Genomic DNA, 114643 nt, shown 5'->3' with positions numbered 1-114643 from the left:
GCGCGAGCGGATCAAGGCCATGGTCGCCATCGCGCTGAAGGCCGAGGAAGTGGGCCTGGACGTGTTCGCGACCGGTGAGCACCACAACCCGCCGTTCGTGCCGTCCTCGCCGACGACCATGCTCGGCTACATCGCGGCCCGCACCGAGCGGCTGCTGCTGTCCACCTCCACCACGCTGATCACCACCAACGACCCGGTGAAGATCGCCGAGGACTACGCGATGCTCCAGCATCTGGCCGACGGCCGGGTGGACCTGATGATGGGCCGCGGCAACACCGGCCCGGTCTACCCCTGGTTCGGCCAGGACATCCGCCAGGGCATCAACCTGGCGATCGAGAACTACGCCCTGCTGCACCGGCTGTGGCGCGAGGACGTCGTCGACTGGGAGGGACGCTTCCGCACCCCGCTGCAGGGCTTCACCTCCACGCCCCGCCCGCTGGACGGCGTGCCGCCGTTCGTCTGGCACGGGTCCATCCGCTCGCCGGAGATCGCCGAACAGGCCGCGTACTACGGCGACGGCTTCTTCCACAACAACATCTTCTGGCCGGCCGACCACACGAAGCGGATGGTCGAGCTGTACCGGAGCCGGTACGCCCACTACGGACACGGCACCCCGGAGCAGGCGATCGTCGGGCTCGGCGGGCAGGTGTTCATGCGGAAGAACTCGCAGGACGCGGTGCGCGAGTTCCGGCCGTACTTCGACGTCGCGCCGGTGTACGGGCACGGGCCCTCGCTGGAGGAGTTCACCGCGCAGACCCCGCTGACCGTGGGCTCCCCCCAGCAGGTGATCGAGAAGACGCTGTCCTTCCGCGACTACGCGGGCGACTACCAGCGCCAGCTGTTCCTGATGGACCACGCCGGGCTGCCGCTGAAGACCGTGCTGGAGCAGCTCGACCTGCTCGGCGAGGAGGTCGTGCCGGTGCTGCGGAAGGAGTTCGCGAAGAACCGTCCGGCGGACGTGCCGGAGGCGCCCACGCACGCCTCGCTGCTGGGCGCCGCGCGCAAGGGCGCCGCTGCCGCCCAGGAAGGGGCACGGACATGAGGATCGTCGTCGTGTCGGCAGGGCTGAGCGTGCCGTCGTCCACGCGGCTGCTGGGCGACCGGCTCGCCTCGGCCGCGGTCGCCGCGTCCGGCGCGGAGCCCGGCGACGTCCGGGTGGTCGAGCTGCGGGACCTCGCCGTGGAGATCGCGCACACCTTCACCAACGGCTTCCCCGGCCCCGCGCTGTCGGAGGCGTTCGACGCGGTGAGCGGGGCGGACGGGCTGATCGTCGTCACGCCGGTGTTCTCTGCGTCGTACAGCGGGCTGTTCAAGTCGTTCTTCGACGCGCTGAGCTCCACCGACCCGGAGGCCCTGACCGGCACGCCGGTGCTGGTCGCGGCGACGGGCGGCAGCGCGCGGCACTCCCTGGTCCTGGACCACGCGCTCCGCCCCCTCTTCTCCTACCTCCGCGCGGTCGTCGTCCCGACGGGCGTCTACGCGGCGTCGGAGGACTGGGGCGCGGAGGGGCTGGACGCCCGCATCGGGCGGGCGGCGAGGGAGCTGGTCGCCTGGGCGGCGGGCGCGGGAGCCGTGCCTCGGCAGGCGGCTCCGGCCGGCGTTCCCGGCCCGCGGGACGTCCCGCCGCCCCTGACCGGCGCGGAGGCCGCCCCGGGCGGCCCGGCACTCCGGCAGGCCGCCGCTCCGGTCCGCGGCTCGGGTCCGGACGGTCACCCGTCGCCGGGACAGGCGGCCGTACCCGTGCACGGCGGCCCGGGCCCCTCGCAGGGCGGCGGTCCCGCAGGCAGCGGGCCGGGTCCCGACGGTCACGCGTCGCCTGGGGCCGCGGACGGGCAGCGCTCGCCCGGGCCCGGGAACGCGCCCGGCGACAGCGCGGGCCGGTACCCCGTGGCCGCGCACCGGCGCGGGACGCCCGGGGGCGCCCCGCTCCCCAAGAAGGACACGTTCGAGAACGTGACCCCCTTCGAGGAACGGCTCGCCGCGCTGCGCCCTGGCGGGTGAGACGGCGGTAAGAAGCGGGGGCCCGGACGGCCGCCGGGACCGGCCGGCCCCGGCGGCTTGGCACACTGGGCGGGTGCCGCACACCGTTCTGCTCGCCGAAGACGACCGCGCCATCCGCAACGCGCTGGAGCGCGCGCTGACCCTGGAGGGCTACCGCGTCACGGCCGTCGCCGACGGCGTCGAGGCCCTCGCGCAGGCCCACCGCAGCCGGCCCGACGTGCTGGTGCTCGACGTGATGATGCCCGGCATCGACGGACTCCAGGTGTGCCGGGTGCTGCGCGCCGAGGGTGACCGCACCCCGGTGCTGATACTGACCGCGCTGGTGGAGACCGCCGACCGCATCGCCGGGCTCGACGCGGGCGCAGACGACTACGTCCTGAAGCCCTTCGACGTCGAGGAGGTCTTCGCCCGGCTCCGCGCCCTTCTGCGCCGCGCGGCCCCCGCGCCCACCGAGTCCGAGCCGGCCGCCGCCCAGGAGGCCGGGGCGCCCGCGCCGTCCGGACGCTTGCTGGAGGCGGCCGGGCTCCGCATGGACCCGCAGGCCCGCCGGGCCTGGCGCGGCGACCGCGAACTGGAGCTCACCCGCACCGAGTTCGAGCTGCTGGAACTGCTCATCCGCAACGCCGGCGTGGTCCTCGAGCACTCCACCATCTACGACCGCATCTGGGGCTACGACTTCGGCCCCGGCTCCAAGAACCTCGCCGTCTACGTCGGCTACCTGCGCCGCAAGCTCGACGAGCCCGGCGCCCCGCAGCTCATCCACACGGTGCGCGGGGTGGGCTACGTGCTGCGGGAGGGCTGAGTGGCGGCCGGCGGCGGCGCGCACGGGCAGTCGGTTCCGCGTCACCGGATGCGGCTGCTGTCGCTGGGCACCACCTTCGCGGTGGCGTTCGCGGCGGTCACCGCCACCGTGACGCTGCTGGTCGGCTTCCTGTCGTACAACGCGGCCGCGCGGCTGGTGCGGGTGGACCAGCAGTCCGTCTTCGACGAGGTGGTGCAGGACCTGAGAGCGGAGGTCCGGCGGAACCGGATGTCGCCGCACGACTTCTCCTCCGCCGCGCCCGGACACGACCTGGTGCGCCCGGCCCGCACCGACGTGCAGGTGCTCGGGCCGGACGGCGGGGTCGTCGACCCCGGCAGCCCCGGCCTGCCCGTGGAGGACGACGACCGCCGGATCGCCGGCGCCGCCACGGCGGGGCGGGTCGTCGTGCACGCCGGGGTGGACGTCGGCGACGACGTCTACCGGGTGGCGACCGTCTCCCTGGGCGGCAGCCGGGGCGCGGTGCAGGTCGCGCAGGAGTTCAGCAACACGGAGGACCTGCTGCGGGCGCTGCAGCGGCGCACGTTCCTGCTCATGGCGGCCGTGGTGGTCGCCGCAGGGCTGTTCGGCTGGTGGCTGGCCCGGCGCATCACCCGCCGGCTGGTGGTGCTCACCGACACCGCCGAGGCCGTCGCCCGCACGCGTCGCCTCGGCATCCAGGTGCCGGTCGCCGGCTACGACGAGGTGGGGCGCCTCGGCCGCGCCTTCGACCGGATGCTGGGCCGGCTCGCCCAGTCCGAGGAGGACCAGCGCCGGCTGGTCCAGGACGCGGGGCACGAACTGCGCACCCCGCTCACCTCGCTGCGCACCAACATCTCGATGCTGCGCCGTATCGACGAGCTCCCGCCCGACAGCCGCGAGGAGCTGGTGACCGACCTCGCCCAGGAGGCACGGGAGCTGACCGACCTGGTCAACGAGCTGGTCGACCTGGCGGCCGGGCAGTCCGACACGGAACCGCCTCAGCGGATCGACCTCGCGGACGTCGCCGAGGAGGTGGCGGGCCTCGCCCGGCGGCGCACGGGACGCGAGATCCAGGTCCACGCCGGCGGGGACACCACGACCCACGGGCGGCCCGGGATGCTCACCCGGGCGCTGTCCAACCTGGTGGAGAACGCGGTCAAGTTCGACCGCGAGGGCCGGGCGCCCGTGGAGATCCACGTGGCGGGTCCGGCCCGCCCGGGCACGGTACGGGTGGAGGTCCGCGACCGGGGTCCCGGCATCGCCGACGACGACCTGACCCGCGTCTTCGACCGCTTCTACCGGGCCGCCGACGCGCGCGCCCTGCCCGGCTCGGGCCTGGGCCTCTCGATCGTCCGCGAAGTCGCCCTCGCCCACGGCGGAGCTCCCTACGCCTTCCACCGGGACGGCGGCGGCACGGTCACGGGCTTCACGGTGGCGGGGGCGACGGAGGAACGGCGGGAGCCGTAACCGCTGCGCGGCCACTGCCCGACCGGCTCCGGCGGGGCGCACGAGGTTCCCGTGTGTGTCTGGGCGGTGCCCGGCCAGGATGTGGGCGGTTTCCGCTTGCGGCGTGGTGCGGGGCCGGGGGACGTCCGAGGTGGTGTGGGGGCCGGGCGGGGCTTCCGGCCGTGGCGAGGTCGGACCGGGGCCGGGCGCGCGGTCGGGCGCACGAGGTCGCCCGTGTGCGGGGGCGGTGCCCGGCCGGGATGGGGGTCTCCGCTTGCGGCGAGGTGCGGGACCGTCCGGGCCGTGCCCGGTCCGGAGGGTCCTCCCCGCCCTTGGGGAGGGCCGGGCACCCGCCCGCGCACCGGGCCGGTGGCGGGTTCGTCCCGGGCGGCGAGGTCGGGCCGGGGCCCGGCGGGCCAGGACCGGGCGTTCGCCTGCCGGGACGGAGTACTGGCCGGGGCCGGCCGGCGGTCCGACGTCCGGCCTCCGGTGAGGAGGGGACCGGCGCTTCCGGCAGGACGGGGAGCACTCCCTGCCGGGCCGCGCCTAGGAGGCGTACACCCGCCGTGTGCTGCGCAGGATGCATGGGGGGCCGTGTCGGGCCGGCCCCGGTGAGGGGAGGGGTTCTCATGCTGAGCGATGACGAGAGTGCCGCGCTGGCCGCGGTGGACGCTGCGGCGACCGCGCGGACGCTGATGGAGCTGATCTCCGTGCCGAGCGTCACGGGGAGCGCCGCCGAATCGGAGCTGCAGCACCAGCTCGCCGGGCGGCTTGAGTGGCTGGGACTGGACGTCGACCTGTGGTCGATGGACCTGCCCGCGCTGCGCGCCGACCCGGACTTCCCCGGCACGGAGGCGCCGCGCGAGGAGGCGTGGGGGCTGGTCGGGACGACGCCCGACGGGGGCGACGGGCCGACGCTGATCCTCCAGGGCCACGTCGACGTCGTACCGCCGGGGGACCTGGCCGCGTGGGACGGGGACCCGTTCGTGCCGCGGGCGACGGGGGACCTGGTGCACGGGCGCGGGCGTGCGACATGAAGGCCGGTCTGGCGGCGCACCTCGCCGCGCTCGCCGCGATACGGGCGGCCGGGATCCGGCTGCGCGGCCGGGTCGCCGTGCACTTCGTCGTCGGCGAGGAGGACGGCGGCCTCGGCGCGTTCGGCACGCTGCGGCGCGGTCACACCGGCGACGCGTGCGTCATCGCCGAACCCACCGCCTCCACCCTGATCACCGCCAACGCGGGCGCCCTGACGTTCCGGATCGCCGTGCCGGGCAAGGCCGCGCACGGCAGCTCCCGGGAGCAGGGCGTCAGCGCGGTCGACGCCTACCTGCCACTGCACCGGGCGCTGGCCGCGCTGGAGGAGGAGCGGAACCGGGACCCGGACCCGCTGCTCGCGGAGTACCCGGTCCCGTACGGCCTGTCGGTGGGCACGCTGCGGGCGGGGGACTGGGCCAGCAGTGTGCCGGACCTGCTGGTCGCGGAGGGCAGGTTCGGCGTACGGCTCGGCGAGGACCCGGCCCGGGCGCGCGCCGCGCTGGAGCGGTGCGTGGCCGAGGCGTGCGCCGCGGACCCCTGGCTGCGCGACCACCCGGCGACGGTGACCTGGCCGGGCGGGCAGTTCGCGAGCGGCATGCTGCCCGAGGGGCACCCCCTCGCGGACGCGGTCGGCGCCGCGCACGCCGACGCGACGGGCGGGGGCGTGCCCCGGCGGCGCGGAGCGACGTACGGCAGCGACCTGCGGCACTACACCGGCGCGGGGATACCGGCCCTGCAGTACGGCCCGGGCGACATCGCGGTGGCGCACAGCGAGCGGGAGCACGTGAGCGTGCGGGAGGTGGTGGAGACGGCGCGGACCCTGGTGCTGACGGTGCTGCGGACGGTGGGCACCAAGTGAGCGGGCGGGCTGCCCGCCGGGCCGCCCCGTAGACTCGTCCCGTGATCATCGAACGTGTGTACGCCCATAGGGGTGCGTACGACGCGGGGGAGTGGCCCTGGTCGGTCCCGTGCGTCCGCGCGCTTCTCGACGGCGGTCTGCGGTTCACCGCCCCGGTGACGTTCGTCGTCGGGGAGAACGGCTCCGGCAAGTCGACCCTGGTCGAGGCGCTCGCCGAGGGTTTCGGCCTGGACCCGTGGGGCGGCTCGCACGAGTGGCGGTACGCGAGCCCACGCACCAAGTCGGTGCTGGGAGAGCACATCCGCTTCGACGCGGCGCCCCGCGGCCGCCGCATGCTCGCCTCCTGGTCCGCCCGCCAGGGCTTCTTCCTGCGTGCCGAGACCGCCCTGGACGCCCTCGGCCGGGAGGGCCTCGCGCCGGACGAGCGCAGTCACGGCGAGGGCTTCCTCGCGGCGTTCCGCGACAAGTTCCTGCGCCCCGGCCTGTATGTCATGGACGAGCCCGAGGCCGCCCTGTCCTTCTCCTCGTGCCTGGAACTGCTCGGCCACATCGACCGGCTGACGCGGGCCGGCGCGCAGGTGGTGTGCGCCACCCACTCCCCGCTGCTGACCGCCCTGCCGGGTGCGGACGTCGTCGAGGTCGGCGACCACGGCATCCGGCGCACCGCCTGGCAGGACCTCGCCCTGGTCGACCACTGGCGCCGCTACCTCGCCGACCCGACGGCCTACCTGCGGCACGTACTGGAGTGACCTGTCCCTCCGGGCAGCGGCGTCTCACTCGTCCGGCTTGCGCTCCGGCGCCTCGCAGACATAGCCGTCGGGGTCGGTGAAGGGGCCGACGGGGCTGGTGAGGGCGATGCGGTGGGAGCCGCCGCCCTCGGTGGACACGCCCGCGACCTTCCCCAGCGCCTTGCGCTTGTACAGCGACAGCTTGATGCTGCCGGGGTCGCCCGCGAACTCGACGTACTTGCCGCCGAAGCTCTTGCCGACGGTGAGCCCGCGCTCGACGTAGAACTGCTTGGTCGCTTTCACGTCCTCGACGCCGAGCAGCAGCACGATCTCGTCGATCGCCCGGGTGACCGGGCCGGTGTTCTTCTTCGTCGAGGTCACCAGCTGCCAGATCGTGCCGTCGGGCGCCTGGACGACGCCGCCGTAGCCCCAGAGCGACTTCTCGGCGGGCTTCAGCCGGCTGGCGCCCGCGTCGAGGGCGGCGCGGTGCAACGCGTCGACGTCACCGGGCTGGGACATGACCAGCGACAGGGTGAAGCCGCGGAAGCCGCTCGTGGGCTCGTCGGACGGGCGCAGGCGCACCCGCTCCCGGTCCAGGCCGAAGGCGTCGGAGTAGAAGCGTGCGGCGGCCGTGGGGTCGGCCACCTCCAGCGTGACGGAGTCGATGGAGTTCATGCCGTCGACGGTAGGGCCGCCCCGGCCGCCGGCGCTTCTCGGAAACTGACCGGTTCCCGGGGCGGCCCCGCGCCGTCCGGTCACCTGCCGGCGAGCTCGCCGCTGAGCGTCCTGTGGATCCGTGCGCCGGGCCCGTACGCCCGGTGTCCCCGTTCACCTGAGGCAGGGCCGGCCCGGGTGCCAGGATGAGGTGCGATGACGGCAGGGTGGGGCGTGCGCACGGTACGGGCCGCGGTGTTCGCGGCCGTCTGCGTGCTGCTCGCCGCCCTGGGCCACGTGCTGATGTCCGGCAGCCATGTCCCGGGCTGGACGCTGGGCGCGGGTGCCGTCGCGACGGGCGCGGCCGGGTGGTGCCTGGCCGGGCGGGAACGCGGGCTGCCGGCGGTCGTCGGGGTCGCGGTCGTCGCGCAGACGGCGCTGCACCAGGTGTTTTCGCTGGGGGCGGCGCGCGCGCACGCGGCGCACGGGATGCACGCGGCGCATACGGGGGCGGGGCATCCGCCGGTCGAGGGCACTACGGGCCCCGCGGGATCGGAAGGTTCCGCGGGCTTCGACGGCTCGGTGGCCCTGGAGGGCTACGGGGGCCCTGCTCTGGCCGCCGGCGGTGACGGGTCGTCGTCCGGGATGCTCGCCGCCCACCTGCTCGCCGCGCTGCTCACCGGCCTGTGGCTGGGACACGGCGAGCGGGCCGCGTTCCGCATCCTGCGGGCTGTGGCAGGCCGGCTGACCGCGCCGCTGCGGCTGCCGTTCCGGCTTCCGCCCGCCCTCGGACGCCCCCGCGTCCGCCCGCGCCGGCCCCGTTCGGAGCGCAGGCCGGCCCTGCGGCTCCTCGTCCACGCGCTCACCTCGCGGGGTCCGCCCAGGGGGACCGCTGTCGCCTGACGACAGCTGATCCACCCGGGGCGTCCGTCGTACGCCCCGGGTCACCGGCCGTACGCCCACACCTTCGGGGCGCCGTCACGGGCGCCCGTGTGGCCGTAGGGCCGTTTCCCCTGCTCACCGGAGCGTGCGGCGCGCGCTGCCCCGCTTCCGGACCACGGACTCAGAGAAGGACATCAGGTGATCACCTCTGCCCTGCCCCGTGCCCATGCCCCCACGCCCACAGGGCGCGACGCGTCGGCCGACGCCTCCACGACGGCCTGGGCGCTGGCCGCCCGGAGCGGCGACGCGGACGCCGGCGACCGGTTCGTCCGCGCCCTGCACCGCGACGTGCTCCGCTACGTCACCCACCTGTGCGGCGATCCGCAGGCTGTGGACGACCTCGCGCAGGACACCTTCCTGCGCGCCCTCGCCGGACTGCACCGCTTCGAGGGCCGCGCACCGGCGCGGGTGTGGCTGCTGGCCATAGCCCGCCGTGCCGTCGTCGACAGCCACCGGTACGCCGCCGCCCGGCCCCGGCTCTCGGACGCGCCGGACTGGCGGGCGGCCGTGGAGCGGTCCCAGCCGCGCGGCCTGCCCGGCTTCGACGACGGAGTGGCCCTGCTCGCCCTGCTGGCCACGCTGCCGGACGAGCGGCGGGAGGCGTTCCTCCTCACCCAGCTCGCCGGGCTGCCGTACGCGGACGTGGCCGCGCGCACCGGCTGCCCGGTCGGCACGGTCCGCTCCCGCGTCGCCCGCGCCCGCGCCGACCTGCGGAGACTGCTGGCCGACGCGGAGGGGACCGGCGGGAGCTGACCGGCGGTGCCGGCCGGTGGGCCGGGGCGGGGTCAGTGGTGGGCGTGGACCACCGCGTGGCCCTTGCCCCGGCCGATCATCCACTTGTTGACCGGGGTGGTGACCAGGAACGCGACGGCGAAGCCGCCGAGCAGCGCGTACCAGAACAGGCCCTCGGACAACTGGGCGTCCATCGCCCCCGGGGTGAGCGCGATGATGGCGTTGTCGACCAGCTCCATCACCGCGATGGAGACGGTGTCGGCGGCCAGCGCGATCTTCACGGCGGCCTTCGGCGACACCCCGGCGCGCACCACGGCGAAGAGGGTGAAGGAGTAGCCGAAGACGAAGGCCAGGCCGATGGCCAGGGCCATTGTCGGGACGTTGCCCCACAGCAGGGCCGTGCCGACGGCCATGCCGAGGATCTCGCCGACGGCACAGCCGAGCAGGCAGTGCAGCGTCGCCCGTACCGCCGTCGACCAGGTCGCGCCGGGCGCGGCACCGGTGTGGTGGTGCATGACGTGATCCATGGACCTCATCCCCCTTCGCAGCGTCACGGGGACGGTGCCGTCCCCGCGCACACCTCGAACGATATACCCCCTAGGGGTATTCCCGCCAGGGGTGATTCTGTCGTCGGGCTCGTCATCGGGTCAACAGTTCCCGGATCGCCGCCGTCACCTCCTCGGGCGCCTCCTCGGCCATGAAGTGCCCGGCCCCGGTCAGCCGGTGGTCCAGGTCCGGCGCCCAGGCCCGCCACACCGCCGAGGCGTCGTAGCCCAGCCGGGCGCCCCAGTCCTGCTGGAGGACCGTCACCGGCACGGTGAGCCGGGTACCCGCGTCCCGGTCGGCCCGGTCGTGCTCGATGTCGACGGTCGCCGAGGCCCGGTAGTCGGCGACGATCGACGGCACCGCCGCGCGGCTCGCCCGCAGATACGCGGCCCGCACGTCCGGCGGCAGCGCCTCCGGCCCGCCCGCCCAGGCGTCGAGGAACGACCCGAAGAAGGCGTCCGCGCTCCCCGCGATCATCGTCTCCGGAAGCCCGGGCGGCTGCGCCATCAGATACAGGTGGAAGGCGACCGCCGCGGAGACGCCGTGCAGGACGTCCCACATGTCGAGCGTCGGCACGACGTCGAGGATGCCGAGATGGGTGACGGTCTCCGGATGGTCGAGCCCGGCCCGGAAGGCGACGAGGGCCCCCCGGTCGTGCCCGACGAGGGCGAAGCGGTCGTGACCCAGCGCGGCGGCCAGCGCCACGACGTCGGCCGCCATGGTGCGCTTGGCGTAGACGCCGGGGCTGTCGGCGGCCGGCTTGTCGCTGGCGCCGTAGCCGCGCAGGTCGGGGCAGATCACGGTGTGCCGGTCGGCGAGCCGGTCGGCGACGTGCCGCCACATGAGGTGGGTCTGCGGGAACCCGTGCAGCAGCACGACGGGGCTGCCGTGCCCGCCGACGGCTGCCGCCAGCTCGACGCCGTCCACGCCGGGCAGCCGGAGGTGCTCGAAGCCGGGAATGGTGGGTGTCATAGGGGTGGTGCGTCCGTTTCTTCAGGGGGTGGGTACCGGAGCAGCGTGGGACACGGCGATGAGCAGCGGATCAGTACGGCGGAGCGAGGGCTCGGCACGCCGGAGTGAGGGCGCGCACTCCTTCGCCCCCGGCCACCCCCAGGATGGACACCATGCGCATCGACGTCCTCGGCGCCGTCCGGGCCTTCCGGGACGACGGCGGCCCTGTCCCCCTCGGCGGACCCCGGCACCGTGAGGTCCTCGGGCGTCTCGTCGCCGCCGAGGGGCGGATGGTCACCACCGAGACGCTCGTCGACGACCTGTGGGCCGAGCAGCCGCCGGCCCGTGCCGTCGGCGCCCTGCGCACGTTCGTCGCCGCGCTGCGCCGCGCCCTCGAACCGGACCGGCCGCCCCGCACCCCGCCCCGCGTCCTGGTCACCGAGGGCCCCGGCTACGCCCTGCGCCTGCCGCGCGAGGACGTCGACGTGCACCGCTTCCAGGACGCCCTGGCCCGCGCCCGCCGCACCCCCGGCGAGGTGGCCGCGCTCGGTGAGGCGCTCGCGGCCTGGCGCGGTCCCGCCTACGCCGACGTGACCGGATCCGCATGGGCGGAACGCGAGCGGGTCCGGCTGGAGGAGCTGCGGGCGGAGGCCGTCGAACTGCGCGCCCGCCTCCTCCTCGACCGGGGCGAGGGCGCCGGCCTGGTCACCGACCTGCGCGACCACGTCGCCGTGCACCCGTGGCGTGAGCCCGCCTGGACGCTCCTCGCCCGCGCCCTGCACCACGCGGGCCGCCGTGCCGAGGCGCTGGACACCCTCCGCCGCGCCCGCGTCACCCTGGCCGACCAGCTCGGACTCGACCCGGGCGCCGACCTGCTGCGCCTGGAGACGGACATCCTCAACGGTGCGGCCCCGTCCGCCGCCCCGGCCGTCACCTGGACCGGCCCCGGCGTCCCGCTCGGCCCGCGCACCACCGTGGACCTGGCCCGCACCCTCGCCCTGGCGGGAGGTGACGCGCTGATCCGCTCCCGCAGCGACCGCCTCGCCGCGATCACGGCGGCGGAACGCACCGGTGACCTCGCCCTCACCGCCCGGATCATCGGCGCGTACGACGTGCCCGCCCTGTGGAGCCGGGCCGACGACCCCGCGCAGTCCCGGGCGGTCGTCGAGGCCGCCGTCCGCACCCTCACCGCGCTCGGGCCCCACGCCCCCGCCGACCTGGCCGTCCGTCTGCTGGCGACGGTCGCGGTCGAGAGCCGCAGCGCCGGCCTGACCCCGCCGGAGCGCGACCGTGCCCGGGACGCGGCCCGGCGGGCCGAGGCGCTGGCCCGGGACCTGGGCGATCCCGCCCTGCTGGCGTTCGCCCTCAACGGGGTGTACCTGCAGTCCTTCACGCACCCCGGGCTCGCGGCGGCACGTGACTGTACCGGCGCCGAGATCCTCGACCTGGCCACCGCGCACGACCTGCCCGCCTTCGCCGTGCTCGGCCGGCTCGTACGCCTCCAGTCCGCCTCCGCCCTCGGCGACCTGGACGCCGCGTCCGCGCACGCGCGGGCCGCCGAACGGCTCGCCGCCGCCACCGAGGCGCCTCTCGTCCCCCTCCTCACGGCGTGGTTCCGGGCCCGGGCCGCGGCGACCCGCAGCACCGAGCCCGGCGGACCGTCCCCCGCCACGGTCGCCGCGCACTACCGCGCCGCCGACGAGGCCCTCCGCACGGCGGGCATGCCGGGCCTGCACCGCGGCCTGCTCCCGCTCGCGCTGCTGGGCCTGCGCCTGCTGCACGGCCGGCCCGCGCCCGCCGACCCCCGCCTGGACCGGGGCCCGTACCGCCCCTGGACGGAACCCCTCCTCCTGCTCGACCAGGGCCGCGAGGCCCAGGCCCGCACCGCACTCAACGCGGCCCCCGCGCCACCGCCCGACCACATGCAGGAGGCGCTGTGGTGCCTGACCGCCCGCGCCGCCGTCCGCCTGGGCGACCGGGACACCGCGGCCCGCGCCGTGGCAGCCCTCCGCGACGCGCGCGCCGAACACGCGGGAGCCGCCTCCGGCCTGCTGACCCTGGGCCCGGTGGCGACGTACCTGGAGGAGGCGGAGAGGTGCGCGGACACGCGGTGACCCCGCCTCCGGCAGCGTGCGCCGACACCCGGTGAGAGGCGGGCCGCGCTCCAGCTCTGCGAGCCGGAAAAGCCGAACGAGCACCTGATCCGATTCCTCGACCGGCCGTCACCCCGCGTACGTATGCTGCCCGCATGGGGGCCACGACCGATCACTCCTGGGCCTCCACCCGCGTCTGGGTGGAGAAGACCCTGTCCGCCGGGGAACGTATCGAGCGGGTGGACCGGCTGCGCGGCGGCTGGACCTCGCAGATGCGCCGCCTGGACGTCACCGGCCCGGACGGCCCCCGCTCCCTCGTGCTGCGCTCCTTCGTCGAGCCGTTCTTCGTGCGGCACGCCGAGGGCCTGCTGACCCGCGAGGCGGACGTCCTACGCCTGCTCGCCCCTACGGAGGTCCCGGCGGCCACACTCGTCGCGGTGGACCCGGCCGCCCGGCACTGCGACCACCCCTCCTTGCTGATGACCCGGCTCCCGGGAGCCGTCCGCGTGCACGACGAGGGCGCGGAGGTCCGGGCCGACGTGCTGGCCCGCACCCTCGTCCGCATCCACCGCCTGCCCGTGCCCGCGCACCGGCGCCCCCGCACCTACCAGGCATGGGCATCCCCGGACCGTGTGACACCGCCCGCGGCCGCCCGCCGCCCCGAGCTGTGGCACCGGGCCGCCGACGTCATCCGCCGCGAACCCCCGCCGTACCAGGGCTGCTTCCTGCACCGGGACTTCCACCCCGGCAACGTCCTCCTCACCGGCCCCGACGACGCCCCGCGGGTCAGCGGTGTCGTCGACTGGGTGGAGACCTCCTGGGGCCCGGCCGACCTGGACGTGGCGCACTGCTCGACCGCCCTCGCCCTGCTGCACGGCGCCCCTGCCGGGATGGACTTCGCCGACCGATACACCGCCGCCGGCGGCACCCTCGCCCTGGACGCCCCCGCCCACCTCTACTGGCGCCTCCTGGACACCCTGGGCTACGGCGACGCGGAAAAGGTCGCGGTCCCGTGGCGGGACCTCGGCCGCACGGACCTGACCCCGCAGCTCCTCACCAGCCGCCTGGAGGACTACCTGGACGCCCTGTTCACGCGGTACGGCTGAACACGGGAAAGGGGCGGGTCCCGAGAACCCGCCCCTTCTCACCGATCCGTCAAGGTCACGGCCACACCAGGCAGTACGGCTGATGCCCCGCCTCATGCAGCCGGTGGCTGAAGTCCTGCCACTCGTGCAGCAGCTGGTAGACGTTGAACGCGTCGCGCGGGCCGCCGCGGTCCGGGACCGTCGACCAGATGAAGGCCGCGGCGCCGACCGCTTCCTCGCCTATGTCCCGCAGGGGGTCCACCACCGTCATGGGCAGCTTCACGACCGCGTAGTCCGGGTGCAGGACGACCAGCTCGAGCGGCGGCACCTTGTGCAGGGGGACGCCCTCGATGCCCGTGAGCACCATCGCGGCCATGGTCTCCGGCTTGATCTTGGTGAACATGCCCCCCATGCCCAGCTCGTCCCCGCCGAGCTCTTCGGGACGCATGGAGATCGGGACGCGGGCGGCGGTGGCGCCGTCCGGCGCACCGAAGTACTTGTACGTCACCCCCACCCGACCACCATTCCTGCTCCCCGCCCCGTTCAGAGGGCCGATCCGCTCCGGCTCGCCGTGTGCACGACGCGTCTGATCCGATTCCTCCGCTTCGCGTCGGTGCCTTCCCCGCCGGGCACGTCGAGGACCCAGGTCGTCGGTCCCCTCGCCCAGTCCGCCACCGCGATGCATATCTCCACCCGACTGCTTTTCTAGGACGCGTGGCCCCCGCCGCGCAACCCGATCATCGTGACAGTGACCTCCCCCACGGCCGCCCGCCGAAACGTGCGGTGAAACATCCGTCCGCGAGATCTTCGCGGGCCCCGGCCGCCCCTGCCGTGCGAGCTGTGCGCACCAGGGGTCAGTTTCGCAGATCACGGCCGGTCCGGGGCCCGGATCGGCAGGTCGTCGGGGCGCGGACGCCGCGGCGGGCCCCTGGCCTACCCTGAAACGAGTCACAGCAGCCGCAGCCCGGCGAGATACCCGGGACGTCGGAAAAGGTCGGAGAAGTCGCAGGTCATGAGCGAACTGCCATATTCGTACGAAGCCCCAGCCTCGCAGGCGCTGTTCGATCGTGCCGCGGCCGTCACTCCGGGTGGCGTGAACTCACCGGTGCGTGCCTTCCGCGCCGTCGGCGGCACGCCCCGGTTCATGGTCTCCGGCTCCGGGCCCTACCTGACGGACTCCGACGGGCGCGAGTACGTCGACCTGGTGTGCTCCTGGGGGCCGATGATCCTCGGGCACGCGCACCCCGAGGTGATCGCCGCCGTGCAGGAGGCCGTCGCGCGCGGCACCTCCTTCGGCACGCCCGGTGAGGGCGAGGTCGCGCTCGCCGAGGAGATGGTCGCCCGGATCGAGCCGCTGGAGCAGGTGCGGCTGGTGTCCAGCGGCACCGAGGCCACCATGTCGGCGATCCGGCTCGCCCGCGGCTTCACGCAGCGCACCAAGGTGGTCAAGTTCGCCGGCTGCTACCACGGGCACGTCGACTCGCTGCTCGCCTCCGCCGGCTCCGGCGTGGCGACCTTCGCGCTGCCCGACACCCCGGGCGTCACCGGTGCGCAGGCCGGCGACACCATCGTGCTGCCGTACAACGACCTGGACGCCGTGCACGCGGCGTTCGCCGCGCACCCGGGCGAGATCGCCTGTGTGATCACCGAGGCGTCCCCGGGCAACATGGGCGTCGTCCCGCCGCTGCCCGGCTTCAACCAGGGCCTGAAGGACGCGTGCGCCGCGAACGGCGCGCTGTACATCTCCGACGAGGTGATGACCGGCTTCCGTACGAGCCGCGCCGGCTGGTACGGCGTCGACGGGGTGCGGCCCGACCTGATGACCTTCGGCAAGGTCATGGGCGGCGGCTTCCCGGCCGCCGCGTTCGGCGGGCGCGCCGACGTCATGGCGCACCTCGCCCCGGCCGGCCCCGTCTACCAGGCGGGCACCCTCTCCGGCAACCCGGTCGCCACGGCCGCCGGGCTCGCCCAGCTGCGGCTGCTCGACGACTCCGCGTACGAGAAGGTGGACGCGGTGTCCGCGCAGATCCGGTCCCTCGTCACCGAGGCGCTGACCAAGGAGGGCGTCGCGCACACGCTGCAGAACGCCTCCAACATGTTCTCCGTCTTCTTCACGGAGAACCCGGTCCGCGACTACGAGGACGCCAAGAAGCAGGAGTCGTTCCGCTTCACCGCGTTCTTCCACTCGCTGCTGGCGAACGGCGTCTACCTGCCGCCGTCGTCCTTCGAGTCCTGGTTCGTGTCCACGGCCCACGACGAGCGGGCCGTCCAGCGCATCGCCGACGCCCTCCCGGCGGCGGCCCGAGCAGCGGCGGAGGCCACCGCGTGAGCCCCGAGAAGAAGCCCGAGGACGTCACCGTCGTCCATCTGATGCGGCACGGCGAGGTCGAGAACCCGGACGGCGTCCTCTACGGCCGCCTGCCCGGCTACCACCTCTCCGAGCTGGGCCGGCGCATGGCCGACCGGGTCGCCGAGCACCTGGCTCCGCGCGACATCGTGCATGTCGGCGCCTCCCCGCTGGAGCGGGCGCAGGAGACGGCGGAGCCCATCGCCAAGGCGCACGGCCTGGACATCGCCACCGACCGGCGGCTGATCGAGGCGGAGAACGTCTTCCAGGGCAAGACCTTCGGCATCGGCGACGGCGCGCTGCGCCGCCCGGCCAACTGGAAGCACGTCGTCAACCCGTTCAAGCCGTCCTGGGGCGAGTCGTACGTCGACCAGGTGGTGCGCATGATGGGCGCGCTGGAGTCGGCGAAGGACGCGGCGCGCGGCCACGAGGCGGTGCTGGTCAGCCACCAGCTGCCGATCTGGATCGTGCGGTCCTACGTGGAGAAGCGCCGGCTGTGGCACGACCCGCGCCGCCGCCAGTGCACCCTGGCCTCGCTGACCACGTTCACCTACCGCGGCGACAAGATCGTCTCCGTGGGGTACAGCGAGCCCGCCCTCGACCTGGTGCCCGCGCATCTGCGGGCGGGCGCCAAGCCGGCGAAGGGCGCCGGCAAGGCCTACGGCGCGTGACACCCGTGTGAGGGCGGTGCGCCGTCCTCACGGGATTTCGTTGCGAAACCTCCGCATCCGACGGGAACCTCCCTCTTCGTCAAGTCCTCTGAACGGGTGACCACTCAGGGACATGACGAAGGGGGACGCCATGCGCGCTCTCTCCCGCAGGGGAATGCTCGGGCTCGGCGCGGGGGCCGCTGCCGCCGTCTCCTTGGCCGGCTGCGGCGGCCACACGGGCTCCGACGGATCGGCCCCCGCCGGCGGTTCCCGCCCGGGGGCCGGCGAGGGCACCGCCTCGCCGGGGCCGAGGCCGACCGCGACGGTCCGGCCGATCGGCGACGGCTCCACCTCCTTCACCGGCAAGCAGCCCCACCAGCCCGAGCGGCCCGTGCCGCTGGAGCCGGGTCAGACGCCCCCGCAGTTCGTGGTGTTCTCCTGGGACGGGGCCGGCGAGGTCGGCAACGGGCTCTTCCCGCGCTTCCTCGACCTCGCCGAGGAGCACGGCGCGTCCATGACGTTCTTCCTCTCGGGGGTCTATCTGCTCCCCGAGTCGAAGAAGCGCCTCTACGACCCGCCGAACAACCCGCGCGGCGCCTCCGACATCGGCTACCTCACCGACGCGCACATCAAGGACACACTGCGGAACCTGCGCCGTGCCTGGCTCGAGGGCCACGAGATCGGCACCCACTTCAACGGGCACTTCTGCGCCGGCTCCGGCAGCGTCGGCAACTGGACGCCGAAGCAGTGGCGCAGCGAGATCGAGCAGGCGAAGTCGTTCGTGAAGAACTGGCGCACCAACTCCGGGTGGACCGACGTGGAGCCCCTGCCGTTCGACTACGACAAGGAACTGGTCGGCGGCCGCACCCCCTGTCTGCTGGGGCAGGACCAGTTGCTGCCCACCGCCCGTGAGCTGGGCTGGCGCTACGACGCCTCCTCGCCCGGCGGACGCCAGGTCTGGCCCTCGAAGAAGCAGGGCATCTGGGACCTTCCGCTCCAGCAGATACCTTTCCCCGGACGGTCTTTCGAGGTCCTCTCGATGGACTACAACATGCTCGCCAACCAGTCGCTCAACTCCACCAACGCCCCGGCGCACAACTACCCGGCCTGGCGGAAGCAGTCGGCGCAGGCGTACATATCCGGCTTCCAGCGGGCATACGAGACAAATCGTGCACCCTTCTTCGTCGGCAACCACTTCGAGCAGTGGAACGGCGGCATCTACATGGACGCCGTCGAGGAGGCCCTGAAACACATCGCGCGCGCGAAGGAGAAGGGCGGCGACGTGAGGATCGTCTCCTTCCGGCAGTTCTGCGACTGGCTCGACGTGCAGAAGCCCCAGATGCTCGACCGGCTGCGCACCCTGGACGTCGGCCAGGAACCCACCGGCGGCTGGCAGGCGTTCACCCGTGACCTCGCAGGCAGCACGTCCACGAGGGCCGCCGACCCCGCCTGAGATGCGGGTTTCCGCCCTAGGCGGGGTGCGCAGGGGGGTGCGCAAGATCCCCGGAACGGACATGCGAAACTTTTCACATGAGTGCCGCCAGCCGCGCCCCCCAGCGCTCGAACCGAGCCGCGCAGAGCTCGTACCGCGCCGCCCGTGCCGTGCGTGCCCGCCGTCGTGCCGCCCTGGCCGCCGGCGCCGCCGCGGCCGCACTGCTCCTCACCGCCTGCGGTGACGGGGGCACCTCCGGCGGTGGCGGCGACACCGGCTTCGTCACCGGCACCGACGGCATCTCCACCGTCCCCGCGGGCAAGCGTGTCGCCGCTCCCGACCTGTCCGGGAAGACCCTCGAGGGCGAGCAGCTCGACGTCGGCGACTACAAGGGCAAGGTCGTCGTCCTCAACGTCTGGGGCTCCTGGTGCAACCCGTGCCGCGCGGAGGCCAAGTACTTCGCGAAGGTGTCGAAGGAGTACGAGGGCAAGGACGTCCAGTTCGTCGGCATCAACACCCGCGACGGCAGCACCACCGCCGCGCTCGCCTTCGAGAAGGACTTCGGCATCACCTACCCGAGCCTGTACGACCCCACGGGCAAGCTGATGCTCCGCTTCGAGAAGGGCACGCTCAACCCGCAGGCCATCCCCTCCACCCTGGTGCTGGACCGGGAGGGCCGGGTCGCCGCCCGCTCGCTGACCGCCCTCGACGAGGAACGGCTGCGGAAGATGCTCGAACCGGTCGTCGCGGAGAAGTGACGTGACGGCCCTGCACACGCTCGCCGCGGAGACGGGCTACAACGGCACGGTGCTCAACGGCGCCCTGCTGGTGGCCCTGCCCATCGCCGTGCTCGGCGGACTGGTCTCCTTCTTCTCGCCCTGCGTCCTGCCGCTCGTCCCCGGCTACCTCTCCTACGTCACCGGCGTCTCCGGCACCGACCTGGCCGAGGCCCGGCGGGGCCGGATGGTCGCCGGCGCCTCCCTGTTCGTCCTCGGCTTCACCGTCGTGTTCGTCTCGGGCGGCGCCTTCTTCGGGTACTTCGGGCAGACGCTCCAGGAACACTCGGGCGTGCTGTCCAAGGTGCTCGGCGTCTTCATGATCCTCATGGGCGTCTTCTTCATGGGCCTGATGCCCTGGCTCACCCAGCGGGAGTTCCGCTTCCACAGGCGCCCCGCCACCGGTCTGGTCGGCGCGCCCGTGCTCGGCGCCCTCTTCGGCATCGGCTGGACCCCCTGCATCGGGCCCACCCTCGCCTCCGTCCTCACCCTGTCCGCGCAACAGGAGAGCGCCGGACGGGGCGCGGTGCTGACCGTCGCGTACTGTCTCGGACTGGGCGTGCCCTTCGTGCTCGCCGCCGTGGCCTTCCGCAAGGCGCTCGGCGCCTTCGGCTGGGTCAAGCGGCACTACGTCTGGGTGCTGCGCATCGGCGGGACGATGATGATCGCGACCGGCGTGCTGCTGCTGACCGGCGCGTGGGACACCCTCGTGGCGGAGATGCAGACCTGGTCCAACGGCTTCACGGTGGGGATCTGACCCGATGAGCGACACCACGACGGACAACACGAAGACCGGTGACGACCAGGACCTCGGCGCCGCCGGCTCCCAGCTGTCCACCGCCCCCGTGGAGGACGCCCCCTCGCCCAACCTGCCCGCCCTCGGCGTGATCGGCTGGGCCCGCTGGTTCTGGCGGCAGCTCACCTCCATGCGGGTGGCGCTGCTGCTCCTGCTGCTGCTGTCGCTCGCCGCGATCCCCGGCTCGCTCATCCCGCAGACCGGCATCGACGAGACGCGGGTCGCGGACTTCCGTGAACGGCACGACGTCCTCGCACCCGTCTACGACAAGCTCGGCCTGTTCCACGTCTACAGCTCGGTGTGGTTCTCCGCGATCTACATCCTGCTGTTCGTCTCCCTCATCGGCTGCATCGTGCCCCGCACCTGGCAGTTCGTCGGCCAGCTGCGCGGCCGCCCGCCGGGCGCGCCCCGCCGGCTGACCCGGCTGCCCGCGCACACCACCTGGCGCACCCCGGCCGGCCCCGAGGAGGTCCGCGAGGCCGCCCTCGCGCTGCTGAAGAAGCGCCGCTTCCGCGCCCACGTGGCCGGGGACGCCGTCGCCGCCGAGAAGGGCTACCTGCGCGAGCTCGGCAACCTGGCGTTCCATCTCGCGCTGATCGTCATGCTGATCGCGTTCGCCTGGGGCCAGCTCTTCAAGTCCGAGGGCAACAAGATCGTCGTCGAGGGCGACGGCTTCTCCAACACGCTCACCCAGTACGACGACTTCAAGTCCGGCAACCTCTTCACCAACGACGACCTGGAGCCGTTCAGCTTCGACGTCAAGGAGTTCACCGGCACCTACGAGCGCTCCGGCCCCAACCGCGGCACCCCGCGCACCTACGAGACCGAGGTGACGTACACCGAGGGCGCCGACGGCGAGGAGAAGAACGCCGTCATCAAGGTGAACAAGCCGCTGGAGATCGGCGACGCCAAGGTCTACCTCGTCAGCCACGGCTACGCGCCCGTCGTGACCGTCCGCGACGGCAAGGGGAAGATCGTCTACCAGGACGCCGTGCCGCTGCTCCCGCTCGACAACAACGTCACCTCCAACGGCGTCGTCAAGGTCCTCGACGGCTACCGCAACCCGCAGGGCAAGAAGGAGCAGCTCGGCTTCCAGGCCTTCTTCGTGCCGACCTTCGGCGGGTCCGCGAGCGGCACGATGCTCTCCCAGTTCCCGGCGCTGGACTACCCGGTGCTCGCGCTCAACGCCTACCACGGCGACCTGAAGGCCGACTCCGGCATTCCGCAGAGCGTGTACCAGATGGACAAGACGAAGATGAAGGAGTTCAAGGACGCCGACGGGGAGCTGCTGAAGAAGCTGCTCACCCCCGGCGAGACCATGACGCTCCCCGGCGGCGCCGGCTCGATCACCTTCGAGAAGGACATCAAGGAGTGGGCCGGCTTCCAGGTCGTCCAGGAGCCGGGCGGCGGCTGGGCGCTCGGCGGCGCCCTCACCGCGATCGGCGGGCTGGCCGCCTCCCTGTTCGTCCAGCGGCGCCGCGTGTGGGTGCGCGCGGTGCGCGGCGACGACGGCGTGACCGTCGTCGAGATGGCGGGCCTCGGCCGCAGCGAGTCCGCGAAGGTGCCCGAGGAGCTCGGCGACCTCGCCGCGATCCTCTACGAGCGGGCGCCCGGCGCGCCGGACGCCGGACCGGACGGCACGGCGGAGCCGGACGCCGCACCCCCCGAAGACCCCGGAACGCCTGCCGCGTCCCGGACCACCACCTCCACCGACCCCGACTCTCAAGCCGTGCCTGCCGAAGGGGCTGAGCAGCAGTGACTCTCGCCGCCGCGACCAACGAGAACCTCGCGGAGATCAGCAACGTGCTGATCTACTCCGCGATGGCGGTCTACACCCTCGCTTTCTTCGCGTACATCGCCGAGTGGCTCTTCGGCAGCCGCAGCAAGGTCGCCCGCACGGCGGCCGCGCTCACCCCGAAGAAGGCGACGACGGGCACGGCGCCCGCCGTGACCGTGAAGCAGGGCGGCGGCACCGCCGTGCTGGAGCGGCCGAAGGTCACGGTCCGCGCCGCGTCCGGCTCGCGCGACGTGCCGGACGGCCCAGGCGCGCACGGCGGCGACGAGCAGGGCGACCTCTACGGGCGTATCGCCATCTCCCTCACCGTGCTCGCGTTCGCGCTGGCGTTCGGCGGGGTGCTCACCCGCGCGCTGTCCGTCGAGCGGGCGCCGTGGGGCAACATGTACGAGTTCAACATCACCTTCTCCACGACCGCGGTGGGCGTGTACCTCCTGCTGCTGGCGCTGAAGAAGAACGTGCGCTGGCTCGGCCTGTTCCTCACCACGTCGGTCCTCCTCGACCTCGGTCTCGCCGTCACCGTTCTGTACACCGCCAGCGACCAGCTGGTTCCCGCCCTGCACTCGTACTGGCTGTACATCCACGTCTCCACGGCGATCCTGTGCGGCGCGGTCTTCTACGTCGGCGCCTTCACGACGGTCATGTACCTCTTCAAGGACTCGTACGAGAACAAGCTGGCCGGCGGCGGCAAGCCGGGCAGCTTCGCCACGTCCTTCCTGGAGCGGCTGCCCGCGGCGGCCTCGCTGGACAAGTTCGCCTACCGCGTCAACGCGGCCGTCTTCCCGCTGTGGACGTTCACGATCATCGCGGGCGCCATCTGGGCCGGCGACGCGTGGGGCCGCTACTGGGGCTGGGACCCCAAGGAGACCTGGTCCTTCATCACCTGGGTCGCCTACGCCGGCTACCTGCACGCCCGCGCCACCGCGGGCTGGAAGGGCCGCAAGGCCGCCTACCTGGCCCTGCTCGCCTTCGCCTGCTGGCTGTTCAACTACTACGGCGTCAACATCTTCGTCAACGGCAAGCACTCCTACGCCGACGTCGGCCTGGGCGCGCTGCAGTCCGTGGGCTTCTGAACCCGCGTACCACGAAGGCCGGTTCCCCGTGACGCACGTCACGGGGAACCGGCCTTCGTCGTCCGGGCGGTGAGCCGGATCAGCCGCGGTCGCCGTCCCCCGGCCTGTCGTCCTTGTCCTTGTCCTCGTCCAGCGACTTCAGGAACTCGGGGTTGTCGTCCGGGGCGACCCACTGGGCGCGCCCGCCGCCCCAGGCGGAGCGGCCCGCGCCGGCGGGCTGCCGCTTCTTGCCGGCGATGATCCAGGAGATCGAGCCGACCAGCGGGAAGAGCAGGACGAGGATCGCCCACAGCGGCTTCGGCATGTGCCGGATGTCCTCGTCCTTCGTGCTGATGCAGTCGATGAACGCGTAGACGCTCAGGGCCAGTGGCACGAGGAACATGAGCACCCGAAGCATGGGCCTCTCCAGCGAAAGAGGTGGGCGGTACCGGTCCAGCGTAGCCGCTCGGGGATACTGGACCCCATGGCTTACGACGATCTTCGCTCCCTGCTCAGGGCGCTGGAGCGCGAGGGCGACCTCAAGCGCATCAAGGCCGAGGTCGACCCGCATCTGGAGGTCGGTGAGATCGTCGACCGGGTGAACAAGGCCGGCGGTCCCGCCCTGCTCTTCGAGAACGTGCGCGGCTCCTCGATGCCCCTCGCCATGAACGTCTACGGCACCGACCGCCGGCTGCTGAAGGCGCTCGGCCTGAAGTCGTACGCGGAGATCGGGGAGAAGATCGCCGGGCTGCTGAAGCCCGAGCTGCCGCACGGGTTCGTCGGGGTGCGCGAGGCGTTCGGGAAGCTCGGCGCGATGACGCACGTGCCGCCGAAGAAGGTGAAGTCGTCCGACGCGCCCGTGCACGAGGTCGTCCTCACCGGCGACGACGTGGACCTGGAGCGGCTGCCCGCGCTGTTCACCTGGCCCAAGGACGGCGGCTCCTTCTTCAACCTGGGGCTCACCCACACCAAGGACCCGGTCAGCGGCGTCCGCAACCTCGGTCTGTACCGCCTCCAGCGCCACGACAAGCGCACCATCGGCATGCACTGGCAGATCCACAAGGACAGCCGCAACCACTACCAGGTGGCCGCACGCCGCGGTGAGCGGCTGCCGGTCGCCATCGCCTTCGGCTGCCCGCCGGCCGTGACGTACGCCTCCACCGCGCCGCTGCCCGGCGACATCGACGAGTACCTGTTCGCCGGGTTCCTGCAGGGCAAGCGGATCGAGATGGTCGACTGCAAGACCGTCCCGCTCCAGGTGCCCGCGCAGGCGGAGGTCGTGATCGAGGGCTGGCTGGAGCCCGGTGAGATGCTGCCCGAGGGGCCCTTCGGCGACCACACCGGCTTCTACACCCCGCAGGAACCGTTCCCCGCGCTGACGATCGACTGCGTGACCATGCGGAAGCGTCCGCTGCTCCAGTCGATCGTGGTCGGCCGCCCGCCGACGGAGGACGGGCCGCTGGGCCGCGCCACCGAGCGCTTCTTCCTGCCGCTGCTGAAGATCATCGTCCCGGACATCGTGGACTACCACCTGCCCGAGGCCGGCGGCTTCCACAACTGCGCGATCGTCTCGATCGACAAGAAGTACCCCAAGCACGCGCAGAAGGTGATGCACGCCATCTGGGGCGCGCACATGATGTCGCTGACCAAGCTGATCGTGGTCGTCGACTCCGACTGCGACGTGCACGACCTGCACGAGGTGGCCTGGCGGGCGCTGGGCAACACCGACTACTCCCGTGACCTCACGGTCGTCGAGGGCCCGGTCGACCATCTCGACCACGCGTCGTACCAGCAGTTCTGGGGTGGCAAGGCGGGCATCGACGCGACGAGGAAGTGGCCCGAGGAGGGGTACACGCGCGACGGCGGCTGGCCCGACATGGTCGAGTCCGACCCGGAGACCGCCGCGAAGGTCGACCGCCGCTGGAAGGAGTACGGACTGTGACCTCGGCCTCCGCCGCCCTCCCGCAGCAGCCGGGACGCACCAAGGCGTTCCTGCGGCTGGTGATGATCGAGCACTCGGTGTTCGCGCTGCCCTTCGCCTACATCGCCGCGCTCACGGCGATGTACGAGTGGGACGCGAACATCCACTGGGGGCGGCTGTTCCTCGTCACCCTCGCCATGGTCGGCCTGCGCACCTTCGCGATGGCCGCCAACCGGATCATCGACCGCGAGATCGACGCCCGTAACCCGCGCACCGCGCACCGTGAGCTGGTCACCGGGGCGATGTCGGTCAAGCACGCCTGGACCGGCGCGCTGATCGCCCTCGCCGTGTTCCTCGGCGCGGCCGCCCTGCTCAACCCGCTGTGCCTGGCGCTCGCGCCCGTCGCCGTGATCCCGATGGTGGTGTATCCGTACGGCAAGCGGTTCACCGACTTCCCGCAGGCCATCCTCGGGCTCGCGCAGGCGATGGGCCCGGTCGGCGGCTGGCTGGCGATCACCGGGTCGTGGTCCTGGGACGCGGTGGTCCTCGGCCTCGCGGTCGGCATCTGGATCGGCGGCTTCGACCTGATCTACGCCTGCCAGGACGTGGAGACCGACCGGGAGATCGGCGTGAAGTCCGTCCCGGCCCGCTTCGGCATCCCTGCGGCGATCTGGGGCGCCCGCGCCTGCCACACCGTGACGACGGCCCTGTTCGTCTGGTACGCGGTCCTCACCGACGCCGGCGCCTTCTTCTGGCTGGGCCTGCTGATCGTGGCCGCCGCCTTCGTCTACGAGCACACCATCGTCCGCCCGCACGACCTGACCCGCCTCAACCGGGCGTTCTTCAGCGTCAACGGGTTCATCGGCATCGCGCTGTTCCTCTGCGCGCTGCTGGATCTGCTGGTGCGTGGGCTGACGGTGTAGCCGTCTAAAGGACCGGCCGCGGGGGCTTCGCGCGGCGGCGGAGGAGGAAGGCCGCCGCCACCCCCGCGGCGAGACCGATCAGATGGCCCTGCCAGCTGATGCCGGACTGGGTGGGGGCGAGGCCCGCGAGGATCGAGCCGCCCCAGACCGCGGCCACCAGCACGCCGGCCAGCACGCCCAGGGGACGGCGCTCCACGAAGCCGCTGACCAGCAGATAGCCGAACAGGCCGAAGATCAGGCCGGAGGCGCCCGCGGTGTTGCTGTCCGCCGGGGATGTCAGCCATACCCCCAGGCCGTCCACGACGACGATCAGCGCGCACACGGCGAGGAACCGGCGTATCCCGCCGAGCGCCGCGAGGAAGCCCAGCACCAGCAGCGGCACGCTGTTCGCCGCCACGTGGGAGAAGCCGAAGTGGATGAACGCCGACGGGACCACGTCCACCAGCTCGGACGGGGTGCGCGGCACGATGCCGTAGCCGTCCAGCGCGTGGCCGGTCGCGACGTCGACGACCTCGAGCACCCACAGCAGCGCCACCCAGCCGGCCATCAGCACGGCGGCGGCCCGCACCCGCTCTCCGCGTGACCACGCGGGACGCGTGTCCGTCATCGTCCACCCCCACCGCCGGGCCGTTGTGAGGGGGAACGCCCGGAGACCCTGGCCCGGTTCCCGTCCTGCGACTTTGGATAGGCTCGGTCCCGTGAACCCAGCCAAGCCAGGAGAGACGCGGCGATCGCCTTGGATCGTAGGGGTCTCGGGCGCCTCCGGCACCCCCTACGCCGCGGCCGTGCTGCGCGCGCTGCTCGCGGCGGGGGAGAGCGTGGACCTCGTCGTCAGCCGGGCCTCCCGGCTCACCCTGCTGGACGAGACCAAGATCGCCTTCCGGGACGCCCATTGGCGCGACGACCTGCGGGAATGGCTGTCCCGGGGGGCGGACGGCAAGCCGGACACCTTCTCCGTGGACCTCGACGGCGTGCGGTACTGGGCCGCCGGCGACCTCGCGGCCGGACCGTCCTCGGGGTCGTACCCGAGCAAGGGCATGCTGATCGTGCCCGCCTCCACGGCGAGCGTCGCCGGGGTGGCGCTCGGGCTGTCCAAGGACCTGCTGCAGCGGGCGGCGAGCGTCACCCTCAAGGAGGGCCGCCCGCTGGTCGTGGCCGTACGGGAGACCCCGCTGAACGGCCAGACCCTGCGGCATCTGGTGACGCTGGACGACGCGGGCGCCACCGTACTGCCCGCCTCACCGGCCTTCTACGCGGGCGCGACGCACATCCAGGACCTGGTGGACTTCGTCGCGGGACGCGTACTCGACGCGGCGGGCGTCCCCCACACCCTGTACCGCCGCTGGGAGGGCGAACTCGGCGGAGGATCCCGCGCGGACGACTGACCCATCCGCCCCGCGGCCCGGCGCCCCGCCGGACGGGGGCGCACCTCACGGCACCACCTCTCGGAAACTTCGTACCTCTTCAGTGGAAGGCATCGATTCGATGGACGCGGTGGACAGGCAGCTCATCCAGGCCCTGCGGGAGAACGGCCGGGCCTCCTACGCGGAGCTGGGGCGCCTCGTCGGTCTGTCGGGACCCAGCGTCACCGACCGCATCAACCGGCTGGAGGCGGCCGGCGTCATCACCGGCTACCGCGCCACGGTGGACGCCCCCTCGCTCGGCCTCGGCGTCACCGCCCTCATCGGCATCTCCCTCTCCGACGCAGCCGACCACGAGGACGTGGCGCAGCGCCTGAAGGACCTTCAGGAGATCGAGGACTGCTGGTTCATCGCCGGCGACGACTCGTTCATGCTCAAGGTGCGCGCCACGGACGTGGACGGCCTGGAGCGGATCATCCGCCGGCTGTCCGGCACCAAGGGCGTCTCCCGCACCCGCACCACGATCGTGCTCTCCACCAAGTGGGAGAACCGCGTCGGTGAGCTGCCCGAAGAGGTCGGCTGACCGGGGCGTACGGTGGGACGGGTCTGTCTTCTGGGAAAGAGGTAACGGCATGGACGTCGGACTCAAGCGCGAGCTGGAGGAGAAGGTCCGCTCCGGTGAGCGGCTGACCCGCGAGGACGGCATCGCGCTCTACGAGTCGGACGACCTGGCGTGGCTGGGCGGCCTCGCCCACGAGGTGCGCACCCGGCTCAACGGTGACGTCGTGCACTTCAACGTCAACCGCCACCTCAACATGACCAACGTGTGCACCGCGTCGTGCGCGTACTGCTCCTTCCAGCGCAAGCCGGGGGAGAAGGACGCGTACACGATGCGCATCGAGGAGGCGGTGAAGCTCGCCGAGGAGATGCGCTCGGAGAACCTCACCGAGCTGCACATCGTCAACGGCCTGCACCCGAACCTGCCGTGGCGCTACTACCCGCGGTCGCTGCGCGAGCTGAAGGCGGCCCTGCCGGAGGTGTCGCTGAAGGCGTTCACCGCCACGGAGATCCACCACTTCGAGACGATCTCCGGGCTCAGCGCGAGCGAGATCCTCGACGAACTCATCGACGCGGGTCTTGAGTCGCTCACCGGCGGCGGCGCCGAGATCTTCGACTGGGAGGTCCGGCAGCACATCGTGGACCACCGCACCCACTGGGAGGACTGGTCGCGGATCCACCGCCTGGCGCACGAGAAGGGCCTCAAGACGCCCTGCACGATGCTCTACGGCCACATCGAGGAGCCGCGCCACCGCGTCGACCACGTCCTGCGTCTGCGCGAGCTGCAGGACGAGACCGGCGGCTTCCAGGTCTTCATCCCGCTGCGGTACCAGCACGACTTCGTCGACATGAAGGACGGCAAGGTCCGCAACCGGCTGCAGGCGCGGACGCAGATGGCGACGGGGGCGGAGGCGCTGAAGACGTTCGCGGTGTCGCGGCTGCTGTTCGACAACGTGCCGCACGTCAAGGTGTTCTGGGTGATGCACGGCGTGCAGACGGCGCAGCTGGCGCTGCAGCACGGGGCGGACGACATGGACGGGTCGGTCGTCGAGTACAAGATCACGCACGACGCGGACAACTTCGGCACGCCGAACAAGCTGACGCGGGAGGATCTGCTGGATCTGATCCGCGACGCGGGGTTCCGGCCGGTGGAGCGGAATACGCGGTACGAGATCATCCGCGAGTACGAGGGGCCGGATCCGGCGCGCCGGGAGTCGCCCCAGCCGATGAGGGTCTGACTCCGCCGGGGGCTTCCGACGATCGTCGCCGTCCGCGGCGGGGCGGGTGGCTGGGCGCGCAGTTCCCCGCGCCCCTGAGGGGTGCGGATTCCTTGTCGTCCGCGGGACGGTGGGTGGCTGATCGCGCAGTTCCCCGCGCCCCTTCGGGGGTGCGGCTCGGGACCGTCCTGCGGCGGGGTGGGGGCTTGGCGCGCGGTTCCCCGCGCCCCTGAGGGTGCTGCGGTGACCGCGCCCCGAAGGGGCGCGGGGGACTGCGCGAGCAGCCCACGACGACCCGCACACGATTCCCAGGGGCGCGGGGAACTGCGCGAGTGGCTCGGTACCGGCTCGTGCCGGCGGGTACCCGTCCCCCATGCCCCCCGAGGACGCCTACACCGCAACCCCCTTCCTCCCCTCCTCCCGCCGCAGCCTCCCCGCCCTCAGGAAGGCCGCCGCAGCCTGCCGAGGCTGCCCCCTCCACCACGCGGCCACGCAGACGGTCTTCGGCGCCGGCAAGGCAACCGCCCGCATCATGCTCGTCGGCGAGCAGCCCGGCGACCAGGAGGACCGCAAGGGCACCCCCTTCGTCGGCCCCGCAGGCGCCCTCCTCGACCGCGCCCTCGCCGACGCCGGCATCGACCCCGCCGAGGCGTACCTCACCAACGCCGTGAAGCACTTCAAGTTCACGCAGTCCGAGCCCGGCAAGCGCCGTATCCACAAGGCGCCCACGCTCCGCGAGATGACCGCCTGCGCCCCCTGGCTCGCCGCGGAGCTGGCAGCCGTGAAACCCGAGCTGCTCGTCGTCCTCGGCGCGACCGCCGGAAAGGCCCTGCTCGGCAGCTCCTTCCGCGTCACGCGGGTGCGCGGCACGCTCCTGGAGGAGGAGATCCACGGCCGCCCGCAGCGCCTGGTCCCGACCGTGCACCCCTCCGCCGTCCTCCGCTCCGACGACCGCGACGCCGCGTACCAAGGGCTGGTCTCCGACCTGAAAGTAGCTGCGCGAGCCCTGGGGTAATGGTTAGCATCCCAGCATGCCCCTTACCTTCACCGCCGACCCCGCCGTCACCCCCGCCCTCCGGGACGGCATCCTCACCGTCTGGACCGACGTCACCAACGCCGGCGGAGCCGTCGGCTTCGTCGCGCCCGTGACGCCGGAGGACATCCGCCCCGCCCTGCTGCGGCAGATGACGGACATGGCGGAGGGCCGGTCCCGTCTGGTCGTGGGGCACGACGAGGAGGGCCGCGTCGCCGCCACCGCGTTCCTGACGCGGAACACCCACCCCCTGATGACCCACTGGATCTGGCTCTACACGGTGATGGTCCACCCCCGCCACCAGGGCAAGGGCTACGGACGCGACCTGCTCGCCGAGGCCGGGCGGGCGGCCCGCGCGATGGACGGCGTGGAGGCCATCCGCCTCGGCTGCCGCGGCGGTCTCGGCCTGGAGCGCTTCTACGCCTCCTGCGGCTACAAGGAGGTCGGCCGGGTCCCGGACGCGATCCGCGTGGCGCCCGGCGACGACCGCGACGACGTGATCATGCTGCTCACCCTCACGTGAGCCCCGTACGGCCCCGACAGCCCCGTACCCCGTTGAATGATCGCCCGCCGCTCGTGCTTCACTGGACGTCGTCCCCCAAGGGGATGTTTCTGACCGTACGCACGGAAGAGTGGATGAGATGCTCCGCTACACGCTGATGCGCCTCGGGATCTTCGCGGGCTGCCTCGTTGTCGTCTGGGCCCTCGTCTACTCCGGTCTCGCGCCGCGCGGTCTCGGCGACTCCAACGGCCTGTGGATCGTGCTGCTCGCGCTGCTGATCTCCGCGCCGATCAGCTTCGTCGTGCTGCGCAACGAACGCGACCGGGCCTCCGAGCGCATCGTGCGCCGGGTCGAGCGCGCCAAGGCCAACCTCGAGGCCAACCGCTCCCAGGAGGACGAGGCCGACGACACCGCCCGCGCGCAGGGCCAGGTCTCGGGTCGGGCGCAGACCTCGTAACATCCGCCACACCCGCGCACCGCACGTCGGCGCCCCGGCTCCCCTCACCAGGGGAGACCGGGGCGCTTTGCGTTCTATGAGTGTGTTTGCCGTCACACCTTCCAAAGCAAGACTTTGAGGTTCTCAAAGTTCAGGTGTTACGGTCGTCGGGTGAAGTCAGCAGCCGTGTTCCCCACGCCCCGGAGTGTTCCGCTCGTGGCGCGCCTGCACGTGGATCTCTGCCGGGTCACCGCCGCGAACTGTCAGCCCTGACACCGCGCCCCACCCGAGCCTTCCCGTCACATCCCTCACGCGTCCCCCTCACCGGAGCATGTCCGTGTCCTCGAACACGCAGTTGAAGCGGTCTGTCCGCGTGCCCTTCTGGGCCCAGATACTCATCGGCCTCGCCCTCGGCGTCCTGCTCGGCTGGATCGCCCGCAGCCAGGACCTGTCCTGGCTGGTCACCACCTTGGAGAAGGTCGGCGGCACCTTCGTCGGCCTGCTGAAACTGGCCGTCGCCCCGCTGGTCTTCTTCGCGATCCTCGTGTCCATCACCAACCTCAGGAAGGTCAACAACGCGGCCCGGCTGGCCTCGCGGACGCTCCTGTGGTTCATGGTCACCTCGCTGATCGCGGTGGCGATCGGTCTGGCGATCGGCCTGCTCACCAACCCCGGCGCGGGCACCGGCCTCGACCCGGCCGACGGCAGCCTGCCGGAGAAGACCGGCTCCTGGATCGACTTCCTCACCGGCATCGTGCCGACCGACGTGATCACGCCGTTCACCGAGCTGAACGTGCTGCAGATCGTCTTCATGGCCGCTGTCGCCGGCATCGCCGCCCTCCAGCTCGGCGAGCGGGCCCAGCCGATCCTCACCCTCAGCGAGTCCGTCCTGGAGCTGCTGCAGAAGGCCCTGTGGTGGGTCATCCGCCTGGCCCCGCTCGGCACCGTCGGTCTCATCGGCAACGCCATCGCCACCTACGGCTGGAACCTGATCGGCAAGTACGCCACGTTCACCGCCGACATCTACGTCGGCTGCCTGATCGTCCTCTTCGGCGTCTACCCGGCGCTGCTCGCGACGGTCGCCAAGGTCGGCCCCGTGCAGTTCTTCAAGGGCGCCTGGCCCGCGATCCAGCTGGCCTTCGTCTCCCGCTCCTCCGTCGGGACCATGCCGCTGACCCAGAAGGTCACCGAGCGTCTGGGCGTGCCCAAGGAGTACGCGAGCTTCGCCGTGCCGTTCGGCGCGACCACGAAGATGGACGGCTGCGCCGCGATCTACCCGGCCATCGCCGCGATCTTCGTCGCGCAGATCTTCGACGTCCCGCTGGGCGTCGGCGACTACCTGCTGATCGCGTTCGTCTCGGTGGTGGGCTCCGCCGCCACGGCCGGCCTCACCGGCGCCACGGTCATGCTGACACTCACCCTCTCCACCCTCGGCCTGCCGATGGAGGGCGTGGGCCTGCTCCTGGCCATCGACCCGATCCTGGACATGATCCGCACGGCTACGAACGTCGCGGGCCAGGCCCTGGTCCCGGTCGTGGTCTCCGCCCGCGAGGGCCTGCTCGACCGCGACAAGTACAACGCGGTCCACGCCTCCCCGGTCGACGAGACCCCCGAGCCGCAGGACACCCACCCGGTCCCCGCGGCGGCCTGACCGGCCGATGTCGCAGAGCGTCCCCAGCCCGTCCGCGGGCCTGGGGGCGCTCTTCGTCGTCCATGGCTCCGTGAAGCCCGCCGACCGGCCTCCCGGAAACATGATCGCCGATGTCGCAGGCCACTGTTAGCCTCCTGCCGCCCGGCCGTCCGGTGATCGGGCATTCCAGGGGAGGGGCTTTCGTTCATGTCAGGAAGAGTGCGCAAGAGACGTGCGCTGCTGGGCAGTTGCCTCGCGGCGCTGGTGGCGGGGGCGGTGATGCCGTCCGGCGCGTACGCTGCGGAGCAGCCGAATCTGCCGCCTGCCGTACAGGACTTGCAGGCCCAGCCCGGGGGCTGCGCGTCCGGTAATGAGCCGGAGTACGTCCGTAGTTTTCCGGTGCTCAAGGCCCGGCTGACCGATCCGGTGGAGGACGACCGCATCGGGTATCCGGAGCAGCTCACCGCCGAGTTCGAGGTCTGGTGGTCCGACCCGGACGGCACCGAACAGCGCCGCTCCTGGACCACCTGGCCGACCTATGTGGATCGCGTCCACTCCATCCCCCTGCCTTCCGACATCCCATCGGACACGGTGATCTCTTGGCACGTTCGGGCCAATGACGGAGTGGCGTACTCGCCCTGGAGCTCGGAAGCGCCGGGTGCCGCCTGCCGGTTCGTCTACGACGGCGAGATCCCGGCCGCTCCTGTCGTGAGCTCACCGGAGTATCCGGCGGAGACGTACTGGGCCGGCGGCGTCGGCATCTACGGCAGCTTCACCATGGACTCCCCCTCGGCGGACGTCGTCGAGTACCGGTACACCTTCCTCGGCGGCCCGAGCGGCACCGTGCGCCCCGCCGAGACGGGCGGCCCCGCGACCATCCGCTACGCCCCGCTGAGCAGGGGCCCGAAAATCCTCAGCGTCCAGGCGCTGGACCGCGCCGGCCGGATGAGCATGCCCACCGAGTACACCTTCCACCCGAATGCGGCGAGTGCCCCCGTCTCCCGCTGGAAGCTCGACGACGAGGCCGGCTCGGCCACCGCGGCGGCCGAGGCGGGAGAGGCGGCCCGGGCGGGACGCGGGGTGACCTTCGGTGGCCCGGCTCCCTCGGGCACCCCGCTCACGTCCACCGTCACCCTCGACGGCGGCCGTCACGGCTTCCTGACCGCCGACAGCCCGGCGGTCGACAGCGGCGGAACCTTCGCCGTCGGCGCCTGGGTGCGCCCGGCGCGGGACGACCGTTCCATGACCGTGCTGAGCCAGGACACGGCATCCGGCGCCGCCTACGCGCTGGCGCTCGAGGCCCCGCGGAATGCGAGCGCCTCCTATTCCTTCACCCTCGGCGACAAGAAGATCACCGGCGGAACCCCCGAGGCCGGCGAATGGGCTTACCTCCTGGGGCTCTACGACACAGAGACCGGGTACGCCCAGCTCTTCGTCAACGGCCACGAGGTCGGCACCAAGGCCGAGGCCGCCCCGGTCAGGCCGGACGGCGCCTTCCAGATCGGCCGGATCCTGGGCCCGAACGGCTACCGGCAGCGCTGGCACGGGGACATCGGCGATGTCCGGGCGTACGACCGTCTCGTCGTCCCCAGCGAGGTGACCGATCTGGCCCATCGCAAGCCGAAGTTGCTGGGCCACTGGTCGTTCAGCACGGTCGACGACGGCACCACGCCCGAGAACGCGGGCGGAGCGCCCCTGAGGCTCGGACCGGGCGCGTCGGTCCACCGCATGTCGGACATGTGTATCCCCGACGTCGACCCCGACTGCACGACGTGGCCACAGTACCCACTGGTCGGTGACGGGCATCTGGAGCTGGACGGTGGGAGTGGTCACGCGTCCCTCGACACGCCCCTCGTCGACACCGGTGACAGTTTCACCGTCGGCATCGTCGTGCGGATCGCGCAGGAGGACGCCACCCGGCCGATGACGGTGCTGTCCCAGGCCGGCGAGCACACCGACGCCTTCAAGCTGCGCTACGACCCGGCGCGGTACGCCTGGGAACTGATCATGCCGGAGCGGGACGAGGCCGGTGCACCGGAGACGGTCGTCACACAGCTCACGATGCCGGACGGCGCCAGCGGCCAAGGCACGCGGCTGGCCGTCGTCTACGACGACGCGGCGGACACGGTCACGCTGTATGCCGACGGCTACACCGAGGCGGGCGCCTCCGCCCACGTCCGGGACGGCTGGACGAGCGACGGTCCGCTCCAGGTGGGCCGTGCCCGCACGGCCGACGGCTGGGACGAACACCTGAAGGGACAGGTGGACGAACTCCAGGCGTACGCGGGCGCCTTCGAGAAGGACGACGTGATCGGCCTGGGCTGGGAAAGCGAGCCCTGCCTCTGCTGACGCCTTCGCAACCGCGCCGAGGGGCGCATTCCGGCAACGAGACACGGGTGACCGTTGCTGGGGTGCGCCCCTTACGTGTGTGCGCCTTCGTGGTGTGTGATCACCGGACCACACGCTTCCCCGCGGCCAAGTGCGGGGAGGGCACCACAGGCGAAGGGGGACCCCGTGGCACGTACGCGGGCGCAGAGCCTACGCGACGTCGCGCAGTCGGTCGCCGGGGGCGCGGATCCGCGCGCCGCGGCCCGGGACGAGCTGCTCCGGCGCACCGGAGGCGGCGGGCAGCCGTCGGGCGGCGAGGACGAGCGGTTCGAGACGGGCGAGGGCATGGATCCGGCCGACTTCCCGGCCGCCCGGGAGCAGGACGGCAGCTCCGTCGACACCGTGATGCGGCAGAAGACCGTGTCGCTGGACGAGGCCGGCGAGGCGTTGAGCCGCAGCGAGCAGCTGCGGGAGGGCGGCGAGACCGTGCACGCCATCTACCCGATGGTGATGCCCAGGGGCCGTTCCCTGCTGTCCATGCTGCCGGTGCTGTCACTGCTGGTGATCGGGCTGATCGGCACGTCGATCACGTCCGCGGCCGGCGGCTGGGGCGTGACCTCGCCGCTGTTCGGGCTGCACTACTGGCTGATCGCGGTGGCCGCGGTCGCGTTCGTGTGGTGGCGGCAGGGCCTGGTCATGGTGCCGGACGGCTGCCAGGCGATGATCACCCGCTTCGGCAAGCTGGAGAAGGTCGTCGGACCCGGCCGGGTCACCCTGCTCAGCCCGTGGAAGCGGGTGTCGTACATCGTCAACACCACCCGTGAGTACCCGTTCAACGCGCCGGTGCGGGAGGCCCCCACCAAGGGCGGCGTGAAGGCGTCCATCGACCTGTTCATCCAGTTCCGGATCAGTGACCCGGTGGAGTTCGTCTACACCCTCGGGGCGGTGCGCGGCTTCGAGGAGAAGCTCGGCAACGCGGTCAGCGAGACCATCCGCAGCCTGATCTACGAGCAGGAGGCGGCCGGCATCTACGACATGGTCGGCGAGGACAGCGGCCGGCTGCTTGAGCAGCTGAACCAGCAGTTCCGCCCCGCCGTGGAGCTGACCAACGCCAACATCACGCACGCCGAGCCCTCGGACCGCCGCTACCGGATGGACCTGGCCGCGCCCGAGATGGTCCGCATGGCCAAGGAGGCGTACACCCACGAGTACGCGCTCCAGCTGCGCAAGGAGCAGGACGAGGGCGACCTCAACCGCGAGCTCGCCTCCAGCCAGGAGACGCTGTCGGCGATCCAGGCGGACATCGCCCAGTACCAGGCGCAGATGGACACCGCCGTGGAGCGCGAGACGAACCGCGCCGAGGCGCTGGCCCGCCAGCGGTACGTGCAGGCCGAGTCGGAGGCCAAGGCCAACGCGGCGCTGCTGGAGGCGCAGGCCCTGGACATCCGCGCGGTGACCGCCGCGGAGGCCCCGGAGATCCTGGAGTACCGCTACCAGCAGCAGGTGCTCGACACCCTGGAGCAGGTCGCCGACCATCTGCCGCGCCTGGTGCGCATCGGCGGCGACGGCGACGGGGCCGCCGGGATCGACTTCCTGGAACTGGCCCGCGAGCTGGTCGGCGAGCGCGGCGCCGAGCTGTTCGACGATGCCGAGACGGCCGCCGTACGGGAGCGGCTGGCGGAGGTGTCCGCGCGGATCGCCGGCCGCCAGCAGGAGATCACCGCGCTGCTGGAGGCCGAGCGGCCGACCGTCGTGCCGCAGATGCCCGACGAGCCCGCCGAGGGCGTCACGAACGAGGCGCCCGACGGCGCCGCAGCGAGCGACGAGTCCGGGCCCGCCGGGTCCCGGCCCACCGGGTCCGCGTCCGCCGAGGAGGTCCAGCAGTGAGTTCCGTCCGCAGTCACCGTCGTTCGGTCATCTCCGAGGCCGTCGCGCCCTGGAGCGACATCGCCCGCCTGCTGCGCGGCGGCGAAGCCGGCACCCTGCTGCCGGTCATCATCCCCAAGCACCGCCGCCGCCTGTGGTGGATGCTCCCCCTCTGGGCCGGCGGGTACGCCCTGCTCTCGGGCGTGATGCTCACCCTGAAGGAGTCGGGGTCCGAAGGGCTCGGCGGCATGGCCGCCGGCGCCCTGGCCACCCTCTCCTACACCGTCGGCGTGCTGCTGCTGGTGATCGGCGGGCTGTGGTGGTGGCGCTCCTCGATCGTCGAGATCGAGCAGGGCACCCACGGTGTGCTCACCCGGTACGGCGCCGTGGTGCGCACCCTGGACGCGGGCCGGCACTACCTGTGGCACCCCTGGTCGCGGGTCGACTTCGTCGTCGACACGGCCACCGAGATCCCGTACTCGGCACCCGTCATGGCCTGCCCCACGCAGGAGAACGTGCCGCTGCGCTCCATCGAGTTCTTCCTGAAGTTCCGCATCACCGACGCGGTGCTCTTCGTCCGCACCATCGGCGCCGGCAACTTCGACCTGGTGCTGTCCAGCGCCGTGCAGGACGCGATCCGGCAGCGGGCCCGTAAGGTGCGCACCGAGCGCGCCTACGACCTGCGCGGCTCGGACGTCGCCGACATGCAGGACCTGCTCAACCGTCAGCTGGACCGCTACGGCGTGCGCATCACCGGCTGCAACATCCCCGACGTGCAGCTCCCGGCGCAGTACCAGCAGCACCTGGCCACCCGTGAGCAGGTCGCCAAGGAACGCACCGCCTACGAGCAGGAGTGGGGCCTGATCCGCAAGCGGCGCATCGACAGCCTGGGCATGGACATCGAGCGGGCGAAGAAGATCCGCGACGCCCGGATCGTCGAGGTGCGGGCCGCTCTGAACCGGGCCCGCGAGGAGGTCGCCCAGCTGCTGGAGCGGCAGGAGACCGAGGCCCAGCGGGTGCGGTTCGAGATCGAGACGCGCGGCCGCAGCGGTCTGATCGCCGCCGAGAACGAGGCCCGCGCCCAGCAGGCACTCGCCAAGGCGTACCGGGACAACCGGGCGGTGCTCCGGTACGAGCTGGCCCGCAGGCGGCTCGAGGTCGGCTCGCGGCTGGCCGGGAAGGCGCCGCGTCCGGTGGTGGTGCGCACCGACGGCGGAACGGACACCTCGGCGCTGTCCACGCTGTTCACCGCGCAGCTGCTGCCCCGGCTCACGTCGGGCGACCGGGTGCCGAACGCCGGCGCGCTCCTGTCGGCCGGGGACGACGGCCACGACCAGCGGTAGCGGCGGACCGTACGCTGTGTCCCATGGGTGCCGTGAAGACGAAGCGGATGCCGCGTGCGGTCCGTGAACAGCAGATGCTGGACGCAGCCGTACGGACCTTCGGGAACCGGGGGTACATGGCCGCGTCGATGGACGAGATCGCCGAACTGGCGGGCGTGTCCAAGCCGTTGGTGTATCTGTACCTCAACTCCAAGGAGGACCTGTTCACCGCGTGCATCCGCCGTGAGGCAAGGGCGCTCACCGAGGCGGTGCGCGCGGGGGCCCGGCCCGAGCTGCCGGCGGACCGGCAGCTCTGGTCGGGCCTGACCGCGTTCTTCACGCACACCGCCCGGCACCCCGACGGCTGGGCGGTACTGCACCTCCAGGCGCGCACCCACGGCGAGGTGTTCGCCGCCGAGGTGGCCGCGATGCGCGCGGAGATCGTCGCCTTCGTCACGCAGCTCATCCTGGCCGCCGCGCGGGAGGCCCACCGCGACCCCGACCTGCGGGAGGCGGAGGTCTCCGGGCTGGCGGAGGCGCTGGTAGGGGCCGCCGAGTCGCTCGCCGACTGGGCCAACGCCACCCCCGGCGTCACCGCACGCCAGGCGGCGACCACGCTGATGAACTTCGCGTGGGCGGGTCTCGGCGACCTGATGGCCGGGCGGCACTGGACACCGCCCGGCGACAGCGGGGACGCGCGCGCCCCGGAAACTCAGAGGGAGGTCACCTCGCCGGTGAGGTGAATACGGCCGCGGCCGCCGCGCAGGGCGAACCGCCCGCCGTCCGCCGCGTACGTCACCGTGCCGGGCAGCAGCACCGGCGCCCGGAACTCCGCCCGGACCCCGGCCGCGTCCGGGACGCCGTGGGCGGCGAGGCAGCGGGCGACGGTCCACATGCCGTGCGCGATGGCGCGCGGGAAGCCGAAGAGGCGCGCGGTGAGCGGGTGCAGATGGATCGGGTTGCGGTCGCCGGACGCGGCGCCGTAGCGGCGGCCGAGGTCACCGGGGAGCCGCCACTCCTCGACGGCGGGCAGTCCGGGGTCCCCGGTCCGCTCCGGGCCTTCGGAGTACGTGGTGCTGTGCCGGGCCAGGTACGTGCTGCGCGACTCCCACACCAGCTCGTCGCCCGAGCGCAGTTCCGTGACCACGGCCGCCTCGGTGCCGCGCCGGTGCGGTGCCAGCCCGTCGACGTACACGGTGAGGTCGTAGAAGGCGGCGGACGGGGTGGCGCGGTGCCGGGTGACGGAGACCGACGTGTGCACGAGCCCGAGCAGCGGCAGCGGGAAGTCCCGGGCGCTCATCAGCCGCATCGCCAGCGGGAAGCCCAGCACGTGCGGATAGGTCACCGGCAGTGTGTCCGCGGCGGCGGGGAAGCCGCACACCTTCGCGTACGCGGCCAGCTCGGCCGGGTCGGGGCGCAGGCCGGGCAGCACCAGCCGGGTGCGGGGGTGCGCGGCGGACGGGTCCGGGCGGCGGAAGGGCGACAGGAGCGCGCCGCGGGCGAGCAGCGGGGCGAGGGACGGGGAGCGGGTGAGGACGGCCTCGGTCCGCTCCGGCGGGGTCGGCGCCATGTCACGCCCCCAGCAGGCTCTGGCCGCAGACGCGCACGACCTGGCCGTTGACCGCGCCCGAGCCGGGGTGGGCGAACCAGGCGGTGGTCTCGGCGACGTCGACGGGCAGACCGCCCTGGGCGAGGGAGTTCATCCGGCGTCCGGCCTCCCGGATGAACAGGGGGACGGCGGCCGTCATCTGCGTCTCGATGAAGCCGGGCGCGACCGCGTTCACCGTCACCCCGTGCTCGGCGAGCGCACGGGGGGCGAGGGCGCGGACGAAGCCGGCGACGCCGGCCTTGCTCGCGCCGTAGTTGGTCTGGCCGGCGTTCCCGGCGATGCCCGCGATGGAGGCGGTGGCGACGATCCGGCCGTCGCGGCGCAGCGCCCCGGCCTCCAGGAGCGCGTCGGTGGTGCGCAGCACGCTGCCGAGATTCACGTCCAGCACCGAACTCCAGCGGTTCTTCTCCATGTTGACCAGGCGGCGGTCCCGGGTGATGCCCGCGTTGTGGACGAGCACGTCCAGCCCGCCGGGGAGCGCCTCGGCGATGCGGGCGCCCGCGTCGGCGGCGGTCATGTCGAGCAGCAGCACGCTGCCGCCGATCCGTTCGGCCACCCGGCGGGCGTCCTCCTCGGCCTGCGGCACGTCCAGGACCACCACCTCGGCGCCGTCCCGGGCCAGGGTCGCGGCGACGGCCTCGCCGATGCCCCGTGCGGCGCCGGTGACCAGGGCAGTGCGGCCGGTCAGGGGGCGGTCGGCGTCCTCGGGGGCGGGGCTGTCCCGGTCGCCGACGGCGATGACCTGGCCGCTGACGTAGGCCGACTTGGGGGAGAGGAGGAAGCGCAGGGTGGACTCGGCGGCGGAGGCGTCGGTGAGGCGGACCAGGTTGACGGTCCTGCCGCCGCCGGTCTCCTTGCCGAGGGAGCGGGTGAAGCCCTCCAGCGCCTGCTGGGCGGCGGCCTGGTGGTGGTCGTCGGCGTCGAGCGGGGCGCCGAGCACCACGATCCGGCCGCTCTCGGCGACGGACCGCACGACGGGGTGCAGGGCTGCGTGCACCTCGTCGAGGTCCTCGACGGTGCGCACCCCGGTGGCGTCCAGGACGACCGCGGCGGGCTTCCCGGCGGCCTCGTCGGTGGGAAGTCCGGTGCGGGCGAGGACGGGCGCGAGGTCGAGGCGGGAGGCGCCCGCGGTGCGGTGCAGCAGCCCGCCGTCGAGTGCCGGACGCTCCGCCGACCAGCGGCGCAGCGGGGCGGGCCGGGGCAGCCCCAGGCGGCGCGTGAGGAAGCGGCCCGGCGCGGTGCCGGTGAAGCTCAGATAGCGGTCGGCCATCGGGGACTCCCAGGGGTGCGTGCGAGGGGCTCACTCGGTGCTTACTCTGGAGTAAGGTTACCGGAGGTAAGCCTATGTCACGGTTGAGGAGCAGGTCGAGATGAGCACCCTGAAGCCGGCCACTGTGCGGCGCGTCGCGGTCATCGGCGGCAGCCGCGTCCCGTTCGCACGCTCCGACGGGCCCTACGCCACCGCCTCCAACCAGGAGATGCTCACCGCCGCCCTGGACGGCCTCGTCGGCCGCTACGGGCTCGAACAGCCGGGCGCGGTCGACGAGTTCGTGGCCGGCGCGGTCCTCAAGCACAGCCGCGACTTCAACCTCGCCCGCGAGACCGTCCTCGGCTCCCGCCTCGACGCCCGCACCCCCGCCTACGACATCCAGCAGGCCTGCGGCACCGGACTCCAGGCCGTGATCGCCGCCGCCAACAAGATCGCTCTCGGCCAGACCGAGGCCGCGGTCGCCGGCGGCTCCGACACCGCGAGCGACGCGCCCCTCGGCGTCAACGACGACCTGCGCAAGGTGCTGCTGGAGGCGCGCCGCGCCACGTCCCTCGGCGCCCGGCTCAAGGCGCTCGCCAAGGTGCGCCCGGGCCACCTCGTCCCCGACATCCCGCGCAACGCCGAGCCCCGCACCGGACTTTCCATGGGTGAGCACGCCGCCGTCACCGCCCGCGCCTGGGGCATCACCCGCGAGGCCCAGGACGAACTCGCCGCCACCAGCCACCAGCGGCTCGCCGCCGCCTACGAACGGGGTTTCTTCCAGGACCTGGTGGTGCCCTTCCGCGGCCTGGCCCGCGACCAGAACCTGCGCCCCGGCTCGACGGTGGAGAAACTCGCCGCGCTCAAGCCGGTGTTCGGCGTCGACGGGCCCGGACCCACCATGACGGCGGGCAACTCCACCCCCCTCACCGACGGCGCCGCCGTCGTCCTGCTGGCGAGCGAGCAGTGGGCCGAGGAGCGCGGCCTGGAACCGCTGGCGTACCTCACCGCGTACGAGACGGCCGCCGTCGACTTCGTGCACGGCGACGTCGCCGACGGCGAGGACGGCCTGCTGATGGCGCCCGCCCACGCCGTCCCGCGCATGCTGGAGCGGGCCGGTCTCGGCCTGGACGACTTCGACCTCCTCGAGGTGCACGAGGCGTTCGCCTCCCAGGTGCTCGCCACCCTGGCCGCCTGGGAGAAGCGCGGCCTGCCGCCCGTCGACCGGGCGCGGCTGAACGTGGCCGGGTCCTCGCTCGCCACCGGCCACCCCTTCGCCGCCACCGGCGCCCGCATCGTGGCGACCCTCGCCAAGCTGCTCGCCGAGCGGGACGCCCCCGGCCGCGGTCTGATCTCGATCTGCGCCGCCGGGGGACAGGGCGTCACGGCCGTCCTGGAGCGGCCCTGAGCAGCGCCGTCCCGGCCCCTTTCCGGGGCGTACCTGAGTGACCCTCACGTAACCCCCGACACTGCACACGCTCGATCCCGCTCCACCTCCGAACCGGCACGAACCCCTCACGCCGGCGCCGTACGATCCCCGCACCGACCGGTGGCGTCCCGAGCCGCGGACGCCACCGATGAGCGCCTCGGCGTGCGAGGCACGTACGTCGTGGCACATCGCAGTTCGCCTGCACGCCCCAGGAGCCGCCCGTGTCCACCCCGCACCACGCCACCGCTCTCGACGCCGACGTCCACGGGGCGCCCGTCCTCGTCCCGCCGGCCACCCGCCGGCTGGACGGGGCCGTCCGCGAGGCGTCCGTACCGCCGTTCGCGCAGCCGGTGCGGCACGGGTCCCTCGCCGACCTGCCCTTCGAGAACGCGAGCGCCGCGCCCGGCGACGTCGTCCTCAGCCGGAAGACCGCCGACGGATCCTGGCGCGACGTCACCGCGGAGCGGTTCGCCGCCGAGGTCCTGGCCGCCGCGAAGGGACTCGTCGCCGAGGGACTGGCGCCGGGCGACCGCATCGCCGTCATGGCACGCACCGTCTACGAGTGGACCGTCCTCGACTTCGCCGCCTGGGCCGCCGGTCTGGTCACCGTCCCCATCTACCCCACGTCGTCGGCCTACCAGGCGCGCTGGATCCTCCAGGACTCCGGCGCCGTCGCCCTGATCACCGAGACCGCCGGCCAGGCCGCCGCCCTCGGCCCGGAGCTGCCGCACCTGCCCGACCTGCGGCACGTGTGGGTGATGGAGAAGGGGCACGTCGAGGCCCTCGCGGACGCCGGCGCGCACATACCCGACCACGAGATCGAGGTGCGCCGGGGCATGCTCGGCCCCGACACCCTCGCCACCCTCGTCCACACCTCCGGCACCACCGGCCGCCCCAAGGGCTGCGCCCTCACCCACGGCAACTTCTTCGCCGAGGTGGACAACGCCGTCGAGCTGCTCTACCCCGTCTTCCGGGACCGCACGGACGACGAGGCGTCCGTGCTGCTGTTCCTCCCCATGTCCCATGTCTTCGGCCGCATGGTCGCCGTGGCGTGCGTGCGCGCCCGGGTGCGCCTCGGGCACGCGCCCAGCCTGGCCGCCGAGGACCTGCTGCCCGACCTGGCGAGCTTCCGGCCCACCTGCCTGCTCACCATCCCGTACATGCTGGAGAAGGTGTTCAACTCGGCCCGTGCCAAAGCCGAGGCGGGCGGCCGGCAGTCCACCTTCGACCGCGCGGCCGCGGTGGCCCGCCGCTACGGCGAGGCCCTGGAGGCCCGGCAGGCCGGCGTCGGCAACGGCCCCTCCCGCTCCCTGAAGGCGGCCCGCGCCTTCTACGACCCGCTGGTCTACCGAAGAATCCGCAACGCCATGGGCGGCAGGGTCCGCTACGCCATCTGCGGCGGCTCCCCGCTGGGCCGCGGCCTCGCCGCCTTCTTCGCCGGGGCCGGCATCGAAATCTTCGAGGGCTACGGCCTCACCGAGACCACCGGCGCCGCGACCGTGACACCCCCGCTGAAGCCCCGCCTGGGCACCGTCGGCTGGCCCCTGCCCGGCACGAAGATCCGGATCGCGGCGGACGGCGAGGTCCTCGTCTCCGGCGAGCACGTGCTGCGCGGCTACTGGGACCCGCAAGCCGGCGGCGTCGTGCCCGCCACCCGGGACGGCTGGTTCGCCACCGGCGACGTCGGCGAACTGGACGACGAGGGCTATCTGACCATCACCGGCCGGAAGAAGGAGCTGATCATCACCGCCGGCGGCAAGAGCGTCGCCCCGGCCCCGCTGGAGAACTGGCTCCGCTCCCACCCCCTGATCTCCCAGGTGATGATCCTCGGCGACAACCGTCCCTACGTGTCCGCGCTGATCACCCTCGACCTCGACGGCATCACCCACTGGCGCCGGATGAACGGCAAGCACCCCGTCCCGGCGAAGCTCCTCGGCGACGACGAGGAGCTGCGGGCGATCCTGCAGCGCGCCGTCGACGAGGCCAACAAGATGCTGTCCCGCCCCGAGTCCATCCGGCGCTTCGCCGTCCTCCCGGAGGACTTCACCGAGGAGGCCGGCCATCTCACGCCGTCCATGAAGCTGCGCCGCGAGGCGATCCTCAGGGACTTCGCGGACGAGGTGGAGGCGCTGTACGGGGGTTAGCCGGCCGTCAGGCGGGGTCCCCGCCGGGCGCGCGGGCGATCAGGAACGCCTGCGGGGTGGGCTCGCCCTGGCGGGCGTCGGGCTCCCGGACGGTGCGCTGCACAGGCGTGAAACCGGCCGCCACCAGCAGCTCCGCGATCCGCTCCGGGCGCATCCGCCGGAAGTCCAGGGTGACCGGGTGGCCCCAGGGGTGCTCGTGCCGCCGCGGCTCGTCGCCCAGCTGGAAGGCGACCAGCAGATGGCCTCCGGGCGCCAGCACCCGCCGGAACTCCGCGTACACGGCGGGCAGGTCCTCCGGCGGGGTGTGGATCGTGGAGTACCAGGACACGAGCCCGGCGAGGGAGCCGTCGGGCAGGTCCAGGGCGAACATCGAGTCCTGCTCGAACCGCAGCCCCGGGTTCTCCCGGCGGGCGATCGCCAGCATCGACTCCGACAGGTCCACGCCGTGGACGTCCAGACCGAGCGAGGCGAGATATCCGGTCACCCGGCCGGGACCGCACCCCACGTCGGCCACCGGCGCGCCCGCGCCCACCAGTTCGGCGAACCCGGCCAGCAGGGCCCGGTCCAGCGGCGTGGCGGCGGGAAGGTCCCGGAACATCGCGGCGTAGTCCTCGGCGATCGCGTCGTAGAAGGCGCGGGTGGCGCGGACGTGCTCCGGCTGGTCGGCGTGCGCGGGTCGGCTCATGGTCATGGGCGGGACGCTACCGGCGGCCACTGACAGTCCCTCAGCGCCTCGTGCCCCTACGGCACCCCGGCGGCCCGCAGCGCCGCCGTCGCCGCCGCGGCGCCCAGCACCACCACGACGAACGGAGCCCGGCGCCAGGCCAGCACCCCGCCCACGGCGACCCCGGCGGGCCGCGCCCACCCGGCGAAGTCCCCGCCCTCGGTCAGCGCCCCCGTGGCCATCAGCGCCACCAGCAGCACCACGGCCCCGGCCGACAGCAGCACCCGCACCCGGTCCGGCAGTTCCACCCGCCCGTGCAGCGCGGGCCCCACCAGCCGGAAGGCGTACGTCCCCACCGCCAGCGCGAGCACCATCAGGGCCGTCCCGCTCACGACCGCGACTCCTTCCGCCGTCCGGGCACGCCTCCGTGCAGCGCCAGACCCGCGAGCGCGGCCAGCACGGGCACGCCCGCCGGTACGGCCGGGGCGAGGGCCAGGGCGAGCACGCCGCCGGCGAGGGCGGCGCGGCGGACGCCGGCGTCCTCGCGCAGGGCGGGCAGCACCAGGGCGACCAGGACGGCGGGGAAGGCCGCGTCCAGGCCGTAGCGGGCGGTGTCGCCCAGCGCGCTCCCGGCCAGCGCGCCCGCGGCCACGCAGGCGTTCCACACGGTGAACAGTCCGAGCCCCGAGACCCAGAAGGCGGCGCGGCGCCGGGCCGGGTCCCGCTGGGCCAGGGTGAAGGCCACGGTCTCGTCGGTCACCAGATGGGCGCCGACCAGACGGGCGAGCCGGGTCCGCCCGATGTGCTCGGCGACCGCGAGGCTGAACGCGGCCGTGCGGGTGTTGAGCAGCAGCCCCGTGGCGGCCGCCGCGACCGGTCCGCCGCCCGCGAGGAGCACGCCGACCGCGCTGAACTGGGCGGAGCCCGCGTAGACCACCAGCGACATCACCACCGGCACCCATACGGGGAGACCCCCGGCGACCGCGATCGCCCCGAACGACACGCCGACGACGCCTCCGGCGAGACAGACCAGGGAGACGTCCCGGAGCAGCCCGGCGTCGACGGCCGACGGAGCGGGACCGTGTGCGGGTGAGGGTGTTCGCTGTGCCGAACGCATGTTTTCTACAATGAACAGACACCCTTGCGTTCGTCAAGCCGAACGAAATGACTTCTGGAGCGAACGACATGTCCGACGGCACGCCGTCCCGCCTGCCCCTCGACTGGATCGCCGCGGCCCTGCGCCGCGAGCGCACCCGCGCCGGTCTCTCCCTCTCCGAACTGGCCAAACGCGCCGGGATCGCCAAGTCGACGCTGTCCCAGCTGGAGGCGGCCGGCGGCAATCCGAGCATGGAGACGCTGTGGGCGCTGGCGGTGGCGCTCGGGGTGCCGTTCAGCGCGCTGGTGGAGCCGCCGGCGCCCATGGTCCAGGTGATCAGGGCGGGGGAAGGGCCGTCCGTGCGCTCGGACCGGTCCAGCTATGTCGCCACCCTGCTGTCGGCGAGCCCGCCCGGCGCGCGGCGCGACATCTACGCCGTGGATCTCCAGCCGGGAACGGTGCGCGCCTCGGACCCGCACATTCCGGGGACGGTGGAGCACATCGTGGTGAGCGCGGGGCGGGTGACGGCGGGTCCCGAGGGCGAGCAGGTGGAACTCGGCGTCGGGGACTACATGGCGTATCGCGGGGATGTGCCGCACCGCTATGAGGCACTGGAGCCCGGCACGAAATTCGTGCTGATCATGCAGCACGTCTGAGAGCGGAATCGGGGAGGGGCCGGGTGGTCCCGTAAGGGGGGTGGGGAGCCGTTCGGCGGGAATTCACCGGAGATTCCCCGGGGCCTTCCGGGAGGCCGGCCCCGGGGAAAAGGCAGGAGCCCCGTTCGCCTCGCGGCGTGGGGCTCCTTGGGTACTGCTAGTCGTTCCCGGATCGGAGGATCAGGGTCAGGCCGGGGTGACGTTCTCCGCCTGCGGGCCCTTCGGGCCCTGCGTGACGTCGAAGGTGACCTGCTGGTTCTCCTCGAGGGACCGGAAGCCGGTCGCGTTGATCGCGGAGTAGTGGACGAAGACGTCGGGGCCGCCGCCCTCCTGGGCGATGAATCCGAAGCCCTTTTCGGCGTTGAACCACTTCACGGTTCCGGTAGCCATAAGCCCTCCTTGGGCTCAAAGGGTTGCCCTGCTCCAGAACCAGCAAGTGTGAAGACTATTCCGCACAACTGCATCCGTCTGAGAACGACAAGAGCCCGCGGTCACATGCTCCGCAGGCTCTGTACTGCAAGGGAAACCAAACTGCAACTTGCGACGAGCGTAGCACGGGGAGGCCCGATCGCAATAGAGGTCAAGATCACGTCACCCGAATGTTTCAACGCCCCGTTCGTCACGCGCGCGCGTTCGAACCGGTGGGGTGACCGTCGTCCCGCCCGGCGCAAGGTCTAGCCTCACGATGTGGACAATCCTCGCACCCGGCCGCGCGTCGGCCACATCCAGTTCCTGAACTGCCTGCCCCTGTACTGGGGGCTCGCGAGAACGGGCACGCTCCTCGACTTCGAGCTGACGAAGGACACCCCCGAGAAGCTCAGCGAGCAGCTGGTGCAGGGCGACCTCGACATCGGGCCCGTCACCCTGGTCGAGTACCTCAAGCACGCGGACCAGCTCGTCGCCTTCCCCGACATCGCCGTCGGCTGCGACGGCCCGGTGATGTCCTGCGTGATCGTCTCGCAGGTCCCGCTGGACCGGCTGGACGGGGCGCGGGTCGCCCTCGGGTCGACCTCCCGCACCTCCGTACGGCTCGCCCAGCTCCTCCTCGCCGAGCAGTACGGCGTGCGGCCGGACTACTACACGTGCCCGCCCGACCTGAGCCTGATGATGCAGGAGGCCGAGGCCGCCGTCCTGATCGGCGACGCGGCCCTGCGCGCCAACATGGTCGACGGCCCGCGCTTCGGCCTCGAGGTGCACGACCTCGGCGCCCTGTGGAAGCAGTGGACGGGCCTGCCGTTCGTCTTCGCCGTCTGGGCGGCCCGCAAGGAGTACGCGGAGCGCGAGCCCGTGCTCACCCGCAAGGTGCACGAGGCCTTCCTCGCCTCCCGCAACCTCTCCCTGGAGGAGGTCGACAAGGTGGCCGAGCAGGCGGCCCGCTGGGAGGCCTTCGACGAGAAGACCCTGGCCCAGTACTTCACCACCCTCGACTTCCGCTTCGGCGCCCCGCAGCTGGAGGCCGTGGCGGAGTTCGCCCGCAGGGTCGGGCCGACGACGGGGTTCCCGGCGGACGTGAAGGTGGATCTGCTCCAGCCGTGACGCCGTGACGCCGTGACGCCGTGACGCCGTGACGCCGTGATGCCGTGACGCCGTGATGCCGTGACGTGGAGGCGGGCGCCCGTGGCCGGCCCGGGTGCCCCGCCCGGTCCGGCGACTACGCTGCCAGGTGGCAACGGCGTACCGGTGCGACGGGGGAGGGGTGGCGCCATGCGGCCGCTCGACACGGACGAACCCACGGTCGTGGGGCCCTACCGGCTGCTCGGCCGGCTCGGTTCGGGCGGGATGGGCCGGGTCTACCTGGGCCGCAGCGCCGGGGGCCGGACGGTCGCGGTGAAGATCGTGCACCCCCACTTCGCGCTCGACGAGGAGTTCCGCGCCCGGTTCCGGCGCGAGGTGGACGCCGCCCGCCGGGTCGGCGGCGCCTGGACCGCGCCCGTGCTGGACGCCGACCCCGACGCCCGCGTCCCCTGGGTCGCCACCGCCTACGCGGCCGGCCCCTCCCTCACGGCCGCCGTCGCCGAGCTGGGTCCCCTGCCCGAGCACACCGTGCGCACACTGGGCGCGGGCCTGGCCGAGGCGCTGGCGGCGGTGCACGGGCTGGGCCTGGTGCACCGGGACGTGAAGCCGTCCAACGTGCTCCTCACCCTCGACGGGCCCCTGCTGATCGACTTCGGCATCGCGCGCGCCACCGACAGCACGGCGTCCCTGACCTCGACCGGCGTCTCGATCGGCTCGCCCGGCTACATGTCCCCCGAGCAGATCCTCGGCAAGGGCGTGACCGCCGCGGCCGACGTCTTCTCCCTGGGCGCGGTCCTCGCGTACGCGGCGACCGGCGCGCCGCCCTTCCCGGGAGACTCCTCGGCGGCGCTGCTCTACCGGGTGGTGCACGAGCCGCCCGAGCTGGACGGGCTGACCGGCGATCTGCGCGAGGTGACCGAGGCGTGCCTCGACAAGGACCCCTCCGCCCGCCCGTCCCCGGCCGACGTCACCGGCCGCCTCGCCCCCGAGGGCGGCGCGGCCCGCCTGGTGGCGGGCGGCTGGCTGCCGGGCGCCCTGGTGGAACAGGTGAGCCGGGCCGCGGTGAACCTGCTGAACCTGGAGACGACGGCGGGCGGACCGGCGGCCGGTGCGGCCTCGGGCCCGGTGGGATTCAGCAGCCCGTCGGTGGGGGAGGGGACGGCCCTGGGCGGGCGGATGGGGGTCGCAGGAGCCGCGGGTGCGGGCGGCGTGACCTCCGAACCGTCGGCCACCGGCCCGGACCCGTCCGGCGGTGGGTTCGGACCGCCGCCCGTCATGCCGTCGCTGCGCGGGGAGCCGGCCGGCGCCGTCGTACCGGATCCCCGGCACGCCACGGGGGCGCCCGCCCCGCATCCGCCGACGGAACCGGGGAACGGGGGCGGTTCCGCGCCCGGCCGGCTGTCCCTCTCCGTCTCCGCGGCCTCGACGCCCGGCACCGGCGGACGGGGCCGGCGGGTCAGCTGCACCGTGGCCCTGGCGGTGGCGGGCGCGCTCGCCGCGGTGACCGTCGGTTCGGCGTTCCTGTCCGACCTGCTGCCGGGCTCCTCCGGGGGCGCCGACACCGACCAGGGCCCGAGCGGCGCCCGGCCCTCACCCGACGCCTCCGCGTCCTTGGGCAGTGTGCCCGCCGCCTACGTCGGCACCTGGGAAGGACAGGCCACCTCCCGCGAGAGCATCACCATCCCGCTCGGCACGTTCCGCGTCACCCTCAGGGAGGCGCGGGTCGGCGAGCAGGTCGGCACCCTGCGGCACACGGACATCTTCGGCGGCGTCTGCGACGACGTGCTGACCCTCAAGGAGGTCACCGCCAAGCGCATCGTCACGACCTCCGTGGGCGCGCCCGGCAACCGCGACGTCTGCAACCAGGCCCGCCACACCGTCCTGCTCACCCCGGTCGGCGACGACCTGGTCTACGCGTCGGACAGCAAGGACTCGGGACGGCCGGAGGCCCGGCTCTCGAAGATCGAGTAGCCGGGCCCGCGACCGGGGCGGGAATCACCCCGGGATCACGACCGTGCGCAGCTCGCCGTCGCCGAGGTGCAGCATGCCCTTGCCCGGGGCGATCTGTCCGCCGACCATCCCCCGGGACAGCCGGACGCCGATGAGGTCGCCGCTGGAGGACTCCTGCGGGGACAGCAGGATGCCCCGGCGGGCCTTCTTCGCGTCGACCTGCCAGCCGGAGAAGCCGCTGCACACGTCCTCCTCGTCCCCGGCGATGACGAGGGCGAGGCCCCGCTCCGTGCCGCGCGACACCAGCTTCTTCAACTGGCTCTCGGCGTCGCAGTCCTCGAGGATCTCGCCGTCGTCCACGAGCACGGCGACCGGCTCCTCCAGGGACGCCCCGTCGACGAGCTCCTCGAACTCGTCCTCGTCGATGTCGTCACCGGTGAAGACCTTCAGCACGCCCTCCGTGCCGTCCAGTTGCCTCAGCGGGGACTGGCGGGGAGCGGCGATCACCAGCCGCGTGCCCTGGGCGAGAAACGACTGGGCGAAGTTCATCAGCACCGTCGAGCGGCCCGACTTGGCCGGACCCGCGATCACGAACGCCGGTACGCCCTCGGCGAGATCGGGGCCGAAGCCGACGATCTCGTCGCCGCCGATGCCGGCCAGACCGAACAGCTTCGATCGCGAGGCGTCCGGGTCGCGCATCTCCCACGCCTCCGGGAAGGAGATCCGGCTCGGCAGGCTGTCCACACGGAACGGCCGCCGCGCCCGCGGCACTTCGGCGTCCCGGGCGGCCGCCGCCTCGCCGATCGCGGTGAGCGCGGCCGCCTGCCCCTGCCCCGTGGTGTCCTCGGCGAGCAGCGCGAACTGCGTCTCCGTGCCGGACTCGTTGCGGAAGGCGCGGCCCGGCGGGATCTCCTCCGGCACCTTGCGGGTGGGGATGCCGAGCGAGGAGAAGTCGCTGCGGTCGGCGAGCCGCAGACCGTACTTGTCCTCCGTGAGGCTCGCGATCCGGCCCACCAGCAGCGTCCGGTCGCCCGTCAGCACCAGGTGGATGCCGACGCTCGCGCCCTCGCGCATCATCGTCTGCAGCTCGTCGGTCAGCGAACCGTGGTCGATCTCGCCGAGGGTGGGCACCCAGCCCTCCCAGCGGTCCAGCAGCACCACGATGTGCGGCAACCGCTCGTCCTCGGCGGACGCGGCCCGCTGCTCCCCGATGTCCGCGAAGCCGGCTTCCGCCAACAGGTCCTGCCGCCGGGACAGTTCGCCCTTGAGCCGGTTGATCAGCCGCACCACCCGCTCGGTCTGGTTACGGCCGACGACCGCGCCGCAGTGCGGCAGCCGGGTCAGCGCGTTGAGCGCGCCGTTGCCGCAGTCGATGCCGTACAGATGCACGTCCGCGACGGAGTGGGTGCGGGCCAGGGAACCCGCGATGGTGCGCAGCACCTGCGACCGGCCGCTGCGCGGGGCGCCGCCGATCATCAGATGGCCGAACGAGGAGAAGTCGACGACGACCGGGCGGCGGGCCTGGTCGGCGGGCAGGTCCTCGACACCGAACGGCGCCGGCGGCAGCGTGCCCGGCGCGGGCGCGTACGACGGCACCTCGATGTCGTCCAGCAGCAGCGTCTCGTCCAGGGCGGGCAGCCACGGGCTGTGCTGGGCGGGGATGCCGAGCGCGGCGTTGGCGTCGCGCACCGCGTCCACCAGCACCTTCAGGTCGGTGATCTCCTCGTCCTCACGCGCCTCGGACTTCGGCTTGGTGAGCGCCGCCCGGCCCAGATCCTCCCAGGTCAGCGGGGACACCCAGGGCGCGAGGGCGGCCGGGTCCGCCGCGCCGGGCCGCCGCCCGCCGACACGTCCCGACTGGAACGGCACCAGTGAGGCGTGCCCCAGCCGGGCGTAGGCGCGGCCGGGGGTGCTCTTGGAGATGTGACCGGCCTCGGGCGAGTCGATGACGTCCGTCGACTCACCGGCGTCCGTCACGCGCAGCGCGATCCGCAGGTTCGTGTTGGCGCGGATCTCGGGGGAGACGACACCGCTCGGCCGCTGCGTCGCGAGCAGCAGGTGGATGCCGAGGGACCGGCCTCGCTGGGCGATGTTCACCAGACCGGTGACGAAGTCCGGCAGGTCGCGCACCATCGAGGCGAACTCGTCGATCACGATGAGCAGCCGCGGCACCGGCGGATGCGACGGATCGCGGCGCACCAGGTCCTGGTAGTCCTCGATGTCCTTGGCGTCGGCGGCGGCCAGGATGTGCTCGCGCCGCTTCAGCTCCGCGCCCAGCGACTCCAGCGCGCGCTCCACGAGATGGGCGTCGAGGTCGGTCACCATGCCGACGGTGTGCGGGAGCTTGACGCAGTCCTTGAACGCGGAGCCGCCCTTGTAGTCGACGAGGACGAACGTCATGTTCTCGGGGGTGTTGGCGACGGCCAGCGCCGCCACGATCGTCTGCAGCAGCTCCGACTTGCCCGAACCGGTCGTACCGGCGATGAGGCCGTGCGGACCGTCCTTGCGCATGTCGATGCCGAACGGCCCGTCGTACGACTCGCCGATCACCGCGAGCGTCGACTGCCCGCCCATCCGCCAGCGCGCCATGATCGCGTCACCCGTGGGCGGCTCCAGCTGCAGCACGTCGAGGAGCCGGCTGGACCCGGGAAGCGCCGAGTCCTCGGTCTCCCCGCTGATGTCGCGCAGCGGCGACAGGGAACGCGCCAGCCGCAGACACCAGGCGGGCGACACGAAGTCCGGCCGTACGTCCTTGATGCGCTCGGCGCCGGCCTCCTCCACGCGCAGCCGCAGCCTGTCGGGCGCCTGCTGCGTGCCGCGGCCCGGCTCCGGGGCGTTGCTGTGCCACGCCTGGAAGGAGGGGAAACCGCCCGCCACGGCCGACTGCGCCGCCCGGTCCGCCTGCTGCCGCTCCTGCTCCTCGGCGTGCGGCTCCGCGACGACGAACGCCTGGCACTCGCCGGGCAGGAACCGCTCCTCGGCGTCCAGGCAGATCGCGTACATCGACACCGAGGGACCCTCACGCAGCAGCCGCACCACACCGGGCAGCGACCGCAGCCGCCGCGAGCCGTCCCACACGACCACGATGTCCGGGTCGCTGAACGTCGTGCCCTGGGAGCGGTTCTGCTCGGCGGCCTTCTTGCGGGCGTCGAGGATCTGCGTCAGCTCGCCGATGCGGGCGCCGACCGTCTCGGCGTCGGTGCCTATGAGGACGTTCACGTCCTGGCCGCCGGAGGGACGGGCGTGCGGCAGCCAGCGCACCCAGTCCCACGACTCCTGCGCGGAGTTCTCGCTCAGCACGTAGAACTGCACGTCCATCGGGCTGTGCAGCGCGGCGGTCTGCCCGACGGCCCACCGCCCCAGCGCGCGCGCCGAGTCGCCCGGACCGGCCACGCCGATCACGCCGAGCCCCCGCAGGTTCAGCGCGACCGGGGCGTCCTCGATCTTCCAGGTGACCTGGCGCCGGTGGTCGTCCTGCTCGGGGTCGTCGAGCACCACCTCGGACGGCATCCGCCCCGTGCCGAACCGCAGCAGCAGATGGTCACGGTCGGTGCGGCGCCGCTCCCACAGCCGGGTGCGGGGCCCGGTCCCCATGGACAGCACGGTCGCCGGGTCGGGAATGGCCTGCCGCCGGTCGTCGCGTTCCTGGACCAGCGCGTCCTGGGCGTCCTTCTCGATCCGGGCCTTCTGCTCCTCGTACTCCTTGACCTGCTTCGCGTGCGACTTGCGGCCGTGCTTCTTGTCGTTGAAGTAGTTGGCGAAGAGGAGGACCGGGCTGAGCGCCGCCATGATCAGGTAGTACCAGCGCTGGAAGATCGCCACCATGACGACCGACCCGACCAGTGGCGTCAGCGCCATGATCCAGGGCAGGGGCCGGGCCTCGTAGTCACGCGGCTTGGAGGGCAGCCGGAAGCTGGTCTGCCGCTCGGGCCGGCGGAGCCGGGGCGGCCGGTTGTAGTCGAGCCCGAGGCCGTCGTCCGACCACTTCAGGGCGGCGTTGGGAGGGGAGTAGCGGGCGAGCTCGAGGAGGCTGTTCCCGACGGCGATCTGCCCGCCGAGCGGCCAGTCGAACCGCCCGCCCCTCTCGGGGCTTCGACCAGCGCTGTCGTCCTTCTTCTTCTTTTTCCTCTTCTTCCTCCTGCGCTTCTTCCCGGAGGCGCCGTCGGCTTCGCCGTCACCGGCTTCGGCGCGGCGCTTCTCCTCGTCCCGGCGCTGCTGGGCGTCTGCGACGGGCTTGCCGTCGAGGGTGACGGCGTCGTGCTCGCCGTGCACGACGACCTGGCAGGTCCCGTCGGTGGCGACCGAGAGGGTCAGCGCGCGGGCCTCGACCTCGGGGTCGTCGACGCGGACGTACGAGGCGTTGCCGCTGCCGATGTCGTAGCGCCCGACGCCGAGCCGGTGCACGAAGCCGGCCGCGGGCCCGCCGACGACGCGCAGCTCGACGAGGCCGGTGGGCTCGCCGGGCAGACAGCCGGAGGGATCCTGGAGGGAGACGACGGCGCCGTCGCGCAGGGGGGAGCCGACGACGGTCGCGGAGGGGTCGACGGCGTACCCGTCGACGTACACCATCGGCGTGTTCCCGGCGGGCGTCTGCCCCTGGTGCCCGAGGGGGATGACCTGGGCGCCGGCGTGCCCGACCTGCACGGCCAGCTCACGCGCGACGTCCCCCACGGTCGACTCGGGATCGGCATCGAGTACGACATCGGCGGAGTCCCCGCCGTACGGATCGACGACGGTCAGAGTCAGGCGCACGCTTGTCCTCCCCAGGCCCTGCGGCCGCTTCCACCCCGCGGCGCACAGTCCCGCCGACGATATCGGCTCCGCCCTGACGAAAGGCAGTCGGGGAGCGGGCCCGCGTTCCCGTAAGCAACCGCGTCGACGACTTGTGACCGTTGCCTTCACAAGAGGGGGATGTGACGGCGCAGTTCACCCCCGTAAGCTTCTGCCGCAAGAGCGGACGATCACACCGGCGGGCCCGAAGGGCCCCTGAGCCGCAGGGGCCGCGACGGCAGGCCGGCAGTTCCGCAAACAAGGGAGCCACGGGGGTTGGCCCTGCGGCGTTGCGAGAGGAAGCGGCTTCATGGCCAAAGACCTTGACATCACATACCAGGACATGCGGGAAGCGGCCAAGCATGTCGTGAAGGAGAAGGAAAAGCTTCAGGAGAAGCTGGACGGCCTCCGCAAGTACATCAACAACCTCGTCAACTCGGGCTACGTCACGAAGAGCTCCTCGAAGGCCTTCGACGAGAACTTCGACGAATTCACCAACGGCGCGAAGACCACGCTGGACGGCCTCGACGGCATGGGCGACTACCTCACCATGGCGGCCGACAAGTTCGAGCAGATCGACGACGAGCTGGCGAAGGCGGCGCGGAAGTAACTTCCGGGCGCTGGGGGCAGTTACATCGGCGGTGGGGCGGGCGAGCTTGGACTTCCCGTCCCACCGTTCCGTGCCGTGACACACCCGGCGGGGGACATGTTGTCGGATCAGACCGCCGACATCGGACGTATCAAGCGGAGTGCCAAGTCTTTGGCGGGCATCCACCGCGAATTCACCGGGAACGCCAACCCCGCCGAAGGACTGGGCGTGGCCGTCCTGGGTGACCAGGGATTGGTCGACGTGTTCGACGACTTCGGTGACAACTGGAAAATTCACCGCGAGCGGTTGTCGGACGAGCTGAAGAAACTGTCCACGCTGCTGTCTACGGTGGCGAAGACGTACGAGGACGTCGATCACGTACTTGCCGAGGCCCTGCGCCGCACGGACAGGCGGAAGCCGGGCGCCGACGGCGGCGCGAGGTGAAGCGCCCGCGGCCCGACGAATGGGCGGTGATCGGCGAGCAGGCCGATCCGGTCCCCGGCGACCCGGAGGAAGTGGCGCGACTCGGCCGGAAGCTGAGAAGGACTGCCGAATCCATCAGGAAGCAGGCGGACGAGATCCGGGCGCTCTCCCGCGTCGACCAGTGGAAGAGCAAGGCGGCGAAGGAGTTCCGCGCCGAGGCCGAGGAGGCCGAGGGCAAGCTGCGGAAGGCCATGCGGCGTTACGACGCGGCCGCCGACACGCTCGGGGAGAAGGTTTCTGACGCTGGCTGCTCACAGGAGTACGCCTCGCAGCTGCACCGGGCTCAGGCGATGGCCGACAAGGCGCTTCGGGAAGCGCGGGACGCCGTCGACGAACGCAAGGCGAGTGCGGGAGCCCTCGACCGGCTTCCGGACGACACCCCCGACGACGATCCTGGGCGCCGGAAGTTGGAGAAGCGCCAGGAGGCGGCGGCCACGGCACTCGTGCGGGCGAGGGACCGACTCGAGGCGGCCAAAGCAGTACGCGACGCGGCTGCCAGGCGGGCGCGCGAGTCCATCCGGCACGCCATCGACCACGACGGACTGAAGGACGGTGCCTGGGACAAGGTCAAGGACTGGGTGCACGACAACGCCGGGTGGATGAAGACGACCCTGGACGTCACCGGCTGGGTGGCCACCGTCTGCGGCACCCTGACCCTTCTGGTCGGCTGGGTCCCCGTCCTCGGACCGGTCCTCGCCGGCGCCCTCGGCACCGTCGCGCTCGCCGCAACTCTCCTCTCCCTTGTGGGCCACACCCTCCTTGCGGCGGCCGGCGAGGGCAGCTGGTTCGACGTCGCCGGCCCCGGTCAATGGGTCGTCCCGGGAAGTCGGAGCGTCCGTGCGAAGTCGTCCAGTGGCTCCATTGCAGCGGCCACCACTTCCGGATCGTCGTGGTGCCCGCGGAGCAAGACATCGGGAAGGCCGAGCGCTGTGTGCCAGTGGTACGTCACCGACGTCATCATGGTGGTGCTGTCCGCTGGATAGGAACGGGTGACCCGAAGCCCGTACTCGCCCAGGTGCGCCGAGGCGAACAGAACGCTGCCGGTTCGCTGCTGCCCCTCGGGGATCTCCGGGTGCGGCACTGTGGCCGCGGTGACCCCCTCGCAGGAGGACACGTCAAGGGCCTCGCAGTGGATGCGGGTGGCGTGCACTACGAGGGGCATGTAGGTCAGCGGAACGGGATAGTAGATGAACGCCTCGTCGGCCTGGACCTTGTCCCGGAGCGTGACGCATCTCCTCGTAGAAGCTCTTGTGGAAACGGCGCAGTTTACGGGTCAGTTCGATGCCGTGAATGGTGGCCAGGCCGGTCAGGTGCAGGTCCAGCCATTCCTTGAAGATCTTCTTGTCGACCTGGACGTGCAGGTATCCCCAGAGGTCTGGGTTGGCATCTGTGTCGATGTGAAGTGGGCCGCCGAGGTCGGTGCTCCACAGGGTGCCTTCGGACATGAGCGGTCTCTTTCTTCGAGGCGGAGACGCCCTCGAAGACGGAATCCGAGTCGGTCGCGATCAGGGCGCTGAAGGAGAAGAACAGCTGTTGGTCGAGGTCACTGTCACGGACCGCCATGAAATGCTCGACCCGGCTGTGGGCGACGTCGACGCCCTTTTCCGTGCCGGCAGGTACGTCTCGCTCCGATCGCAATGGCCGCGGCGCCGTCATCCTCAGCATCGGGCGCCCCGCCTCGTCCAGGACACTCCTGAACCCTCTGAGGCAGTTCTTTGGGCCGATGGGCCGGGAGGCTTGAGTGGCGTTTACGGTGGAAGGTCCTAGGCGGCGTTGGCGAGTTCGCAGCGACCTCGAGGCTACCCACGAGGAGTAATCAACGTACAGTGTTCGAATATGACGCTGCCGGCAGCACTTTGTGCCAGCATCTGGGATGTAATCTCCTTATCGGGACGATGCGACAGATAGAAAAGCTCCTGCGGATACCGTGAACCGCCCAATGACCACATCAGGGAATGAAGATGGCGAGTGAGCGCGCCAGTTCTTCCAGGTCAGCAGCAGCGTGCATGACTCTGGCAACATCTTCGGTGGCTGTCCAGACAACTACGTCCGCCTCATGTTCAGTGACTTGCCATGCATATCGAACACACGCGAGTAGATGCGGTGAATCCTTCTGGGTGACATACCGAAACGTCGTCATGCCTTCGCCCAGGTGTTCGGAGTGGAAAGGCTTCACCACAGGTGGCTCAACAGCGTTCGGGTCGTCTGCCTCGGCGAGAGCGCGCAGGGTGGGGTTGCGCGGTTCTCTCGCCGGGCCGATTGCTGCGCAAACCGGAAGCGGGACATCTGTTGGGTGGTCAAGGTGTAGAAACAGCCAATGGTCCGAACCAGGAGGGCATAGGGCTTCGGCACAACGAGACAGAGTTTCGCCTACGAACTCCACCCCGTTATGGCCAGGATCGAGCTCTCGTTCCGACCACAGGTCTTCGGCCTGTTCCAAGCACCAGGATCTGATGTCATCCCATTCTTCGAAGGGGGCTGAGGGTCCTGACCGTGGGGGGACGATTACCCAGGAATAGGGGTCGACGTATTCGATATCGATGATTGGCCAGAAAATATCGCTCATTCGAACCTCCAGCGAAAGGTTGCCATAACTGCATCGAACCATTCGACGAGAACCTCTGCCAGTTCATCTCTCGGGTTCCCTCCTCCGATCGTAGAGAAGGCGGCTACAAACCACCGGGCAGGGTTTCCGGGAACGGATGCGATGTACTCGACCCGGCGGGAGGGGACCCCTACGCCGTGGTTGGGATCTGCCTCCGCCACGAACTCTCGCCGAACGGCGACTGCCCCGTCGACCTCTCCAGAACTGACATTAGAGTTCGCCCCCTCCCGAGACAGCAACTGCACCACCAGGTCGGTGGGATCCGCGAACGATGCTCCCGGTTCGCGCTCCGGTAGGGTAGTTTCCGTCACAAGGATTGACGCGCCAAGGTTGAACTTTTGATCACCCACAGGCTTCACGGGAACGTATAGGTCGAGTCCATTTTTCAGCTGAGCCTGAGCGACAGAGCTTCGGAAGCGTGCCGATATTTCCCTCTTGTAGGGTCCGACCTTGTCCGGGGGAAGATGTTCCGGGATGCGTGAAAACAAGTCCTTCAGAATGCTTCCGACAGCTTCATCCGTGCCCTGCCGCAGGGGTACTTGAGCCCACTGGGAAGGCAGCAAAAGGCGATAACCTGTCGCGGGCTTACTGCGCTCATCTGCCGCTGCGGTCTGCTCAGCGTCCATGCGTGGACTCCCTATGATTGAGATAGTGAACTCCTGACAGCCCACCCAAGCTTGCGACCACTCCTAGCCAAAGGATCCATTCACCTTGCAACAGGGCGGACGCCAGTGCGTAGAGGAGGTAGAATGCCAGCGCGCTCCTGAGGAACATCCGCTCATTGGACAGTGTCGCCCAGTCGGCCGGGCGCCGCGCCAGCCAAAGGAGAATCACCGGTGTGGCAGTGACCACCAACCATTCCCAGGTAGGCATGGGAAGCAGTTCCTCGCCGAAGATATCCTCGGTGAAAGGGCCGGCCAGCACTCGGAAAACGGCCAGGAGGAAGATCACCTTCACTCCCGCGACGCAGTAGGAGAGAAGGGGAACTTTCTGGTCATCTGCTTTGGTCTGACGAGGTTCCGTCATCGATCGGACTCCTTCACCACTGGGACCCTACAGGTGCGGTCATGCGATCCTTCATTCTGCTGTAACCATCATCAGTCATGGAGTCCGCTCCCTTGTCCCCCACGTCCAATACAGTGGAAACTGTCCATGAGCCCCGGACCACGTCTGCGTGGCGTTGAGCTTGGCTAGCGTTGGAGGCGAGTTCGGGGCTGTTCGGGTACGTGTCACGCCACTTGTTGATATCTTTGATTTGTTTTGCAAGGTTCTCATCCCCGATGGATCTTGCCTTTTCGCTCGCAGTAACCTGCGGCATTTCGGCATCGCGCACTTCGTCGGCGGCACGCTTCCCAGCAGTGCGGTTCTTGGCCTCTAGACGCAGTCGTCTGGCTCGGGCGGCCTCGCGGTTTCTCCGTGACGTACCACCGCCGCGCTTTCTCTCCGCCTTGGCTGCAGTCTTCCGAGCCCCTGCGTTGGCCTGCGCGGCCTGCGCGGTGGATTTTTCTTTGGCAAGACCTGCTGCCGCCTTGCGCGAGTTTTGCTGCAAGGCCTTGATGGCCTTCGCCGCTTTCATGCCGTTACGCGCCAATTTCAGTGCACCTAGGTCCATCACCACATCGAACCAAGACCCGTTTCCGGTGACAGCCTGCGTGATGTGGATAGCCGCTACAACGGCCGTGAGGGCAAGTGCAATAACACCCAAGGCTGGGAAGAAGATGGCCACGGCTCCGACAATGGTTGCGGCCCAACTGGCCCAGTCAGCGATGTCTCCTAGCCAGTCTGCGTCAGCCACCCAGCCCTTTACGTCGTTCCACCAGCTGTCCTTCATGTCGTCATCGATGGACGACCTAATTTTGCGGGCGAAGTGGCCGGAGCGCTCCTCGTAACTGCCCTCTGCCGAGTTGAGGCGTTCACGGGCCTCCTCTAGCTCTTCCTTGGCCTGTTTGAGGACCGGATCTTCGTCCGAACCGTTCTTCTCCTCCTCCTTGTCATTATCGGATGAACGATCGTCGCTCTTGGAGCGGCTTTCGATGGTCCGCTGGGCTTCCTGTGCGTCACGGAGTGCCTTGTCCGCCCTCTTCTGAAAATCCTCCAGCTCGTCAGCCCAGTGGGAGAGGTGCCCCTTCACCTCGCGATATCGATCTTCTGCTAGATCGAGTTTGCGCCCCAGCCCCCGGGCGTTTTCGGCTAGTTCGTCAGCATATTTCCCTTTCAGGTTGTCGGCATCCGCCATGGCGGTGAGCGCCTCCGCCTGAGTGCGCAAATACTCGGCGATCTTCTTCATGTGCTTGACCTGTTCGCGGATCTCAATCGGATCGCCAGGTACTGGGTCGCTTTCGCGTAGTGGATGCCAGTCCGTAGGCCTTGCCATATTGGCCCCTCAGGGAAGGTGTGACGTATGCGGATTAATTTGTTACTTCTTTTTCTTGCCAGCCTTGGTCAACTCATCCTCTAGTCCCTGGAAGGCGTCGCGTGTCGCTTCAACCATTTTTCCGACGTTCTCCAGAGACTCAAGTAGACGCTTTCTGTTGTCGTCCCAATTGTCAATGAAATCCGTCATGGCGCTCTTAAGTTCAGTGGCCCCGACTGCAGAAGTGATTTCACCTTTCCACTCGCCGAGATCGCTAAATTCCTTTTGAATTTCCTTGAGTTGCTTCGCCGACTTCTTCAGAAGTGCAAGGTCGACAGTCAAGTCGGACATATAAGGCATCCAGGTTGTCGAGGTGAGTGTCGGAGCTACGCAAAGACGTCGGGTGGTCGGTCAAAGTGCAGGCAGGTTCACTCTGCAGGTCAACGGTTGACTGCTTGGATCTCCTGAACGGTGACTGCCTGATCGTTGCCGAAGGTGCCGTCGGGTAGGTCGCCGCCCGTGCCGCCGGTTCCCGCCCAAGTGATCTTCCAGGTGATCGTCGCCTGCAGTTTGAAGGTGCTGTCGCCGGATGACCGTAGATATGTGAGACCACAGGGCGGTGTCCGGTCGGCCTTACCCTTGGCGTATGGCTCTCCGATGGAGCCGTCGCCGTTGATCCGGCACTCCCCGGAGGAGGGGTAGAGCTCGGCATCTTCTGTGCCCGGGGCCAGTTTGAGGGAGACCGGCTCGGCCGTGGTGGTTGCCTGGATGTTGAGACCAGATGTGTTAAGCGAAGCAGTGACTGACACGGGTTGAAACTCACCCTTGTCCAGCCAAGCCCATGTGGGGAGGTTGACCTTGGTCACGGCCTCGGGAGTGAGCGTCACCTCGGTTCCGGGGACCTTGATCTGTTCATAGGCCAGGCCCGCAAGGGTTTCAGGAGTGATGGCGTTCTTGACGTCCGGCGTTTCGCCGTTTTCGGCCCAGAAGGGAAGCGTTGAATTGCAGGCGGTCCGCTCGAGAATGGGAGCGTTCGGGTTTTCGACTGGGCCCCACCACATTCCCTCGTCCTGCTTGTCGAGGTTGTAGTTCTTGTACTTTCCGTCCTTATACATCTGGCGGAACTCGTACGATCCCTTCCTCGCGTGAGGAGCCTGTTGGGGGTCGTTGGAGACCTTCTTGTAGCCGGCCTCAGTCTCCTTGGCGAACTGTTTTGCGGTCCACTTGGGCGCGAGCCAGCATGCCGGGGGTGACCAGGAGGCACCTGCGACCGTCACGGACCCGACGTGGGGGCCGGAGCCGTTCTTCGAGGTGTCGTACGAGATAGCTGTGGCCCTGGCGTAGAGGTTGTCGCCCTCGAGGCCGGCGCCGGTGTCCGTGCCCTTGTCGACGGGGCCGCCGGCGAACGCACTGTGGGAGGCTGTCAGGAGGAGGGTGGTCACGAGACCAACTGTGCATACGCTGCGGAGGGCTACGCTTTGCACTGTGTGGCCTCCTTCTGAACCTCGATGGTTTCAGCGGTCCACAGGCCCTTGGCCTCCTTGGATGCCTGCATGACGATTTCGAAGAAGTAGTAGTCCTTGTCGCTGGGCTCAGTCTTGAGGACCTTCTGGGTCTTGACCTCTTTGCCGTAGAACTTCGAGTCGTCGTCGCAGAAGGAAACCGAGGCGCGGCTACCGTTACCCGCCATCTCCACCTTGGCCCGCGTATAGCGCTGGACACCGGTGATGGTCCAGCCACCGTCGACGTACTGTTGGATCTGCTTCTTCGCGTACGCCTGAGCGCTGCCGCCGGGTGTGGAGTAGAACTTGTACGCCGAGTGCTCTGCGTCTTGTTGGACGATGCCGTAGTTGATGGCACGCACGAAGTTCTCCGCGTCATGGAGCGCCGCTGCCTGTTTGGCGTCGGACGGCTCGGCGCGATCGAACTCCATCCTGAAGTCCGAGGGGAAGGTCACCTTCGGGCGCTTGATGTCCGAAACGTTCTTTGATGCGGTGGGCGACGTCGACGGCGTGGTGCCACCGCTGTCGGCACCCGCGATCTTGTCGCTGTCATTTGAGCTATCCTCCCCGCCGCTGCAGGCCGTCAGCAGCAGGGCTGCTGTTGCCGCAAGCGCGACAGCAACGGGCAAAGATCGGCGCTTCACAGTGACTCCCCGTGAGACAGAAGTGCAGTCGAGAGCAGAGACGGTATCGGTGCCGTTTCCGGTTTCGCCAGGGCGAAGAGGCCTGCGAAGGGTGCGATTGCGACGCGTGAGGCTGAACGGGAGTGATCGGGCGTATCCCCGAAACATGCTGGTCACGTCAGTCGAGTCGTTCCTCTGAAGAGTGCAGTGTGTGCCATTCCACCCAACGGCCCAGCCGCTCGCTCCTCGATGCCAGTGCGAAGATGGCCGAGCGCGCGCCGGGCTGATGTGCCGGAGCCGTGTCAGTCGTCGAGCAAGGCCCGTAGCTGCGGGGACAGGTCCGGAGTGTCCGCGCCCGCCGCCCGGGCCGCCACAACTGCTCGGGCGTACGCCTCCGCCTCCGGCCGCAGGCTCGCCTTCCGGCTTCCCTGGCGGTGGCCCGCGACCCAGACGACGACGGCGAGGGGCACGAGCGCCAGCACGGCGAGACCGAGGGGTTCGCCCGAACTGACCGCCACCGCGGGGCCGATGCCGCCGGCGAACAGCAGCAGCCAGCCCACCTCGTCGTGCCAGCCGCCCTGGTCGGCGATGCGCTCGTACTCGGACACCGCAGCCGGTTTCCGCGGGCATGTTGCTGCCGAGGGCGTGCGGGTGTCTTCCTCGGCCCGTTCCACCTGTGCGTACCTCGGGATCGGTGTGGCACCCTTCCCCCCGCCGTCCTCCCTGCGGCCCTCCAGCCACGCAGGCACATGGGCCGGTTCGATGCCGTAGGCCCGGGCAAGGCCCAGCACCTCGCGGTAGCCCGCCAGTTCCTTGTGCATCAGGGCGCGTTTCCAGCGGAGGCGGACCAGCGTCAGGCATGCCGCTGCCACGACCAGCAGTGGGACTGCGGGGGCGTAGGCGAGTAGCGGCTTGCCGGCCGTCGCGGGGACGACGTGGCCGACGAACGGCCAGATCACGCCCGCCGTCAGGGCGAGACCGCCAATCCATCCGGCGGGTCCCCGAGAAGCCTGGTCCACGGCACGCCGGTGCCGTGCGAGCAGGTCGCTCACCACCGCATCGTCGGTGTAGTCGACGCCAGTACGCGCTCCGACGGCACGCACGCCGTCCAGCAGCCGCGAGTCTGTCGCCAGCGCCGCACCGCCGAGTGGCGGTGTCACCGTCCGTGTCTCCGTCACCTTGATTCCCCCGTGATCCTTGCCTGTCGCATGCTGCGTGCTCGATTGCGTTCCTAAGTGCCGGGATTGGCGTGGATCCGTCGCCCTGAGCCACCGGACGGTCACCGAGTCGAGGCACGATGATGGCACGCGCCCCCGGCGCCTTCGAGAGATGGGCTCCGTCCGGCGCGCGGGCGGAGCCGTGACCGGGCTGCTGTCAGCGGTTGACGGATTGGATCTCCTGGACGGTGATGGCCTGCCCGTTGCCGAAGGTGCCGTCGGGGAGGTCGCCTCCCGCCCCGCCGGTGCCGGTCCAGGAGATGTCCCAGGTGATCGTGGCCTGGAGGTTGTAGGTGCCGTTGCCCGACGAGCGGAGGTACTTGATGCCGCACGGCGGGGTGCGGTTTGCCTTGCCCCTTGCGTACGGCTCGCCGATCGAATCGTCGTTGTTGATCACGCACTCGCCGGAGGCCGGGTAGGTCACGGCGTCGTCGGTCCCGGGCTCGAGGGTCAGGGACACTGGCCTTGCCGTCGTCGTGGCTTGGAGATTGAAGCCCGGCACGTTGATGGCTGCCGTCGCCTGCACCTCGTCGAACACGGCCTTGTCGAGCCATGCCCAGGTGGGCAGGTTGACCTTGGTGGTCTGCTCCGGTGCGAGGCTGACCTCGGTGTCGGGCAGTTGCATGTGCTGGTACGCCAGCGCGGCGAGGATCTCGGGGGTGATGGCCTGCTCGTACTGGGGTGGCGGGGCTTCGCCGTTGTCGACCCAGAAGGGGAGGTCGTTGCAGGAGTTCCGCTTCAGCAGGTCGGGTTCGTCGGGATTTTCGACGGCGGCCCAGAACATGCCCTCGCCGTCCTTGTCGACGTTGTAGTCCTTGTAACCGGGGGTGTCGGTCCAGCCGTACTCGTCCTCGTAATGACGCTTCAGCTCGCTCAGTGCCGCGCCGGCGTGCCCGCCCATGCCGGGGGCGTTCATCTGACTTTCGATGTCCCCGGACATCTTCTTCTTGAAGTCCTTGGCGCCGAGGTACGGGGCGTACCAGCAGGGCGGCGGCGTCCAGTTGACGTCGGCCGACGTCACATTCCCCTTGCTTCCGTTCGCAGCGACGGAGCCGGAGTATGTGATGCGGGCGGCGGCGTAGATTCCGGTGCCGTCACCGCCACCGGTTTCCTCGGTGGTGGCTCCCTTGTCGGATCCCACCGGCTTCCCGGCGTACGCAGCCTGAGTGAAGGCGATGACGCTGAAGGCCAGGGTGAGTGCTGTGACACCGACAAACGTGCGACGGGTGCTCCTTACTGGCACTTTGCCGCCTTGGTCTCGACGAAGACCTTCGACGCCTGCCACAGCGTGTCGGAAGTGGGGACCTTGACCATGATGATCCTGTAGTAGTCGAAGTCCTCGATGCTGGGCTCGGTCGTGAGGACCTTGCCGGTCTTCACTTCCTTGCCGAAGAACTTGCCGGAGTCGGCGCAGAAGGCGACCTCCACCGACGAGCCGTTACCGGCGGACCGAGTGGTGGCGTCGTAGTGGCGCAGGGTGCCCGTCGCGGTCCAGCCGCCGTCGATCCAGGCCTTGACCTGAGTCTGTGCGTAGTGCAACCCCGCGCCTGTGGCGTAGGCGACGACGCTTGCGTCTTCGGCGCTGCGCTTGTCGACCCCGTGGTAGATGGCCCGGAAGAAGTTGGCGGCGTCGTCCATGGCGGCGGCCTCGTTCTTGTCCTTGGGCTTGTCCCAGTCGAAGACCAGCTTCATGTCCGCGGGCAGCGACACGTCCACACCGTCCGGCTTCTCCTGCTCCGGCGCCGCCGGCTCCGCCGACGTGCTCGGCTGCACGGACCGCTGGCCGGCGCCTTCGATCTGGTCGCTGTCGGCGGACCCGTCGTCCCCGCCTCCACAAGCTGTGAGCAGCAGAGCCGTCGCGGCGGCGAACGCGGCGGCGGTGGACAAGGTGCGGCGCTTCACAGTGAGCTCCCCGTGAGACAGAAGTGCAGTCAAGGGCAACGACGGTATCGGTGCGGCATGCGGTTCGCCAGGTCGGCATGCCCCGCCAGGGGGGCCTGTCTGACCAGGGCGTGGGTGAATCGTGAGGAGCTCATGCCTGAGGTGTGAGGAGTCGGGCGCCGTGTGTCAGGGCGATGATGCCCGCGCTGAGTGGCGTGCGCCATGACCTGCTCATCGGCACTGCTCGGCCTTCGTTTCGGCGAACACCTCGGACGCCTGCCACAGGTCCTCGCCTGTGGCAACCAGCAGAATGCGACCTCCACCGAGGTGCCGGCCGAGGCGGACCGCGTGGTGGCGTCGTAGTGGCGGCGGGTGCCGGTTCCGGTCCAACCCGGCCCCGATCCGCACGTTGATCTGTACCTCCCCGTTGTGGAGACCTTGGCCGGTGGCGTAGGCGGTCTGGGCGGCATCCTTGGTCGTGCGCTTGTCGACTCCTCGGTAGATGGCGCGGAGATGGTTCCCGGCATCTTCCATAGCGGCCGCCTCGTTCCCGTCCTTCGGCTTGTCCCACTCGAAGACCAGGTTCATGTCTGCGGGCAGGGACACATCCACACCGTCCGGCGTATCCTCCTCCGGTGCTCCTGAGGGCTCCGTCGGCTTGGTCGGCTTCTTCGCGCCCTGGCCGCTACGGGAGTCGGCGATCGCGTCGCTCTCGCCGGACGGGTCGCCTCCGCCTCCGCAGGCTGTCAGCAGCAAGGTCGCTGCGGCGGCGAACGCGGTGGCAACGGGCAAAGTGCGGCGCTTCACAGTGGGCTCCCCGTGAGACGTAACGCTTCCAGCGGGGTGACGGTGTCCGTGCAGTCCTCGGTTTCACCCACGCGAACTGTCCGACGGGCGGGCTGACATGCCAGGGGCCGAGTGCCTGGACGGGACGTACGACGGAGAGCTGTGCCGTCTACGCTGCGGTCGTGGTCTTCATCTCGCACCGTGCGCTTCAGGGCGGCCGTGGGCATCGTCTGGCCGTCGGCGTCATGCTTTTCCTCTTCTGGGTCTTCCTGGCCGTCGGGCTCACCGCCGCGGCGGTCGCGAGCCGGGTCGGGTGGCCGGCCCGGCTGGGGCTTGGGGCCGGCGCCGTCTCCGCGTATCTGCTCGTGTGGTGGAGCGTCCGGTTCTGGTGGTCGGCCTTCCGTCAGGGGCGGCGTGAGGAAGCGGTGGCCGAGCCGGACGCCTGGCCCTGGCTGCTGCCCCCGGTGATCGGCGGTGTCGCCCTTGTCGTCTCCGGGGTAGGGATGCTGAGTCGTGGGGACGGCAGTGGGTGGTTCGGGCTGGGGTTCGGCCTGGTGCTCGGCGGTCCTTCACTCGTAGGCGTGGTCCTGCAGGTGGGGGAGTGGTTCTCCGGGCGATCGGGCCGTGACCCGGCCGTGCCCGCCCAGCCCGTCGAACCGCCACGACCGCGACGGGACTGGGGGCCGATCGGGAGGTGAGCCCGGGTGCAAGGGCGGCCTCCGAGGCGGCTCTTCGAGTCCCCTGTCCCCGAACATCCCGCCCTCACCGGTCCGGGCGACGATCATGGCATGGCCGTGCCGCGTCCTCGTGAGTGAATCGTGCAGAGCTCATGTGCTGTGCCTAAGGGGCCGTATGGCATGCGTGGTCGGCCGGGAGGGGTGGCGGTTCGCTGGCGCACAGGTGGGGAGCCGGTCCCAACTGGGTTGTTCAACAGTGAAATTGCAGATGAGTAACGGTGTGCACAGTAAGCCGGGCGAGGCGGGCTCCGTCTTGAGGGGCTTATGTGTGGCTGATACGGTGCGATGGCTTGACACTCACCACAGCGTTGGCTATTTGCCCAGGTCGGGCGGGTAGGTCCGACCCGTCGGGCTTGTCCGTGCGCGAGCAGGCGTGGGTGAAGTGTCGGAAAGCACAAGGAACTTGGCAGACATCATCTTGGGTGTACGGGGAGCGGCTGCGTGAAGATCCAGGAGCGTACGGGGGCGGGCGCGGGTCGTTCCGCGGCTCCGGCCGGGCCGACGGCCGGTGAGCGGCTTCCCACTCCGCCCCGCGAGCGCAAGCCCGCCCTCGCCGCGCTGGCCGTGCTGCTGATCCTGGTGGGCGCGCTCGGCGCCACCATGCTCGTGCTGCAGGCGGGTGACCGCATCGAGGTTGTCAAGATCACCGAGGAGATCCCGGCCGGGCAGGCGGTCAACGACAGCAACACCACCTCGGTGATGGTCGCCGAGGACCCGGGCATCAACTACGTCAAGTGGTCCCAGCTCGACGCCCTGAAGAAGCTGAAGGCCGTCACCACCATCCCCGGCGGCGTGGTCGCCGTCGGTGAGATGTTCGGCGAGGAGGCCAAGGTGCCCGAGGGCAAGGCCCTCGTCGGTCTGTCCCTGAAGGAGGGGCAGTACCCCGCCGGCCTCAAGTCCGGTGCCACCGTGGCCGCCTACCGCGTCGGCGGGACCTCCCGGTCCGGGTCGGGGGACGACGCCGACGGCGGGTCGGCCGGCTCCTCCGGCTCCTCCGGCGGTGACACCGTGATCGTGGACAAGGCGGTCGTGGACTACGTCCAGGACGCCAAGGGCGACGACCTGGTCAGCAGCACCAACCTCCCCGTGACGCTCCTCGTCGACGACGCGCAGGCCGCGGCGCTCACCCAGGCCGCCACCAACGGCGAGGTGGCGCTCGTCCTCGTCCCTGGCAACTAGAAGGCGGCACCCGACCCATGGCCCTCATCGCCCTCGCCGCCGACAAGGGTTCCCCCGGCGTCACCACCGCGGCCGTCGCCCTCGCGGCGGTCTGGCCGCGCCGTGTGCTGCTCGCCGAGACCGACCCGGCGGGCGGTGACCTCGTGTACCGCAGCGCCGCCGCGCACGGCGGCCCGCTCAACCCCAACACCGGCATGCTGTCCATCGCCGCCACCGCGCGGCGCGGCCTTGTGCCGGACCAACTCTGGGACCACGTGCAGCCGTTGAGCGGCGGACTGGAAGTGCTCGTCGGGCTCGGCATCGCCGAGCAGGCCGCCGGACTCGCCGGGTTGTGGCCCACGCTCGGGCACGCCTTCGCCTCTCTCGCCGACTCGCCCAACGCGCCCGCCGACGTCATCGCCGACTGCGGCCGCATCAGCGGCGACACCCCGGCTCTCGAGCTGTTCCCGCACGCCTCGCTCGTCCTGCTGATCTCGCGTACCGAGCCCGAGGCGCTGGCCCGCGTGCGGGACCGGGCGGCCGCGCTGGCCGGCAAGCTGCACGGCGGGTCGCGCGGCGCCGCCACCCTGAACAGCCCGGTCATCGGCGTCGTCCTGGTCGCCGACCCGGGCAACGCGGCCAAACTGGCCGGCCAGGTCAACGACATGCTCGTGCACGCGCAGACCGGTGCCCGCGTCGTCGGCACCCTCGCCGACGACCCGGCCGGCGCCGAGCAGCTCGCCGGGCGCCGCCGCGGCCGGCTGGACAAGTCGCTGCTGATCCGCTCGGCCCGCAAGGTCACCGCCGACGTGTACCAGCAGTACGGCGCCGCGTGGGCCGCGCAGGCCCAGGCCGCCCAGCAGGCGCACGCCGCGCCGCCGCAGGGTCACGGAGCCGGGCGATGACCGCTGTCGACCACTCCCTGGTCAAGCGGTTCCGTCAGGAGGCCGGTGACCGGATCGCGGAGCAGCGCCGTCTCGACCAGGTCAACGGCGTCACGCCGATGTCCACCGAGGACGAGCGGCAGTACGCCCGCGCCGTCATAGCCCAGATACTCGAGGAGTACGCCCGCTCCGAGATCAACGCGGGCCGTACGCCGCTGGACGCGGAGACCGAGGAGCAGTACGCGGCCGCCGTGCACGCGGCCCTCTTCGGAGTGGGGCGGCTCCAGCCGCTGCTCGACGACCCCGAGGTCGAGAACATCGACATCAACGGCTGCGACCAGGTGTTCGTCGGCTACGCCGACGGGCGCGAGGTGCGCGGCGAGCCGGTCGCCGAGACCGACGAGGAGCTCATCGAGCTGATCCAGGTGCTGGGCGCCTACTCCGGTCTGTCGTCCCGGCCCTTCGACTCCGCCAACCCGCAGCTCGACCTGCGGCTGCCGGACGGTTCCCGTCTGTCGGCCGTCATGGACGTGGCCCGCCGGCCCGCGCTGTCCATCCGCCGGGCCCGTATGGGCAAGGTGTTCATCTCCGACCTGGTCGGCAACGGCACCCTCACCCCCGAGCTGGGGCACTTCCTCGCCTGTGCGGTCCGCGCCCGCAAGAACATCATGATCGCGGGCGCCACCAACGCCGGTAAGACGACCCTGCTGCGCGCCCTCGCCAACGAGATCCCGCCGCACGAGCGCCTCATCACCGTCGAGCGCGCGCTGGAGCTGGGCCTCGACACCTTTCCCGATCTGCACCCCAACGTGGTGGCGTTCGAGGAGCGGCTGCCCAACTCCGAGGGGCAGGGCGCCATTTCGATGGCGGAGCTGGTGCGCCGGTCGCTGCGTATGAACCCCTCCCGGGTCATCGTCGGCGAGGTCCTCGGCGACGAGATCGTGACCATGCTGAACGCGATGTCCCAGGGCAACGACGGCTCGCTGTCCACGATCCACGCCAACAGCTCCAGCGAGGTGTTCAACCGCATCTCCACCTACGCCCTCCAGGCCAACGAGCGGCTGCCGATCGAGGCCAGCCAGATGCTCATCGCCGGCGCGGTGAACTTCGTCGTCTTCATCCAGCGGCGCAACGGCTTCCAGAGCGGCGGCCGCCTCCAGCGCATGGTGACCTCCGTGCGCGAGGTCAACGGCGTCGACGGGCGGGTGCTGTCCAGCGAGGTGTTCGCCGAGACGCCCGACGGCCGGGTGGTCCCGCACGCCCCCATAGCCTGCCTGGAGGATCTGATGGCCCACGGCTACCGGCCCAGCGGAACGTGGGGGTGAGCCGATGACCAACAATCCGATGATCACCGATCCGATGACCACCGCTGTGCTGACCGCCCCGGCACCGGCCACCACCGACCTCGCGGCCCTCGGCTCGGTCGGCACGATGGGCGGACTGTTCTCCACCACCGTGCTGTACGCGCTGGCCTGCGGTGTCGCCGTCGGCGGCGGTCTCGCCCTGTTCCTCGTCGCCGTACGCGGACTGCCCGCCAAGCCTGAGCACGAGAAGCAGAAGGCGAGCGAGCGCGCGGGCGAGCTGATCCGGTTCGCCGGGCGGCGCGGTTCGCTCGCCGCGCTCGTCGGGCTCGCCGTGCTGCTGATGACCCGCTGGGTCGTCGCCGGCGTCGCCTCCGCCGTCCTCGTCTTCTTCTGGGACCGCCTCTTCGGCGGCGCCTCCGAGGAGCGGGCCGCGATGCGGCGTGTGGAGGCGCTCGCCTCGTGGACGGAGTCGCTGCGCGACACCATCGCCGGCGCGGTCGGCCTGGAGCAGGCCATCCCGGCGTCCGCGCGGGCCGCCGCGCCCGTGCTGCGCCCGCACCTCGACGCGCTCGTCGACCGGCTGCGTGCCCGCACCCCGCTGCCCGAGGCGCTCCAGCAGCTCGCCGACGAGATCGACGACGCCTCCGCCGACATCATCGTCGCCGCCCTCATCCTCAACGCCCGTCTGCGCGGCCCCGGTCTGCGGCAGGTGCTCGGCGCGCTCGCCAAGTCGGCGCGCGAGGAGGTCGACATGCGGCAGCGCGTCATGGCGCAGCGCGCGTCCACGCGCCGTTCGGTGCAGATCGTGGTCGCCGTGTCGATCGCGTTCGTGCTCGGCCTGTCCATCTTCAACCGCGACTTCGTCGAGCCGTACGGCACGGCCGTCGGCCAGGTCGTCCTCGCCTGCGTGTGCGGGCTGTTCGCGCTGGGCTTCTGGTGGCTGCGCAAGCTGTCCACCATCGAGACGCCCGAGCGCTTCCTGGTGCGTGACGACTCCTCGGTGCGTCTGGTGCGCCCCCGCACCCCGGGCGCCGGACCCGCGCAGGCGTCGCCGTTCCAGCCGGAAGAGGGGGTACGCCGGTGAGTGACGGACTGACGATGCCGGTGGTCGTCGGCGCGGTCGTCGGACTGGGCGTCTACGTCCTGGTCCGCGCGCTGATGCCCACCAGGCGCAGCGCCCTCTCCCAGGTCGCCCGGATCGACGCGATGCGGGCCCGCGGCACGGCGTACGAGTCGGCGCGGCCCACGGACCACGAGTCCGGCCGCTTCGCCTCGCTCCGTGCCCAGGTGGGCGAGAAGGTCGCCGAGATCTACCGGCAGCAGGGTTGGGAGCAGCGGTCGCTGCGCGCCGACCTGGCCGTCCTGGAGCGCAGCTGGGAGAAGTTCCTGGCGACGAAGGTGCTGCTGGCGGTGGCGGGTCTGTTCTTCGGGCCGTTCCTGTTCGCCATCGTCTGGCAGCTCGGCTTCGGCAGCAGCCCGGTCATTCCGGTGTGGCTGGCGCTCCTGTGCGCGGTGCTGTTCTTCGTGCTGCCCGACCTGGAGGTGCGCCGGGACGCCGCCGAGAAGCGACGCGACCTGCGCCGGGTGATCGGCGCGTACCTGGACCTGGTGTCGATGAGCCTGGCCGGCGGCCGGGGCCTGCCCGAGGCGCTGATGGCGGCGGCCGAGGTGTCCGACGGCTGGGCGACGCAGCGGATCCGCAACGCCCTCGCCGACGCCCGGATCACCGGCATCAGCCAGTGGCAGGCGCTCGGGCAGCTCGGGGAGGAGCTGGGTGTGGAGGAGCTGAAGGACCTCTCCGCCTCGCTGGCCCTCGTCGCGGACGACGGCGCGAAGGTACGGGAGTCCCTCGCCTCGCGCGCCGAGACGATGCGGCACCGCGAACTGGCCGAGATCGAGGGCAGCGCGGGTGAGAAGTCCCAGTCGATGCTCGTGGCGCAGCTGCTGCTGTGCGCGGGGTTCCTGGTGTTCCTGATCTTCCCGGCGGCGATGCGGGTGTTCCAGGTGTGAGATACCGGACCAGTGAGCCGCGAACCGCGGACCGCGCGCCGTACGTCAGAACTTCCGTGAACCGAATTCGAGAGGACAACGCGTCATGAACGGACGTACCTTCCACACCGGCATCCCCGCCGTCGACTTCCTGGTCACCTTCATGCGGGCGCGCGTCGAGCGGGCGCGCTCCGGCGAACTGGACCGCGGCGCCTCCGCGGTCGAGTGGGTCATCATCTCGGCCGTGGTCGTGGCGATCGTCGGCGTCGTCGCCGCGATCATCAACGCCGCGCTCAGCGAGGGCGCCAACAAGGTCGGCGACTGCATCAAGGGCGCGGACGCGGGCAAGACCTGCTGACCGCACATACCTTCTCGACGTCGACGGGGATGACGGTGCGCGTACGCAGCTGGGTACGCCGACGGGTGGAGGCCGCCTCCGCCCGCGGCGATTCCGGCATGACCGCGATCGAGTTCGTCTTCCTCACGCCCGTCCTGTTCTTCATGATCTTCGCGACGGTGCAGTTCGCGCTGTACTTCTTCGCCGATCACGTGGCCCAGGCGGCGGCGCAGGCGGGCGCGCGCAAGGCACGGGCGACGGCGGACGCCGAACCGGGCGGCTGGCGCGGCGAGGCGCAGGCCGTGGTGGACAGCTACATCCGGCAACTGGGACCGCAGTTGGTCATCGCCCCGGACGTGAGGACGGTCCAGCCGGAGCCGAACACGGTGGGCGTGGAGATCACCGCCCGCATCCCGACGGTGTTCCCGGGCCTGGACCTGACGGTGCACGCACAGTCGATGGGGCCGGTGGAGCGGTTCGTGCAGGAGGGGGAGAACTGATGCGCCGTTCTCTTCCGCGCGTGGTCCGGCAGGACCTGGGCGACCGGGGACTGTCCACCGTCGAGGTCGTCATCCTGGCGCCGGTGATGATCCTGTTCATCCTCGTCCTGGTGGCCTTCGGGCAACTGGTCGACGGGCGCGGGGCGTTGGACGGCGCGGCGCGGGACGCGGCGCGTGCGGGGTCGATCCAGAAGGACCACGCGACGGCCATGGCCGAGGCGCGGGCCGCGGCGGAGGCCAACCTGGAGGACGTCTGCTCGGGCCCGGTGACCGTCGTCCAGACCAGTCAGGGCTTCGAGCCGGACACCCTGTTCAGCGTCCAGGTGAGCTGCGAGGTGCGGGGCCTCGCCATGCTGGGCCTGGACATCCCGACGACGCTCACCGCGAGCTTCAGCTCGCCGCTCGACCCGTACCGGAGGACGGCGTGAAGGCGAGGCGCGCGCGTGTGCGGAGGTGGCTGTCGGACCGCCGTACACGGCTGGACGACCGCGGCTCGGGCGCCGGCGCGGTCATCATCTTCGCGCTGGTCTTCCTCTCCCTGGCGGCGTTCGTCATCGACGGCGGCATGTCGATCTCCAAGCGGGAGCGCGCGGCGGACATCGCGGAACAGGCGGCCCGCTTCGCCGCCCAGGACATCGACCGCGAGGCCCTCTACGACAACGAGGGCGGCCCCGCACCCATCAACTTCGAGAACTGCGACGCCCGGGTGAAGGCCTTCGCCCGCGAGATGGACATGTCCGGCCCGGACATCGCCGCCACCCACTGCGTGACGGCGACGGTCGACGCGGTCGAGGTCGAGGTCCAGCTCACGTACTCGCCCGTCTTCACGGGGATGTTCTACGGGGGCGACGTGGTGGTGCGGGGGCAGGCGATCGCGGAGAACGAGGTCGGCTGACGCCGGGTCGGACGACGAGCCGCTCTCCCGCCGGTCCGGGAACGCGGATTCGGGCTCGAACGGTGGCACGGCTCACGGCGGTCCGTGGAGGACGGCGCGCTCGTGCTGCGCGAACGCGGCCGCACCCGGCGGATCCCGGTCGGGGACGGCGGCATCGCCCGCGCGGTGTTCGTCGACGCGGCCGTGGACGCCGGACGCGACGGACCCGGCTGTCCAGGAGCCTGGGGCGAGGTGCGTCCGCAGGACCGGGACGGGGCGCAGGTCGCCCGTGTCCCGCTCGGAGACCGGCTGCCGAACCGGTCCTCGACGAACCCCTCGAAGGCGTCGTGGACGGCATCGCGTGGACGCTGAAGCTCTGAGGCCGCGACCTTGGACGGCCCTGACCGAAGAAACCAGAAAATCGGCACAGGGTTCACCTCGGCTTCTCACGGCGGGTACGAATTCCGGTCTGCACGCCGCCCTTTCGGCTTCGCGATTCCCGTGAAGGGCCATGTGCGGAGGGCGGACGTGAAGAAGCTGCGGTCTCCTTACGGCCTTTCCGTCACATCTGTGACGTGCGCGACGCTCCGGCACGCGCTGCCGCCCGGACGCCCCTGGTCGGCCGCATCCTCGCGTGCTTTGATCGGTGCCGCGGTCGCGGTCCGCCGCGGCAGACAATTCCGCATTCCCCGACGGAACTCGGCGGACATTCTCGCGACGCACTGTCCGATACGAAGGGAAACACGCCCCCATGAACCTCGTCCCCCGAGTGGAAACCGCCGAACTCTCCGACGCGGACCTGGACCACGTCTCCGGCGGCCAGTCCGTCTCCGCCGGCGTCGACGCCGGCGCGGCCGTCGTCCTCGGCCACGGTTCGGTCGGCGTGGGTGTGTGCGTCGAAGCGGGTCCCCTCAGCGTCTCCGCCGGTCTCGGCGGTTCGGTGAGCCACGCGGACGCCGTGCGCACCACGATGGTCTGAAAAGCCGTACCCGGCCCCGGTCCGTTCGCGGGCCGGGGCCGGGCTCATTTCTTCTCCCGCTTGTCCTCCACCGTCATCTTCTCGTTGACCTGCTTGGTGAGTTCGTTCTCGAGCTTGTTGAATTCACGGACCACCGCGTCGGACATGTCGGCGAGCGCGTCGAGCTGCTGCGTGATGTCCTCGCGCCCGTCCTCCCAGTTCGACTCGAAGTCGGAAAGGGCGTCGTTGACGCTGCCGTCGCCGATGTCGTCCTTGTACGAGTCGAAGAGCTTCTTGGTGTGGTTCATCCGCTTCTTCACCGACCGCAGCCGGCGCCCGTAGTCCTCCAGATCGGACAACGGAAGCGCGAGATCGCTCTTTCCCTCACCCACGTGAATTCCCCCTCGGTAGCCGGTGGCCGACCCTCACCTTCAGCAGGGTACGGCTCAGCCGGGGCCGGACGTCCAGCCGGATACTCCACGATCCTCGGCCCGTCCGGCTCCCCCGAGGACCTGACGGCGTCCTCGACCGACCCGGTCTCGAACGTACCGCCGGGAAGGCCGCCCCGGGCGCCGCCCGTGCCCTCCCGGGAGATCTCCGGCGCGGAGACGGTCCGTACCCCTTCGACTGCGGCCATTCGAGTCAATAAGATCCCCGTAGTCCCGATGACCCCTTCCTCCCACACCCAGGACACCCGCCATGCCGCGACGCCGCAGTCCCAGCCCGTCCAGCTCGACGGCTCCGAGGAACCGCACGCCGCAGCCGGTGCGGGTGCGGCAGCGGACGTTCGGGGACTTCGTGAAGGCGTTCCTCGCGTTCGTGGCGCTGGCGGTGCTGCTCGTCGGGGTGCCGGCGGCGCTGGCGATGACGGCGGGCTGGCCGTTCCCGGAGACGTTCGAGCCGATGGAGTGGCTCAGGCAGGACATCTCCGTCTCGACGTTCCTCGGCATCCTCACGTTCGTCGTCTGGCTCGCCTGGGCGCAGTTCACCGCCTGTGTGCTGGTGGAGATGAAAGCCGCGCTGTCGGGCGTCGGGGTGCCGGGGCGGGTCCCCGGCGCCGGGCCCAGCCAGCTGCTGGCCCGGCAGCTCGTCGCCGCGCTGCTGCTGGTCGGCGCGACCGCCGCGAGCTTCACGCCGTCGCTCGCGCAGCTCGGCCAGACCTACGACGACAACCAGCGGCCCACCGTGGCCGCCGCCCAGCAGACGCCGGGTCTCTTCGCCCAGCAGCAGGAACAGGCCGCGGGCGCCGCCGCCGCGGTCGCCGAGCAGGCCTCGCACACCGAGGCGACGCCCGCCGCGGCCAAGAAGCAGGGCGACACGAAGTTCTACCGGATCCAGCCGCCGGAGGGGCGTCACCACGACTCCCTGTGGGAGATCGCCGAGCGCCATCTCGGCGACGGCCGCCGCTACAAGGAGATCTTCGAGCTCAACAAGGACCGTGTGCAGCCGGACGGTTCGCGGCTGTCCGAGGCCAGTCTGATCCGGCCCGGCTGGATCATGGAGATGCCTGGCGACGCGCGCGGCGGCGACCTCGTCGAGATGCCGGACGACGCCCCCGAGGTGTCGCCCGAGGTGCGGCAGCAGATCAGCGACTACGCCAGGACCGGCGACGGCGCGTCCGGCGGCGGCGACCAGGCACAGGGCGGCGACCAGGCACAGGACAGCGGCAGCGGCGGCGGCGCCGCCCACGTCGACCTGCCCCGGCAGCGTCCCGCCCCCGAGACCGGCCACGCCGACCTCCGGCGCCCCGCGCCGGACCAGGTCGCCACGCCCGCCCAGGACTCCTCCTCCTTCGGGCTGCCCGAGGCCCTGCTGACCGCCCCGCTCCTGGCAGCCGGTCTGCTAGGGGCGCTCGGCCACCGTCGCCGCCAGGCGCTGTGGCAGTCGGCGTTCGCCGGCATCGGCGGCCGGCGCGGCATGGAGCCGCCCACGCCCACCGGCGACGCACTCGACGTGCAGGACGCGCTGCTGGTCGGCGCCGACCCCGAGGGGGTACGGCTGCTGGACCGGTCGCTGCGCGGGCTCGCCGCGTCGCTGGCCGCCGAGTCCCGTCCGTTGCCCACGGTCTACGCGGCCTGGATGAGCAACGGCGACCTCCACCTCCAGCTCGCCCAGCCGTCCGGCAAGCCGCCGTCCCCGTGGCAGCTCGGGCAGGACCATACGTTCTGGATGCTGGCCCGCGCCGACGCCGAGGCGTACGAGGACGTCGACACGGCCGCGCCCTACCCCGGCCTGGTCAGCCTCGGCACGATGGACGACTCCCGGCTGCTGCTCAACCTGGAGTCGGTGCCCGGCATCGTGTCGCTGAGCGGCCGTGAGGAGGACCGGGCGGCCGTGTTCGCGTCCGTCGCCGCCGAACTGGCCACCAACGGCTGGTCGGACCGCATGACCATCACCCTCGTCGGGTTCGGCGAGGACCTCACCGCCCTCGCCCCCAGCCGGCTGCGTCACCTCGACGGCATCGAGGCGCTGATCGAGACGATGGAGGCGGAGACCCGGCAGCGGCGCGGCGCGCTCGGCGCCGCCGGCCACGACTCGGTGCTGACCGGACGCACCGGTCCGGCCCGGCACACCCGTTGGGCTCCGCACCTGGTGCTGCTGGCCGCCGAGCCGTCCCCCGAGGACGCGATGACGCTCGCCGAACTCGCCGCCGACGCCGGCCGCCTGGGCATCGGCTACCTCGTCGGCACCGGCAGCGGCGATCTGCCGGGCGCCGCCTGGGAGATGGAGATCACCGCCGAGGGCAGGCTGCTCGCCCCGCTGCTCGGCCTGGAACTCGACGCGCAGCTCCTGCCAGCCGCCCAACAGCGCGCGGTCGTCGAGCTGTTCACCGATGCCGACCCGGAGCACGGCCCCGACGGTCCGGGCACCACCCCGCCGTTCCTCGTCGACATCAGCGAGCAGGGCCGGCCCGCCGTGTACGCGCGCCTGGTCGGGTCGTACGAGATCATCGGTCTTGAGACGCCGGACGGCGAGCGGAGCGCGCTGCTGCACGAGGCGCTGGCGCTGCTGCTCCTGCACCGCGAGGGCGTGCACCCCCGGGTGCTGTCCTCCGCGCTGTGGCCGCGCGGCGTCACCGACGACGTGCGCGAGGCGCTCCTGGACCGGCTGCGGGACTGGCTCGGCACCGACCCCGACGGCACTCCGCGGCTGCGCACCGACGACGCCGGCCGGCTGACCCTCGCCAAGTCGGTGGTGTCCGACCTGGACGTGCTGCGCTCGCTGTACCACGAGGCGACGCAGGGCAAGGGCGTCGACAGCCGGGCGGTGCGCGGGCGGCTGCTCACCGACGCGCTGGTGCTGGTGCGCGGCCCGCTCCTCGCCGACCGTCCCGAGGGCCGCTACCGCTGGCTGACCCACGAGATCGTCGACGCGCAGCTCCCGCTCCTCGTCGCGGACACCGGGCTCGCGCTCGCCGAGTTCCACATGGAGAAGAACCGCGCGGAGAAGGCCATCGAGGCGCTGAACGCCGCGCTGCGCACCGCCCCCGCCGACGAGCGGCTGTGGAACGAACTGCTGCGCGCCACCCACGCCCTGGACGACCCGGAGCGGCTCACCGCCCTCGCGTCCGACCTGGTGACCCGCAGCGGGGCGCGCGGGCTGCCGCCACGCACCGAGGCGCTGCTCGACGAACTGCTGCCGACGTGGCGCGACGCGGTCGCGGCGGCCGGCTGAGCGGCCGTAGGGGATGACCGACGGCCTGGAGTACGCGCTGGTCGCCGTCGCCGCGCTGTGGGGCGCTGCGGCCGGCGCGCTGCTGCCCCGCGCCGCCCACCGGTTCGCCGTGCCGGGCGGGGAGGAGTGGCGCACGGCGTGCCCGCAGGGGCACCCGCTCACCGGCTGGCTCGGCCCGGCCCGCTGCCGGGCGTGCGGAGGGACCCGGTACGGATCGGGCGCCGCCGTTCCCGTGACGGTCACCGCGCTGGTGTGCGCGGCGCTCGCCGCCGCGACCGGGACCCGCCCGGAGCTGGCGGTGTGGCTGCTGCTGGCGCCCACGGGTGTGCTGCTCGCCATGGTCGACTTCCGGGTGCAGCGGCTGCCCGACCCGCTCACCCTGCCCTTCGCCGCGACGGCGCTGGCGCTGCTGGGCCTGACCTCGCTGGTCCCCGAGCACGCGGGGGAGTGGACGACCGCCCTGCTCGGCGCGCTCGCGCTCGGCGCCGGCTACTTCGTGCTGTTCCTGATCAACCCGGCCGGCATGGGCTTCGGCGATGTGAAGCTGGCGCTCGGCGCGGGCACGGTCCTCGGCTGGTACGGCTGGCCCACCGTGCTGCTCGGCACCCTCGCCGGGTTCCTGTGCGGGGCGCTGTACGGAGGCGCGCTCGTCGTCGCCCGCAAGGCGGGCCGCAAGACGTCCATACCGTTCGGCCCGTTCCTGATCAGCGGGGCCTTCGCGGGGCTGCTGATCGGCGCGTACACGGCCTGACGTCAACGGGCGCAACCGGCTGACGTACGCTGATTCCGTCCGTCCACACCCCTGCGAAAGGGACACCGGTGACCGAGAAGGCCGACCTTCAGCCCGTCCTCGACCGTGCCGCCGCGGGTGGGCGGATCACCCCCGAAGAGGCCCTGGTCCTCTACCGCGACGCCCCGCTGCACGCGCTGGGCGCCGCCGCCGACGCGGCCCGCCGCCGCCGGTACGCGGGCACCGAGCACATCGCCACGTACATCATCGAGCGGAACATCAACTACACGAACGTGTGTGTCACGGCGTGCAGGTTCTGCGCGTTCTACGCGGCCCCCAAGGACACGGCGAAGGGCTGGACCCGCGACCTCGACGACATCCTGCGCCGCTGCGCGGAGACCGTCGAGCTGGGCGGCACGCAGATCATGTTCCAGGGCGGCCACCACCCGGACTACGGCGTCGAGTACTACGAGAAGCACTTCGCCGCCATCAAGAAGGAGTTCCCGCAGCTCGTCATCCACAGCCTGGGGGCGAGCGAGGTCGAGCACATGGCGCGGATCTCCAAGGTGAGCGTCGAGGAGGCGATCCGGCGGATCCACGCGGCCGGTCTCGACTCCTTCGCCGGCGCCGGCGCCGAACTGCTCCCGGAGCGCCCGCGCAAGGCGATCGCCCCGCTCAAGGAGTCCGGCGAGCGCTGGCTGGAGATCATGGAGATCGCCCACAACCTGGGCGTGGAGTCCACCTCCACCATGCTGATGGGCACCGGCGAGACCAACGCCGAGCGGATCGAGCACCTGCGGATGATCCGCGACGTGCAGGACCGCACGGGCGGCTTCCGGGCGTTCATCCCGTACACGTACCAGCCGGAGAACAACCACCTGAAGGGCCGCACGCAGGCCACCCTCTTCGAGTACCTGCGGATGATCGCCATCGCCCGGATCTTCCTGGACAACGTGGCGCACATCCAGGGCTCGTGGCTGACCACCGGCAAGGAGGTCGGCCAGCTCTCCCTGCACTACGGCGCGGACGACCTCGGCTCGATCATGCTGGAGGAGAACGTGGTCTCCTCGGCCGGCGCCAAGCACCGCTCCAACCGGCTGGAGATCATCGACCTGATCCGCAAGGCGGGCCGGGTCCCGGCGCAGCGCTCCACGACGTACGAGCACCTGGTGGTGCACGACGACCCGGCGAACGACCCGGTCGACGACCGTGTGGTCTCGCACATCTCGTCCACCGCCATCGAGGGGGGCACGGCCCACCCGGAGCTGAAGCTCCTGCCGGCCAACTGACCAGCCTGTGCTGACCCTTCACGTCGCCGAGGCCTCGCCCGAGGCCGCCGTCCTGGTCGAGGGCGCGCATGTCGCGGCCGTCGGCCCGTACGAGGAACTGGCCGCCGCGCACCCGGACGCCCGGGTGCGGCGGTGGCCCGGCATCCTCACGCCCGGACTGCTCAACCCGTACGGTCCGGAACTGCTGGAGCAGGCCTACCACCCCGACCCGCGCGAGGCGGACCGGCTCGGCACCGAGCCGCTGTTCGGGTTGCGGGCGCGGGCCCTCCTCGCCTCCTCACCCACCGCGCGGGGCGCCAGCGCCCGCCGCGGGGTGCAGCGCCTGCTGGCGCACGGGACGGTCGCGGTCGCCGGGGAGATCCGCGGACGGGAGGCCCTGGACGCCGTCCGCAGGGCCGGGCTCGTGTTCGGGGGCCGCCCGCCCGGGCTGCCCGGGCCCCCGTCGCTCTCCCCGGTGCCGCTCGTGCTGCTGCCGGCCCTCACCGCCGGGAGCCCCGCCCGGTTCGCGGTGTTCGACGTGCCGGACCGCGACGCACTGGTCCGGCAGGGCGCGGCCACCTGCGTGGCCACCGTGGTCGGCGGCCGCCTGGTCCACCGCCGCCGCTGACCGCACGGCCGGCGGTGCTCACCCCGCCAGCGTGTCCCCGAACTCGCCGGCCTCCTGCTCCACCCCGCTGCAGTCGGCCAGCGGGTCGTCCGCGCCGTCCCCGTCACAGGGACGGTCCCGGAACGCCGACCAGACCGACACCCACGCGACGCCGTGGTCCTCGGCGAAGGCCCGCACCTGCGCCGCGTCCTCGAGTGTGAACGTCTCGTTCTCCACGTCGTTGACGCCGAGCATCGGGGTGAGCGCCATGCCCCGCCAGGCCTCGGCCTCGGACAGCCCGAAGACGTCCCGGAGCTGGGCGTTCGCCGACCGGGCGGCGGCGAGCGCGTACTCACCCATGTCGCCGTCGTAGGACTCGGCGTAGTTCATCGTCATGAGGTTGACGGTGGCGACCTCGACGTCGTGGTCGTTCGCCGACTCCAGCAGCGCCAGGCTCTCCTCGTCGAGCCCGGACGGCATGACCGGGAGGGTGAACGTCACCTCCAAGCCGTCGCGTTCCTCCTGGAGCAGGGATATCGCCTCCGAACGCCGGTCCACGGAGGCGGGGTCGGTGAGCTCGTCGCCCTCGATGTCGAAGTCGGCCCGGGTCGCGCCGGCCGCGTCCAGCGCCGCGCCGTACGCCTCGGCCAGCTCCTCGGCGGTGTCGCAGACGGCCGCCAGTTCGTCGCCGTGGGCGCCGCCGAAGGAGACCCGCACGTCGGCGCCGGTCCGGGTGAGCGCCGCGATCCGGGACGTCACGTGGGCGTCGTCGACGTCCTGGACACCGTCCCAGGCCGGGACGCAGCCGTCGTCGGAGGCGATGACGAACGCCAGGTTGTACGCCGTGGGGGAGCCCGCCGTGTCGGTGCCGGAGGCGGTGGAGGCGTTGACGTAGGGCGCGTACGCGACCGGGGCGGAGGATTCCGGGTTCGCGTCCGCCGCGTCGTCCCCGGCGGAGCAGCCCGCGGCGGCCAGGACCAGGGCGGTGAGGAGGGCGAACCCGGCAGCGGAGGAGTGCGGACCGCGCATCGGGTTCGTTCCGTTCTCGGGACGGCGTCGGAGGGGGGTGATCATGACACAGGATTCTGTGCGTCTTCCGAGGGCGCACACCCGAATTCCGGGGATTCTCGGCGGACGGCCGGGTTCGTGTGGTCCCGGGCTGAACTCACAGGGTACGCAGAGCCGGCCGTACGGCCCGGGACGAGCCGACGCCCGCGCCGGGTGGGCGGGCTGCAAGAATGGGCCCGTGACCCGCGCATCCCTGGACAAGCAGCCGCATGAAGTCGCCTCGATGTTCGACGACGTCGCGGAACGGTACGACCTGACCAACGACGTGCTGTCCCTCGGACAGGACCGGCGCTGGCGCAAGGAGGTCGCGAAGGCGGTCGACGCGCGGCCCGCGCAGAAGGTCCTGGACCTGGCGGCCGGCACCGGCACCTCCTCGCTGCCCTTCGCCCGCACCGGCGCGTACGTCGTGCCCTGCGACTTCTCCCAGGGCATGCTCCGGGTCGGCAAGCGGACCAACACCTGGCTGCCGTACACGGCGGGCGACGCCACCCGGCTGCCGTTCAAGGACGACGTGTTCGACGCCGTCACCATCTCCTTCGGCCTGCGCAACGTGCAGGACACCGACGCGGCGCTGCGCGAGATGCACCGGGTGACCCGGCCCGGCGGACGCATCGTCATCTGCGAGTTCTCGCACCCGACGTGGACGCCGTTCCGCACGGTGTACACCGAGTACCTGATGCGCGCGCTGCCGCCGGTCGCCCGCGCGGTCTCGTCCAACCCGGACGCGTACGTCTACCTCGCCGAGTCCATCCGCGCCTGGCCCGACCAGCCCGCCCTGGCCGAGCGGCTGAAGGGCGCCGGCTGGTCCAAGGTGGCCTGGCGCAACCTCACCGGCGGAGTGGTGGCCCTGCACCGGGGCTTCAAGGAGAGCTGAGCGGCGGCACGGCTCAAGGGGAGCCGAGCACCACCAGGGGCGCCGTGCCCGCGCCCGGTTCCTCCAGTTCGCGCCGCAGTCCGCCCGGCGGCGGCAGCGGGCCGCGTGGCTCGCGCACCCCTCCGCCGCCCTCGCCCTCTGCGAAGTCCAGCCACACGTGCACCACGGAGTGGCGGGGCACGGGCGTGCCGGGCTGCGGGTACTGCCGGACCACGTAGTCCACGACGGCGTGCGGGAAGTCCGGCCGGCCGGGCGCGTCGAGGACCAGGCCCCGCGCGCGGGCCGACTCGCGCGCGTCGACGGCCATCAGCCCGACCAGGCGCGGCACGCGCACGTCGCCGGTCCCGTGTCCCTCGGGTGTCATACGCATGGACGTCACCCCCAGCGGTACCGGCAGGGTAGGCCGGGGGAGCGTCCGACGGAAGCACTGCGTGATGATCCGTGACAAATTGCTACGCTGAGTAGCCGTTGCGGGGGGGGCTCGTCAGAGGCCGAGGCGGTAGACGTGGGCCTCGGCCTTCGACACGGGCGTCGTGAACGTCTCACCGAGACGCATGCCCAGCCGCCGCGTCACCGCGATCGAGCGGGCGTTGTCCGCCTTCACCACCGCCACCACGCTCGTCCGTCCCGCCGCCCGCACCCGGTCCAGCGTCTCCAGGGCCGCCGCCGTGACGTAGCCCTTGCCCCAGTGCTCGCGGGCGAGCCGCCAGCCGATCTCGATCTCCCCCGTGGGGCCCCACTCGCGGTCCCAGGGCTGGGCGCCGGTGAAGCCGATGACCTGCCCGTTCTCGTCGAGGATGCTCCACAGGCAGAAGCCCAGCTCGGCGTCGTGCCGCCGCTGGCGGGCGGTGAGTTCCTCGTAGACCGACAGCTCCGCCGGGCGGCCGCCGTGGAACTCCATGACATCGGGGTGGGCGAAGATGCGGTGCCAGGTGACGGCGTCCTCGTCGGTGGGAACCCGCAGCCGTACAGCGGGGAGTGCTCGGTTCACGGGGCAGCCCTTCAGCCGGGTGATCACGTCCGCTGAATAGACTGCCTGTGTCCAGTGCCGGTCGGCACGAAGATTTCGAACTCTGGGGAGATCCCGCCGTGACCGAGCCCCTCTCCGACAACACCGCAGATGTGATCGTCGTGGGCGCGGGGCCAGCCGGCTCCACCACCGCCTACCACCTGGCCCGGTCCGGCCTCGACGTGCTCCTGCTGGAGAAGACCGAGTTCCCGCGCGAGAAGGTCTGCGGCGACGGCCTCACCCCGCGCGCCGTGAAGCAGCTGGTGTCGATGGGCATCGACATCTCCGAGGAGGCCGGCTGGCTGCGCAACAAGGGCCTGCGCATCATCGGCGGCGGCGTCCGCCTGCAGCTCGACTGGCCGGATCTCGCCTCCTTCCCCGACTACGGGCTCGTGCGCAAGCGCGACGACTTCGACGAGCAGCTCGCCCGGCAGGCGCAGAAGGCGGGCGCCCGGCTCTACGAGCGGTGCAACGTGGGTGCGCCGATCATCGACGACCGCACCGGCCGCATCACGGGCGTGAAGGCCAAGCTCGGCGAGGACAAGCGGGAGGTCACCTTCCACGCCCCGCTGGTGGTCGCGGCCGACGGCAACTCCACGCGGCTGTCCCTCGCGATGGGCCTGCACCGGCGCGAGGACCGCCCGATGGGCGTGGCCGTGCGGACGTACTTCACCTCGCCCCGCCACGACGACGACTACCTGGAGTCCTGGCTGGAGCTGTGGGACCGGCGCGGCCCGCAGGACCGGCTGCTGCCCGGCTACGGCTGGATCTTCGGCATGGGTGACGGCACCTCCAACGTCGGCCTGGGCGTCCTCAACACCTCCGACTCCTTCAAGGAGCTGGACTGGCGCGAGGTCCTCAAGGCCTGGTGCGCGTCCATGCCGGAGGACTGGGGCTACACCCCGGACAACATGACCGGCCCGATCCGCGGCGCCGCGCTCCCCATGGCCTTCAACCGCCAGCCGCACTACACGCGCGGTCTGCTGCTCGTCGGCGACGCGGGCGGCCTGGTGAACCCGTTCAACGGCGAGGGCATCGCCTACGCCATGGAGTCCGGGCAGCTCGCCGCCGACGTCATCGTCCAGGCGCACGCGCGGTCCACCCCGGCCCAGCGGGAGATCGCCCTCCAGCGCTACCCGCGCGTCCTGAAGGACACCTACGGCGGCTACTACACGCTCGGCCGCGCCTTCGTGAAGCTCATCGGCAACCCGAAGATCATGCAGATCGCCGCCCAGCGCGGCCTGACGCACCCGATGCTGATGAAGTTCACGCTGAAACTCCTCGCCAACCTGACCGACCCCACGGGCGGTGACGCGATGGACCGCATCATCAACGGCCTGAGCAAGGTGGCCCCGAAGGCGTGAACGGCGGGGCGGGCGACCGAAGTCGGCGGGCATGTCCGGCATCTCCGGGCGCGGCGCCGGATCGTGATCGGTGCGTGACGCATCCGTGCACAACTGATCGACTCCGGGCGGTGTCGAACGGGACGTGACCCAGCCGGGCACGTCCCGTTCGACGAAAGAGCCTTTCATGACACAGCAGGCGAGACGGCTGCGCGCGCGGCTCGCGGCGCTGGGAGCGGTGGGCGCGACGGCGCTGGCCGCGGCCGGGGTCCAGGGCGCGGCCCACGCGGCCGAAGCGCCCCTCCCGGTGGTGATCACGGGCGAGGACCGGGTGGACCTGTCCCTCCACTCGGACAACGGCGACCCCACGGAGCCGCAGGTCGACCTGCGGATCGACGTCCCGGGCGAGGAGTTCGAGGGCGACGGCGAGGTCCCGGCGGTGCACCGCGGGGAGTACACGATCCGCATCGACGCCCGCGGGCTGAAGGGCGTCGCACGGGCCGACCTGCCCTGCGACGCCGAGGGCCTGGTCGCGGTGTGCACGGGCTACGACCTGTACGCGGGCACGACCTACAACCGGATCGGCGGCATCCGGCTCGACCTCGCCGACGACAGCGAGGCCGGCGACACCGGGAAGATCGTCGTCACCGGCGAGGGCGAGGGCCTGGAGTTCACGCCGCTCACCGTCGACGTACGCGTCGGCGGACCTGAGCTGCTGAACCGCGAACTCTCCCTGCCCGAGAACCTGAAGGCCGGCGAGACCTTCGAGCCGCCGCTGGGCGTGATGAACGTCGGCGGTCTGCCGTCCGAGGGCGCGGTGCTGCGGCTGTACGGCTCGCGTGGACTGTCCTTCCCGGACGACTTCGGCAACTGCTCCTCGACCGTGGTGGACACCGGCCCGCTGCTGCGGCAGCACACCGAGGTCCTCTGCACCTTCCCCGACGCCCTCGAGGCGGGAGCGGCGTACTCCCTGGCCGGCCCGGTGCGGGTGAAGACGGCGGACTTCGCGCTGCACGACATCTTCTCCTACTCGTTCCGGCCCCTGGAGCCGGGCGAGGCCACGACGCTGCACCGGGGCGAGGGCCGCCGGCAGGGCAGCGGCCCCGACCTGACGCTGCAGCGGGCCGGGGACGCCGACCCGGCGCGGTACACCAAGTACGCCGAGCTGGACCTGCCCACGACCAACACCTACGACCTGGAGCTCACCGGCGCCGCCGCGTCCGGCGAGGCCGGGGACACGGTCACGGCGGAGATCGGGTTCGCCAACAACGGGCCGGCCTGGATCAGCGCGCTGCGCTCCGGCGGGGAGCCGTTCTCCTTCACGGTGGTCGCGCCCGAGGGGTCGACCGTCACCACGGCGCCCAAGGAGTGCCGCGCCGTAACCGTCGACGGCAGCGTGCCCGGCCACCGCTGTTCGGTGGCGACCCCGCTGCTGGAGGACGCCCGGCTGACCTTCCCGTTCGAGTTGCGCGTCGACGAGGTCGTGGAGGGCGCCAGGGGCCGGGTGGCCCTTCCCGACTGGGACAACCCCTTCGACTCCGACCCGTCGAACGACGTCGCGTGGATCGTGCTGAACGCCCCCGGTGAGCCGGGCGACGGCGGCACGGGCGGCTCCGACGGCGGCCCCTCGGACGACCCGTCGGCCCCCGGCTCCGGTGACGGCGACGGTTCCGGCGGCGACGCGGACGACGACGGCGCCGGCTCCGCGTCCGGCGGCGTTCCGGACGACGACGCCGACGGCGGTCTGGCGCTCACCGGAGCCCAGGGCGTCGGTCTGCTCGGGGGCGCCGCGGTGCTCGCGCTGGGGCTCGGCGCGGCCGTCGTGGCGTACCAGCGCCGTCGCGCCGGCCGTGACGGAGAGGCAGCCGTCTGACGCACGCGTCGCTGTGACGCCCCTGTGGGGGCCGGAGTCCGCCTCGAGGGCGCTCCGGCCCCCGTCGTGGTTACGGGGCCCCGTGAGGGCCTGTCACGGGGCGCGTCGGACGGCGCGGCGGTCCGGGCGCGACGTCAACACAAGAGACTCTGGGTGCAATTCGGGCAATACGGTGATCTTGCCCCGTCGGGTGGGCCCGAGGAGCACGGAGGGCCGCCACCTCGGTGAGGCGGCGGCCCTTCGGTCCGTGAAGGCGCGGGTCAGAGCACGCGGACGGCGCCCGACGCCGGGTAGCCGGAGAGGTCCTGGATGACGACGCCCTTCGAGGGGTTGGCGGCGTCCAGGTACTGGCCGTTCCCGATGTAGACGCCCACGTGGTACGCGGAGCCCTTGCCGCCCCAGTACAGGATGTCACCGGGCTGGATCTGCGACAGCGGGATGTCGGTGCCCACCATCGACTGGTCCTGGGAGACGCGCGGCAGGTCCACACCGACCTGCTTGAACGCGGCCTGCACCAGGCTGGAGCAGTCCCAGGCGTTGGGCCCGGTGGCGCCCATGACGTAGGCGTCGCCCACCTGCGCCTGGAGGAAGGCGAGGACGGTCGCGACGCTGCCGCCGGCCGGCGCGGAGAAGCTCGCGGTCTCCGTGGGGGCGCTGAGCGAGGGGCGCTCGGCGTCGCGCGCCGCGCGCTCGGCCGCCGCCTGACGGGCTTCCTCGGCCGCCTTCTTCCTCGCCTCGGCCTTCTTCTTGGCCTCCGCCAGGTCCGCCTTGGCCTGCTTCGCGGCCTCGGCGGCCGCCGCGTCACGCTCGGCCCGCAGCTGGTAGTTCGCGGCCGCCTGCTGGGTGGCATCCGCGGACTGGGCGACCTGGGCGGCCAGGTCGGCCGTCAGGGTGGGCAGTTCGAGGGTCTGCGTCACCGGCTCGGCCGCGTTGGCCGCGCTGGACGCCCCGGCCACTGCCAGGGTGCTGAGGACGCCACCGGCAACTCCGGCCCGCACAGCGATCGTGGAGGTCGCGGTGCGGCGGGGCTTCCGGTGGCTGCGTATGTGAGCGGTGTGGGACATGGGAACAACCGGTACCAGGGGCTGCTTCATATCTTCAAGAAACGTGTGCTGCGCCACAGTTGTTCAATCGAGGGCCCAAATTCCCCGCAAGCCCCTCTTCATTGACGCCACAACGGACATTGCGGGCGGCTGTGACCGGGCCGTGATCACGCACTTTCATCGTTACGCCCGAATTGCTCCCCGCTTACCACCGGTTGACGTGGTTGGCCAAGCCCCGTTCCTGAGGGGCCCTCAGAAGTGTGACCGACGTCACGGAACGGCTGGGGCCTCCAGGGCGTCACTCGGCCACCTCGGACTTCGTGAACGCGTGCACACGTCCACATCGCGCCTCGCGGCCCCCCTGACGTGTGAACGCGGCCTCTATCAGGACAGCCGGTCCAACGCCAATTTGCATGCAGAGGAATCGTCTTGATATGGAGACGCCTCCTCCGAGACCCCTCTGAGCTGCAACAACTGATCAAGATGTCACCTTTGGTGATCGCGTGGATGCTTGGCGTGTGAAGATCACCGCTCATACGACTTCATGATCGTTCGTCAGGTGGTGGAGATCACAAAGCTTGTGCAATACCCCGTGTCGCAGATCACAGACCCACAGGCATAAGATGCGGAGCGGTTGGGCTTGTGACCTGCTTCACATGTTCTCGATCTTCGCCGGGGCGGGCGTGGTTCGTGGGGCTGGTGAGGCGGACGGGCCCGCTGCACAACCGCCAGCAGTCAGTGCCGACTGAGAGGAGCGAGGAGCGGTGAACGCGTATGCGCCCATCCTCGTACTGGGAGCCCTCGGGGCAGGCTTTGCGATCTTCTCCGTGGTCATGGCCACGCTGATCGGTCCGAAGCGGTACAACCGGGCGAAGCTCGAGGCCTACGAGTGCGGCATCGAGCCGACCCCCACGCCGGCCGGCGGCGGGCGCTTCCCCATCAAGTACTACCTGACGGCGATGCTCTTCATCATCTTCGATATCGAGATCGTCTTCCTCTACCCCTGGGCCGTCACCTTCGACGCCCTGGGGCTTTTCGGGCTCGTGGAGATGCTGCTCTTCGTGCTCACCGTCTTCGTCGCGTACGCGTACGTATGGCGGCGCGGCGGCCTGGAATGGGACTGAGGGGCCACTAAGTCATGGGACTCGAAGAAAAGCTGCCGAGCGGATTCCTGCTGACCACCGTCGAGCAGGCCGCGGGCTGGGTGCGCAAGTCGTCCGTCTTCCCCGCCACGTTCGGCCTCGCCTGCTGTGCCATCGAGATGATGACCACCGGCGCGGGCCGCTACGACCTGGCGCGCTTCGGCATGGAGGTCTTCCGCGGCTCGCCGCGGCAGGCGGACCTCATGATCGTGGCCGGGCGGGTCAGCCAGAAGATGGCGCCGGTGCTCCGGCAGGTCTACGACCAGATGCCGAACCCCAAGTGGGTGATCTCCATGGGGGTCTGCGCCTCCTCGGGCGGCATGTTCAACAACTACGCGATCGTCCAGGGCGTCGACCACGTCGTCCCGGTCGACATCTATCTCCCCGGCTGTCCGCCCCGCCCCGAGATGCTGATGGACGCGATCCTCAAGCTCCACCAGAAGATCCAGAGCTCCAAGCTCGGCGTGAACGCCGAGGAGGCTGCCCGCGAGGCGGAGGAGGCGGCGCTCAAGGCCCTGCCCACGATCGAGATGAAGGGGCTGCTGCGATGAGCGACGCGAACAACACCGCGGGTGACGGCGTGAACCCCGAGAAGGACCTCTCCGCCGAGAACCTCCCCGGCCAGCGCGGACAGGGCGGCGAGGAGATCCGCGTCCAGCGCGGCATGTTCGGCGCCGCCAACGGCGGCGACACCTCCGGTTACGGCGGCCTGGTCCGCTCGGTCCGGCTCCCGGGACCGGCGGCCCGCCCGTACGGCGGCTGGTTCGACGAGGTCGCCGACGAACTGGAGGGCGCGCTGGAGGAGCAGGACCTGCTCCCGGAGAACGCCATCGAGAAGACGGTCGTCGACCGCGGCGAGATCACCTTCCACATCGAGCGCGAGCACCTCGTGCGGGTCGCGAAGACCCTGCGCGACGACCCCGCCCTGCGGTTCGAACTGTGCACCGGCGTCAGCGGGGTGCACTACCCGAACGACAAGGGACGCGAGCTGCACGCCGTCTACCACCTGCGCTCGATCACCCACAACCGGGTGATCCGCCTGGAGGTCAGCGTCCCCGACAGCGACCCGCACATCCCGACGCTGTTCCCGGTCTACCCGACGAACGACTGGCACGAGCGCGAGACGTACGACTTCTTCGGCATCGTCTTCGACGGTCACCCGGCCCTGACGCGGATCATGATGCCGGACGACTGGCAGGGCCATCCCCAGCGCAAGGACTATCCCCTCGGCGGCATCCCCGTCGAGTACAAGGGCGCCCAGATCCCGGCTCCGGACCAGCGGAGGTCGTACTCGTGAGCACGCACGCCACCCCCCGCGAAACCACCGAGGGCACCGTCTACACCGTCACCGGCGGCGACTGGGACGAGGTCGTCGAGACCGCGGCCCGGACCGACGACGAACGCATCGTCGTCAACATGGGGCCGCAGCACCCGTCCACCCACGGAGTGCTCCGGCTGATCCTGGAGATCGACGGCGAGACCGTCACCGAGGCCCGCTGCGGCATCGGCTACCTCCACACCGGCATCGAGAAGAACCTCGAGTACCGGACGTGGACCCAGGGCACCACGTTCGTGACGCGCATGGACTACCTGACGCCGTTCTTCAACGAGACGGCGTACTGCCTCGCCGTCGAGAAGCTGCTCGGCATCGAGGACCAGGTGCCCGACCGCGCCTCGGTCATCCGGGTGCTCCTGATGGAGCTGAACCGGCTCTCCTCCCACCTGGTGTGCATCGCCACCGGCGGCATGGAGCTCGGCGCCACCACGATCATGATCTACGGATTCCGTGACCGTGAGCTGATCCTCGACATCTACGAGCTGATCACGGGCCTGCGGATGAACCACGCGTACATCCGCCCCGGCGGACTCGCCCAGGACCTGCCGCCCGGCGCGGTCGACCAGATCCGCGAGTTCGTCAAGAAGATGCGGAAGAACCTCCCGGAGTACGACAAGCTCGCCACCGGCAACCCCATCTTCAAGGCCCGTATGCAGGACGTGGGGTACCTGGACCTGGCCGGCTGCATGGCCCTCGGCGCCACCGGCCCGATCCTGCGCTCCACCGGCCTCCCGCACGACCTGCGCAAGGCCCAGCCGTACTGCGGCTACGAGACGTACGACTTCGACGTCCCGACCGCCGACACCTGCGACTCCTACGGCCGGTTCCTGATCCGGCTGGAGGAGATGCGCCAGTCGCTGCGGATCGTCGAGCAGTGCCTGGACCGGCTGGAGCCCGGCCCGGTCATGGTCGAGGACAAGAAGATCGCCTGGCCCGCCCAGCTCGCCCTGGGACCCGACGGACTCGGCAACTCCCTCGACCACATCAAGCAGATCATGGGCACCTCCATGGAGGCCCTGATCCACCACTTCAAGCTGGTCACCGAGGGCTTCCGGGTCCCGCCGGGCCAGGCCTACGCGGCCGTCGAGTCGCCCAAGGGCGAGCTCGGGGTGCACGTCGTCTCCGACGGCGGCACCCGCCCCTACCGGGTCCACTTCCGCGACCCGTCCTTCACCAACCTTCAGGCCATGGCGGCGATGTGCGAGGGCGGCCAGGTCGCCGACGTCATCGTCGCCGTCGCGTCCATCGACCCCGTGATGGGAGGCGTCGACCGGTGACCACCTCTTCTTCCGAGCGGGGCGTCAGCCTGGGCATGCCGGAACTGCCCGCGCCGGCCTACCCGGACGACGTCCGGGCCCGGCTGGAGACCGACGCGCGGGCGATCGTCGCCCGCTACCCGGACTCCCGGTCCGCCCTCCTGCCGATGCTGCACCTGGTGCAGTCCGAGGAGGGGCACGTCACGCGCACCGGTATGCAGTTCTGCGCGGACATGCTCGGCCTGACGACGGCCGAGGTGACCGCGGTCGCCACCTTCTACACCATGTACCGGCGCCGCCCGAGCGGCGACTACCAGGTCGGGGTGTGCACCAACACCCTGTGCGCGGTGATGGGCGGCGACGCGATCTTCGAGGAGCTCCAGGAGCACCTGGGCGTCGGCAACGGCGAGACCACCGCCGACGGCAAGGTCACCCTGGAGCACATCGAGTGCAACGCGGCCTGCGACTACGCGCCCGTGGTGATGGTCAACTGGGAGTTCTTCGACAACCAGACCCCCGAGAGCGCCAAGCGCATGGTCGACGACCTGCGCGCGGGCCGTCCGGTCGCACCCACCCGCGGCGCGCCGCTGTGCACGTTCAAGGAGACCGCCCGCATCCTGGCCGGCTTCCCCGACGAGCGCGAGGGCGCCGTCGAGGCGACCGGCAGCGCGGGCCCCGCCTCCCTGATCGGCCTGAAGCTGGCCAAGGGCGAGGCCGCCCCCGCGCGCGTGGTGCACCCGCGCGGCGAGGCGCCCAAGGACGCCCCGCCCCACGAGCCGTCGCCCGCCGAGCACCTCAGCTCGCACGACGCGCCGCAGGACACATCGGCCTCCGACCCGGCCCACCCGTCGCCCACCACCACCCGTGACGGAGAGGCTGCGCCTCGCCCCTCCGGATCGTCCGGGCCCGCTGCCGAGGAGGGGGAGTGATGACCTTGGCACCCGAACTGAAGGACACCAGCCCGGAGAAGCTGCTCGCGCCGGTGCTGTCGGCCTTCTGGGACGAGGACAAGTCCTGGACGCTCGACGTCTACAAGCGGCACGAGGGCTACGAGGGCCTGCGCAAGGCGCTCGCCATGTCGCCGGACGACGTCATCGCGTACGTCAAGGACTCCGGACTGCGCGGACGCGGCGGCGCCGGCTTCCCGACGGGCATGAAGTGGCAGTTCATCCCGCAGGGCGACGGCAAGCCGCACTACCTCGTCGTCAACGCCGACGAGTCCGAGCCCGGGACCTGCAAGGACATCCCGCTGCTCTTCGCCAACCCGCACAGCCTGATCGAGGGCATCGTCATCGCCTGCTACGCCATCAGGTCGTCGCACGCGTTCATCTACCTGCGCGGCGAGGTCGTCCCCGTGCTGCGCAGGCTGCACGCGGCCGTGCGCGAGGCGTACGAGGCCGGATTCCTCGGCAAGAACGTCCTCGGCAGCGGACTCGACCTCGAACTCACCGTGCACGCGGGCGCGGGCGCGTACATCTGCGGTGAGGAGACCGCGCTGCTCGACTCCCTCGAGGGGCGCCGCGGCCAGCCCAGGCTGCGGCCTCCCTTCCCCGCCGTCGCGGGCCTCTACGCCTGCCCCACGGTGGTGAACAACGTCGAGTCCATCGCCTCGGTTCCCGCCATCATGAACCGGGGCAAGGAGTGGTTCCGCTCGATGGGCAGCGAGAAGTCCCCGGGCTTCACGCTCTACTCCCTCAGCGGCCATGTCGCGAGCCCCGGCCAGTACGAGGCGCCCCTCGGCATCACCCTGCGCCAGCTGCTCGACATGAGCGGCGGGATGCGGCCCGGTCACCGGCTGAAGTTCTGGACGCCGGGCGGCTCCTCGACGCCGATGTTCACCGACGAGCACCTCGACGTCCCCCTCGACTACGAAGGGGTCGGCGCCGCGGGCTCCATGCTCGGCACCAAGGCGCTGCAGTGCTTCGACGAGACCACGTGCGTGGTCCGCGCCGTCACCCGCTGGACCGAGTTCTACGCCCACGAGTCCTGCGGCAAGTGCACCCCCTGCCGTGAGGGCACGTACTGGCTCGTCCAGCTGCTGCGCGACATCGAGGCCGGCAAGGGCCGGATGTCCGACCTCGACAAGCTGAACGACATCGCGGACAACATCAACGGCAAGTCCTTCTGTGCCCTCGGCGACGGCGCCGCCTCGCCGATCTTCTCGTCGCTCAAGTACTTCCGCGAGGAGTACGAGCAGCACATCACGGACCGTCGCTGCCCCTTCGACCCGGCCGCGTCGACGGCCTGGGCCGACCGTACGGAGGTGCACGCATGACTGTGACCACCAACGCTCCCTCCGGAGGGGGAGAGGCGGCCCTCCCGCCCGAGGACCTCGTGACGCTGACGATCGACGGCGCCGAGATCAGCGTGCCCAAGGGCACCCTGGTCATCCGGGCCGCCGAGCAGCTCGGCATCGAGATCCCCCGGTTCTGCGACCACCCGCTGCTCGCGCCGGCCGGCGCCTGCCGCCAGTGCATCGTGGAGGTCGAGGGCCAGCGCAAGCCCATGGCGTCCTGCACCATCACCTGCACCGACGGAATGGTGGTGAAGACGCAGCTCTCCTCGCCGGTCGCGGAGAAGGCCCAGAAGGGCGTGATGGAGCTGCTGCTCATCAACCACCCGCTGGACTGCCCGGTCTGCGACAAGGGCGGCGAGTGCCCGCTGCAGAACCAGGCGATGTCGCACGGCAACGCCGAGTCCCGCTTCGAGGGCAAGAAGCGCACCTACGAGAAGCCCGTCGCGATCTCCACGCAGGTGCTGCTCGACCGTGAACGGTGCGTGCTGTGCGCCCGCTGCACCCGTTTCTCCAACCAGATCGCCGGCGACCCGATGATCGAGCTGATCGAGCGGGGCGCGCTCCAGCAGGTGGGCACCGGCGAAGGCGACCCGTTCGAGTCGTACTTCTCCGGCAACACCATCCAGATCTGCCCGGTCGGCGCGCTCACCTCGGCCGCCTACCGGTTCCGCTCCCGCCCGTTCGACCTGATCTCCTCGCCGTCGGTGTGCGAGCACTGCTCGGGCGGCTGCGCCACCCGCACCGACCACCGGCGCGGCAAGGTCATGCGCAAGCTCGCGGCGGAGGACCCCGAGGTCAACGAGGAGTGGATCTGCGACAAGGGCCGCTTCGCCTTCCGGTACGCGCAGCAGCGGGACCGGCTCGACACCCCGCTGGTGCGCAACGCGGAGGGCGAACTGGAGCCGGCGTCCTGGCCGGACGCGCTGCAGATCGCGGCCCAGGGCCTGCTGGCCTCGCGGGGCCGCACCGGTGTGCTCACCGGCGGCCGGCTCACCGTCGAGGACGCCTACGCGTACAGCAAGTTCGCGCGGGTCGCGCTCGCCACCAACGACATCGACTTCCGCGCGCGCGTGCACAGCACGGAGGAGTCCGACTTCCTCGCCGCGCGCGTCGCGGGACGCGGTGTCGACCTGGACGGCACCGGCGTCACCTACCGGGCGCTGGAGAAGGCCCCGGCGGTGCTGCTGGTCGGCTTCGAGTCGGAGGAGGAGGCCCCCGGCGTCTTCCTGCGGCTGCGCAAGGCCTGGCGCGCCCACGGCCAGCGCACCTTCGCGCTGGCCACGCACGCCACGCGCGGACTGACCAAGGCCGGCGGCACGCTGCTGCCGGCGGCGCCGGGCACCGAGACCGAGTGGCTGGACGCGCTGGCGAGCGGGGCCGGCCTGGAGGGCGACGGGGCCGCGGCCGCCGAGGCGCTGCGCGCCGAGGGCGCGGTGGTCGTCGTCGGCGAGCGGCTGGCCGCCGTACGGGGCGGACTCACCGCCGCGGTGCGCTTCGCCACCGCGACCGGCTCCCGGCTGGTGTGGATCCCGCGCCGGGCCGGCGAGCGGGGCGCCATCGAGGCGGGCGCGCTGCCGTCGCTGCTGCCGGGCGGCCGCCCGGCGACCGACCCGCGCGCCCGGGAGGAGGTGGCCGCCCTCTGGGGCGTCGCCGAACTCCCGCACCGCTACGGCCGGGCCACCGCGCAGATCGTCGAGGCGGCCGCCCGCGGCGACCTGCAGGCGCTGCTGGTGGCGGGCGTGGAGGTCGCCGACCTGCCCGACCCGGCACGTGCCCGGGCCGCGCTCGCCGAGGCCGGGTTCGTGGTCTCCCTGGAGCTGCGGCCCGGCGAGGTCACCGAGCTCGCCGACGTGGTCCTGCCGGTCGCCGCGGTCGCGGAGAAGGCCGGCACCTTCCTCAACTGGGAAGGCAGGGTGCGTCTTTTCGAGGCGGCGCTCAAGCCGGACCAGATGACCCGGCGGCTCCCGCCCACCGACGCGCGCGTGCTGCAGATGCTCGCCGACGCCATGGACGTCCACCTGGGCCTGCCGGACCTGCGCACGATCCGCTCGGAGATCGACCGGCTCGGCCTGTGGGACGGGCCGCGCGCCGCCGACCCGGTGGAGACCGCGGGCGCCCTGCCCCGGCCGGCCGCCGGCGAGGCGGTCCTCGCGGGGCACCGGCTCCTGCTCGACCTGGGCCTGCTCCAGCAGGGGGACGAGGCGCTGGCCGGCACCCGGCACGCCGCGCCCGCCCGGCTCTCGGCCGCCACGGCCGCCGAGGTCGGCGTCAAGGACGGCGACACGCTCGCGGTGACCGGCCCCGCCGGGACGCTCGAACTGCCGCTGTCCGTCACCGAGATGCCCGACCGGGTGGTCTGGCTCCCGCTGAACTCCACGGACGGCGGGGTGGCCTCCGGCACCGGGGCGCTCCCCGGTTCCCTCGTCCGCATCGGCCCGGCGACCCTCGCCGGCGAGGCTCCCCAGGAGGTGGAGGCATGAGCCCGTACCTCGCCGCTGAAGACCTCTCGATGTTCGGCCGCGACCCCTGGTGGCTGATCGTCCTGAAGGCGGTGTTCTGCTTCGCCTTCCTGATGGTGACCGTGCTCATCTGCATCGTCATGGAGCGCAAGGTCGTCGCCTGGATGCAGCTGCGCATCGGCCCCAACCGGCACGGCCCCTGGGGCATGCTCCAGTCGCTCGCCGACGGTGTGAAGCTGATGCTGAAGGAGGACGTCGTCGTCAAGCGCGCGGACAAGGTGGTCTACGTCCTCGCGCCGATCGTCGCGGCCATCCCGGCGTTCATGGCGTTCGCCGTGATCCCCTTCGGCCCGGCCGGCAACGAGATCTCGATCTTCGGCCAGCGCACCACGATGCAGCTCACCGACCTGCCGATCGCGATGCTCTACATCCTCGCGGTCGCCTCGGTCGGCATCTACGGCATCGTCCTGGCGGGCTGGAGCTCCGGCTCCACCTACCCGCTCCTCGGCGGCCTGCGCTCCTGCGCCCAGATGATCTCGTACGAGATCGCCATGGGCGCCGCGTTCGCCTCCGTGTTCCTCTACTCCGGGTCGATGTCGACGTCGACGATCGTCGAGGCGCAGGCCGACCGCTGGTACGTGCTGCTGCTGCCGGTGTCGTTCCTCATCTACATCGTGACCATGGTGGGCGAGACCAACCGCGCCCCGTTCGACATGCCGGAGTCCGAGGGCGACCTGGTCGGCGGCTTCAACACCGAGTACTCGTCGATCAAGTTCGCGATGTTCATGCTCGCCGAGTACATCAACATGGTGACCGTCTCGGCGGTCGCGGTGACTCTGTTCCTCGGCGGCTGGCGGGCCCCCTGGCCGGTCAGCACCTTCTGGGAGGGCGCGAACCACGGCTGGTGGCCGATGCTCTGGTTCACAGGCAAGCTGCTCACCCTGCTGTTCGGCTTCGTCTGGCTGCGCGGCACGCTCCCGCGCGTCCGCTACGACCAGCTGATGAAGCTCGGCTGGAAGGTCCTCATCCCGGTCTCCCTGGTGTGGCTGATGGCGGTCGCCACGGTCCGGGCGCTGCGCAACGAGAACTACGAGTTCGCCGACATCGCGCTCTACATCGCCGGCGGCGTCCTCGTCCTGCTGCTGCTCTCCTTCGTCGCCGACATGTTCCGCGGCCGGGGCGAGGAGAGCGGACAGCCCGCGGACCAGCTTCCGTTCGACCCGATGGCGGGCGGGTTCCCCGTGCCGCCGCTGCCCGGGCAGGAGCTGCCCCCGGTGCCGCGGCGCCGCCCGCGCCACGAGCGGGAGCTCGTTGTCAGTGGCGGACCCGATACTCACAGTGACGAATCCCAGGGCGGTTCTACGGATGGAAAGGAGGCGTCCGATGGCTGAGGAACCGAAGGACACCAAGCCCGGTTTCCTGAACCCGGTGGCCGGCTTCGGCGTGACCTTCAAGGCCATGTTCAAGAAGCGGCTCACCGAGCAGTACCCGGAGCAGCAGAAGACCACGGCCCCGCGCTTCCACGGACGGCACCAGCTCAACCGCCATCCGGACGGCCTGGAGAAGTGCGTCGGCTGCGAGCTGTGCGCCTGGGCCTGTCCCGCCGACGCGATCTACGTCGAGGGCGCGGACAACACGGACGAGGAGCGCTACTCGCCCGGCGAGCGGTACGGCCGCGTGTACCAGATCAACTACGCCCGCTGCATCCTGTGCGGGCTGTGCATCGAGGCGTGCCCGACGCGCGCGCTGACGATGACCAACGAGTTCGAGCTGGCCGACTCCAGCCGGGCGAACCTCATCTACACCAAGGAGCAGCTGCTCGCCGGCCTGGAGGAGGGCATGGTCGAGGCACCGCACGCCATGTACCCGGGCACGGACGAACAGGACTACTACCGCGGTCTGGTGACCGAGGCGGCGCCCGGCACGGAGCGTCAGGTCGCCCACTCCAAGGGCGAGGTGGTCCAGGAGGCCGAGTCCACGTTCGGCCCGGAGGAGCCGGCCTCGGAGAAGGTGATCGGGCGATGACCGAGCAGCTCGCCGCCTACTCGACCTCCACCGGGGAGGCCGTCCAGTTCTGGATCCTCGGCACTGTCGCCGTGATCGGCGCCCTGTGCACCGTCTTCATGCGGCGGGCCGTGCACAGCGCGCTCTGCCTCGCCGGGACCATGATCGTCCTGGCCGTGTTCTACCTGGCCAACGGCGCCTACTTCCTGGGCGTCGTGCAGATCGTCGTCTACACCGGCGCGATCATGATGCTGTTCCTGTTCGTGGTGATGCTCGTCGGCGTCACGGCCGCGGACTCCCTGAAGGAGACCATCAAGGGCCAGCGCTGGCTGGCCCTGCTGTGCGGCCTCGGCTTCGGCATCCTCCTGGTCGGCGGCATCGGCAACGCCTCGCTGCGCGAGTTCAGCGGCGTCGGCGAGGCCAACGCCGGGGGGAACGTCCAGGGTCTCGCCTCCCTGATGTTCACCCGCTACGTCTTCGCCTTCGAGATCACCGGCGCGCTGCTCATCACGGCGGCCGTCGGCGCGATGGTGCTCACCCACCGGGAGCGCACCGAGCGGGCCAGGACCCAGCGCGAACTGGCCGAGCAGCGCGTCCGCGAGGGCACGTACCTGCCGCCGCTGCCCGCCCCCGGCGTGTACGCCCGGCACAACGCGGTCGACATCGCGGGCCTGCTGCCCGACGGCACCCCGTCGGACCTCACCGTCAGCAAGACGCTGCGGGACCGCGGCCAGGTCCGTGACGTGTCGCGGGAGGCGCTCAACGACCTGCGGGCGCTGGAGCAGCGCGCGGAGGAGCGCCTGGAGCGCCGCGCGATCGATCCGCCGAACTTCAAGCGGGCCGAGGAGGCGTCGAAGTGAATCCCGTCAACTACCTGTACCTGGCGGCGCTGCTGTTCACCATCGGCGCCACCGGTGTGCTGATCCGGCGCAACGCGATCGTGGTGTTCATGTGCGTCGAGCTGATGCTCAACGCCTGCAACCTCGCGTTCGTCGCCTTCTCCCGTATGCACGGCAACCTCGACGGCCAGATCATCGCGTTCTTCACGATGGTCGTCGCCGCCGCGGAGGTCGTGGTGGGGCTGGCGATCATCGTGTCCCTGTTCCGTTCCCGCCACTCGGCCTCGGTCGACGACGCCAGCCTGATGAAGCTGTGAGGGGCTGCTGAATCGTGGAGAACCTGATTGCGCTGCTGGTGGCGGCGCCTCTGCTCGGAGCGGCGGTCCTGCTGTGCGGTGGCCGCCGGCTGGACGCCGTCGGCCACTGGATCGGCACGGCCCTGGCCGCGGTGTCCTTCGCGCTGGGTCTGGTGCTCTTCACCGACCTGCTGGGCAAGGGCGCCGAGGACCGCACGGTCGTGCAGCACCTGTTCAGCTGGATCCCGGTGGAGGGCTTCCAGGCGGACGTCGCCTTCCGGCTCGACCAGCTGTCGATGACGTTCGTGCTGCTGATCACGGGCGTCGGCTCGCTGATCCATCTCTACTCCGTCGGGTACATGGAGCACGACGAGCGGCGCCGCCGCTTCTTCGGCTACCTGAACCTCTTCCTCGCGGCGATGCTGATCCTGGTCCTCGCCGACAACTACCTGCTGCTGTACGTCGGCTGGGAGGGCGTCGGTCTCGCCTCCTACCTGCTGATCGGCTTCTGGCAGCACAAGCCCAGCGCGGCCACGGCCGCGAAGAAGGCCTTCCTGGTCAACCGCGTCGGTGACATGGGCCTGTCCATCGCGATCATGCTGATGTTCCTGTGGTTCGGCACCTTCGCCTTCGGGCCGGTGCTGGGCGGCCACGGGGAGGCCGGTCTCGCCGGCGAGGCGGGCGAGGGCAAGCTGACCGCGATCGCCCTGATGCTGCTGCTCGCCGCGTGCGGCAAGTCCGCCCAGGTTCCCCTGCAGTCCTGGCTCGGGGACGCGATGGAGGGCCCGACCCCGGTCTCCGCCCTCATCCACGCCGCGACCATGGTGACCGCGGGCGTCTACCTGATCGTCCGCTCGGCGGCCGTGTTCAACGGCGCGCCGGACGCGCAACTGGTGGTCACCGTCGTCGGCGCGGTCACGCTGCTGTTCGGTGCGATCGTCGGTTGCGCCAAGGACGACATCAAGAAGGCGCTGGCCGGCTCGACCATGTCGCAGATCGGCTACATGGTGCTGGCCGCGGGCCTCGGCCCGATCGGCTACGTCTTCGCGATCATGCACCTGGTGACGCACGGCTTCTTCAAGGCCGGGCTCTTCCTCGGCGCCGGTTCGGTCATGCACGGCATGAACGACGAGGTCGACATGCGCCGCTACGGCGGCCTCAGGAAGTACATGCCGGTCACCTTCGTCACGTTCGGGCTCGGCTACCTCGCGATCATCGGCTTCCCGGGCCTGTCCGGCTTCTTCTCCAAGGACAAGATCATCGAGGCGGCGTTCGCCAAGGGCGGCGCGGAGGGCTGGATCCTCGGCGCCTGCGCCCTGCTGGGCGCGGCCATCACCGCGTACTACATGACGCGCGTGATGCTGATGACGTTCTTCGGCGAGGAGCGCTGGCGCAACGCGCCGACGCCGTCCCCGGCCTCCCCGGACGTGGAGCCGGCCGCGCAGACCGGCGGCGCCTACGAGCCGCCGCACCCGCACGAGTCGCCGAAGGTCATGACGGTCCCGATGATCCTGCTGGCCGTCGGATCGGTGTTCGGCGGCGCGTTCTTCAGCATCGGCGACCGCTTCATCCACTGGCTGGAGCCGGTCACCGGGCACGCCCACGGACATCCGCCGGTCAGCGCGCTGACGGTGACGCTGTCCACGGTCGCGGTGATGGTGATCGGCGTGGCGATCGCCTGGGCGCAGTACGGACGGCGTCCGGTGCCGGCCGTCGCCCCGCGCGGTTCGCTGCTCACCCGGGCCGCCCGCCGCGACCTGTACCAGGACGACTTCAACCACGTGGTCCTGGTCCGCGGCGGCGAACACCTCACCCGCTCGCTGGTGTACGTCGACCACACCCTGGTCGACGGGGTCGTCAACGGCACGGCCGCCTCCATGGGCGGTCTGTCCGGGCGGATGCGCAGGCTGCAGAACGGCTTCGCGCGGTCCTACGCGGTCTCGATGTTCGGCGGCGCGGCGGTCCTCGTCGCCGCGACCCTGCTGATGAGGGCGGTCTGATACCGATGTCCTTTCCTCTCCTGACAGCGACGGCGGCGCTCCCGGCCATCGGGGCGATCGCCACGGCCGCCGTACCGGCCGCGAAGCGCACGGCGGCCAAGTGGCTCGCCCTGATGTTCTCGCTGGCCACACTCGCCCTGGCGATCACCGTCCTGGTCCGCTTCGACCCGGACGGCGACCGCTACCAGCTCACCGAGTCCCACTCCTGGATCGCCGACTTCGGCGTCCGCTACGAACTGGGCGTCGACGGCATCGCGGTGGCGCTGATCGCGCTGACCGCGCTGCTGATCCCGTTCATCGTGCTGGCCGGCTGGCACGACGCCGACCCGCTGGAGACGGGCAGCAGGCGGTGGCGGCCGACGCAGGGCTTCTTCGCCCTGATCCTGGCCGTCGAGGCGATGGTGATCATCTCCTTCGAGGCCACCGACGTCTTCCTCTTCTACATCTTCTTCGAGGCCATGCTCATCCCGATGTACTTCCTCATCGGAGGCTTCGGGGACCGTGCGCACAAGGACGGCGAGGAGAAGGCGGCCACCCAGCGGTCGTACGCGGCGGTGAAGTTCCTCCTCTACAACCTGGCCGGCGGTCTGATCATGCTGGCCGCGGTGATCGGGCTGTACGTGGTCGCGGGGAACTTCTCCCTCACGGAGATCGCGCAGGCCCGGGCCAACGGCGAGCTGGAGATGGCGACCAGCACCGAACGCTGGCTGTTCCTCGGCTTCTTCTTCGCCTTCGCGGTGAAGGCGCCGCTGTGGCCGCTGCACACCTGGCTGCCCAACGCCATGCAGGAGTCCACCGCGCCGGTGGCCGTGCTGATCACGGCGGTCGTCGACAAGGTGGGCACCTTCGCGATGCTGCGCTTCTGCCTCCAGCTGTTCCCGGAGGCCAGCAAGTGGGCGACGCCGGTGATCCTGGTGCTCGCGGTGATCAGCATCATCTACGGTGCGCTGCTCGCCGTCGGCCAGCGTGACATCAAGCGGCTGATCGCCTACGCCTCGATCTCGCACTTCGGCTTCATCGTGATGGGCATCTTCGCGATGACCAGCCAGGGCCAGTCCGGGGCGACGCTCTACATGGTCAACCACGGCATCTCGACCGCCGTGCTGATGCTGATCGCCGGCTTCCTGATCTCCCGGCGCGGCTCGCGGCTCATCGCCGACTTCGGCGGTGTGCAGAAGGTGGCCCCGGTGCTCGCCGGCACCTTCCTGATCGGCGGTCTCGCCACCCTCTCGCTGCCGGGGCTCGCGCCCTTCGTCAGCGAGTTCCTGGTCCTGGTCGGCACGTTCACGCGCTACCCGGTGATCGGCATCATCGCGACCTTCGGCATCGTGCTCGCCGCGCTCTACACCCTCGTCCTGTACCAGCGGACGATGACCGGCCCGGTGAAGCCCGAGGTCGCCGCGATGCCCGACCTCAGGGTGCGGGAGATCGCGGTGGTGGCGCCGCTGGTCGTGCTGCTGGTGTTCCTGGGCGTCTACCCGAAGCCCGTGACGGACGTCGTGAACCCGGCGGTGAAGCAGACCTTGTCCGACGTACAGAAGAAGGACCCCCAGCCCGAGGTGGAGGCGGCCAAGTGAGCGCAACAGCAGCCGTCCACAGCCTGTGGACAACCGCGGCCGATCCGATCGCCAAGATCGACGCACCCAAGATCGAGTACGGGCAGCTCGCGCCCACGCTGATCGTCGTCGGCGCGGCGCTCGTCGGGGTGCTGGTCGAGGCCTTCGTGCCGCGCAAGTCCCGTTACTACGCGCAGATGTTCGTCTCAGCGGTCGCGCTCGTCGCCGCGTTCGCCGCGGTCGTGGCACTCGCCGCGGACGGGTACGCCACCACCAAGGCGGGCATCGCGGCCATGGGCGCGATCGCCGTCGACGGACCGGCGCTCTTCCTCCAGGGCACGATCCTGCTGACGGCGCTGGTGGGTCTGTTCACCTTCGCCGAGCGCCGGCTCGACCCGGAGGCGCACGGCAACCGCGTGGACTCCTTCGCCGCACAAGCCGCGGCCGTCCCCGGCAGCGACAGCGAGAAGCGGGCCGTCAAGGCCGGCTTCACCACCACCGAGGTCTTCCCGCTGCTGCTCTTCGCGGTCGCGGGCATGCTGGTCTTCCCGGCGGCCAACGACCTGCTGACGCTGTTCGTGGCCCTGGAGGTGCTCTCCCTCCCGCTGTACCTGCTGTGCGCGCTCGCCCGGCGCAAGCGGCTGATGTCGCAGGAGGCGGCGGTCAAGTACTTCCTGCTCGGCGCGTTCGCCTCCGCGTTCACGCTGTTCGGCATCACCCTGCTGTACGGCTACGCGGGCTCCATGTCGTACGCGACGATCGCGCAGGTCGTCGACGGCACCGTGCCGGAGATCACCCCGGCGCTCGCCGACACCATGGGCAACGACGCGCTGCTGCTGATCGGCGCCGCGCTGCTGGTCATGGGCCTGCTGTTCAAGGTCGGCGCGGTGCCGTTCCACATGTGGACGCCCGACGTCTACCAGGGCGCGCCCACCCCGGTCACCGGCTTCATGGCGGCGGCCACCAAGGTCGCGGCGTTCGGCGCGCTGCTGCGCCTGCTGTACGTGGTGCTGCCGGGCCTGCGCTGGGACTGGCGGCCGGTCATGTGGGGCGTCGCCATCGTCACCATGCTGGCCGGCGCGATCGTGGCGATCACCCAGACCGACATCAAGCGCCTGCTGGCGTACTCGTCGATCGCGCACGCGGGCTTCATCCTCGCGGGTGTCATCGCGGCCACGCCGTCGGGCATCTCGTCGGTGCTGTTCTACCTGGCGGCCTACTCCTTCGTGACGATCGGCGCCTTCGCCGTGGTCACGCTGGTGCGGGACGCGGGCGGCGAGGCGACCCACCTGTCCCGCTGGGCGGGCCTGGGCCGGCGCTCCCCGCTGGTCGCCGCGGTGTTCGCGGTGTTCCTGCTGGCCTTCGCGGGCATTCCGCTGACCTCCGGCTTCGCCGGGAAGTTCGCCGTGTTCAAGGCGGCGGCGGAGGGCGGGGCGACCCCGCTGGTCGTGGTCGGTGTGATCTCGTCGGCGGTCGCGGCGTTCTTCTACATCCGCGTCATCGTGCTGATGTTCTTCAGCGAGCCGCGCCCGGAGGGCCCGACCGTCGCGGTGCCGTCGCCGCTGACGATGACCGCGATCGCGGTCGGTGTGGCGGTCACGGTGGTGCTCGGCGTGGCGCCGCAGTACTTCCTGGACCTGGCCGGGGACGCGGGGGTGTTCGTGCGCTGACGCACCCCGCCGCACGCACGGCGCGGCCCGGCACCCCGACGCGGGGTGCCGGGCCGCGGTCGTTCCCGGTCGCGTTCCGCCCAGGGACGGAGCGTTCCGGGCGGGCCTGTGGACAACTCCGGGGCTGTCGGTCCGGACGCCTATGGTGGACGCAGTGGCCGAGGTACGGCCGCGGGGGACAGGACGATGCACGGGACGGACGGTGTCGCCGGGATGGCAGTGACGGACAGTGAGGCGCTGGCTGCGCTGCACCGGGTCTTCGGCTACGAGACCTTCCGCGGCGAGCAGGAAGCCGTCGTCGACCATGTGATCGCCGGCGGCGACGCGGTCGTGCTCATGCCGACCGGCGGCGGCAAGTCCCTCTGCTACCAGATCCCTGCCCTGGTCCGGCCCGGCACGGGCGTGGTCGTCTCCCCGCTGATCGCGCTGATGCAGGACCAGGTCGACGCGCTGCGGGCGCTCGGCGTGCGGGCCGGCTTCATGAACTCCACGCAGGACTTCGACGAGCGGCGGACGGTCGAGGCGGAGTTCCTCGCCGGCGAGCTCGACCTGCTGTACCTGGCGCCGGAGCGGCTGCGCCTGGACAGCAGCCTCGACCTCCTCTCCCGCGGCAAGATCTCCGTGTTCGCCATCGACGAGGCGCACTGCGTCTCCCAGTGGGGACACGACTTCCGGCCCGACTACCTCACCCTGTCCGTGCTGGGGGAGCGGTGGCCGGACGTGCCCCGCATCGCCCTCACCGCGACCGCCACGGACGCCACGCACCGGGAGATCACCGAGCGGCTGGGCATGCCGGACGCCCGGCACTTCGTGGCCAGCTTCGACCGGCCCAACATCCAGTACCGGATCGTGCCGAAGGCCGACCCGCGCAAGCAGCTCCTCGCCTTCCTGCGCGAGGAGCACGCCGGGGACGCGGGCATCGTCTACTGCCTCTCGCGCAACTCGGTGGAGAAGACCGCCGAGTTCCTCTCGAAGAACGGCATCGAGGCCGTTCCGTACCACGCGGGGCTCGACGCGGGGACGCGCCAGGCGCACCAGGCGCGGTTCCTGCGCGAGGAGGGCCTGGTCGTGGTGGCGACCATCGCCTTCGGCATGGGCATCGACAAGCCGGACGTCCGCTTCGTCGCCCACCTCGACCTGCCCAAGTCGGTCGAGGGCTACTACCAGGAGACGGGCCGCGCGGGCCGCGACGGCCTGCCGTCCACGGCCTGGATGGCGTACGGGCTGAGCGACGTCGTCCAGCAGCGCAAGCTGATCCAGTCCGGCGAGGGCGACGAGGCGTTCCGGCGGCGGGCGGGCCGGCACCTGGACGCGATGCTCGCCCTGTGCGAGACCGTGCACTGCCGCCGCGGCCGGCTCCTCGCCTACTTCGGGCAGGAGCCGTCCGGGGAGAACTGCGGCAACTGCGACACCTGCCTCACCCCGCCGGAGACCTGGGACGGCACGGTGGCGGCGCAGAAGGTGCTGTCCACGGTGGTGCGGCTGCAGCGGGAGCGGGGGCAGAAGTTCGGCGCGGTGCAGATCGTGGACATCCTGCTGGGCCGCCGCACCGCCAAGGTGATCCAGTTCGACCACGATCAGCTCTCCGTGTTCGGCATCGGTGAGGAGCTGAGCGAGGCCCAGTGGCGGGGCGTGATCCGCCAGTTGCTCGCCCAGGGGCTGCTCGCCGTCGAGGGCGACTACGGCACGCTGGTGCTCACCGAGGCCAGCGGGTCGGTGCTGCGGCGCGAGCGTGAGGTGCCGCTGCGCAAGGAGCCCGAGAAGCCGGCCACGTCCCGTTCGGGCGGCGGGGCGGGCCGCGACCGCAAGGCGAAGGCGGCGGCGGAGCTGCCGGAGGCGCTCCAGCCGGCGTTCGAGGCGCTCCGCGCCTGGCGCGCCGAGACGGCCAAGGAGCAGGGTGTCCCGGCGTACGTGATCTTCCACGACGCGACGCTGCGGGAGATCGTCACGGTGTGGCCCACCTCGGTGGAGCAGCTCGGCGGGATCAGCGGCGTGGGCGAGAAGAAGCGGGCGACGTACGGGGAAGGGGTCGTGGAGGTGCTGGCGGGTATGTCGGCGCCGGGGGAGGCCGCTCCCGGCGCGGCAGGTGAAGCCCAGGCGCCCGAGGACGACTGGCCCGACGAGGAACCCGACTGGACCTGAGACCGGACTGGTTACGGCAGCGCCGTCAGCCCCGGTGCGAACGTGATCAGCAGCGGGACCAGCGGCACCAGCGCCGCCGCCGCCGTCGTCAGGGCGCGGTGCCGGCGGTCCAGGCGGGGCGGCGGCTCCAGGAGCCGGTCGACGCGCTCGCCGAGCAGGCGGTGGCTGGAGGAGCAGGACAGCACGCCCCGGTGCTGGTTCAGCTCGATCAGCGCCAGCGCGGTGGTCAGGTGGCCGCAGCGCCGGGAGGCCGTGTCGTCGGCGGACAGCTCCACCAGCCGGTGCGTCTGCTCGCAGAAGTGGGCGAACAGCGGCACACGCGGGAAACCGGCCGCCAGCGCAGCCGACAGATGCAGCAGCCAGTCGTGGCGGGCCCGGGCGTGACCGCGCTCGTGCGTGAGGACCGCGTCGAGCTGATGGTCCGTGAGCCGCTGCAGCGCGCCGGTCGTGACGATCAGCTGGGGCGGGCTGCCCGGCATCCACCAGGCGTCCGGGTACTCCTCCTCCAGCACCAGCAGCGGCCCGCGTCCCTCGGGGAGTCCCGCCGGGAGGTCGGGCGCGCGGTCCCGCAGGTGTGCGCGGGCGCCGGCGCGACGGCGGCGGGCCTCGACCAGTTCACGGGCGAGCATCGCCGTGGTCCAGGCGGCGCCGCAGGCCAGCAGCACGGTGAGGACGGTCGTCCACGGCGAGGCGTGCGACAGGTCGTAGGCGGCGGTCACGGCGGGCGGCGCCGGGGCGAACAACTGCGCGCGCACGGTGCCGAAGACGGCGGCGGCGCCCAGCGCCAGGGCGGTCAGACAGCACAGCAGCACGGTGGCGACCAGGCACTGCCACACCCACAGGGCGACGACCGGCTCCCGTTCCGGCCACTTCGCCCGGGTCAGCAGGCGGGGGACGGGCACGGCGGCGGTCACGGCGACCACGCTCAGCAGGAGCAGGCAGTACGTCATGCCACGGGCTCCGGATCCTGTCGGAAGAAGCGGCTCGGGGGCGTGCGGTGGTGCGATGCGCGCGGCACGGAGAACGAACGCACCGCCCGACGCCAAGTATGACGGCGAAGGGCGGTGCGAGTCAGCGTGGTTGTGCGCCTCGGTAGGGCCGGAGGGGTCAGGACGCGGGGACCACCCGTCCCGTCACCTCGCCGAGCCCCACCCGTACCCCGTCCGGTCCCGGCGCCCAGGCGGAGAGTGTCACCACGTCGCCGTCCTCGAGGAACGTCCGCTTGCCGTCGGGGAGTTCGAGCGGGTCGCGGCCGTTCCAGGTCAGCTCCAGCAGGGAACCGCGCTCCCGCTCGGCGGGGCCGCTGACCGTGCCGGAGCCGTAGAGGTCGCCGGTGCGCAGGGAGGCGCCGTTCACCGTCATGTGGGCGAGCTGCTGGGCGGCCGTCCAGTACATGGTGGAGAAGGGGCACTCGGAGACGGTGTGACCGTTGATCGTCACGGTGATGCGCAGGTCGTAGCCGCCGGGCTCCTCGCCGGAGTCGTCGAGGTACGGCAGCAGGCCGTGGGTGCGCGCGGGCGGGGCGACGCGGGCCTCGTCCAGGGCGTCCAGCGGGGTGATCCACGCCGACACCGAGGTGGCGAAGGACTTGCCGAGGAACGGGCCGAGGGGCACGTACTCCCAGGCCTGGATGTCGCGGGCGGACCAGTCGTTGAGCAGGCACAGGCCGAAGACGTGGTCGCGGTAGGCGTTCAGCGGCACGGGCCGGCCCTGCTCGGAGGGGACGCCGACGACGAAGCCGACCTCGGCCTCGATGTCCAGCCGCACCGACGGGCCGAAGACCGGGGCGGGGTCGGCGGGCGCCTTGCGCTGCCCGGAGGGGCGCACCACGTCGGTGCCGGACACCACGACGGTGCCGGAGCGGCCGTGGTAACCGATCGGCAGGTGCTTCCAGTTGGGGGTCAGGGAGTCGGCGGCGTCGGGGCGGAACATCTGCCCGACGTTCCGCGCGTGGTGCTCCGAGGCGTAGAAGTCGACGTAGTCCGCGACCTCGAACGGCAGATGGAGGGTCACCTCGGACAGCGGGTGGAAGAAGGGCTCGACGGTCTCCCGGTGCGCCGGGACGGTCACCCACGCGGTGAGCGCGCGGCGCACGTCCGACCAGGCCGTACGGCCCGCCGCCAGCAGCGGGTTGAGGGTGGGGCGCGCGAGCAGGGAGGCGTAGGGGGAGCCCAGGGCGTGTGCCGCCGCGCCGGCGTCGAGGACGTGGTCGCCCAGCCGGACGCCCACGGTGCGCTCCGTCGAACCGGGGAGCGAGAAGACGCCGTACGGCAGGTTGTGCGGGCCGAAGGGGTCGCCCTCGGGGACATCGAAGGGGGGCATCGGGTGCTGCCTCGCTTTCGTGTGCGCGGGTGGGCCACGTGTCCGTGGCCGTGCCACACGTTACGGGGTCGTGTCCCGGCGGGCTCCTGATATGAGGGACGACTCCCGGTGCCGGGGTCCGGCGGAGCGCACCGTGTTCCGGTCAAAAGGGAAAACAGTTCTCAACCGGTCGCGATGCGGCGGCACAAGAAGGCAAATCGCACCCAATGCGAGGGCATACGGGCGCGGTGAATCGGACGGTCCTCTTGTCCGTATTCTCTGATCATGGCCGCACCCACCGATTGTTCTCTCATCGCCACCGACCTGGACGGGACGCTGCTGCGCGGTGACGACACCCTCTCCGACCGCTCCCTCGCCGCCCTCGCCGGGGCCGAGCGGGCCGGTGCCCGGCACCTGGTGGTGACGGGCCGGCCGGCCCCCAGGGTGCGGTCGCTGCTCGACGACCTCGGCTGCACGGGGCTCGCGGTGTGCGGACAGGGCGCCCAGGTGTACGACGCCGCCGCGCGGCGGATGCTGTGGTCGGTCCGGCTGGACCGGGAACTGGCGGAGACCGCGCTCGGCAAGATCGAGGCCGAGGTGGGGGAGGTGTACGCCGCGGTCGACCAGGACGGGGTCGACGGGCTGACGCTGATCGAGCCGGGCTACCGGATGCCGCACCCGACGCTGCCGTCGGTGCGGGTGGAGCGGCGCGACGACCTGTGGGCGCGGCCGATCAGCAAGGTGCTGCTGCGCCACCCGGAGCTGACGGACGACGCGCTGGCGGTGGCGGCGCGGTCCGTGATCGGCTCGCTGGCCACGGTCACCATGTCGGGGCCTGGCACGGTGGAGCTCCAGCCGTGCGGGGTCACCAAGGCGACCGGTCTTGCGCTGGCCGCCGAGCATCTGGGGCTGCGCCCCGAGGACACGGTGGCCTTCGGGGACATGCCGAACGACGTCCCCATGTTCCGGTGGGCGGGCCACGGCGTCGCGATGGCCAACGCGCACCCCGAGCTGAAGGCGGTGGCCGACGAGGTCACCCTGTCGAACGAGGACGACGGCGTGGCCGTCGTCCTCGAGCGACTGTTCGGGCAGACGGCCGGGCTCGGCCGTCAGAGGTCGGCTCAGTACGCGCCGAAGACGTTGTCGATCGAGCCGTAGCGGTCGGCGGCGTAGTTGCAGGCCGCGGCGATGTTGGCGACCGGGTCGAACGGGTCGAAGGCGGTGCCGGGCACGTGGTACGCCTGGAAGGTCGGGTCGATGACCTGGAGCAGGCCCTTCGACGGGGTGCCCTTCGCGGCGTTGGAGTCCCACAGGTTGATGGCGGCCGGGTTGCCGGACGACTCCCGCATGATGTTGCGGTGGATGGAGTCGTAGGAGCCGGGGATGCCGTTCTGCGCCATGACGTCCAGCGCCTCGCGGATCCAGCCGTCGAGGTTGTCCGGGTACACGGTCGTGGAGGCGGCGGTCGTGGCCTGGGCCGAGGGGGCCGCGGAGGCGCTGGTGGCGCCGAACAGCGGCAGCGCGACCACGGCGACGCCGGTGCCGGCGACGGCGAGGGTGCGGACGAGACGGCGGCGCGACGAAGCGATGACGGGCATGTCTGGGTTCCTCTCCTACGCCTGCGAGGTGAGCTGTCGGGTTCGGGCGGGAGAGTGCCCGGCCGTGCCCCTGCGGGCATGGCTTCACCCCGAGCCGTCCCGGCGCGGTGTACCGGTACGGCGACTTACCTGGGTCCCCCGCTCCTGCCGTGCGTGAGTTGGTCGTCGGGTGTGATGCGGGTGGCGGCAGGACTCGGCGTCCACCCGGCAGGCCCGGAACGTATGCGAGGGCACATGTCGGGAACAAGTGCGACGATCACGCAAGGCACCGTTTGATCTTGAGATGGGCGGTTTTGCGTGCTTGATCCTTTGCGGTCGCCAAGCGTCAACTCCGTTGCGTGGAGCGGGGTGACGGGCGTGTGCGAGGGTGTCCCGAGGGCAGCCCGGCGCGTGACCCACTTCACGGGACGGCGACCGTGAGCGCATTCGCGACCAAGAGGAATTCGCCCACCAATGGCGGCAAATCGGACTCAGGGGTGGGGCAGGATGGTTCACGGGTCGCCGTGTCCGGGAAGGCGAGGTATGTCCGTTGTTATCAGCCGATCAAAAACACTCCGCTTCTGATCCCGTATCGCCCTGCTTGTGACCCCGGGCCCTGGCGGTGATCGAAACCTGACCGGATACGCTGACTCGAGTGGTGGCAGCGACCTATCGACAAACCGTGTAACCGCCAGCAGACACCAGCAGACAGGAGACCCCTCGTGACCGTCGTCGGGCCGTTCGGGCTGAGCGTGCGGGACCAGGCTCTGGAAGCCGATGTCCAGGCCGGATTGACGGCTGTCGAGGAAGGGCTGCTCGAAGCCACCAAGAGCGAGGTGCCGTTCATCACGGAGGCCGCCCAGCACCTGGTGCGGGCCGGCGGCAAGCGGTTCCGTCCGCTGCTCGTCATGCTCGCCGCCCGGTTCGGCGACCCCTACGCGCCCGGCATCGTGCCGTCGGCCGTCGTGGTGGAGCTCACCCACCTGGCCACGCTGTACCACGACGACGTGATGGACGAGGCCGAGGTGCGGCGTGGGGTCGCGAGCGCGAACGCCCGCTGGGGCAACTCGGTCGCCGTGCTCACCGGCGACTTCCTCTTCGCCCGCGCCTCCCACATCCTGGCCGACCTCGGCCCCGAGGCCGTGCGGGTGCAGGCCGAGGCGTTCGAGCGACTGGTCACCGGCCAGATCCTGGAGACCGCGGGCCCGCAGGACGGCCGCGACCCGGTCGACCACTACCTGGACGTCCTCGGCGGCAAGACCGGCTCCCTGGTCGCCGTCTCCTGCCGGTTCGGCGCGATGATGTCCGGCGCGGACGACACCGTCGTCGACGTCCTCACCCAGTACGGCGAGCGGCTCGGCGTCGCCTTCCAGCTCGCCGACGACGTCCTCGACATCGCCTCCGACTCCCACGAGTCCGGCAAGACTCCCGGCACCGACCTGCGCGAGGGCATCGCCACCCTCCCCGTGCTGCGGCTGCGCGAGCGGGCGGCACGGCTCGGCCTCGCCGAGGATCTCGCCCTGTGCGAGCTGCTCGACTCCGACCTCACCGACGACGCCCGGCACGCCGAGGCGCTGCGCCTGCTGCGCGCCCACCCCGCGCTCGGCCAGGCCCGCCGGGACACCGTGCGCTACGCCGAGGAGGCGCGCGCCGCCCTCGCCCCGCTGCCCGACGGCCCCGCCAAGTCGGCGCTCGTCGAGCTGTGCGACGCCGTGGTGCACCGGGCCGGCTGACGCTCCGGCAGCCGTCCCCGTACGCCTCCAGGACCCGGGCGACCCCTACGGGGCGGGTGAGGCGCCGTCCTCCCGTGTCATACCGCAGCAGTACGCACAGGTGAGCCCGCGGTCTGACGATTCCGTCCCGCCGTTCTGGTCAGATGGAACACGACGGACAACACCACTTCTCACCGGTTCGGGTGAGAATGGCGGCCCGGGCCGAACGGGTGCGAGAACACGGGACGGAAGCCGCCGCCGACCACGGAGGGCACACATGGCACCGAACGAGACCGACGACACGACGACCGCGGGGGAGGTCGAGGAGCCGCGCGCCGGGCGCCGCAAGGCCGCGCGGTACGTGGTCCCCGTCACCGTGATGGGCGTGGCGGCCGCGACGATCGGACTCGTCCCGGCGCTCGCCGACTCGGGTGACCCCGACCTGCCGGACGTCACCGCCGCGCAGCTCATCGAGAAGATCGCGCAGTCGGACGTGGAGCGGCTGTCCGGCACCGTGAAGATCACCACCGACCTCGGGCTGCCGGACCTCGGCGGGCTGGAGAGCGGCCTGCTGTCCGGCGCGGCGGGCGGCGAGGACGGCGAGGGCGGTTCCTCCGCCGACCCGTCCGGCCGGCTGACCGAGCTGGCGTCCGGCACGCACACCCTGCGCGTCGCCGTCGACGGCCCGGACCGGCAGAAGCTGTCCCTGCTGGAGAACGCCGCCGAGTACAGCCTCATCCACAACGGCAAGGACGTCTGGGGCTACGACAGCGCGTCCAACGAGGTCTACCACACCACCGTCGACGAGGCGGACGCCGAGGAGCGGAGCGCGCAGCAGCCTCCGGCCACTCCGAAGGACTTCGCGGAGGAGGCGCTGAAGGCGGTGGACGACACCACGTCCGTGAAG

General features: G+C 71.4%; 106 protein-coding genes, 3 pseudogenes and 1 riboswitch (2 of these 110 running past the window's edge). Of the genes and pseudogenes, 76 read left to right on the top strand and 33 right to left on the bottom strand.

The features are described from left to right. From ELQ39_RS13335 to ELQ39_RS13310, 6 genes and pseudogenes are all read left to right on the top strand, one after another. Positions 1-1042: the 3' portion of an LLM class flavin-dependent oxidoreductase gene (locus ELQ39_RS13335; RefSeq protein ID WP_190005274.1), read on the top strand. It extends 68 nt beyond the left edge of the window; 1042 of the gene's 1110 nt are visible here — the last part of the coding sequence; the start codon falls outside the window, past its left edge; its stop codon occupies positions 1040-1042. Then, positions 1039-1596: pseudogene (locus ELQ39_RS13330) on the top strand (CE1759 family FMN reductase); the annotation flags it as partial. The gene ELQ39_RS13335 and the pseudogene ELQ39_RS13330, both read left to right, overlap by 4 nt. A gap of 478 nt (positions 1597-2074) precedes the next feature. After that, a complete protein-coding gene (locus tag ELQ39_RS13325; protein WP_190005273.1) occupies positions 2075-2803 on the top strand; it encodes a response regulator transcription factor in 729 nt (242 codons plus the stop codon). Between the two features lie 48 nt (positions 2804-2851). Then, a complete protein-coding gene (locus ELQ39_RS13320; RefSeq protein WP_242595605.1) occupies positions 2852-4249 on the top strand; it encodes a HAMP domain-containing sensor histidine kinase in 1398 nt (465 codons plus the stop codon). Positions 4250-4857: 608 nt separating this feature from the next. Next, a pseudogene (locus tag ELQ39_RS13315) lies at positions 4858-6122 on the top strand (ArgE/DapE family deacylase). A 41-nt stretch (positions 6123-6163) separates the two neighbouring features. Continuing rightward, complete coding sequence (locus ELQ39_RS13310) at positions 6164-6871, top strand: AAA family ATPase (protein ID WP_225643273.1); 708 nt, start codon at positions 6164-6166, stop codon at positions 6869-6871. A 24-nt stretch (positions 6872-6895) separates the two neighbouring features. Here the strand turns inward: ELQ39_RS13310 and ELQ39_RS13305 are convergent, their stop codons facing one another. Next, positions 6896-7525 carry a VOC family protein gene (locus ELQ39_RS13305; RefSeq protein ID WP_242592001.1) on the bottom strand — a complete coding sequence of 210 codons (630 nt, stop codon included), beginning with the start codon at positions 7523-7525 and terminating at the stop codon, positions 6896-6898. A gap of 195 nt (positions 7526-7720) precedes the next feature. Between ELQ39_RS13305 and ELQ39_RS13300 the strand changes: the two genes are divergently transcribed. Both ELQ39_RS13300 and ELQ39_RS13295 read left to right on the top strand, forming a co-directional pair. Next, positions 7721-8407, top strand: coding sequence for a hypothetical protein (locus ELQ39_RS13300; RefSeq protein ID WP_242592000.1), 687 nt, complete (start codon positions 7721-7723; stop codon positions 8405-8407). A 177-nt stretch (positions 8408-8584) separates the two neighbouring features. Next, positions 8585-9199 (top strand): sigma-70 family RNA polymerase sigma factor, encoded by a 615-nt coding sequence (locus tag ELQ39_RS13295; RefSeq protein ID WP_225626954.1) that lies wholly within the window; start codon positions 8585-8587, stop codon positions 9197-9199. Between the two features lie 32 nt (positions 9200-9231). On the opposite strand, the gene ELQ39_RS13290 is transcribed toward ELQ39_RS13295, so the two are convergent. After that, on the bottom strand, positions 9232-9705 hold the full coding sequence (locus ELQ39_RS13290; RefSeq protein WP_242591999.1) for a DUF4396 domain-containing protein: 474 nt from the start codon (positions 9703-9705) through the stop codon (positions 9232-9234). A 112-nt stretch (positions 9706-9817) separates the two neighbouring features. Continuing rightward, positions 9818-10696: an alpha/beta fold hydrolase gene (locus tag ELQ39_RS13285; RefSeq protein WP_242591998.1), complete on the bottom strand. Its 879-nt coding sequence runs from the start codon at positions 10694-10696 to the stop codon at positions 9818-9820. Between the two features lie 152 nt (positions 10697-10848). On the opposite strand from ELQ39_RS13285, the gene ELQ39_RS13280 reads away from it, so the two are divergent. Next, positions 10849-12789, top strand: coding sequence for a BTAD domain-containing putative transcriptional regulator (locus ELQ39_RS13280; RefSeq protein WP_242591997.1), 1941 nt, complete (start codon positions 10849-10851; stop codon positions 12787-12789). A gap of 134 nt (positions 12790-12923) precedes the next feature. Continuing rightward, positions 12924-13874, top strand: coding sequence for a phosphotransferase family protein (locus tag ELQ39_RS13275; protein ID WP_242591996.1), 951 nt, complete (start codon positions 12924-12926; stop codon positions 13872-13874). A gap of 55 nt (positions 13875-13929) precedes the next feature. Here the strand turns inward: ELQ39_RS13275 and ELQ39_RS13270 are convergent, their stop codons facing one another. Next, positions 13930-14538 (bottom strand): hypothetical protein, encoded by a 609-nt coding sequence (locus ELQ39_RS13270; protein WP_190005264.1) that lies wholly within the window; start codon positions 14536-14538, stop codon positions 13930-13932. Between the two features lie 327 nt (positions 14539-14865). Between ELQ39_RS13270 and hemL the strand changes: the two genes are divergently transcribed. The 7 genes from hemL (at position 14866) to ccsB (ending at position 22722) form a co-directional block, all read left to right on the top strand. Next, positions 14866-16182, top strand: coding sequence for a glutamate-1-semialdehyde 2,1-aminomutase (gene hemL, locus ELQ39_RS13265; protein WP_242591995.1), 1317 nt, complete (start codon positions 14866-14868; stop codon positions 16180-16182). 41 nt (positions 16183-16223) lie between these two features. Continuing rightward, positions 16224-16871: a histidine phosphatase family protein gene (locus ELQ39_RS13260; protein ID WP_190005321.1), complete on the top strand. Its 648-nt coding sequence runs from the start codon at positions 16224-16226 to the stop codon at positions 16869-16871. Between the two features lie 154 nt (positions 16872-17025). Beyond that, entirely contained in the window at positions 17026-18303 is a 1278-nt protein-coding gene (locus ELQ39_RS13255) for a hypothetical protein (RefSeq protein ID WP_242595604.1), read from the top strand. Positions 18304-18380: 77 nt separating this feature from the next. Beyond that, entirely contained in the window at positions 18381-19040 is a 660-nt protein-coding gene (locus tag ELQ39_RS13250) for a TlpA family protein disulfide reductase (RefSeq protein WP_190005262.1), read from the top strand. Position 19041: 1 nt separating this feature from the next. Continuing rightward, complete coding sequence (locus ELQ39_RS13245; protein WP_242591994.1) at positions 19042-19815, top strand: cytochrome c biogenesis CcdA family protein; 774 nt, start codon at positions 19042-19044, stop codon at positions 19813-19815. Between the two features lie 4 nt (positions 19816-19819). Beyond that, positions 19820-21613, top strand: a complete 1794-nt coding sequence (gene resB, locus ELQ39_RS13240) for a cytochrome c biogenesis protein ResB (RefSeq protein WP_242591993.1) — start codon at positions 19820-19822, stop codon at positions 21611-21613. Continuing rightward, entirely contained in the window at positions 21610-22722 is a 1113-nt protein-coding gene (ccsB, locus tag ELQ39_RS13235) for a c-type cytochrome biogenesis protein CcsB (protein WP_190005259.1), read from the top strand. The genes resB and ccsB overlap by 4 nt, the downstream gene beginning before the upstream one ends. 79 nt (positions 22723-22801) lie before the next feature. Here the strand turns inward: ccsB and ELQ39_RS13230 are convergent, their stop codons facing one another. After that, positions 22802-23119, bottom strand: a complete 318-nt coding sequence (locus ELQ39_RS13230; RefSeq protein WP_190005258.1) for a PLD nuclease N-terminal domain-containing protein — start codon at positions 23117-23119, stop codon at positions 22802-22804. A gap of 66 nt (positions 23120-23185) precedes the next feature. On the opposite strand from ELQ39_RS13230, the gene ELQ39_RS13225 reads away from it, so the two are divergent. Both ELQ39_RS13225 and mqnP read left to right on the top strand, forming a co-directional pair. Next, on the top strand, positions 23186-24643 hold the full coding sequence (locus ELQ39_RS13225) for a menaquinone biosynthesis decarboxylase (protein WP_190005257.1): 1458 nt from the start codon (positions 23186-23188) through the stop codon (positions 24641-24643). Then, on the top strand, positions 24640-25545 hold the full coding sequence (gene mqnP, locus ELQ39_RS13220; protein ID WP_225626947.1) for a menaquinone biosynthesis prenyltransferase MqnP: 906 nt from the start codon (positions 24640-24642) through the stop codon (positions 25543-25545). The genes ELQ39_RS13225 and mqnP overlap by 4 nt, the downstream gene beginning before the upstream one ends. 4 nt (positions 25546-25549) lie before the next feature. Here mqnP and ELQ39_RS13215 read toward each other — a convergent pair whose 3' ends face one another. Next, entirely contained in the window at positions 25550-26152 is a 603-nt protein-coding gene (locus tag ELQ39_RS13215) for a rhomboid family intramembrane serine protease (protein WP_242591992.1), read from the bottom strand. A gap of 91 nt (positions 26153-26243) precedes the next feature. Between ELQ39_RS13215 and ELQ39_RS13210 the strand changes: the two genes are divergently transcribed. The 12 genes from ELQ39_RS13210 (at position 26244) to ELQ39_RS13160 (ending at position 38541) form a co-directional block, all read left to right on the top strand. Then, positions 26244-26930, top strand: coding sequence for a UbiX family flavin prenyltransferase (locus tag ELQ39_RS13210; protein ID WP_079031501.1), 687 nt, complete (start codon positions 26244-26246; stop codon positions 26928-26930). Positions 26931-27030: 100 nt separating this feature from the next. Next, positions 27031-27489, top strand: coding sequence for an Lrp/AsnC family transcriptional regulator (locus ELQ39_RS13205; protein ID WP_019526505.1), 459 nt, complete (start codon positions 27031-27033; stop codon positions 27487-27489). Between the two features lie 49 nt (positions 27490-27538). Further along, positions 27539-28702, top strand: a complete 1164-nt coding sequence (gene mqnE / locus ELQ39_RS13200; RefSeq protein WP_006133217.1) for an aminofutalosine synthase MqnE — start codon at positions 27539-27541, stop codon at positions 28700-28702. Positions 28703-29054: 352 nt separating this feature from the next. Beyond that, positions 29055-29696 (top strand): UdgX family uracil-DNA binding protein, encoded by a 642-nt coding sequence (locus tag ELQ39_RS13195; protein ID WP_242591991.1) that lies wholly within the window; start codon positions 29055-29057, stop codon positions 29694-29696. A 16-nt stretch (positions 29697-29712) separates the two neighbouring features. Further along, positions 29713-30237 (top strand): GNAT family N-acetyltransferase, encoded by a 525-nt coding sequence (locus ELQ39_RS13190; RefSeq protein WP_242591990.1) that lies wholly within the window; start codon positions 29713-29715, stop codon positions 30235-30237. Positions 30238-30355: 118 nt separating this feature from the next. Further along, entirely contained in the window at positions 30356-30673 is a 318-nt protein-coding gene (locus ELQ39_RS13185) for a DUF4229 domain-containing protein (RefSeq protein ID WP_242595603.1), read from the top strand. A 150-nt stretch (positions 30674-30823) separates the two neighbouring features. After that, on the top strand, positions 30824-30925 hold the full coding sequence (locus ELQ39_RS32550; protein WP_331462560.1) for a putative leader peptide: 102 nt from the start codon (positions 30824-30826) through the stop codon (positions 30923-30925). Between the two features lie 58 nt (positions 30926-30983). Next, complete coding sequence (locus tag ELQ39_RS13180) at positions 30984-32303, top strand: cation:dicarboxylate symporter family transporter (protein WP_190005251.1); 1320 nt, start codon at positions 30984-30986, stop codon at positions 32301-32303. A gap of 198 nt (positions 32304-32501) precedes the next feature. Beyond that, on the top strand, positions 32502-34631 hold the full coding sequence (locus ELQ39_RS13175; protein WP_337663006.1) for a LamG domain-containing protein: 2130 nt from the start codon (positions 32502-32504) through the stop codon (positions 34629-34631). Positions 34632-34796: 165 nt separating this feature from the next. Further along, complete coding sequence (locus tag ELQ39_RS13170; RefSeq protein ID WP_242591989.1) at positions 34797-36497, top strand: SPFH domain-containing protein; 1701 nt, start codon at positions 34797-34799, stop codon at positions 36495-36497. Further along, positions 36494-37819, top strand: a complete 1326-nt coding sequence (locus tag ELQ39_RS13165; RefSeq protein WP_242591988.1) for an SPFH domain-containing protein — start codon at positions 36494-36496, stop codon at positions 37817-37819. Before ELQ39_RS13170 ends, ELQ39_RS13165 begins: the two co-directional genes overlap by 4 nt. Before the next feature lie 23 nt (positions 37820-37842). Continuing rightward, entirely contained in the window at positions 37843-38541 is a 699-nt protein-coding gene (locus ELQ39_RS13160; RefSeq protein WP_190005248.1) for a TetR family transcriptional regulator, read from the top strand. Here the strand turns inward: ELQ39_RS13160 and ELQ39_RS13155 are convergent. Then, the gene (locus ELQ39_RS13155) at positions 38511-39368 is read right to left on the bottom strand and encodes a MaoC family dehydratase (RefSeq protein WP_242591987.1); all 858 of its coding nucleotides are present in this window, start codon (positions 39366-39368) and stop codon (positions 38511-38513) included. The genes ELQ39_RS13160 and ELQ39_RS13155 overlap by 31 nt on opposite strands. A gap of 1 nt (position 39369) precedes the next feature. Beyond that, positions 39370-40677: a 3-oxoacyl-ACP reductase gene (locus ELQ39_RS13150; protein ID WP_242591986.1), complete on the bottom strand. Its 1308-nt coding sequence runs from the start codon at positions 40675-40677 to the stop codon at positions 39370-39372. A 100-nt stretch (positions 40678-40777) separates the two neighbouring features. On the opposite strand from ELQ39_RS13150, the gene ELQ39_RS13145 reads away from it, so the two are divergent. Together ELQ39_RS13145 and ELQ39_RS13140 are read left to right on the top strand one after the other, a co-directional pair. After that, a complete protein-coding gene (locus ELQ39_RS13145) occupies positions 40778-42064 on the top strand; it encodes an acetyl-CoA C-acetyltransferase (protein WP_225643258.1) in 1287 nt (428 codons plus the stop codon). Positions 42065-42306: 242 nt separating this feature from the next. Then, on the top strand, positions 42307-44229 hold the full coding sequence (locus tag ELQ39_RS13140; protein ID WP_242591985.1) for an AMP-dependent synthetase/ligase: 1923 nt from the start codon (positions 42307-42309) through the stop codon (positions 44227-44229). A gap of 7 nt (positions 44230-44236) precedes the next feature. On the opposite strand, the gene ELQ39_RS13135 is transcribed toward ELQ39_RS13140, so the two are convergent. Genes ELQ39_RS13135 through ELQ39_RS13125 form a run of 3 tightly spaced genes read right to left on the bottom strand, consistent with a single transcriptional unit; the run spans position 44237 to position 46010 of the window. Then, on the bottom strand, positions 44237-44920 hold the full coding sequence (locus ELQ39_RS13135) for a class I SAM-dependent DNA methyltransferase (protein ID WP_242591984.1): 684 nt from the start codon (positions 44918-44920) through the stop codon (positions 44237-44239). Positions 44921-44970: 50 nt separating this feature from the next. After that, positions 44971-45267: an AzlD domain-containing protein gene (locus tag ELQ39_RS13130; protein ID WP_228757211.1), complete on the bottom strand. Its 297-nt coding sequence runs from the start codon at positions 45265-45267 to the stop codon at positions 44971-44973. Positions 45268-45281: 14 nt separating this feature from the next. Then, on the bottom strand, positions 45282-46010 hold the full coding sequence (locus ELQ39_RS13125; RefSeq protein ID WP_242591983.1) for an AzlC family ABC transporter permease: 729 nt from the start codon (positions 46008-46010) through the stop codon (positions 45282-45284). Between the two features lie 68 nt (positions 46011-46078). Here ELQ39_RS13125 and ELQ39_RS13120 point away from each other — a divergent pair, with 68 nt between their 5' ends. After that, positions 46079-46645 carry a helix-turn-helix domain-containing protein gene (locus ELQ39_RS13120; protein WP_242591982.1) on the top strand — a complete coding sequence of 189 codons (567 nt, stop codon included), beginning with the start codon at positions 46079-46081 and terminating at the stop codon, positions 46643-46645. 186 nt (positions 46646-46831) lie between these two features. Here the strand turns inward: ELQ39_RS13120 and ELQ39_RS13115 are convergent, their stop codons facing one another. Then, entirely contained in the window at positions 46832-47035 is a 204-nt protein-coding gene (locus ELQ39_RS13115) for a cold-shock protein (RefSeq protein WP_006133199.1), read from the bottom strand. A gap of 297 nt (positions 47036-47332) precedes the next feature. On the opposite strand from ELQ39_RS13115, the gene ELQ39_RS13110 reads away from it, so the two are divergent. Then, positions 47333-48181 (top strand): menaquinone biosynthetic enzyme MqnA/MqnD family protein, encoded by an 849-nt coding sequence (locus ELQ39_RS13110; RefSeq protein ID WP_242591981.1) that lies wholly within the window; start codon positions 47333-47335, stop codon positions 48179-48181. A 168-nt stretch (positions 48182-48349) separates the two neighbouring features. Further along, positions 48350-50131 (top strand): serine/threonine-protein kinase, encoded by a 1782-nt coding sequence (locus tag ELQ39_RS13105; RefSeq protein ID WP_242591980.1) that lies wholly within the window; start codon positions 48350-48352, stop codon positions 50129-50131. Between the two features lie 24 nt (positions 50132-50155). On the opposite strand, the gene ELQ39_RS13100 is transcribed toward ELQ39_RS13105, so the two are convergent. Continuing rightward, positions 50156-54862, bottom strand: coding sequence for an FtsK/SpoIIIE domain-containing protein (locus ELQ39_RS13100; RefSeq protein WP_242591979.1), 4707 nt, complete (start codon positions 54860-54862; stop codon positions 50156-50158). A gap of 328 nt (positions 54863-55190) precedes the next feature. Here ELQ39_RS13100 and ELQ39_RS13095 point away from each other — a divergent pair, with 328 nt between their 5' ends. The 3 genes from ELQ39_RS13095 (at position 55191) to ELQ39_RS13085 (ending at position 56935) form a co-directional block, all read left to right on the top strand. After that, positions 55191-55490: a WXG100 family type VII secretion target gene (locus ELQ39_RS13095; protein ID WP_006133193.1), complete on the top strand. Its 300-nt coding sequence runs from the start codon at positions 55191-55193 to the stop codon at positions 55488-55490. Positions 55491-55565: 75 nt separating this feature from the next. Beyond that, positions 55566-55913, top strand: coding sequence for a hypothetical protein (locus ELQ39_RS13090; protein WP_242591978.1), 348 nt, complete (start codon positions 55566-55568; stop codon positions 55911-55913). A 26-nt stretch (positions 55914-55939) separates the two neighbouring features. After that, positions 55940-56935 carry a putative T7SS-secreted protein gene (locus tag ELQ39_RS13085; RefSeq protein WP_242591977.1) on the top strand — a complete coding sequence of 332 codons (996 nt, stop codon included), beginning with the start codon at positions 55940-55942 and terminating at the stop codon, positions 56933-56935. 132 nt (positions 56936-57067) lie between these two features. Here ELQ39_RS13085 and ELQ39_RS13080 read toward each other — a convergent pair whose 3' ends face one another. From ELQ39_RS13080 to ELQ39_RS13025, 12 genes and pseudogenes are all read right to left on the bottom strand, one after another. Next, the gene (locus ELQ39_RS13080) at positions 57068-57397 is read right to left on the bottom strand and encodes a hypothetical protein (RefSeq protein WP_242591976.1); all 330 of its coding nucleotides are present in this window, start codon (positions 57395-57397) and stop codon (positions 57068-57070) included. A gap of 503 nt (positions 57398-57900) precedes the next feature. Further along, entirely contained in the window at positions 57901-58518 is a 618-nt protein-coding gene (locus ELQ39_RS13075; protein WP_242591975.1) for a hypothetical protein, read from the bottom strand. After that, positions 58515-59183 (bottom strand): hypothetical protein, encoded by a 669-nt coding sequence (locus tag ELQ39_RS13070; protein WP_242591974.1) that lies wholly within the window; start codon positions 59181-59183, stop codon positions 58515-58517. The genes ELQ39_RS13075 and ELQ39_RS13070 overlap by 4 nt, the downstream gene beginning before the upstream one ends. Further along, on the bottom strand, positions 59173-59583 hold the full coding sequence (locus ELQ39_RS13065; protein ID WP_242591973.1) for a hypothetical protein: 411 nt from the start codon (positions 59581-59583) through the stop codon (positions 59173-59175). The genes ELQ39_RS13070 and ELQ39_RS13065 overlap by 11 nt, the downstream gene beginning before the upstream one ends. 13 nt (positions 59584-59596) lie before the next feature. Further along, positions 59597-60844, bottom strand: coding sequence for a hypothetical protein (locus ELQ39_RS13060; RefSeq protein WP_242591972.1), 1248 nt, complete (start codon positions 60842-60844; stop codon positions 59597-59599). A gap of 129 nt (positions 60845-60973) precedes the next feature. Further along, positions 60974-61261: a hypothetical protein gene (locus tag ELQ39_RS13055; RefSeq protein ID WP_242591971.1), complete on the bottom strand. Its 288-nt coding sequence runs from the start codon at positions 61259-61261 to the stop codon at positions 60974-60976. Positions 61262-61350: 89 nt separating this feature from the next. Beyond that, positions 61351-62352 (bottom strand): hypothetical protein, encoded by a 1002-nt coding sequence (locus ELQ39_RS13050; protein WP_242591970.1) that lies wholly within the window; start codon positions 62350-62352, stop codon positions 61351-61353. 29 nt (positions 62353-62381) lie between these two features. Further along, positions 62382-63056 carry a hypothetical protein gene (locus ELQ39_RS13045; RefSeq protein WP_242591969.1) on the bottom strand — a complete coding sequence of 225 codons (675 nt, stop codon included), beginning with the start codon at positions 63054-63056 and terminating at the stop codon, positions 62382-62384. Between the two features lie 281 nt (positions 63057-63337). Next, complete coding sequence (locus ELQ39_RS13040) at positions 63338-64195, bottom strand: hypothetical protein (protein WP_242591968.1); 858 nt, start codon at positions 64193-64195, stop codon at positions 63338-63340. Between the two features lie 214 nt (positions 64196-64409). Beyond that, entirely contained in the window at positions 64410-65495 is a 1086-nt protein-coding gene (locus tag ELQ39_RS13035; protein ID WP_443334339.1) for a hypothetical protein, read from the bottom strand. Beyond that, positions 65486-66154 carry a hypothetical protein gene (locus ELQ39_RS13030; protein ID WP_242591967.1) on the bottom strand — a complete coding sequence of 223 codons (669 nt, stop codon included), beginning with the start codon at positions 66152-66154 and terminating at the stop codon, positions 65486-65488. The genes ELQ39_RS13035 and ELQ39_RS13030 overlap by 10 nt, the downstream gene beginning before the upstream one ends. 210 nt (positions 66155-66364) lie before the next feature. After that, positions 66365-66940 (bottom strand): annotated as a pseudogene (locus ELQ39_RS13025) (hypothetical protein). A gap of 161 nt (positions 66941-67101) precedes the next feature. On the opposite strand from ELQ39_RS13025, the gene ELQ39_RS13020 reads away from it, so the two are divergent. The 12 genes from ELQ39_RS13020 (at position 67102) to ELQ39_RS12965 (ending at position 75681) form a co-directional block, all read left to right on the top strand. Continuing rightward, positions 67102-67617 (top strand): hypothetical protein, encoded by a 516-nt coding sequence (locus ELQ39_RS13020; protein ID WP_242591966.1) that lies wholly within the window; start codon positions 67102-67104, stop codon positions 67615-67617. A gap of 480 nt (positions 67618-68097) precedes the next feature. Continuing rightward, positions 68098-68835 carry a hypothetical protein gene (locus tag ELQ39_RS13015; RefSeq protein ID WP_242591965.1) on the top strand — a complete coding sequence of 246 codons (738 nt, stop codon included), beginning with the start codon at positions 68098-68100 and terminating at the stop codon, positions 68833-68835. A 17-nt stretch (positions 68836-68852) separates the two neighbouring features. Beyond that, positions 68853-69719 carry a hypothetical protein gene (locus ELQ39_RS13010; RefSeq protein ID WP_225643219.1) on the top strand — a complete coding sequence of 289 codons (867 nt, stop codon included), beginning with the start codon at positions 68853-68855 and terminating at the stop codon, positions 69717-69719. Next, on the top strand, positions 69716-71023 hold the full coding sequence (locus ELQ39_RS13005) for a CpaF family protein (protein ID WP_190005222.1): 1308 nt from the start codon (positions 69716-69718) through the stop codon (positions 71021-71023). The genes ELQ39_RS13010 and ELQ39_RS13005 overlap by 4 nt, the downstream gene beginning before the upstream one ends. A 106-nt stretch (positions 71024-71129) precedes the next feature. Beyond that, positions 71130-72086, top strand: coding sequence for a type II secretion system F family protein (locus ELQ39_RS13000; RefSeq protein ID WP_037953546.1), 957 nt, complete (start codon positions 71130-71132; stop codon positions 72084-72086). Between the two features lie 14 nt (positions 72087-72100). Beyond that, a complete protein-coding gene (locus ELQ39_RS12995; RefSeq protein WP_190005315.1) occupies positions 72101-73012 on the top strand; it encodes a type II secretion system F family protein in 912 nt (303 codons plus the stop codon). An 85-nt stretch (positions 73013-73097) separates the two neighbouring features. Further along, positions 73098-73349 carry a hypothetical protein gene (locus ELQ39_RS12990; protein ID WP_006133157.1) on the top strand — a complete coding sequence of 84 codons (252 nt, stop codon included), beginning with the start codon at positions 73098-73100 and terminating at the stop codon, positions 73347-73349. A gap of 29 nt (positions 73350-73378) precedes the next feature. After that, a complete protein-coding gene (locus tag ELQ39_RS12985; protein ID WP_190005221.1) occupies positions 73379-73828 on the top strand; it encodes a TadE/TadG family type IV pilus assembly protein in 450 nt (149 codons plus the stop codon). Further along, the gene (locus tag ELQ39_RS12980; protein ID WP_190005220.1) at positions 73828-74256 is read left to right on the top strand and encodes a TadE/TadG family type IV pilus assembly protein; all 429 of its coding nucleotides are present in this window, start codon (positions 73828-73830) and stop codon (positions 74254-74256) included. Before ELQ39_RS12985 ends, ELQ39_RS12980 begins: the two co-directional genes overlap by 1 nt. Next, the gene (locus ELQ39_RS12975) at positions 74253-74723 is read left to right on the top strand and encodes a TadE/TadG family type IV pilus assembly protein (protein WP_391675800.1); all 471 of its coding nucleotides are present in this window, start codon (positions 74253-74255) and stop codon (positions 74721-74723) included. Before ELQ39_RS12980 ends, ELQ39_RS12975 begins: the two co-directional genes overlap by 4 nt. Positions 74724-74825: 102 nt before the next feature. After that, positions 74826-75074: a hypothetical protein gene (locus ELQ39_RS12970; RefSeq protein WP_242591963.1), complete on the top strand. Its 249-nt coding sequence runs from the start codon at positions 74826-74828 to the stop codon at positions 75072-75074. Between the two features lie 379 nt (positions 75075-75453). After that, entirely contained in the window at positions 75454-75681 is a 228-nt protein-coding gene (locus ELQ39_RS12965; protein ID WP_242591962.1) for a hypothetical protein, read from the top strand. Between the two features lie 44 nt (positions 75682-75725). On the opposite strand, the gene ELQ39_RS12960 is transcribed toward ELQ39_RS12965, so the two are convergent. Beyond that, positions 75726-76052: a hypothetical protein gene (locus tag ELQ39_RS12960; RefSeq protein WP_225626915.1), complete on the bottom strand. Its 327-nt coding sequence runs from the start codon at positions 76050-76052 to the stop codon at positions 75726-75728. A gap of 307 nt (positions 76053-76359) precedes the next feature. Between ELQ39_RS12960 and ELQ39_RS12955 the strand changes: the two genes are divergently transcribed. The 4 genes from ELQ39_RS12955 to ELQ39_RS12940 all read left to right on the top strand — a co-directional run bounded on the left by ELQ39_RS12955 (position 76360) and on the right by ELQ39_RS12940 (position 81961). Next, positions 76360-79335 (top strand): BTAD domain-containing putative transcriptional regulator, encoded by a 2976-nt coding sequence (locus ELQ39_RS12955; protein WP_242591961.1) that lies wholly within the window; start codon positions 76360-76362, stop codon positions 79333-79335. A 13-nt stretch (positions 79336-79348) separates the two neighbouring features. Then, positions 79349-80086: a prepilin peptidase gene (locus tag ELQ39_RS12950; protein WP_242591960.1), complete on the top strand. Its 738-nt coding sequence runs from the start codon at positions 79349-79351 to the stop codon at positions 80084-80086. Positions 80087-80154: 68 nt separating this feature from the next. Next, positions 80155-81354, top strand: coding sequence for a cyclic dehypoxanthinyl futalosine synthase (gene mqnC, locus ELQ39_RS12945; protein WP_190005214.1), 1200 nt, complete (start codon positions 80155-80157; stop codon positions 81352-81354). Between the two features lie 7 nt (positions 81355-81361). Then, positions 81362-81961, top strand: a complete 600-nt coding sequence (locus ELQ39_RS12940) for an imidazolonepropionase-like domain-containing protein (RefSeq protein WP_190005213.1) — start codon at positions 81362-81364, stop codon at positions 81959-81961. A gap of 18 nt (positions 81962-81979) precedes the next feature. Here ELQ39_RS12940 and ELQ39_RS12935 read toward each other — a convergent pair whose 3' ends face one another. Beyond that, complete coding sequence (locus ELQ39_RS12935) at positions 81980-82969, bottom strand: chitinase (protein WP_242595600.1); 990 nt, start codon at positions 82967-82969, stop codon at positions 81980-81982. Positions 82970-83186: 217 nt separating this feature from the next. Here ELQ39_RS12935 and ELQ39_RS12930 point away from each other — a divergent pair, with 217 nt between their 5' ends. After that, on the top strand, positions 83187-83882 hold the full coding sequence (locus ELQ39_RS12930) for a demethylmenaquinone methyltransferase (protein WP_225626912.1): 696 nt from the start codon (positions 83187-83189) through the stop codon (positions 83880-83882). Between the two features lie 13 nt (positions 83883-83895). Here ELQ39_RS12930 and ELQ39_RS12925 read toward each other — a convergent pair whose 3' ends face one another. Together ELQ39_RS12925 and ELQ39_RS12920 are read right to left on the bottom strand one after the other, a co-directional pair. Next, complete coding sequence (locus ELQ39_RS12925) at positions 83896-84252, bottom strand: PASTA domain-containing protein (RefSeq protein ID WP_225643209.1); 357 nt, start codon at positions 84250-84252, stop codon at positions 83896-83898. 114 nt (positions 84253-84366) lie between these two features. Further along, a complete protein-coding gene (locus ELQ39_RS12920) occupies positions 84367-84873 on the bottom strand; it encodes a GNAT family N-acetyltransferase (protein ID WP_190005210.1) in 507 nt (168 codons plus the stop codon). Between the two features lie 98 nt (positions 84874-84971). On the opposite strand from ELQ39_RS12920, the gene ELQ39_RS12915 reads away from it, so the two are divergent. Continuing rightward, on the top strand, positions 84972-86255 hold the full coding sequence (locus ELQ39_RS12915; RefSeq protein ID WP_190005209.1) for a geranylgeranyl reductase family protein: 1284 nt from the start codon (positions 84972-84974) through the stop codon (positions 86253-86255). 166 nt (positions 86256-86421) lie between these two features. Beyond that, positions 86422-88107 (top strand): hypothetical protein, encoded by a 1686-nt coding sequence (locus tag ELQ39_RS12910; RefSeq protein ID WP_242591959.1) that lies wholly within the window; start codon positions 86422-86424, stop codon positions 88105-88107. 260 nt (positions 88108-88367) lie between these two features. Here the strand turns inward: ELQ39_RS12910 and ELQ39_RS12905 are convergent, their stop codons facing one another. Continuing rightward, positions 88368-89201 carry a C40 family peptidase gene (locus ELQ39_RS12905; protein ID WP_242591958.1) on the bottom strand — a complete coding sequence of 278 codons (834 nt, stop codon included), beginning with the start codon at positions 89199-89201 and terminating at the stop codon, positions 88368-88370. A gap of 713 nt (positions 89202-89914) precedes the next feature. On the opposite strand from ELQ39_RS12905, the gene ELQ39_RS12900 reads away from it, so the two are divergent. From ELQ39_RS12900 to recQ, 15 genes are all read left to right on the top strand, one after another. Continuing rightward, the gene (locus ELQ39_RS12900) at positions 89915-90274 is read left to right on the top strand and encodes an NADH-quinone oxidoreductase subunit A (protein ID WP_007490928.1); all 360 of its coding nucleotides are present in this window, start codon (positions 89915-89917) and stop codon (positions 90272-90274) included. Between the two features lie 14 nt (positions 90275-90288). Continuing rightward, the gene (locus ELQ39_RS12895; RefSeq protein WP_006133126.1) at positions 90289-90843 is read left to right on the top strand and encodes a NuoB/complex I 20 kDa subunit family protein; all 555 of its coding nucleotides are present in this window, start codon (positions 90289-90291) and stop codon (positions 90841-90843) included. Then, positions 90840-91589 (top strand): NADH-quinone oxidoreductase subunit C, encoded by a 750-nt coding sequence (locus ELQ39_RS12890; RefSeq protein WP_190005207.1) that lies wholly within the window; start codon positions 90840-90842, stop codon positions 91587-91589. The genes ELQ39_RS12895 and ELQ39_RS12890 overlap by 4 nt, the downstream gene beginning before the upstream one ends. Further along, a complete protein-coding gene (locus tag ELQ39_RS12885; RefSeq protein WP_190005206.1) occupies positions 91586-92905 on the top strand; it encodes an NADH-quinone oxidoreductase subunit D in 1320 nt (439 codons plus the stop codon). Before ELQ39_RS12890 ends, ELQ39_RS12885 begins: the two co-directional genes overlap by 4 nt. Continuing rightward, entirely contained in the window at positions 92902-93813 is a 912-nt protein-coding gene (nuoE, locus tag ELQ39_RS12880) for an NADH-quinone oxidoreductase subunit NuoE (RefSeq protein WP_242591957.1), read from the top strand. Before ELQ39_RS12885 ends, nuoE begins: the two co-directional genes overlap by 4 nt. After that, on the top strand, positions 93813-95159 hold the full coding sequence (nuoF, locus tag ELQ39_RS12875) for an NADH-quinone oxidoreductase subunit NuoF (RefSeq protein ID WP_228757197.1): 1347 nt from the start codon (positions 93813-93815) through the stop codon (positions 95157-95159). The genes nuoE and nuoF overlap by 1 nt, the downstream gene beginning before the upstream one ends. Next, positions 95156-97660 carry an NADH-quinone oxidoreductase subunit G gene (locus tag ELQ39_RS12870; RefSeq protein ID WP_242591956.1) on the top strand — a complete coding sequence of 835 codons (2505 nt, stop codon included), beginning with the start codon at positions 95156-95158 and terminating at the stop codon, positions 97658-97660. The genes nuoF and ELQ39_RS12870 overlap by 4 nt, the downstream gene beginning before the upstream one ends. Beyond that, positions 97657-99030 carry an NADH-quinone oxidoreductase subunit NuoH gene (nuoH, locus tag ELQ39_RS12865; protein ID WP_242591955.1) on the top strand — a complete coding sequence of 458 codons (1374 nt, stop codon included), beginning with the start codon at positions 97657-97659 and terminating at the stop codon, positions 99028-99030. The genes ELQ39_RS12870 and nuoH overlap by 4 nt, the downstream gene beginning before the upstream one ends. Further along, positions 99023-99664 (top strand): NADH-quinone oxidoreductase subunit NuoI, encoded by a 642-nt coding sequence (gene nuoI / locus ELQ39_RS12860; RefSeq protein WP_019524490.1) that lies wholly within the window; start codon positions 99023-99025, stop codon positions 99662-99664. The genes nuoH and nuoI overlap by 8 nt, the downstream gene beginning before the upstream one ends. Then, positions 99661-100503, top strand: a complete 843-nt coding sequence (locus ELQ39_RS12855) for an NADH-quinone oxidoreductase subunit J (protein ID WP_242591954.1) — start codon at positions 99661-99663, stop codon at positions 100501-100503. Before nuoI ends, ELQ39_RS12855 begins: the two co-directional genes overlap by 4 nt. Next, positions 100500-100799, top strand: a complete 300-nt coding sequence (gene nuoK, locus ELQ39_RS12850) for an NADH-quinone oxidoreductase subunit NuoK (RefSeq protein ID WP_004927567.1) — start codon at positions 100500-100502, stop codon at positions 100797-100799. The genes ELQ39_RS12855 and nuoK overlap by 4 nt, the downstream gene beginning before the upstream one ends. 14 nt (positions 100800-100813) lie before the next feature. Next, positions 100814-102778, top strand: a complete 1965-nt coding sequence (gene nuoL, locus ELQ39_RS12845; RefSeq protein WP_190005199.1) for an NADH-quinone oxidoreductase subunit L — start codon at positions 100814-100816, stop codon at positions 102776-102778. A 5-nt stretch (positions 102779-102783) separates the two neighbouring features. Next, the gene (locus tag ELQ39_RS12840) at positions 102784-104355 is read left to right on the top strand and encodes an NADH-quinone oxidoreductase subunit M (protein ID WP_242591953.1); all 1572 of its coding nucleotides are present in this window, start codon (positions 102784-102786) and stop codon (positions 104353-104355) included. After that, the gene (gene nuoN / locus ELQ39_RS12835) at positions 104352-106004 is read left to right on the top strand and encodes an NADH-quinone oxidoreductase subunit NuoN (RefSeq protein ID WP_242591952.1); all 1653 of its coding nucleotides are present in this window, start codon (positions 104352-104354) and stop codon (positions 106002-106004) included. Before ELQ39_RS12840 ends, nuoN begins: the two co-directional genes overlap by 4 nt. A gap of 186 nt (positions 106005-106190) precedes the next feature. Further along, complete coding sequence (recQ, locus tag ELQ39_RS12830) at positions 106191-108146, top strand: DNA helicase RecQ (RefSeq protein ID WP_443334338.1); 1956 nt, start codon at positions 106191-106193, stop codon at positions 108144-108146. A gap of 11 nt (positions 108147-108157) precedes the next feature. On the opposite strand, the gene ELQ39_RS12825 is transcribed toward recQ, so the two are convergent. Together ELQ39_RS12825 and fahA are read right to left on the bottom strand one after the other, a co-directional pair. Then, positions 108158-109096 (bottom strand): M56 family metallopeptidase, encoded by a 939-nt coding sequence (locus tag ELQ39_RS12825; RefSeq protein WP_242591950.1) that lies wholly within the window; start codon positions 109094-109096, stop codon positions 108158-108160. 157 nt (positions 109097-109253) lie between these two features. After that, positions 109254-110468, bottom strand: coding sequence for a fumarylacetoacetase (gene fahA / locus ELQ39_RS12820; protein ID WP_242591949.1), 1215 nt, complete (start codon positions 110466-110468; stop codon positions 109254-109256). Between the two features lie 264 nt (positions 110469-110732). Between fahA and ELQ39_RS12815 the strand changes: the two genes are divergently transcribed. Then, positions 110733-111605, top strand: coding sequence for an HAD family hydrolase (locus ELQ39_RS12815; protein WP_190005193.1), 873 nt, complete (start codon positions 110733-110735; stop codon positions 111603-111605). On the opposite strand, the gene ELQ39_RS12810 is transcribed toward ELQ39_RS12815, so the two are convergent. Then, positions 111569-112045: a transglycosylase SLT domain-containing protein gene (locus ELQ39_RS12810; RefSeq protein ID WP_190005192.1), complete on the bottom strand. Its 477-nt coding sequence runs from the start codon at positions 112043-112045 to the stop codon at positions 111569-111571. The genes ELQ39_RS12815 and ELQ39_RS12810 overlap by 37 nt on opposite strands. 3 nt (positions 112046-112048) lie before the next feature. Continuing rightward, positions 112049-112178, bottom strand: a riboswitch (cyclic di-AMP (ydaO/yuaA leader). A 568-nt stretch (positions 112179-112746) separates the two neighbouring features. Here ELQ39_RS12810 and ELQ39_RS12805 point away from each other — a divergent pair. After that, positions 112747-113757, top strand: a complete 1011-nt coding sequence (locus ELQ39_RS12805) for a polyprenyl synthetase family protein (RefSeq protein WP_190005191.1) — start codon at positions 112747-112749, stop codon at positions 113755-113757. Positions 113758-114013: 256 nt separating this feature from the next. Further along, a protein-coding gene (locus tag ELQ39_RS12800; protein WP_242591948.1) for a LolA family protein crosses the window boundary here: on the top strand, positions 114014-114643 show its 5' portion. The gene runs 600 nt beyond the window's last position; only the first 630 of its 1230 coding nucleotides appear in the window; its start codon is at positions 114014-114016; its stop codon lies off the right edge, out of view.

The sequence above is a fragment of the Streptomyces sp. GB4-14 genome, from assembly GCF_022696125.1.
Classification (GTDB): domain Bacteria; phylum Actinomycetota; class Actinomycetes; order Streptomycetales; family Streptomycetaceae; genus Streptomyces; species Streptomyces werraensis.
The sequence above is the reverse complement of the archived record's forward strand: the minus strand, read 5'-3'. Positions and strand labels throughout refer to the sequence as shown.

Bases quoted from the DNA above. Each gene is read 5' to 3' on its own strand.
- ELQ39_RS13215 (WP_242591992.1), bottom strand. From the start codon at position 26,152: ATGACGGACACGCGTCCCGCGTGGTCACGCGGAGAGCGGGTGCGGGCC.
- ELQ39_RS13125 (WP_242591983.1), bottom strand. From the start codon at position 46,010: ATGCGTTCGGCACAGCGAACACCCTCACCCGCACACGGTCCCGCTCCG.
- nuoH (WP_242591955.1), top strand. From the start codon at position 97,657: ATGAGCCCGTACCTCGCCGCTGAAGACCTCTCGATGTTCGGCCGCGAC.
- ELQ39_RS12910 (WP_242591959.1), top strand. From the start codon at position 86,422: ATGACACAGCAGGCGAGACGGCTGCGCGCGCGGCTCGCGGCGCTGGGA.
- ELQ39_RS13145 (WP_225643258.1), top strand. From the start codon at position 40,778: ATGAGCACCCTGAAGCCGGCCACTGTGCGGCGCGTCGCGGTCATCGGC.
- resB (WP_242591993.1), top strand. From the start codon at position 19,820: ATGAGCGACACCACGACGGACAACACGAAGACCGGTGACGACCAGGAC.
- nuoI (WP_019524490.1), top strand. From the start codon at position 99,023: ATGGCTGAGGAACCGAAGGACACCAAGCCCGGTTTCCTGAACCCGGTG.
- ELQ39_RS13150 (WP_242591986.1), bottom strand. From the start codon at position 40,677: ATGGCCGACCGCTATCTGAGCTTCACCGGCACCGCGCCGGGCCGCTTC.
- ELQ39_RS13055 (WP_242591971.1), bottom strand. From the start codon at position 61,261: ATGTCCGACTTGACTGTCGACCTTGCACTTCTGAAGAAGTCGGCGAAG.
- ELQ39_RS12955 (WP_242591961.1), top strand. From the start codon at position 76,360: ATGCCGCGACGCCGCAGTCCCAGCCCGTCCAGCTCGACGGCTCCGAGG.
- ELQ39_RS13260 (WP_190005321.1), top strand. From the start codon at position 16,224: ATGCGGCACGGCGAGGTCGAGAACCCGGACGGCGTCCTCTACGGCCGC.
- ELQ39_RS13000 (WP_037953546.1), top strand. From the start codon at position 71,130: ATGGGCGGACTGTTCTCCACCACCGTGCTGTACGCGCTGGCCTGCGGT.
- ELQ39_RS12985 (WP_190005221.1), top strand. From the start codon at position 73,379: ATGACGGTGCGCGTACGCAGCTGGGTACGCCGACGGGTGGAGGCCGCC.
- ELQ39_RS13080 (WP_242591976.1), bottom strand. From the start codon at position 57,397: ATGTCCGAAGGCACCCTGTGGAGCACCGACCTCGGCGGCCCACTTCAC.
- ELQ39_RS13160 (WP_190005248.1), top strand. From the start codon at position 37,843: ATGGGTGCCGTGAAGACGAAGCGGATGCCGCGTGCGGTCCGTGAACAG.
- ELQ39_RS13320 (WP_242595605.1), top strand. From the start codon at position 2,852: ATGCGGCTGCTGTCGCTGGGCACCACCTTCGCGGTGGCGTTCGCGGCG.
- ELQ39_RS13185 (WP_242595603.1), top strand. From the start codon at position 30,356: ATGCTCCGCTACACGCTGATGCGCCTCGGGATCTTCGCGGGCTGCCTC.
- ELQ39_RS13095 (WP_006133193.1), top strand. From the start codon at position 55,191: ATGGCCAAAGACCTTGACATCACATACCAGGACATGCGGGAAGCGGCC.
- ELQ39_RS12935 (WP_242595600.1), bottom strand. From the start codon at position 82,969: ATGCGCGGTCCGCACTCCTCCGCTGCCGGGTTCGCCCTCCTCACCGCC.
- ELQ39_RS12895 (WP_006133126.1), top strand. From the start codon at position 90,289: ATGGGACTCGAAGAAAAGCTGCCGAGCGGATTCCTGCTGACCACCGTC.
- ELQ39_RS12870 (WP_242591956.1), top strand. From the start codon at position 95,156: ATGACTGTGACCACCAACGCTCCCTCCGGAGGGGGAGAGGCGGCCCTC.
- mqnE (WP_006133217.1), top strand. From the start codon at position 27,539: ATGGACGTCGGACTCAAGCGCGAGCTGGAGGAGAAGGTCCGCTCCGGT.
- ELQ39_RS13075 (WP_242591975.1), bottom strand. From the start codon at position 58,518: ATGAGCGATATTTTCTGGCCAATCATCGATATCGAATACGTCGACCCC.
- ELQ39_RS12990 (WP_006133157.1), top strand. From the start codon at position 73,098: ATGAACGGACGTACCTTCCACACCGGCATCCCCGCCGTCGACTTCCTG.
- ELQ39_RS13230 (WP_190005258.1), bottom strand. From the start codon at position 23,119: ATGCTTCGGGTGCTCATGTTCCTCGTGCCACTGGCCCTGAGCGTCTAC.
- ELQ39_RS13010 (WP_225643219.1), top strand. From the start codon at position 68,853: ATGGCCCTCATCGCCCTCGCCGCCGACAAGGGTTCCCCCGGCGTCACC.
- ELQ39_RS12890 (WP_190005207.1), top strand. From the start codon at position 90,840: ATGAGCGACGCGAACAACACCGCGGGTGACGGCGTGAACCCCGAGAAG.
- ELQ39_RS12950 (WP_242591960.1), top strand. From the start codon at position 79,349: ATGACCGACGGCCTGGAGTACGCGCTGGTCGCCGTCGCCGCGCTGTGG.
- ELQ39_RS13275 (WP_242591996.1), top strand. From the start codon at position 12,924: ATGGGGGCCACGACCGATCACTCCTGGGCCTCCACCCGCGTCTGGGTG.
- ELQ39_RS13195 (WP_242591991.1), top strand. From the start codon at position 29,055: ATGCCCCCCGAGGACGCCTACACCGCAACCCCCTTCCTCCCCTCCTCC.
- ELQ39_RS12815 (WP_190005193.1), top strand. From the start codon at position 110,733: ATGGCCGCACCCACCGATTGTTCTCTCATCGCCACCGACCTGGACGGG.
- ELQ39_RS13115 (WP_006133199.1), bottom strand. From the start codon at position 47,035: ATGGCTACCGGAACCGTGAAGTGGTTCAACGCCGAAAAGGGCTTCGGA.
- ELQ39_RS12925 (WP_225643209.1), bottom strand. From the start codon at position 84,252: ATGCGTATGACACCCGAGGGACACGGGACCGGCGACGTGCGCGTGCCG.
- ELQ39_RS12855 (WP_242591954.1), top strand. From the start codon at position 99,661: ATGACCGAGCAGCTCGCCGCCTACTCGACCTCCACCGGGGAGGCCGTC.
- ELQ39_RS13190 (WP_242591990.1), top strand. From the start codon at position 29,713: ATGCCCCTTACCTTCACCGCCGACCCCGCCGTCACCCCCGCCCTCCGG.
- ELQ39_RS13070 (WP_242591974.1), bottom strand. From the start codon at position 59,183: ATGGACGCTGAGCAGACCGCAGCGGCAGATGAGCGCAGTAAGCCCGCG.
- ELQ39_RS12825 (WP_242591950.1), bottom strand. From the start codon at position 109,096: ATGACGTACTGCCTGCTCCTGCTGAGCGTGGTCGCCGTGACCGCCGCC.
- ELQ39_RS13270 (WP_190005264.1), bottom strand. From the start codon at position 14,538: ATGCATCGCGGTGGCGGACTGGGCGAGGGGACCGACGACCTGGGTCCT.
- ELQ39_RS12810 (WP_190005192.1), bottom strand. From the start codon at position 112,045: ATGCCCGTCATCGCTTCGTCGCGCCGCCGTCTCGTCCGCACCCTCGCC.
- ELQ39_RS13250 (WP_190005262.1), top strand. From the start codon at position 18,381: ATGAGTGCCGCCAGCCGCGCCCCCCAGCGCTCGAACCGAGCCGCGCAG.
- ELQ39_RS12840 (WP_242591953.1), top strand. From the start codon at position 102,784: ATGTCCTTTCCTCTCCTGACAGCGACGGCGGCGCTCCCGGCCATCGGG.
- ELQ39_RS13130 (WP_228757211.1), bottom strand. From the start codon at position 45,267: ATGGTGCTCGCGCTGGCGGTGGGGACGTACGCCTTCCGGCTGGTGGGG.
- ELQ39_RS13180 (WP_190005251.1), top strand. From the start codon at position 30,984: ATGTCCGTGTCCTCGAACACGCAGTTGAAGCGGTCTGTCCGCGTGCCC.
- ELQ39_RS12995 (WP_190005315.1), top strand. From the start codon at position 72,101: ATGCCGGTGGTCGTCGGCGCGGTCGTCGGACTGGGCGTCTACGTCCTG.
- ELQ39_RS13255 (WP_242595604.1), top strand. From the start codon at position 17,026: ATGCTCGGGCTCGGCGCGGGGGCCGCTGCCGCCGTCTCCTTGGCCGGC.
- ELQ39_RS13065 (WP_242591973.1), bottom strand. From the start codon at position 59,583: ATGACGGAACCTCGTCAGACCAAAGCAGATGACCAGAAAGTTCCCCTT.
- ELQ39_RS12980 (WP_190005220.1), top strand. From the start codon at position 73,828: ATGCGCCGTTCTCTTCCGCGCGTGGTCCGGCAGGACCTGGGCGACCGG.
- ELQ39_RS13105 (WP_242591980.1), top strand. From the start codon at position 48,350: ATGCGGCCGCTCGACACGGACGAACCCACGGTCGTGGGGCCCTACCGG.
- fahA (WP_242591949.1), bottom strand. From the start codon at position 110,468: ATGCCCCCCTTCGATGTCCCCGAGGGCGACCCCTTCGGCCCGCACAAC.
- ELQ39_RS13205 (WP_019526505.1), top strand. From the start codon at position 27,031: ATGGACGCGGTGGACAGGCAGCTCATCCAGGCCCTGCGGGAGAACGGC.
- ELQ39_RS13305 (WP_242592001.1), bottom strand. From the start codon at position 7,525: ATGAACTCCATCGACTCCGTCACGCTGGAGGTGGCCGACCCCACGGCC.
- ELQ39_RS13155 (WP_242591987.1), bottom strand. From the start codon at position 39,368: ATGGCGCCGACCCCGCCGGAGCGGACCGAGGCCGTCCTCACCCGCTCC.
- recQ (WP_443334338.1), top strand. From the start codon at position 106,191: ATGCACGGGACGGACGGTGTCGCCGGGATGGCAGTGACGGACAGTGAG.
- ELQ39_RS13300 (WP_242592000.1), top strand. From the start codon at position 7,721: ATGACGGCAGGGTGGGGCGTGCGCACGGTACGGGCCGCGGTGTTCGCG.
- ELQ39_RS13225 (WP_190005257.1), top strand. From the start codon at position 23,186: ATGGCTTACGACGATCTTCGCTCCCTGCTCAGGGCGCTGGAGCGCGAG.
- ELQ39_RS13285 (WP_242591998.1), bottom strand. From the start codon at position 10,696: ATGACACCCACCATTCCCGGCTTCGAGCACCTCCGGCTGCCCGGCGTG.
- ELQ39_RS13290 (WP_242591999.1), bottom strand. From the start codon at position 9,705: ATGGATCACGTCATGCACCACCACACCGGTGCCGCGCCCGGCGCGACC.
- ELQ39_RS13005 (WP_190005222.1), top strand. From the start codon at position 69,716: ATGACCGCTGTCGACCACTCCCTGGTCAAGCGGTTCCGTCAGGAGGCC.
- nuoF (WP_228757197.1), top strand. From the start codon at position 93,813: ATGACCTTGGCACCCGAACTGAAGGACACCAGCCCGGAGAAGCTGCTC.
- ELQ39_RS13060 (WP_242591972.1), bottom strand. From the start codon at position 60,844: ATGAAGAAGATCGCCGAGTATTTGCGCACTCAGGCGGAGGCGCTCACC.
- ELQ39_RS12965 (WP_242591962.1), top strand. From the start codon at position 75,454: ATGAACCTCGTCCCCCGAGTGGAAACCGCCGAACTCTCCGACGCGGAC.
- ELQ39_RS12905 (WP_242591958.1), bottom strand. From the start codon at position 89,201: ATGAAGCAGCCCCTGGTACCGGTTGTTCCCATGTCCCACACCGCTCAC.
- ELQ39_RS13280 (WP_242591997.1), top strand. From the start codon at position 10,849: ATGCGCATCGACGTCCTCGGCGCCGTCCGGGCCTTCCGGGACGACGGC.
- hemL (WP_242591995.1), top strand. From the start codon at position 14,866: ATGAGCGAACTGCCATATTCGTACGAAGCCCCAGCCTCGCAGGCGCTG.
- ELQ39_RS13120 (WP_242591982.1), top strand. From the start codon at position 46,079: ATGTCCGACGGCACGCCGTCCCGCCTGCCCCTCGACTGGATCGCCGCG.
- ELQ39_RS13135 (WP_242591984.1), bottom strand. From the start codon at position 44,920: ATGACCATGAGCCGACCCGCGCACGCCGACCAGCCGGAGCACGTCCGC.